The organism is Mucilaginibacter agri (genome assembly GCF_009928685.1).
Lineage (GTDB): Bacteria > Bacteroidota > Bacteroidia > Sphingobacteriales > Sphingobacteriaceae > Mucilaginibacter > Mucilaginibacter agri.
In genome coordinates this window covers 115,343-230,685 of sequence record NZ_WWEO01000044.1, presented here as the reverse complement: position 1 = coordinate 230,685, position 115,343 = coordinate 115,343, and the positions used below count along the sequence as shown (strand labels likewise).

Annotated in this window: 92 protein-coding genes, 1 other RNA gene and 1 riboswitch (2 of these 94 running past the window's edge); of the genes, 36 read left to right on the top strand and 57 right to left on the bottom strand. The window is 42.7% G+C overall.

The window, feature by feature from the left end; all coding sequences use genetic code 11:
• The 11 genes from GSY63_RS17325 to GSY63_RS17275 form a co-directional block, all read right to left on the bottom strand.
• On the bottom strand, window positions 1-458 hold the start of the coding sequence (locus GSY63_RS17325) for an efflux RND transporter permease subunit (protein WP_166587098.1). The gene continues 2,827 nt to the left of window position 1, outside the view; the window shows 458 of its 3,285 coding nt (coding positions 1-458); it begins with the start codon at window positions 456-458; the stop codon falls past the left edge of the window.
• Between the two features lie 2 nt (window positions 459-460).
• Window positions 461-3,715, bottom strand: coding sequence for an efflux RND transporter permease subunit (locus GSY63_RS17320; RefSeq protein WP_166587097.1), 3,255 nt, complete (start codon window positions 3,713-3,715; stop codon window positions 461-463).
• A gap of 47 nt (window positions 3,716-3,762) precedes the next feature.
• Window positions 3,763-4,947, bottom strand: a complete 1,185-nt coding sequence (locus GSY63_RS17315; protein ID WP_166587096.1) for an efflux RND transporter periplasmic adaptor subunit — start codon at window positions 4,945-4,947, stop codon at window positions 3,763-3,765.
• A gap of 18 nt (window positions 4,948-4,965) precedes the next feature.
• Window positions 4,966-6,435 (bottom strand): TolC family protein, encoded by a 1,470-nt coding sequence (locus GSY63_RS17310; protein ID WP_166587095.1) that lies wholly within the window; start codon window positions 6,433-6,435, stop codon window positions 4,966-4,968.
• Between the two features lie 700 nt (window positions 6,436-7,135).
• A complete protein-coding gene (locus GSY63_RS17305; protein WP_208094578.1) occupies window positions 7,136-7,939 on the bottom strand; it encodes a hypothetical protein in 804 nt (267 codons plus the stop codon).
• Window positions 7,929-8,780 carry a bestrophin-like domain gene (locus tag GSY63_RS17300; protein ID WP_166587093.1) on the bottom strand — a complete coding sequence of 284 codons (852 nt, stop codon included), beginning with the start codon at window positions 8,778-8,780 and terminating at the stop codon, window positions 7,929-7,931. Before GSY63_RS17300 ends, GSY63_RS17305 begins: the two co-directional genes overlap by 11 nt.
• Window positions 8,781-9,035: 255 nt before the next feature.
• Window positions 9,036-9,671: a response regulator gene (locus GSY63_RS17295; RefSeq protein WP_166587092.1), complete on the bottom strand. Its 636-nt coding sequence runs from the start codon at window positions 9,669-9,671 to the stop codon at window positions 9,036-9,038.
• A gap of 123 nt (window positions 9,672-9,794) precedes the next feature.
• The gene (locus GSY63_RS17290; protein WP_166587091.1) at window positions 9,795-12,914 is read right to left on the bottom strand and encodes a ligand-binding sensor domain-containing protein; all 3,120 of its coding nucleotides are present in this window, start codon (window positions 12,912-12,914) and stop codon (window positions 9,795-9,797) included.
• A gap of 270 nt (window positions 12,915-13,184) precedes the next feature.
• Complete coding sequence (locus tag GSY63_RS17285) at window positions 13,185-13,364, bottom strand: hypothetical protein (RefSeq protein WP_166587090.1); 180 nt, start codon at window positions 13,362-13,364, stop codon at window positions 13,185-13,187.
• Window positions 13,365-13,542: 178 nt separating this feature from the next.
• Window positions 13,543-17,190 carry a hypothetical protein gene (locus GSY63_RS17280; protein ID WP_166587089.1) on the bottom strand — a complete coding sequence of 1,216 codons (3,648 nt, stop codon included), beginning with the start codon at window positions 17,188-17,190 and terminating at the stop codon, window positions 13,543-13,545.
• Between the two features lie 78 nt (window positions 17,191-17,268).
• Complete coding sequence (locus tag GSY63_RS17275; RefSeq protein ID WP_166587088.1) at window positions 17,269-19,059, bottom strand: hypothetical protein; 1,791 nt, start codon at window positions 19,057-19,059, stop codon at window positions 17,269-17,271.
• A gap of 975 nt (window positions 19,060-20,034) precedes the next feature.
• On the opposite strand from GSY63_RS17275, the gene GSY63_RS17270 reads away from it, so the two are divergent.
• Window positions 20,035-20,601, top strand: a complete 567-nt coding sequence (locus GSY63_RS17270) for a Crp/Fnr family transcriptional regulator (RefSeq protein ID WP_166587087.1) — start codon at window positions 20,035-20,037, stop codon at window positions 20,599-20,601.
• A gap of 81 nt (window positions 20,602-20,682) precedes the next feature.
• Here GSY63_RS17270 and GSY63_RS17265 read toward each other — a convergent pair whose 3' ends face one another.
• The 4 genes from GSY63_RS17265 to GSY63_RS17250 all read right to left on the bottom strand — a co-directional run bounded on the left by GSY63_RS17265 (window position 20,683) and on the right by GSY63_RS17250 (window position 24,341).
• Window positions 20,683-21,786, bottom strand: a complete 1,104-nt coding sequence (locus tag GSY63_RS17265) for an alkene reductase (RefSeq protein ID WP_166587086.1) — start codon at window positions 21,784-21,786, stop codon at window positions 20,683-20,685.
• 313 nt (window positions 21,787-22,099) lie between these two features.
• Window positions 22,100-22,468: a transfer-messenger RNA gene (ssrA, locus tag GSY63_RS17260) on the bottom strand.
• A gap of 183 nt (window positions 22,469-22,651) precedes the next feature.
• Complete coding sequence (locus GSY63_RS17255) at window positions 22,652-23,848, bottom strand: pyridoxal phosphate-dependent aminotransferase (RefSeq protein ID WP_166587085.1); 1,197 nt, start codon at window positions 23,846-23,848, stop codon at window positions 22,652-22,654.
• Between the two features lie 91 nt (window positions 23,849-23,939).
• The gene (locus GSY63_RS17250; protein ID WP_166587084.1) at window positions 23,940-24,341 is read right to left on the bottom strand and encodes a DUF1573 domain-containing protein; all 402 of its coding nucleotides are present in this window, start codon (window positions 24,339-24,341) and stop codon (window positions 23,940-23,942) included.
• 135 nt (window positions 24,342-24,476) lie between these two features.
• Between GSY63_RS17250 and GSY63_RS17245 the strand changes: the two genes are divergently transcribed.
• The 4 genes from GSY63_RS17245 (at window position 24,477) to GSY63_RS17230 (ending at window position 29,305) form a co-directional block, all read left to right on the top strand.
• Entirely contained in the window at window positions 24,477-26,909 is a 2,433-nt protein-coding gene (locus GSY63_RS17245; RefSeq protein WP_166587083.1) for an alpha-ketoacid dehydrogenase subunit alpha/beta, read from the top strand.
• 44 nt (window positions 26,910-26,953) lie between these two features.
• Window positions 26,954-27,697, top strand: a complete 744-nt coding sequence (locus tag GSY63_RS17240; protein ID WP_166587082.1) for a peroxiredoxin family protein — start codon at window positions 26,954-26,956, stop codon at window positions 27,695-27,697.
• Between the two features lie 62 nt (window positions 27,698-27,759).
• A complete protein-coding gene (locus GSY63_RS17235; RefSeq protein ID WP_166587081.1) occupies window positions 27,760-28,338 on the top strand; it encodes a nitroreductase family protein in 579 nt (192 codons plus the stop codon).
• A 163-nt stretch (window positions 28,339-28,501) separates the two neighbouring features.
• Complete coding sequence (locus GSY63_RS17230) at window positions 28,502-29,305, top strand: murein L,D-transpeptidase catalytic domain family protein (RefSeq protein ID WP_166587080.1); 804 nt, start codon at window positions 28,502-28,504, stop codon at window positions 29,303-29,305.
• Between the two features lie 112 nt (window positions 29,306-29,417).
• Here GSY63_RS17230 and GSY63_RS17225 read toward each other — a convergent pair whose 3' ends face one another.
• A complete protein-coding gene (locus tag GSY63_RS17225; protein WP_243749256.1) occupies window positions 29,418-30,890 on the bottom strand; it encodes a L,D-transpeptidase family protein in 1,473 nt (490 codons plus the stop codon).
• Between the two features lie 213 nt (window positions 30,891-31,103).
• Between GSY63_RS17225 and GSY63_RS17220 the strand changes: the two genes are divergently transcribed.
• Window positions 31,104-31,622, top strand: coding sequence for a DinB family protein (locus GSY63_RS17220; RefSeq protein ID WP_166587078.1), 519 nt, complete (start codon window positions 31,104-31,106; stop codon window positions 31,620-31,622).
• Here GSY63_RS17220 and GSY63_RS17215 read toward each other — a convergent pair.
• The 5 genes from GSY63_RS17215 to GSY63_RS17195 are packed head-to-tail and all read right to left on the bottom strand — an operon-like array spanning window position 31,617 to window position 38,112.
• The gene (locus GSY63_RS17215; protein ID WP_166587077.1) at window positions 31,617-32,195 is read right to left on the bottom strand and encodes a chemotaxis protein CheB; all 579 of its coding nucleotides are present in this window, start codon (window positions 32,193-32,195) and stop codon (window positions 31,617-31,619) included. The genes GSY63_RS17220 and GSY63_RS17215 overlap by 6 nt on opposite strands.
• Window positions 32,177-32,995, bottom strand: coding sequence for a CheR family methyltransferase (locus tag GSY63_RS17210; RefSeq protein ID WP_166587076.1), 819 nt, complete (start codon window positions 32,993-32,995; stop codon window positions 32,177-32,179). Before GSY63_RS17210 ends, GSY63_RS17215 begins: the two co-directional genes overlap by 19 nt.
• A gap of 6 nt (window positions 32,996-33,001) precedes the next feature.
• Window positions 33,002-33,376 carry a response regulator gene (locus tag GSY63_RS17205; protein ID WP_166587075.1) on the bottom strand — a complete coding sequence of 125 codons (375 nt, stop codon included), beginning with the start codon at window positions 33,374-33,376 and terminating at the stop codon, window positions 33,002-33,004.
• Between the two features lie 12 nt (window positions 33,377-33,388).
• Window positions 33,389-36,961 (bottom strand): response regulator, encoded by a 3,573-nt coding sequence (locus GSY63_RS17200; RefSeq protein ID WP_166587074.1) that lies wholly within the window; start codon window positions 36,959-36,961, stop codon window positions 33,389-33,391.
• A 29-nt stretch (window positions 36,962-36,990) separates the two neighbouring features.
• Complete coding sequence (locus tag GSY63_RS17195) at window positions 36,991-38,112, bottom strand: ATP-binding response regulator (protein WP_166587073.1); 1,122 nt, start codon at window positions 38,110-38,112, stop codon at window positions 36,991-36,993.
• Window positions 38,113-38,364: 252 nt separating this feature from the next.
• On the opposite strand from GSY63_RS17195, the gene moaC reads away from it, so the two are divergent.
• Together moaC and GSY63_RS25085 are read left to right on the top strand one after the other, a co-directional pair.
• The gene (moaC, locus tag GSY63_RS17190; protein ID WP_166587072.1) at window positions 38,365-38,856 is read left to right on the top strand and encodes a cyclic pyranopterin monophosphate synthase MoaC; all 492 of its coding nucleotides are present in this window, start codon (window positions 38,365-38,367) and stop codon (window positions 38,854-38,856) included.
• Window positions 38,837-39,979 (top strand): NTP transferase domain-containing protein, encoded by a 1,143-nt coding sequence (locus tag GSY63_RS25085; RefSeq protein WP_166587071.1) that lies wholly within the window; start codon window positions 38,837-38,839, stop codon window positions 39,977-39,979. The genes moaC and GSY63_RS25085 overlap by 20 nt, the downstream gene beginning before the upstream one ends.
• Window positions 39,980-40,015: 36 nt before the next feature.
• Here GSY63_RS25085 and GSY63_RS17180 read toward each other — a convergent pair whose 3' ends face one another.
• The 8 genes from GSY63_RS17180 to GSY63_RS17145 form a co-directional block, all read right to left on the bottom strand.
• Complete coding sequence (locus tag GSY63_RS17180; RefSeq protein WP_166587070.1) at window positions 40,016-41,239, bottom strand: MFS transporter; 1,224 nt, start codon at window positions 41,237-41,239, stop codon at window positions 40,016-40,018.
• Between the two features lie 144 nt (window positions 41,240-41,383).
• The gene (gene aroC / locus GSY63_RS17175) at window positions 41,384-42,472 is read right to left on the bottom strand and encodes a chorismate synthase (RefSeq protein ID WP_166587069.1); all 1,089 of its coding nucleotides are present in this window, start codon (window positions 42,470-42,472) and stop codon (window positions 41,384-41,386) included.
• Window positions 42,473-42,673: 201 nt separating this feature from the next.
• Window positions 42,674-43,957: a 3-phosphoshikimate 1-carboxyvinyltransferase gene (gene aroA / locus GSY63_RS17170; RefSeq protein WP_166587068.1), complete on the bottom strand. Its 1,284-nt coding sequence runs from the start codon at window positions 43,955-43,957 to the stop codon at window positions 42,674-42,676.
• A gap of 6 nt (window positions 43,958-43,963) precedes the next feature.
• Window positions 43,964-45,091: a chorismate mutase gene (locus tag GSY63_RS17165; protein WP_166587067.1), complete on the bottom strand. Its 1,128-nt coding sequence runs from the start codon at window positions 45,089-45,091 to the stop codon at window positions 43,964-43,966.
• A gap of 138 nt (window positions 45,092-45,229) precedes the next feature.
• The gene (locus GSY63_RS17160) at window positions 45,230-46,066 is read right to left on the bottom strand and encodes a prephenate dehydratase (protein WP_166587066.1); all 837 of its coding nucleotides are present in this window, start codon (window positions 46,064-46,066) and stop codon (window positions 45,230-45,232) included.
• 245 nt (window positions 46,067-46,311) lie between these two features.
• Window positions 46,312-47,205, bottom strand: coding sequence for a sterol desaturase family protein (locus GSY63_RS17155; RefSeq protein WP_166587065.1), 894 nt, complete (start codon window positions 47,203-47,205; stop codon window positions 46,312-46,314).
• 42 nt (window positions 47,206-47,247) lie between these two features.
• A complete protein-coding gene (gene aroB / locus GSY63_RS17150) occupies window positions 47,248-48,318 on the bottom strand; it encodes a 3-dehydroquinate synthase (RefSeq protein ID WP_166587064.1) in 1,071 nt (356 codons plus the stop codon).
• A gap of 2 nt (window positions 48,319-48,320) precedes the next feature.
• Window positions 48,321-48,527, bottom strand: coding sequence for an RNA-binding S4 domain-containing protein (locus GSY63_RS17145; RefSeq protein ID WP_166587063.1), 207 nt, complete (start codon window positions 48,525-48,527; stop codon window positions 48,321-48,323).
• A gap of 68 nt (window positions 48,528-48,595) precedes the next feature.
• On the opposite strand from GSY63_RS17145, the gene GSY63_RS17140 reads away from it, so the two are divergent.
• The 4 genes from GSY63_RS17140 (at window position 48,596) to GSY63_RS17125 (ending at window position 52,195) form a co-directional block, all read left to right on the top strand.
• Entirely contained in the window at window positions 48,596-49,798 is a 1,203-nt protein-coding gene (locus GSY63_RS17140; RefSeq protein WP_166587062.1) for a proline dehydrogenase family protein, read from the top strand.
• Window positions 49,799-49,878: 80 nt separating this feature from the next.
• A complete protein-coding gene (locus GSY63_RS17135; protein WP_166587061.1) occupies window positions 49,879-50,451 on the top strand; it encodes a Crp/Fnr family transcriptional regulator in 573 nt (190 codons plus the stop codon).
• A gap of 51 nt (window positions 50,452-50,502) precedes the next feature.
• The gene (locus GSY63_RS17130) at window positions 50,503-51,813 is read left to right on the top strand and encodes an MFS transporter (protein WP_166587060.1); all 1,311 of its coding nucleotides are present in this window, start codon (window positions 50,503-50,505) and stop codon (window positions 51,811-51,813) included.
• A 28-nt stretch (window positions 51,814-51,841) separates the two neighbouring features.
• Entirely contained in the window at window positions 51,842-52,195 is a 354-nt protein-coding gene (locus GSY63_RS17125; RefSeq protein ID WP_166587059.1) for a VOC family protein, read from the top strand.
• A gap of 81 nt (window positions 52,196-52,276) precedes the next feature.
• On the opposite strand, the gene GSY63_RS17120 is transcribed toward GSY63_RS17125, so the two are convergent.
• From GSY63_RS17120 to GSY63_RS17100, 5 genes are all read right to left on the bottom strand, one after another.
• Complete coding sequence (locus GSY63_RS17120; RefSeq protein WP_166587058.1) at window positions 52,277-52,936, bottom strand: hypothetical protein; 660 nt, start codon at window positions 52,934-52,936, stop codon at window positions 52,277-52,279.
• 78 nt (window positions 52,937-53,014) lie between these two features.
• Window positions 53,015-55,426: an ABC transporter permease gene (locus GSY63_RS17115; protein WP_166587057.1), complete on the bottom strand. Its 2,412-nt coding sequence runs from the start codon at window positions 55,424-55,426 to the stop codon at window positions 53,015-53,017.
• A gap of 268 nt (window positions 55,427-55,694) precedes the next feature.
• Entirely contained in the window at window positions 55,695-57,125 is a 1,431-nt protein-coding gene (locus GSY63_RS17110) for an outer membrane protein assembly factor BamB family protein (RefSeq protein WP_166587056.1), read from the bottom strand.
• 105 nt (window positions 57,126-57,230) lie between these two features.
• Complete coding sequence (locus GSY63_RS17105; RefSeq protein ID WP_166587055.1) at window positions 57,231-57,830, bottom strand: FMN-dependent NADH-azoreductase; 600 nt, start codon at window positions 57,828-57,830, stop codon at window positions 57,231-57,233.
• 131 nt (window positions 57,831-57,961) lie between these two features.
• Complete coding sequence (locus GSY63_RS17100) at window positions 57,962-58,336, bottom strand: DoxX family protein (RefSeq protein WP_166587054.1); 375 nt, start codon at window positions 58,334-58,336, stop codon at window positions 57,962-57,964.
• A gap of 110 nt (window positions 58,337-58,446) precedes the next feature.
• On the opposite strand from GSY63_RS17100, the gene GSY63_RS17095 reads away from it, so the two are divergent.
• Window positions 58,447-58,848, top strand: coding sequence for a winged helix-turn-helix transcriptional regulator (locus GSY63_RS17095; protein WP_166587053.1), 402 nt, complete (start codon window positions 58,447-58,449; stop codon window positions 58,846-58,848).
• 68 nt (window positions 58,849-58,916) lie between these two features.
• Here the strand turns inward: GSY63_RS17095 and GSY63_RS17090 are convergent, their stop codons facing one another.
• Together GSY63_RS17090 and GSY63_RS17085 are read right to left on the bottom strand one after the other, a co-directional pair.
• Entirely contained in the window at window positions 58,917-59,309 is a 393-nt protein-coding gene (locus tag GSY63_RS17090) for a pentapeptide repeat-containing protein (RefSeq protein ID WP_166587052.1), read from the bottom strand.
• Window positions 59,310-59,398: 89 nt separating this feature from the next.
• A complete protein-coding gene (locus tag GSY63_RS17085) occupies window positions 59,399-60,370 on the bottom strand; it encodes a GlxA family transcriptional regulator (protein WP_166587051.1) in 972 nt (323 codons plus the stop codon).
• Between the two features lie 122 nt (window positions 60,371-60,492).
• Here GSY63_RS17085 and GSY63_RS24855 point away from each other — a divergent pair, with 122 nt between their 5' ends.
• Window positions 60,493-60,759 (top strand): helix-turn-helix domain-containing protein, encoded by a 267-nt coding sequence (locus GSY63_RS24855; protein ID WP_166587050.1) that lies wholly within the window; start codon window positions 60,493-60,495, stop codon window positions 60,757-60,759.
• 11 nt (window positions 60,760-60,770) lie between these two features.
• On the opposite strand, the gene GSY63_RS17075 is transcribed toward GSY63_RS24855, so the two are convergent.
• Complete coding sequence (locus tag GSY63_RS17075; RefSeq protein WP_166587049.1) at window positions 60,771-62,789, bottom strand: ATP-binding protein; 2,019 nt, start codon at window positions 62,787-62,789, stop codon at window positions 60,771-60,773.
• A gap of 196 nt (window positions 62,790-62,985) precedes the next feature.
• A riboswitch (cobalamin riboswitch) is annotated at window positions 62,986-63,181 on the top strand.
• A gap of 163 nt (window positions 63,182-63,344) precedes the next feature.
• Between GSY63_RS17075 and metE the strand changes: the two genes are divergently transcribed.
• Both metE and GSY63_RS17065 read left to right on the top strand, forming a co-directional pair.
• Window positions 63,345-65,651 (top strand): 5-methyltetrahydropteroyltriglutamate--homocysteine S-methyltransferase, encoded by a 2,307-nt coding sequence (gene metE / locus GSY63_RS17070; protein ID WP_166587048.1) that lies wholly within the window; start codon window positions 63,345-63,347, stop codon window positions 65,649-65,651.
• A 127-nt stretch (window positions 65,652-65,778) separates the two neighbouring features.
• Window positions 65,779-67,608, top strand: a complete 1,830-nt coding sequence (locus GSY63_RS17065; protein WP_166587047.1) for an ABC transporter ATP-binding protein — start codon at window positions 65,779-65,781, stop codon at window positions 67,606-67,608.
• Between the two features lie 2 nt (window positions 67,609-67,610).
• Here the strand turns inward: GSY63_RS17065 and GSY63_RS17060 are convergent, their stop codons facing one another.
• The gene (locus tag GSY63_RS17060; protein WP_166587046.1) at window positions 67,611-68,039 is read right to left on the bottom strand and encodes a VOC family protein; all 429 of its coding nucleotides are present in this window, start codon (window positions 68,037-68,039) and stop codon (window positions 67,611-67,613) included.
• 157 nt (window positions 68,040-68,196) lie between these two features.
• Here GSY63_RS17060 and GSY63_RS17055 point away from each other — a divergent pair, with 157 nt between their 5' ends.
• Both GSY63_RS17055 and GSY63_RS17050 read left to right on the top strand, forming a co-directional pair.
• Complete coding sequence (locus GSY63_RS17055) at window positions 68,197-69,252, top strand: LacI family DNA-binding transcriptional regulator (protein ID WP_166587045.1); 1,056 nt, start codon at window positions 68,197-68,199, stop codon at window positions 69,250-69,252.
• A gap of 158 nt (window positions 69,253-69,410) precedes the next feature.
• Window positions 69,411-69,590, top strand: a complete 180-nt coding sequence (locus GSY63_RS17050; protein WP_166587044.1) for a histone H1 — start codon at window positions 69,411-69,413, stop codon at window positions 69,588-69,590.
• Window positions 69,591-69,642: 52 nt separating this feature from the next.
• On the opposite strand, the gene GSY63_RS17045 is transcribed toward GSY63_RS17050, so the two are convergent.
• Together GSY63_RS17045 and GSY63_RS17040 are read right to left on the bottom strand one after the other, a co-directional pair.
• On the bottom strand, window positions 69,643-70,041 hold the full coding sequence (locus tag GSY63_RS17045) for a DoxX family protein (RefSeq protein ID WP_166587043.1): 399 nt from the start codon (window positions 70,039-70,041) through the stop codon (window positions 69,643-69,645).
• A gap of 91 nt (window positions 70,042-70,132) precedes the next feature.
• Complete coding sequence (locus GSY63_RS17040) at window positions 70,133-70,519, bottom strand: MerC domain-containing protein (RefSeq protein WP_166587042.1); 387 nt, start codon at window positions 70,517-70,519, stop codon at window positions 70,133-70,135.
• A gap of 103 nt (window positions 70,520-70,622) precedes the next feature.
• On the opposite strand from GSY63_RS17040, the gene GSY63_RS17035 reads away from it, so the two are divergent.
• The 8 genes from GSY63_RS17035 (at window position 70,623) to GSY63_RS17000 (ending at window position 81,067) form a co-directional block, all read left to right on the top strand.
• Entirely contained in the window at window positions 70,623-71,531 is a 909-nt protein-coding gene (locus GSY63_RS17035) for an NAD(P)/FAD-dependent oxidoreductase (protein WP_166587041.1), read from the top strand.
• A 134-nt stretch (window positions 71,532-71,665) separates the two neighbouring features.
• The gene (locus tag GSY63_RS17030) at window positions 71,666-72,097 is read left to right on the top strand and encodes a Fur family transcriptional regulator (protein WP_317168584.1); all 432 of its coding nucleotides are present in this window, start codon (window positions 71,666-71,668) and stop codon (window positions 72,095-72,097) included.
• Between the two features lie 372 nt (window positions 72,098-72,469).
• A complete protein-coding gene (locus tag GSY63_RS17025; protein WP_243749254.1) occupies window positions 72,470-73,054 on the top strand; it encodes a porin family protein in 585 nt (194 codons plus the stop codon).
• 195 nt (window positions 73,055-73,249) lie between these two features.
• Window positions 73,250-74,179: a helix-turn-helix domain-containing protein gene (locus tag GSY63_RS17020; protein WP_166587038.1), complete on the top strand. Its 930-nt coding sequence runs from the start codon at window positions 73,250-73,252 to the stop codon at window positions 74,177-74,179.
• Between the two features lie 48 nt (window positions 74,180-74,227).
• Window positions 74,228-76,420 (top strand): glycoside hydrolase family 3 N-terminal domain-containing protein, encoded by a 2,193-nt coding sequence (locus GSY63_RS17015; RefSeq protein WP_166587617.1) that lies wholly within the window; start codon window positions 74,228-74,230, stop codon window positions 76,418-76,420.
• Between the two features lie 143 nt (window positions 76,421-76,563).
• On the top strand, window positions 76,564-78,408 hold the full coding sequence (locus tag GSY63_RS17010) for a DNA topoisomerase 3 (protein ID WP_166587037.1): 1,845 nt from the start codon (window positions 76,564-76,566) through the stop codon (window positions 78,406-78,408).
• A gap of 124 nt (window positions 78,409-78,532) precedes the next feature.
• Window positions 78,533-80,374 carry a sensor histidine kinase gene (locus GSY63_RS17005; protein ID WP_166587036.1) on the top strand — a complete coding sequence of 614 codons (1,842 nt, stop codon included), beginning with the start codon at window positions 78,533-78,535 and terminating at the stop codon, window positions 80,372-80,374.
• Window positions 80,375-80,506: 132 nt separating this feature from the next.
• The gene (locus GSY63_RS17000) at window positions 80,507-81,067 is read left to right on the top strand and encodes a glycoside hydrolase family 108 protein (protein ID WP_166587035.1); all 561 of its coding nucleotides are present in this window, start codon (window positions 80,507-80,509) and stop codon (window positions 81,065-81,067) included.
• Window positions 81,068-81,081: 14 nt separating this feature from the next.
• Here the strand turns inward: GSY63_RS17000 and GSY63_RS16995 are convergent, their stop codons facing one another.
• Complete coding sequence (locus tag GSY63_RS16995; RefSeq protein ID WP_166587034.1) at window positions 81,082-82,320, bottom strand: Na+/H+ antiporter; 1,239 nt, start codon at window positions 82,318-82,320, stop codon at window positions 81,082-81,084.
• Between the two features lie 183 nt (window positions 82,321-82,503).
• On the opposite strand from GSY63_RS16995, the gene GSY63_RS16990 reads away from it, so the two are divergent.
• The 5 genes from GSY63_RS16990 (at window position 82,504) to GSY63_RS16970 (ending at window position 90,264) form a co-directional block, all read left to right on the top strand.
• Complete coding sequence (locus GSY63_RS16990) at window positions 82,504-82,962, top strand: hypothetical protein (protein ID WP_166587033.1); 459 nt, start codon at window positions 82,504-82,506, stop codon at window positions 82,960-82,962.
• Window positions 82,963-83,071: 109 nt separating this feature from the next.
• Window positions 83,072-84,202, top strand: a complete 1,131-nt coding sequence (locus GSY63_RS16985; protein WP_166587032.1) for an efflux RND transporter periplasmic adaptor subunit — start codon at window positions 83,072-83,074, stop codon at window positions 84,200-84,202.
• Between the two features lie 72 nt (window positions 84,203-84,274).
• Window positions 84,275-87,427 (top strand): efflux RND transporter permease subunit, encoded by a 3,153-nt coding sequence (locus GSY63_RS16980; protein WP_166587031.1) that lies wholly within the window; start codon window positions 84,275-84,277, stop codon window positions 87,425-87,427.
• Window positions 87,428-87,435: 8 nt separating this feature from the next.
• A complete protein-coding gene (locus tag GSY63_RS24850) occupies window positions 87,436-88,887 on the top strand; it encodes a TolC family protein (protein WP_166587030.1) in 1,452 nt (483 codons plus the stop codon).
• Between the two features lie 129 nt (window positions 88,888-89,016).
• Window positions 89,017-90,264 carry an MFS transporter gene (locus tag GSY63_RS16970; RefSeq protein ID WP_208094575.1) on the top strand — a complete coding sequence of 416 codons (1,248 nt, stop codon included), beginning with the start codon at window positions 89,017-89,019 and terminating at the stop codon, window positions 90,262-90,264.
• On the opposite strand, the gene GSY63_RS16965 is transcribed toward GSY63_RS16970, so the two are convergent.
• The 13 genes from GSY63_RS16965 to GSY63_RS16905 all read right to left on the bottom strand — a co-directional run bounded on the left by GSY63_RS16965 (window position 90,265) and on the right by GSY63_RS16905 (window position 105,450).
• Window positions 90,265-91,032 carry a (Fe-S)-binding protein gene (locus GSY63_RS16965; RefSeq protein ID WP_243749276.1) on the bottom strand — a complete coding sequence of 256 codons (768 nt, stop codon included), beginning with the start codon at window positions 91,030-91,032 and terminating at the stop codon, window positions 90,265-90,267.
• Window positions 91,033-91,228: 196 nt separating this feature from the next.
• Window positions 91,229-92,530, bottom strand: coding sequence for a (Fe-S)-binding protein (locus GSY63_RS16960; protein ID WP_166587028.1), 1,302 nt, complete (start codon window positions 92,528-92,530; stop codon window positions 91,229-91,231).
• Window positions 92,531-92,563: 33 nt separating this feature from the next.
• Window positions 92,564-93,448 (bottom strand): SDR family oxidoreductase, encoded by an 885-nt coding sequence (locus tag GSY63_RS16955; RefSeq protein ID WP_166587027.1) that lies wholly within the window; start codon window positions 93,446-93,448, stop codon window positions 92,564-92,566.
• 2 nt (window positions 93,449-93,450) lie between these two features.
• A complete protein-coding gene (locus GSY63_RS16950; protein ID WP_166587026.1) occupies window positions 93,451-94,224 on the bottom strand; it encodes an enoyl-CoA hydratase/isomerase family protein in 774 nt (257 codons plus the stop codon).
• 36 nt (window positions 94,225-94,260) lie between these two features.
• Window positions 94,261-96,072, bottom strand: coding sequence for an AMP-dependent synthetase/ligase (locus GSY63_RS16945; RefSeq protein WP_166587025.1), 1,812 nt, complete (start codon window positions 96,070-96,072; stop codon window positions 94,261-94,263).
• Window positions 96,073-96,108: 36 nt separating this feature from the next.
• Complete coding sequence (locus GSY63_RS16940) at window positions 96,109-97,902, bottom strand: acyl-CoA dehydrogenase family protein (RefSeq protein ID WP_166587024.1); 1,794 nt, start codon at window positions 97,900-97,902, stop codon at window positions 96,109-96,111.
• A gap of 27 nt (window positions 97,903-97,929) precedes the next feature.
• A complete protein-coding gene (locus GSY63_RS16935; RefSeq protein WP_166587023.1) occupies window positions 97,930-99,108 on the bottom strand; it encodes an acetyl-CoA C-acyltransferase in 1,179 nt (392 codons plus the stop codon).
• Between the two features lie 17 nt (window positions 99,109-99,125).
• Window positions 99,126-101,498 carry a 3-hydroxyacyl-CoA dehydrogenase/enoyl-CoA hydratase family protein gene (locus GSY63_RS16930; RefSeq protein ID WP_166587022.1) on the bottom strand — a complete coding sequence of 791 codons (2,373 nt, stop codon included), beginning with the start codon at window positions 101,496-101,498 and terminating at the stop codon, window positions 99,126-99,128.
• Between the two features lie 238 nt (window positions 101,499-101,736).
• A complete protein-coding gene (locus tag GSY63_RS16925; RefSeq protein WP_208094574.1) occupies window positions 101,737-102,000 on the bottom strand; it encodes an acyl-CoA-binding protein in 264 nt (87 codons plus the stop codon).
• A 112-nt stretch (window positions 102,001-102,112) separates the two neighbouring features.
• Window positions 102,113-102,562 carry an acyl-CoA thioesterase gene (locus tag GSY63_RS16920; protein WP_208094573.1) on the bottom strand — a complete coding sequence of 150 codons (450 nt, stop codon included), beginning with the start codon at window positions 102,560-102,562 and terminating at the stop codon, window positions 102,113-102,115.
• A gap of 7 nt (window positions 102,563-102,569) precedes the next feature.
• The gene (locus GSY63_RS16915; RefSeq protein ID WP_166587021.1) at window positions 102,570-103,547 is read right to left on the bottom strand and encodes an electron transfer flavoprotein subunit alpha/FixB family protein; all 978 of its coding nucleotides are present in this window, start codon (window positions 103,545-103,547) and stop codon (window positions 102,570-102,572) included.
• A 24-nt stretch (window positions 103,548-103,571) separates the two neighbouring features.
• Window positions 103,572-104,315 carry an electron transfer flavoprotein subunit beta/FixA family protein gene (locus tag GSY63_RS16910; protein WP_166587020.1) on the bottom strand — a complete coding sequence of 248 codons (744 nt, stop codon included), beginning with the start codon at window positions 104,313-104,315 and terminating at the stop codon, window positions 103,572-103,574.
• A 247-nt stretch (window positions 104,316-104,562) separates the two neighbouring features.
• Complete coding sequence (locus tag GSY63_RS16905) at window positions 104,563-105,450, bottom strand: helix-turn-helix domain-containing protein (protein ID WP_166587019.1); 888 nt, start codon at window positions 105,448-105,450, stop codon at window positions 104,563-104,565.
• 416 nt (window positions 105,451-105,866) lie between these two features.
• Here GSY63_RS16905 and GSY63_RS16900 point away from each other — a divergent pair, with 416 nt between their 5' ends.
• Window positions 105,867-107,090 (top strand): OmpP1/FadL family transporter, encoded by a 1,224-nt coding sequence (locus tag GSY63_RS16900; protein WP_166587018.1) that lies wholly within the window; start codon window positions 105,867-105,869, stop codon window positions 107,088-107,090.
• Window positions 107,091-107,110: 20 nt separating this feature from the next.
• Window positions 107,111-108,445, top strand: a complete 1,335-nt coding sequence (locus GSY63_RS16895) for an SGNH/GDSL hydrolase family protein (RefSeq protein ID WP_166587017.1) — start codon at window positions 107,111-107,113, stop codon at window positions 108,443-108,445.
• A gap of 133 nt (window positions 108,446-108,578) precedes the next feature.
• On the opposite strand, the gene pdxR is transcribed toward GSY63_RS16895, so the two are convergent.
• The gene (pdxR, locus tag GSY63_RS16890) at window positions 108,579-110,072 is read right to left on the bottom strand and encodes a MocR-like pyridoxine biosynthesis transcription factor PdxR (RefSeq protein ID WP_166587016.1); all 1,494 of its coding nucleotides are present in this window, start codon (window positions 110,070-110,072) and stop codon (window positions 108,579-108,581) included.
• Window positions 110,073-110,155: 83 nt separating this feature from the next.
• Here pdxR and GSY63_RS16885 point away from each other — a divergent pair, with 83 nt between their 5' ends.
• The 3 genes from GSY63_RS16885 to GSY63_RS16875 are packed head-to-tail and all read left to right on the top strand — an operon-like array spanning window position 110,156 to window position 112,435.
• Window positions 110,156-110,593 (top strand): DoxX family protein, encoded by a 438-nt coding sequence (locus GSY63_RS16885; RefSeq protein WP_166587015.1) that lies wholly within the window; start codon window positions 110,156-110,158, stop codon window positions 110,591-110,593.
• Between the two features lie 38 nt (window positions 110,594-110,631).
• Window positions 110,632-111,609, top strand: coding sequence for an EamA family transporter (locus tag GSY63_RS16880; protein WP_166587014.1), 978 nt, complete (start codon window positions 110,632-110,634; stop codon window positions 111,607-111,609).
• 10 nt (window positions 111,610-111,619) lie between these two features.
• Window positions 111,620-112,435 carry an MBL fold metallo-hydrolase gene (locus tag GSY63_RS16875; RefSeq protein ID WP_166587013.1) on the top strand — a complete coding sequence of 272 codons (816 nt, stop codon included), beginning with the start codon at window positions 111,620-111,622 and terminating at the stop codon, window positions 112,433-112,435.
• Window position 112,436: 1 nt separating this feature from the next.
• Here the strand turns inward: GSY63_RS16875 and GSY63_RS16870 are convergent, their stop codons facing one another.
• Window positions 112,437-113,882: an amino acid permease gene (locus GSY63_RS16870; RefSeq protein WP_166587012.1), complete on the bottom strand. Its 1,446-nt coding sequence runs from the start codon at window positions 113,880-113,882 to the stop codon at window positions 112,437-112,439.
• A gap of 68 nt (window positions 113,883-113,950) precedes the next feature.
• On the bottom strand, window positions 113,951-115,343 hold the 3' end of the coding sequence (locus GSY63_RS16865; protein WP_166587011.1) for an efflux RND transporter permease subunit. It continues 1,667 nt past the right edge of the window; the window shows 1,393 of its 3,060 coding nt (coding positions 1,668-3,060); its start codon lies beyond the right edge, outside the window — the gene reads right to left on this strand; its stop codon occupies window positions 113,951-113,953.

The following is a 115,343-nucleotide window of genomic DNA, read 5'->3' as shown; positions in this document are numbered from 1 at the left end:
GTAATATTATGGCTATGCTTAGGAGAATAAATGGCCACGAGCATCAACTGGTCGGGGTTACTTGCTCTGACGGTTAACCCTAACTTACTTACCACAGAGGGCAACAGTGGAGCGGCGATGCCAACGCGATTTTGCACGTTAAGCGCCGCAATGTGTACGTTAGTACCTATTTTAAAAGTAACCCTGATACCCATACCGCCGCTGTTGGTATTGGTGCTAGTCATGTACTCCATGCCAGGGGTACCGTTTACCTGTTCTTCAATAGGTGTAGCCACGTTCTGTTCTACCGTTTGGGCATCTGCGCCGGTGTACGAGCCGTTTACAGATACACTAGGTGGGGATATATTTGGATATTGGTCGACCGCGAGGTTAAAAAGGCAAATTATTCCGGCAATCATTAATACCAGAGAAATAACAATTGCTGTTACCGGCCGCTTAATAAATGTATTTGAAATCATTTTTAATCAGCTTTATTTAAACCACGTGATTTTTCAATCTCATATTCCAGTTCAGGGTCAATGTTTTGCGCCTCAACTTTCTTCGCTTTTTCTTTCAGGTCTTCCTTGTGCGCTTGTAAGTATTCGAGTTTCTCCTTGCCGTAGGAGAAGCGGGTAATAAGCACAAATAGCACCGGCACAATAAATATCGCGAGAGTTGAAGCGGCGATCATCCCACCTAAAACGGTGTAACCGATAGTTCGGCGAGCAACCGCACCCGCGCCCGTAGCCAACACCAATGGCAGTACCCCTAAAACAAAGGCAAGTGAAGTCATGATGATTGGACGTAAGCGTAAACTCACAGCTTCCAATGTAGATTGGATAAGTTCTTCGCCCATATCAACTCTCACTTTGGCAAACTCCACAATCAGGATGGCGTTTTTGGCCGCCAGACCAATCAGTGTAATCAGACCAATCTGGGCGTAAATATTATTGGTTAAACTCGGCACCAGCACCAACGCCAGAATAGCACCCATTGCGCCAATTGGCACTGCTAACAGTACCGAAAATGGTACAGACCAACTTTCGTACAACGCAGCAAGAAACAGAAATACAAAAGTGATGGAGAAAATGAAGATATAAACAGTGGTAGACCCCGCCTTTATTTCCTCGTAGCTGAGCCCCGAAAATTCATAGTCGTAACCTTCCGGCAATGTTTTTTTGGCAAGTTCCTGTATAGCAGCAATAGCTTCGCTGCTACTATAGCCATCTGCGGCCGAGCCATCAATTTCGGCAGTACGGAAAATATTGAAATGCGAGATCAGTGGCGGCGCATCAACAGGTTTATAGCTCATTAGGGTACCTAGGGGTACCATTTCGCCGGCCTGGTTGCGCACATAATACTTATCCATATTGGCTATCACTTTGCGGTAAGCGGTATCTGCTTGAACGACTACGTGGAAGGTTCGGTTATAGGTAGTAAAGTCGTTAATGTATAAACTGCCCATGTAAGCCTGTATGGTGGTGAAAACATCGGCTACGTTAACACCTAGCTTTTCGCATTTTTCTCTGTCAACGGTAAGGCTGTAATTTGGTGTGTGTGAAGAATAGAACGTAAAGGCCTTTGATATAGCAGGATTTTTATTGGCTTCGGCGACAAATTTCTTTACCACCTTTTCAAAATCCTGCAGGTTATCGGTAGTGCTCCGTTGCTCAATTTGCATGCTGAAACCCACCGTTGTACCAATACCCGGTAATGGCGAAGGTTGTATAACCTCCACATTGGCATCTTTTATACCGGCATCAGAAATTCGCTTTTGCATTTCGCCAATAATGCCTGGAACTTGTTCGGTAGATTTACTTCGCTCGTCCCATGGCGCAAGTTGGCAATAAATAGTACCGTTGTTGGAGTTACTGGCATTGGTTACCACGTTCAGACCGGATAATGCTGCGTAATGCGCTACACCCGGTGTCGATCCGATAACCTTCATTAATTTAGCCATTACCTCACCCGATCTGGCTGTTGACGATGCAGGCGGTAATTGAAACGTAACATACAGGTTCCCATCATCTTCAGATGGAATAAAACCAGATGGTTTATGCTGGAATAAGAAGTAAGCGGCCGCACAGATACATACTAGCAGAATTACGATTAAACGAGAGGCTTTAATGCTTTTTCTTACCCCTTCGGTATAGCCATCTGTAATACGTTGAAACCAACTATTAAACTTATAAAACCATTTGTTGAGGCCTTTAGCGTTTTCATCGATGTGCGAAGGTTTCAGTAATAGCGTACACAAGGCTGGTGTTAACGAAAGCGCGATAAATGCCGAGATCATTACCGAAATAGCGATGGTAATTGCAAACTGCTGGTATAGCCTGCCAACAATACCCGGGATAAATCCGACCGGAACAAACACGGCAGCCAGTATGAGCGCAATAGCAATAACCGGTGCCGAAATATCTTTCATAGCCTGATAGGTAGCCTCTTTTGCCGACATTTTTTCGTTATCGATATAATGCTGCACGGCCTCGACCACGATAATGGCATCATCTACCACAATACCGATTGCCAGCACAAACCCGAACATAGTTAAGGTATTGATGGTAAAGCCAAGCGGAATAAAGAAGCAAAAAGTACCGAAAATAGATACCGGGATGGCCAAAACCGGGATCAGCGTAGAGCGCCAGTTTTGCAGGAAAACAAATACCACGATAGCAACCAGTCCCAGTGTTTTTAATAGGGTAACCACCACATCTTCCATGGAAACCTTAACCACGGTAACCGATTCGAAGGGAACGCTATAAGCAACATCCGAAGGAAAGTTGGTTTTGAGTTTAGCCAGCGCTGCGTAAACACCATTGGCTGTTTCCAAGGCATTGCTACCCGGTGCCTGATAAATCTGAAGGTAGGATGCTTTGTGTCCATCAACATAAGAGTTGCTCGAGAAGGTGAATTTACCCAACTCAACACGCGCAACATCTTTTAGATAAACCAGTTGACCGGTTACCGGTATGGTTTTTACAATAACTTTTTCAAACTCCGAGACCTTACTTAACCTACCGTTAACCAAAATACCCAGCTCGTAAGTTTGGGTTGATGCCTGAGGCGGCACGCCCGCGGTACCAGCAGCCACCTGCACATTTTGCGCATTAAGCGCAGTGATTACATCCTGAGGCGTTAGGCTATAAGCAGCCATCTTCTCGGGATTCATCCAGATGCGCATACTAAAGTCGTCGGTAAAACGGTTGATGCTACCTACACCAGGTACGCGCAACAATGCATCCTGAATAAATATGTTGGTGTAGTTGTCTAAAAAAGTAATGTTATGTGAACCCTTAGGTGCGTAAATAGCCACCATCATTAGCATACTTGGATTCACTGCCCGTACGGTTAGGCCAAGTCTGCTTACTACGGAAGGCAATAATGGGGTAGCAATACTCACCCTATTTTGTACATCCAGCGCGGCAACGTCAATGTCGGTACCCATTTTAAAGGTTACGTTCATGCTCATTTGCCCGTTGTTGGTGTTATTGCTTTGCATGTATTCCATGCCAGGTGTGCCGTTTACCTGCTCTTCAATTGGCGTGGCAACGGTTTGCTCTACTGTTTGTGCATCTGCACCTGTAAACTGGCCATTTACCTGCACAATAGGAGGGGTAATATCGGGGTATTGGTCTATAGGTAACAGGAGTATGCTTACCGTACCGGTGATAATCAGCACAATAGATATAACTATGGCTGTTACAGGTCTTTTAATAAAGGTATTAGCAATCATACAATATCTTCGTCTAAAATTTTAGAAGTCATTCATTTACGGCACTTTTAACGTGCGCCTTTACCACCAGCTGATGGTCCCATTTTATTGGCCGTTGTAATTTTCGATCCGTCGTGCAATAATTGTACGCCATCAACAATTACGCGTTCACCATCTTCTATGCCGCTCTTGATAATCATATTAGCACCAACGGTTTCGCCCACTTGTACCTTTTTTTGGATGGCTACCAATTTTTTGATCTTATTTTTTACAGAATCAGCACCTGCTTTAGGGTTATTCATGAGGCTATCTTTTGCCGTGTATACAAAGTATTCGCCCATTTGCTCAACCACAGCCTTGCCCGGCACAACTATTTGCGGGCCCGGTTCCTGATTATGCACTCGCACCACGCAGCTCATACCTACTCTCAGCATTCCTTTCGGATTTGGAAAAACCAATCTCACGGTGATAGCACCGGTTTGTGAATTAACCGCACGGTCTATAACTGATATTTTGCCGTTGATAGGATAAAGGGAATTATCGGCCAGTAAAATGGTGAACAACGAATCTGTAGGTGCATGTTTTTGTTGTTGGAAGCGCTCGAATTTTGGCAATTGCTTTTCGTTAATCACAAAATCAACAGCCATCGGATCATCGGTAGAGATGGTATTTAATACGGTAGTACCCGCAGAAACTACGTTGCCTAATTTAACCTGGCTAAAGCCAATTGTGCCATCAAACGGCGCGTATACTTCAGCGTATGCTAAATTGGTCTTGGCCGTTTTTACCGCCTGATCGGCAGATTGTACTTGGCTTTTTGAGTTTTGCAGCGTAATAACCGCATGGTCATAAAGTTGCTTGGCAACCGCGTTATATTTGTTGAGGTACTCGTATCGGTCGGCATCTTGTTGCGATTGTGCCAGCGTACCTTCAGCAACCTTACGGTTTGCAACCGCTGCATCATAGGTGTCCTGGTAGATCCTTCTATCAATTTCGTATAGTTTCTGACCTTTCTTAACGTGAGTTCCCTCGGTGAAGAATATACCGGTTATAGCACCCTGCACTTGCGGAAGCAGGCTAACCTGGCTCAAGGCTGCTGTTGTAGAGGGGTACTGGTCGTAATATAAAACCTTGCGGGCTTTTACCTTATATAGGTTAACAGGTACTTCGGTATTTACAGGCGGCTCCTTCTTCTTGCAAGCAGCCAGGGTTAAAATACTTATACAAATGGCATTTAAAAATACGCGCTTCATTGAGTTTGATTTTTAAGATTAATAGGTAATATCTCCCATCGCTTTTTCCAGGTCTATCTTGCTCGAGAGCAGGTTGAAAAGCGAATTGGTATAATTAATTTCTGCAGTTATGAGGTTCGATTCGGCCGTGATTACATTGAGGTACGCTACAATACCTTGTTTGTATTGCAGGTTTACTACAAAATATACGCGCCGGGCCATAGCCACATTTTTACGTTGCACGTTGAAGCTAAACAGGTTGCTTTTGTAACCAGCCAGACCGGTTGTATATTCTTTATACAATTGCGATTTAAGGTCGACCTCGTCCCATTGAATCAGCTTCTCTTGTAGTTGCGCTTTATGTACATTATGTAGGCGCGCAAATCCAGTAAATATGGGAATGCTAAGGGTTAAACCAACCAGCGAACTTGTGTAAGATTGCGATAGCAGGTTAGGAAAACTATTATTTGCGAACTGCTGACTGTAGTTAAAAAAGCCCGATACGGTGGGCAAAAAGGCGTATTTATAATAATTGGTAAGCTGCGATTGCAAATCCTTACGGGTTTGGATTTGTTGATACTCAATTCGCTTTTCGTACAGTAACTGACGTGTTGTATCTATCTGGATATCGGCCATCATTTGCGCCGTGTCAATACTTACGTTAAAATCTTTACCCGGTTCAAAACCCATTAATTGCTTTAGTGCTGCGTATTGGGGTATCACGTTCTCGTTGGCCTGCTTTAATTGCGTAACAGAATTGTTGAGCGTAATAGTTGCTTGCAGATAATCGGTTTCGTCAACAATCCCGCCTTTATATTGGTGATAGGTATCGCGTACGTTTTTGCCGAGCCGGGCGGTGTCTTCTTTTAAAACATTAATCTGCTGCAGGGTTAGCAAGACATTATAAAACGACTTACTAACCGCCGAAATAAGGTAAATTTTAGTGCTGTCTGTTACCTGTTGGGCTTGCTTTACCAATAAAGGGGCGCTTTTAGCCGCATATAACAGATCGGGACTTACAATAGCTTGTGATACTGCCAGTTCTGGAATAAAGGTATTGGCGTAACTGCTGCGTACGTTGCTGGTACTGCCGGTGTTGCCCGTACTCCCAGTTCCGGTACTAGTTCCTGTTCCGGTTGATATATTGGTGTTTGACTGCTTTAGGTAGTGGATAAAGTTGCCATTGGCATTAACCTGCGGCAACCACGCCGCCAGATTTATAGAATTAGTTGTGTGCGCAATATCCTGGTTGATAATAGCTTTATTTAACCCTGGTTGATGGGTGAGCGCATAATCGATACATTGTTTTAACGTAAAGTATTGGCCCCCGTTTTTACCTTCTGTATTGGGCATTAACGGAAATCCGACCTTACTGGTGTCGGGGATGTCCTCGGGCACTGGAAATTGCTTCTTCTTATCATTTTGTGCTAATGCATTAAAGGATAAAGAAAGCAACCCTGCGAATAGGAGTAATTTTAAGCCGTAAGTATTAATGTACGAGCGCTTCATTGCAAAACAGATTGATTTATGTTTTACTAAATGACGTTTGATAACCATTTAATTAATTTTTCGAGAAAAGCGGTGAAATATTTTCTGATAGCTCAACGGAAACGGGCTTGCGGATACGGAGATCGTAAGCACTGTTAGTAAAGCATAGAATGGCGGAATTTCTAAAAAACAGAAACCTCAGCCATTATTCGAGAAAAAAATAAAGATCAAATTCGAAGCGTGTTCAGCCTAAGATAGGAATACTGAGAAAATGGCTGAATGGACGATGACAGGCCGTCTCGTGTTAAAGTTCTAAGAGCTAACAAGCCAGTTAAAACAAATGCAAAAAATAGGGAAAAAATTTTAGTAGGCGCTATTAAGCTTTCGCAAATGTTTTGATCGGGTTTATAACTACGTTGAAATTGCACCCTCGGTACACTTGCGCTGTGATTTTTGTGCAAGAAGTCTACAGCAGATGATGAGTGACTATAACTAACTTCTATATACCGGGGCATGTATGCTATATGCATCAAAGTAATAAACTGATAGATCACCAAAAGTGATAATACAGCGTATTGTTTAATGATATGTTTGTTAGCTTTCACAGGGGTATATTAATGATGTAAAAATAGGCTAATGAGGCAAAAGGTTTTGTAATTATTTGGATACATGGTTGCAAGTGGCAACCATTGCTATGTTTTCCTAACATTACCAGCAGCATTTATTGAGGACTGTTAGCCAGATTTTGATCTGGTATTGTTTGCTTTATATTCATAACACTCTGATCAATTACCGGCGCGTTTTGTACGGGAGGGGCATTTTCCTTGCTTTTAAGTATCAGGTACGTGGCGCTGCTAATTCCGGTAAGGGCTAATAAGGTGTCGCTTAACTCCGGCAATTCGCAACCGGTTTTTATTAACGAAACTTTATATAAGTAAACTACAATCGCAATTATAGTCCAGACAAAATTTTGAAAGCGATTAAGACTGATACCGCTACTGTCGGATAATATGTCTATAAAAAAACCTTCCGAAGGTGAATTCTGGTGACGCGGTCGGTTATCATTTATTTCGTTTTTATCAATTATGGCGGACGCTACGGCATTACCGGCAAAAATGCCCATCAGTACCAAAGCGGTTTGATTAGGCCCGCTAACTGCACAGTCTCCTTTAAAGAGCGAGAGGTAAATATATACGGAAGAGATGATCACGGTCCACAATCCAAACTGCACTTTGGTTAAACTAAATGGTGCCGTATTATTCGCAATTTTCCACTTGCGGTTCTGCTGCAAAAGTTGTGCATTGGTATCAAATTCGTCATAATTGCTGATCTGATCTCTGAGGATATTACTGTACCGGGCCAACACCAGGAACAGAACGGAGATGGTGATTATAATTGCGATAGCTGCAACGCATTTAAAATCATAATCGCCATTTGTTTTACAACTTGTTAAGCAGACGCTTAGGATGCATAATAATAGGATGTTAAAGAAGCTCTTCATTTTAATAAATAATTTAATGATCATAGTGTTTCTTGCGGCTGCTATAGGCAGCGCTTTTATAGGCCAGGCTGGTGTTTGTTGAAGCTAAGTCCACAGGAAATAACCTTGCCGGAGTCTGGGCAGGGTAATAATTCCTCAATTCCACCAGGATGTTTTGATAAGGACTAAAACTAACCCTCGAATTACCTTTAAAGGGATGATCGAGTGTGTAAAGCAGGTACATACACATGCCAATAAAACTGGTAAGAAAGAATAGGTATATGCCTTTAAGCTTTATGGATTCAACATTGAAGAAATAAGAGAAAATGACCAGGAGAACGCTTCCAGCCTCTAATATCAACCATACCATTGGCGGCACTTGCGACCGGTTATGGCTAAGTCTGTCGCGTCTAAAATCACTTATAGCGCTGAGGTCTTCATCAATGATAGTAAATACACCTTGTTGTACCTTATCCGCTGGTTTTATTTTGAGGAGCATCATCCTAAGGTTGGGTATTGCGCTGGGCTGATTAGTGATGGCCACTTTCTGCATCTTCCATTCCTGTTCTATCACCGTGGTACAATAAGTGCTTAAAGTTGCTTTTAAGGGCAGCTTAAGGCTATCGGGGAGCGCTTCGGTATGTGCCATGATACTGTTGATCTTGTCGGTTTCATTTTCTATAGTTTTATTCAGTTCATCATAATTTTGCCAAACGGCTATAATTACAAACGCCAATACCAAAGAGTAGATGAGGCTTATAGCGCCGAACATGATACCCAAAACCTCATTGCTCCGCTGGTATTTCTTTGTCCGATCAACAATACTAAAAGCATATAAGCCAACTTGTGAAAGCAGAATGAATAATGTGATATAGAAAAAAATCATGGCACAATATTTTTAAAATTAAGACATGAGGGTTCCTTTCCGAATAAAACGCATGCCTCTTCCGGTTTGAAATCTCCTAAAGTTTATTCCGATTTTGATGGGTGAATCACCCGCTCTTATGATCCGAACTTGTCGGCTCTAAATACCCAACAGCTGCTGCTGGGTTATATTTGCAATGCAAAGGTATTGCAACTCGGTTCTCCTAAAAATAGCTTAAATGAGCTAATTTCTGCCCGTAATTTTGTTCATCAACAGTCAAACAACGTTTTTCTGAATCGCAGTTGCAACCGCTTCGGATACACTGTGTACCTGCATCTTTTGGTAAATGTTTTTGATGTGATTGTTTACCGTAAAAGTCGAGATGAATAATTCAGCAGCAATCATTTTATGGCTGTAACCTTTAACCAAAAGGGTCAGCACATCACGTTCTCTTTTGGATAGATCAAACGTCTCTTCTTTCCCCTTTGTGTTTTTTCTGCTAAAATAGTCAAGCACACGTTTGGCTATCGCCGGGGTCATTGGCGCCCCGCCATTTACTACTTCTGTTATTCCTTCTATTATTTTTTCATTGGCCGATTTTTTTAAAATATAACCGTGGGCTCCGGCTAATAGAGAGTTAAATAGATTCTCGTCATCTTCGAAAACCGTTTGCATAATTATAAATACATCCGGGAAGTTTTGCCTTAGCAACTTAACACCGGCAATGCCGTCAACACATGGCATGTGGATATCCATCAAAACAACCTGGGGGGTATTTTTTTTCAAGTCACTTACCAGGTTAGAACAGTCCTCGAAATCACTTATACACTCCATATCTTTCTGTAAGCTTAAAAGTAATTTCAAAGCGTCGCGTCTTTCTTTGTGATCGTCGAATATGGTGACTTTTATCATGATGTTAATTTGATTAGTGGGGGCGTATAAATTAAATGGCAAGCCATTTATCTTTAATTTATTAACTATTAATCAAATTTAGGATTAAGTAGTTCATCAGGCAATAGCTTAAATAGGCTAATCTTAGTGCTGATGAAACGAGAGTAGAATTTCGGTTCCGGCACCGGGGATAGACGTTATTTTAATTTTGCCTTTTAAAGCTTCGGCCCTTTGATTCATATTAATAAGTCCGTTACTGCTTTTTCGCACATCTGTTACATTAAAGCCTCTTCCATCATCTTTAATAATAAGGCCAATCACGTTGTAGCTACATGTTAGTGTAATCCATACATTTTTGCCATTGGCGTATTTGGCGATGTTATTTAATGCTTCTTTATAAATAAGGTAAAAGTCTCTGCGCCTTTCCATGCTTAATTTCATACGCAGTAATTGATTGTCGATTGAAAAATGCAGCTGGTAGCCCTTGGCTTCAAATAATTGTGAAGCATGCTCGCGCATGCGGCTAATGATATTTTCGAACGCATCGTTTTTTGTATTGATGTTCCAAACAATGTCGTTCATAGAGTCCATTATTTCTGTGGTATAATCGGTTATTTTTTTTAAAAGAGGTTCATTATCAAACTCCGGACTATCTACTTGTTCATGCACAATTTTCGAGTAAATAGATATCGTACTAATTGATGATCCCACCTCATCATGAAGGTCGCGGGCAATGCGGTTACGTAATTTTTCGAGCCGGGTTAGCTGATTTAACCTAAATCTGTAAAGCGCATAGATCAAGGAACTTGTTGAAACAATTACCAATAAATAAAACCACCAGGTTCGCCACCAAGGGGGTATAATTACTACTATCAAAGAAGCCGAAGCTTTGCCCCAACTTTCATTTTGAAAGCTGGCCTGTACAACAAAACGATAAGTACCAGGGTCTAGGTTGGTATAAGTGGCTTCATGTGCCGGGCCGGCATATATATAATCCTTGTCAAACTCCTGCATCTTATACCGATACAATATTTTACCGGTTTTTCTATAATCTAAGGCCGAGAACTGAAACGTGACAACATTTTGTTCGTACCTAAGCCTGATGCTTTTAACAGCATCAATGCTTTGGGATAGGGGTGACCCCGGAACCCCCGGAATAACCGACTTATTAAACAATCTGAAATCGGTAAACACTACATTGATAGGCTCCAACGGCTTTATATCGTTCGGATGAAAATAGTTAATACCATTAAGTCCTCCGAAAAACATAGTTCCATCTTTGGTTTTGCAATAAGCGTAGCGGTTAAATTCGTTGCTTTGCAAGCCATCGCTAATATCAAAATTGCTGAAATGGTTTGTTGCAATATTTAGCGACGATAGCCCCTTGTTAGTACTAAACCACAAATTGCCCCGATCATCTGTTTGGATACCGTACACCACGTTGTTCACCAATCCATTTTTTGTGTCGTATCGCTTAAATTTACCGGTAGTTTTATCGAGGAGATTTAATCCGCCGCCTTTAGTGCCCACCCATAGATATTTTTCTGGTTGGCTTAGATCACGGCAGAATGATAGTACAAAGTTGTTTCCCAAAGACGTACTATCACCTTGGACATAAAAATACTTTTTAACAATTTTCTTGTGCTGTATATCGAAGCCGAAAAGTCCGTTTGTTGATCCCAACCATAAAAGATTGCCATCCTGATAGATGTTTTGCAAAAAATCATAATCATAACTTGTGTGCTTAACCGGGTATTGGAATTTGGAGAAACTGTGTGCAGAGGGCTCATAGCATACAAAATACTTGTTGTAGCCCATCCAGATTTTATTGTCTTTGCCGGTGTAAAGTGGGAATGGCTGGCTAACCTGATCCTCAAATGGCAAATTAAATTGGTTGATAGCGCCCGTGATGGTGTTATAACTTATAATGCCACCATTAACACCTATCCATAAATTTCCGACTGTATCTTTTGTAAATGCGACAACCCCTAGTTTGGGAAATTTTTTTCTGATAATATCTGGGGTTGTGAGGTTTTTAATACTTATAGTTTGATCACGATTTATCGTAATCTCTTGCATATTGTTGGTAATGATCTTTCCCTGGGTACTTTCTATAATCTGGTAGGTGTCCACCTCCGGTAAAATATGATGGAAAAGCTCGTTTGTTGGGTCGAATTTTAAAATACCATATCCTCCGGTGCCAATCCACATAATTCCGGTACGGTCGATAAAAAAATCTGTAGTTGCTTTTATGTTCTTTAGTTGCTGGTAGTTAGCCGGAATAATATTTTTAACAGCGTCCGTTTTCAAGTTTACATTGATAAACCTGTTGTTATCCGCAAGCCATAAAGTTTCGCTTTTATCAATGCTCCATCGTAATTGAGATGGGTTATAACTGCAAATTTTTTTTGGCGATTTAAAATCATATCCCGAAAACTTCGTGATGTTTTTATCATTGAGAATCAGGAAATGGCCTGTTGTATCTTCTATAAGTTCGGGAATAAATAGGGGATCGGCCGGCACGAAACTATATCTTTCCAATACCTGATAGTCCTGCTTACGCGGACTATATATTACTTCGAAAATTTTGCGGTTTGTTGTGACAAATATTTGGTTCCAACTGTCGATAAAAATGTTTTCGGGTCCGGATTTAACTCTCGTGGCTTCCAGGTCTTTGCTTAACCGGATATGTGTAAACAAGAGTTGGTTGGCAATTAACTCATTGGAGATAGTATTTTTTAGCGGCTTTGCGCTTTTGTTTATTTCCATCCTGTCAATGCCTTCGCGTGTGCGGATCCATAGCACACCTGATTGATCTTCTTTTATACCAAGGATATTATTAGACCGGATGCTGTTATTATCCCCATGCCGGATATGCAAAAACGAGTTGTTCTCCCGGTCAAAAACGTCGAGCCCTTCGTGACGCGTGCCCACCCACAAACGCCCCTTCGAGTCTTCGAAAACGCAGGTCAGGTCGTCGCTCGCAATTGACGATGGCTTGTCGCGATCGTGATGATAGATGGTAATGTTGTAGCCGTCGAATTTATTCAGGCCATCGCCGGTGGCAAACCACATCATACCTTTTTTATCTTGGATGATGCTGCTTACGAAACCCTGTGATAAGCCATTGTTTATGGTAATAGATTGAAAATGCAACGTGCTGGACGTTTGTGCATAGGTGTTGTTGATGAGGAATAGAAAAGCGAATAAGCGAAGACTTCTGGTAAAGAGTTTTACATTGCTAATAAGCGAAGTCAACAGCATATCGCATTAAATCATACAAAGGATGTAACAAGCGATAAAAATTAGGGAAAACCACTCGTATTTTCTCTATTTTCCACTTACCGAAATGCATCTATTTATCAACTTATTAACATTTAAGCAAATTTTGCATTTTGTATATATTATTTGTTAATGTTTATAACGATTGCATTGGTATTAAAAAGTAAAGGACATGGCCAGTACCACATCGCCGCATATGTTAAATGCGTCAACAAGTTTGTTGGGCTTTTGCCTGGTGGTAATCACCTCATTTCATATAACAAATAAGGCTGCAACCAGTATTATCGACGAGTTTACGTCTTCAATTGCCGCCTTCCTTATCTTTTCATGCTTCTTTTCTTTTCTGGCGATACGCTCCAGGAAAGCCCACTTGGCACATAGGCTCGAAACAATTGCCGAATATTTATTTCTTACAGCAATCATTGGCATCATGCTTATAATTTTATTGTTGGCGTTTAACGTTATTAAATAGCTAGCGCGAATCACGCTCATCCATCAAAGGGGTTATAATGAGTGCTTTACTTCTAAATATCGCTAGCCAGGCAGATATAAAAGAAGCCCGGTTTACCGGGCTTCTAAAGAAATATAAGGAGACGTTTATTTTTAATTATTATGAGTCGACCGGTTGCCTATCGAGTGAAATGGTTGCAGTTAGTATACCATAACCAACATTCAATATGCACGATGCACCTGCGGCCACCGCCTGTACATCTCCTTTAGTCCAGTTGACAACCGGGGAGATAACCCCGCTGACGTTGAACAACGTGTTGCCTGCGATACCTAACTTGTCGTTCAGTTCTTTGGGAGAAGCCAGGTATTGGCCAATCACAGGACCCTCCCACAAAAAGTTGATGATAAGGTCGAGTACAGGCCCAACGAACTCATAGGTTGTGGCACCGGGCCTGGTAATGCTCGACGGCCCACGCAAAGTATTTACTACTGGTGCCGGTGGTGGAGCATCCTCGCCAGATGGCACAACCGGTGGCGAAGCAGGCGAAAACTTAATTACATCTACTAAGGCTTTGAAAAGGCCAGCGCCCGATGCTAAGCTGTTCGTCCATATGTACCAGGGCGATCCATCTCTTTTAATAAACGTTTGATTGATCTGTGCAATAATGTCGGGCCCAATATAGGGCACGTAAGCCGCAGTCGATAGTTTAGCCAAAAATGTACTGTCTTTCCATTTAGGCATCAAGCGTGTTACTGTAAGCGCGCCAACCAGGCATCCGCCAATTAAACCAGCAATGTTACCTGCAAATTCGAGTTTGTCGTATAACGGGGTCTTGTTCAACTCCGGTGGTATGAGCGAGCTCCAGTTAGTACCCAGAGATTCTGTGTTATAAGTTTGGACGTTCGAGGTTGATTGTGTGTAACACAAGTTTGCAATTGCAGTTAAATCTGCCGCGTTGGTAAATGTGGTTACATCGTCTTTTGTGAATGGCGCCGCCGCATCATTTTCCAGCTTATAAAAAACAGTCACCGGAATGGCTGCCAGTAAGCATACCAGATCAAGTATACTTAAGTCTGACCCTGTAAAAAACTTATAGACCGGAGAAATTACAGGAATTTTAATTGTTGCGTCCAGTACCTGTTCAACGCCATTCAATGCTGCTTCTGCAACGTTGAACAATTCTGTAGTAATATTATTTGCAGAGTCTAACAACGCTGTAAAAATAATATCCACTATTTGTTTCACCATTTGATCCATAGTCATGGTTGATGCGTTATCGAAAACACCTTGCAGTTTCTGTATGGTTTCCCAAAGGATATCACCTTCGTTTTCAACTGCATTGATCAGATCAGTCATAACCGATGATGGATCGGCTGCAGACGCAGTATCCTGCCCGTTGGTTGCATTATTTTGGGCGTGATGCGATCCCCAGTTGGATGACGGCGTACTTTTGGGCGTACTTGTGTTATTGGACGACGCATTGCTCGAATAACTATCAGTTGGCATATCAGCCCATGAGTCTAAAGCTGACTCTAAATTGCTGATCAGTAAGGATAGATCTTGCTTATAAGTATCTACACTTGCAATTTTGCTACGAATGTATTTCAGAAAATACTGCTTTAATACACCATGTGTATTAATTATATCGTGCCATGCGAAAATCGATCCCAGCCACTTAACCATATCTTCAAACGCTACTGCAATTTTATTCAGTACGAAGTGAATACCATTGGCAATATCATGTGCACACTTCAAAACAAAATGATAACTCTCTTCCGCTATGGTGAAAATAAAGTGATTTATGGCTCCAAATTTTTGTATTTCCCATTGCTCTACAGCGGCAAATTCTTTTTTTAGCCAATTCCAGGCGTCGCCGGCAAGTAATGTGAGTGTATCATCGCCGTTATCGTCACCAAGCAACCTACCTGCCTGCAATTTTGCAGATTTGATAATAGGGCGAATACCAAGAGCAGCAGCTTCTTCTTCGCTACCGTAATAGCGCATTTTGCCATCCAGAATATGCATGCCGAATACAGCAGATGACGCAATCGGTGTCTGGGTTGCACTAACATTATCAGGCTGGGGCGATCCGTCTGATGGGACATCCTGATGAAGGGATATAAACTGTTGAATATAAGTAACCAGATCGCTTTTTTCTTTAGGAGTAACCGAGGCATCAAGTAGTGGTTTGGTTGCCCCCATTTCATCAGATACCGATACATTTACGTTGTCTAAAGTTATACCATCAAGTTTCGCGATAAGGTTGTTTAGCGGGTTAACAATTTCAGGGTCGCTAACACCGTCTGTAATGCTGAAACATACGCCCGCCAGGGTATCTACCGATTGTACCAAGGTTATTACGCCGTTGGTGTCGCAGGTAATTGTAAGCGGAGCACCGGGGTAAAGTACATGATAGGCATCGTTAATATATAACGTACAGGCGGAGCTGGAAGTGATGCTGACATCCTGGTTAACCAATACTACATTCGAGTTATCTGTAAGTTGTATATGAGTGGTATAGGTATAGCTTTCCACGTAGTCGTCAGGCCCGGTACCAGGTAACATAATGTTTCTTTCTATCCAATGAGTTGTGGTGGGGTCTTGCGTCAATTGGGTGATAACGGTTGCGGTGCCCATATTCACCTGCCCGAAAATGACAAGGCTATTTTGTACAGCGTGTATGTAAGGTGCTACTGCCAACACATTGTCGAGAATGGAAACCGGGTAGCTCCATGCCGAAGAAACAGCTTCCTGGCCTACGTCGCATTTCATATAAAAGATCTGGCCGGCTTCGTTCAAACCCCATATAATGGTTTGTGTTGTTGTGTTGTTTACATGCAGGCGTTGTACACCTGATAACAGGCTGTGCGTATAAATTAAACCAGATGATACATCTGTAAGTGTTTGGCGGGAGTGATCTACAAAGTAAAGCGAGCTGCCGGCTGCCACAATTAAATCTGTTTCGGCGGGGGTGCCATCGTCCGGGTCGGCAGTTGCCAGGGCCTGAGATAGTGCCATGGCCGTTGTGTTGGGAGGCAAGCTAAAACTAATATGAGATGGATCTACTGAAGAATCGATCGAATTGTAAAAGGAACTAAATATTAATTCCATTTCTGAAGAACCTAACGTCTTTAAACCGGAAAGGGTATAGGTACCGGGTGCCGACTCAGAGTTAAGGAAGCCAACTTCGCTGTAAATATTGCCTGCCGATATTGCGGAAGGCAAATGGATCCATGTCCATTGGGGCGCACTATCATCAGTAGGGATTGTTACATAATAACGGTTTACATAATTACCTGCATTACTTCCGCCCTGAATAACGTCTGCCTGTAGCATTTGCAGTTGCCCGCTTTGGCAAATATTAATATCCGAGATATTTAGTGTAGCAATATCGTCATTGCCACCGTTAAAAGTGGCAGCCTGCCAGCTTAAACCATTAGCGGCAACATTGGCCCAATCATCATCTGTATTTGATGCTAGGTTAGCCAGATATAAAACGTCGGCTCCGCTAACGGTTGCAACAAGGGCAATGTATACAATGCCCGAATTAATATCCTGTGCAACATCAAATAACTTGGCTACAATGCTTCCGTCGCTTGGTTTTAATACCGTACTTAAATCAACCTTCGACCATCCGCATGCTCCCAAAGCTGCTTCGCGGGTGAGATAGAAAACATTGTCTGTTCCGATAGAAAAAAAGAGCGCGTTGCCCTGCTGTGTTTGTAGAACTTCGAATTGTTTGCCAGGTGCCATTACAACGGCATTTTTCTGGTTTTTCATCAATTCGGTTTCGCTGGTAATAATCATAATATTGTGTTTAAAGTGCCGCCTTAGTTTAGATTTAAGGCGGCACAGGTGAATGTAAATTGATTGATTGTTTGGATGTTAAGCGGTGATGTAAGCCGGAGTAGCATAGTTGATATAGGCAATTAAGTCGCCCCCTTCAGAAAACTGAAGTTCATTCATAGAAAAGGCATTACCACCGGGGAATACCAGTCCTTGCATTACCGAGATAGGAATATCTGTAACGTTTTTTGCCGCCAAGGTTTGCGCCCACGATTTTATAGTGGAAATCATGCTGTTAGGATCGCCGTCAAAGAAATTCATAAATGATCCGAAGCTTACTTTTTGCGATTTATCCTGCGAGGCGCTGGTAACAGCCGGGGCAAAATTGCCGTTAGTATCTGTAGCCAAGGTGTAGGTATCCGTTAATATAGTATCTACAATATTTCCACTTACATTTGACCCTTCAGTTAATGAATACCAGATAATTAATTCCTGGGTAACTACAATCGTATTATTTCCGCCCTGGGTAATGGTTAAAGTAAAATTAGATTTTAGTTCTTGCGAATCACCTGCTTCACTTTTTGAGTAACCAACTCCAGCCGGACTCGCGTAACTAAACTTTACTAAATAGCCGCCCTGGTTAAGAGAAATGGTTGGTGTTTGTCCGGCCTGGACAGATGGCGTATTAACCATCCACATTTCCTTATTGTCATTCCATGTCCAACCCGTTGTTGGGTAATAGCAATTGGTTTGAACATAAGGTAGCATTGCTTTAGAAAAATAGTTGGCTAACGCTATTGGGCTTATGGCAATTACGCCATGATAACTTGTAGGCCCATCAAACCAATTCCAGGTAGGAAGACCATCTAAATAATAATTATCCGGATCGCTGAAATCAGCAGGGGCCTGTCGTGCATTGCCATTTACAGCGCATAGATAGTCTAATGTAGCTACAGTCTGACCGTTGCCTTCCTGCGCTTCAAGAGAGGCGTCATCAATCTGCAATTGAAGATCCGTTACACCAAAATCAGCCGACGTGTTTTCTTTTGGAATAAAGTTGAAGCCAAGCGCTGCTCTGCCATTCGTAGCCATCGTTTGCGAAAAAAATGGCAGGAAAACGGTGTTTAACAAATCATAAACCGCTGAGTTTGCTGGCGCGTCCTGAATTACCGGTGCACCGCTCCATTGTGCATTATCCAGGTCGAGCACCAATTGCTCAATGGTAAAGGCGTCGCCCAAAGCGGCTGCGCGGGTGGCCACATCGTCAGAAACATTAGTGCTGTCTTGTATCGATGTTAGCGGCACCCTAACCGTAAACCAATAAGGGTTACTATTATTCTGCTTATACACCTCATAGCTGGTTATCGCACTGTAATTACTGTTGTAATTTGCAACCGAGAGCGTTAAGTTTTGAAAGCATAGGGTATAAATGGCATATTGCCCATCATCTACCAGTTTCAAAATTTGTGCAGGCATTTTAACTGCACCAGGTTTAGTGGTGTCGGGTGTAAACCCAAGTTCGAAGCTGATTGCATAACGTAAGTAAGTGTAGCTCGGAAAAGGCGGGTAATTAACCATGTACGGGGTCGACAGGTTTTTAATGTTCGGTGGCATTGCCCCTGCGCCGTTCCACGCCGCCACATTGAGCGGATCGAGATTTACATAATTGTTATACAAGGATTGATCCCAGTTGCTTGGCAAAGTAACTACCTTTTGGGTGTTGGGGTCGATCATAAAGTACGCATTAAATACGGGCGAACCTCCGCTGCCTGTTTTAGGCTTTTTAAACTCATTAACGTACTGTTTAATAACGTAGTTAAGGGCTTGTTCGGTAGATGCAACTACTACGTCGAAACCGAATGCTGATAAGTCTGAATCTTGTGCTGCCATAAAATTGTTTTTTTCTGTTTTTGTATGTTGTTTTTAATTTGATTACCCGATAAAAAGCATGCACAGTAGGGGCAATAGAAAGCCCGGACGCATTTAAATGCGTTTAAAAAATAACCGTGAAGCTTTGATTACTGGAATGCGACTGAGGGGACAGTCCGTATCGGCTTGAAGTAATATAATTTACCCGTTCTAATATTTGACAGATTAATTAGCTGCCTTCGTATCGTAAAGGTTTAAGGTTTTGTATGCCTTAAATATCCTTCGTTTTTCATGATACAAAGTAACCGGGTTTATTAAAGCAGTTCAATAGCTTAAATAAGCTATTTATTGATGACCAGCTGCATACAATACTTCAGGGCTGAATGAGTGGGAGAAAAGAGGTTAAGGAAATATCCTAACTCTGCTCCTTAACAGATCTTAGATCCGAAAATAATGGCGGTAGCTTTTAATGACTGTTGAGATGACTGCGCCCACAATGACTATGCTGTATCCCTTGGAAGAGTTTTTGACCGGCCACGTTGGTGGCGAAGCGGTATTCATGGAATTTTGCTTCGGGAAAATAGATTATGGAAGATGCTCTAAGAATTGAGATTTTAATTTTAACTTATTGATAATCATAGTTTTGTTTGAATTAAAAAAGGAGATGAGCAAATCTGCTCATCTCCTTTAGTGGAGTTGGGGAGCGGCTAATTGAACCCCTTTTGCCACTTTTGCGCTTTTTTGAAGGATTAAGTATTTAAAATTGATTAACCGTTAAAACGACTACCAATTGCTTATGAAACGCTATTATTTGTTAGACGGGATGGTGAAGGGTTAGCGATACCGCATATTTTACCGCGTTATTCGATGCTCGGCCAAAGTCTACAGGTATTATAATTTTTTCATGACCCTATTTTCAAAATTTGTTATGTCAAAATTCAGGATTTCAACAATCAACGTTTTTTATATTTAGCCAATTATTAGCTTTACAGTTCAATGAACGAACTGCTGAAAAATCATATTCGAAAGATCACTCCGGTAAATGACGATGAATTTGATGCGATTAGCACTTATTTTACAGCTCAGAGATTTAAAAAACACCAGTTTCTTGTTCAAACCGGGAAACCCGCCCCATATGAGTTTTTCGTTACGAAGGGCCTTTTAAAGTCTGAGGTTACAGATAGCTCAGGCAAAACGCATATTCTTCAGTTTGCCTATGAAGAATGGTGGATATCAGATATGCAGGCCTTTAATTCCGGCGAACCTGCAAGCCTAGATATCGATTGTTTGGAAAACACAGAAGTATTGAGCATTACCTATGATGCTAAAGAACGGCTTTGTGCAAACTTCCGATGTATGGAATATTTCTTTCGTAAAAAGAGCAATGCGGGAAATATCGCATTACAAAAAAGGGTACTGATGCTAATGCAGGCAAGTGCGGCAGAACGCTACGAGCAACTTATACATCAGTACCCCCAGATGCACGCTAGAATTTCAAAAAAACTAATTGCCGCTTGCCTTGGCATAACCAGAGAAACTTTAAGCAGGTTATCGAATTCGTGATTCCTCACGTTTAAAATGGCTTCGCTGTCGGACGGATCAGAATTTCATTAACATCCACTGCCTTTTGCTGACTGATTACAATTAATTTGCTGTAGGCCAATCGGTGTAACCTACAGCGCCTCCGCCATAAAAGGCTTCACGCGGGGCATGAGTTAGTGGGATTCCGTTTTCCAACCGATAAACGAGGTCAGGATTTGATATCCACGGCCTTCCGAAAGCAATTGCGTCTGCCAGGTCGGAACGGCGCGCATCGTTAGCCAATGCTAAAGTGTAACCGTTATTGGCGACATAGGGACCGTTGAATTTTTTTCGCAAAACCTGCAGGTCAATCCCTTCCGGTATTTCACGGGAGTTTGCAGTTGCCCCTTCAACAAAATGCAAATAGGCGAGATTATAAGCGTTTAGTTTCTCGATCAGAAAACCATAAGTACCCATTACATCGCTATCCATTGATGTATTACCGGCATCAGGTGTTGTCGGTGACAGGCGTATACCGACATGGTTACTGTCACCCCATTCTTTTACCACAACTTCCACTACTTCACAGGTAAGGCGCGTACGGTTCTCCACGCCGCCTCCATACTTATCGGTTCGATGGTTTACCGAATCGCGAATAAACTGTTCAAGCAGGTAGTTGTTTGCAGAGTGTATTTCTACACCGTCAAACCCGGCAGCTTTGGCGCAGGCTGTTGCGTGACGATAATCCTCCAGTAAAGCCGGAATTTCATTTGTTTCCAGCGCACGCGGCATAGAAACATCTTCAAATCCATGTTCAGTATAAGTTTTTCCATCAGCTTTTACAGCCGATGAGGATACCGGCGATATGCCGCCCGGCAATACTGAAGTATGGGAAAAACGGCCAACATGCCAAAACTGGCAAACAATCAATCCCCCTGCCTGGTGCACCGCATCTGTAACTTTCTTCCAGCCGTTAACCTGTTCTTTACTCCATATTCCAGGTGTAAAGGCATAACCTTTACCCATTGGTGAAATATTGGTGGCTTCAGATATGATTAGTCCGGCAGAGGCGCGCTGGGCATAATATTGTGCATGCAGGTCGGTCGGAACGCCATCATTTCCAGCTCTGCTCCTGGTTAGCGGGGCCATCATAATCCTATTTTTCATTTGAAAACCTCCGATAGTTACCGGAGTAAAGAGATCAGTATTTTTAATTGAATTTTCCATTTATAAAATCTTAATGCACAAAATTAGCCTGGCAATACCTTTTTTACGCGTAATCTACCTCACTAATAAAATGTGACCTAGATCAACTTTTCCTGGAGTTCATATTATGATTGATTTATTAATCTTTGTCAATTTTCTGGGCACTTACCACACCGGGCCCTTGCCGCTGCTCAATGTAAGCCCAGTCACGCCATTCCAGTATCACACAATTAATGCATAACATCAATCTAAACAACACGAAATAAAATTGAATTTGACTATAACGTAATTACATTCAATAAAAAAGGAGACAAACAAAACTGTTCATCTCCTTAAGTGGAGCCGGAGGGATTCGAACCCTCGTCCAAACATGGTATAAGGTAAGCTTTCTACATGCTTAGTACTGTTTGGTTTTAGAGAAGGGGAAGGTCAGTTACTCACCTATACCGTCTTCCTTAGGTGCTTTATCTTACCTGCTATGCACACCATTAAGCAGGCCAGTTTCATCTTTCGATGCCCCATATGCCGATCCGATGAAACGGAAAACCGGCGGGACAAAAGCTATGCTAATTCTAAATTAGGCAGCTAAGGCGTAAGTATTTTCGCCATTTGAAAGTTTGAGCGTTCAGATTAAAGCGCTAATTCACCCAACGCGCTGCGTGCTTACTTACTTATCTCCATCCTGTCAATTCCGGTCGACCCCATTTTACTGTAGTCATTAGTCATTCGTCATCAGTTATTTAAAACAACTCATAACACCAGATTAAGATTTGTGGTTACAAATGTACAAAAACTAAACCATTAGCCCGTACCGAAGTTTTCACTAATGACTAATGACTAATGACTAATGACTAATGACTAATGACTAATGACTAATGACTAATGACTAAACCCGTCCCGGGTAAATTCTTAAAGCTTCTTCCAGGCATATCATTGCGGCCTGCAAGTCGTCACTATTTAAAACGTATGCCATTCTTACTTCGTTGCTGCCGGCACCTGGGCTGCTGTAGAACCCAGTTGCAGGAGCCATCATTACGGTTTGGTTGTTGTGGCTAAATTCCTCTAACATCCATTGGCAAAACTTGTCGGCATTATCAATCGGAAATTTGGCAACCACGTAAAATGCACCACCAGGGTTAGGGCAATAAACGCCTTCCATGTTGTTCAATGCGTTTACCAATACATCGCGGCGATGTGTATATTCTTTGTTTACTGCTTCAAAATAACTGTCTGGTGTGTCAACTGCAGCTTCACCTGCAATTTGTTCCAACATACCTGCACTTAGGCGGGCTTGTGCGAACTTTAAACCGGTTGCAATAACGGCTTCGTTTTTAGTGATCAAACAACCCAAGCGGGCACCGCATGCGCTGTAACGCTTACTTACGGTATCCATAACCAATACATTTTCGTCCAGGCCGTTTAAGTGCATTGGCGAAATAAATTCGCGACCGTCATAGCAAAATTCGCGGTAGGCTTCGTCAGAGAATAAATAAAGATCGTATTTAAGGCAAAGTGCCTTTAACGCTTCCATTTCTTCTTTCGAGTATAGATAACCTGTAGGATTATTAGGGTTGCAGATGATTATTGCCTTGGTTTTATCAGTAATCACTTTTTCAAACTCGCTGATCTCAGGCAAAGCAAAACCATTATCAATGTATGATAAAATCGGTTTTACTACAATATCACTCTGACAAGCGAAGCCATTATAGTTAGCGTAAAACGGTTCTGGAATGATCACTTCATCACCAGGATTTAAGCAGGTCATCATGGCTATAGTGATAGCTTCAGAACCGCCGGTGGTTACAATAATGTTTTGTGGGGTAATATTATACCCCAGCTTATTATAGTATTCGGTTAATTTTTGGCGATACGACAATGTACCTTCCGATGGCGTGTAGGCCCAAACCTTAAACGTGCTGTTATGTATGGCGTCCAGCATCCCTTGCGGGGTTTCAATATCAGGCTGGCCAATGTTTAAATGAAAAACTTTTTTGCCCTGCTGCTTAGCGCGGTCGGCAAATGGGGTAAGTTTACGTATTGGAGAGGCGGGCATTTGCTCGCCTTTGTGCGAAATTTGCGGCATGGCGCAAATGTAACAAAAAGATGCAAGCCGTATAAAACAACAAAGGCGCAATTTTGCGCCTTTGTTTATAAAATTAATGTTGGATTAAAGTTTATTTACTGCTCGATGTTGGTGCTGCAACAACTTCGCCCACTATGTTCAGATATTTTTGAGGGGTTTTGGCGTTAGATGTTACAATGATTGTTTTGTTGAATGGTGCAACAACCGCGGCGTTGTATGTAATTTTGATGATACCTTTATCGCCCTTTTTTACTGGTGATTTAGTATAATCGGCAATGGTGCAACCGCATGTTGGTTTTACCTCTGTTAAAATTAAAGGTTCTTCGCCAACGTTGGTAAATGTGAACTCAGTTGTAACTGGTTTACCCTGAGGTATTTTACCAAAATCGTGCTTTTCTTCGTTAAATTTAAACTCGGCTTTGTTATCAGTTTGGGCAGATGCAGTAAAGGCGAAACCTAAGATAACTGCACATAATATCATTAACTTTTTCATATCCTTGTATACTTTGTACAAATATAAAATGTTTCAATTAAAAGCCAAATTTTACACAAGGCCGTTTAAACAATTGTGAAAACTGGTAATAACAGAATACAATTTTATAACTTTGACTTTTAATCAAAATAAAATATGCCTCAGACCGCTCCACTTACTACCAACGGTTTTGATTCTGCCGAACTTAATTTTGAAGACTTTAAAAAGATAGTCATCAATGATTACCGTATAGGCTTTGAGAGCCGCCAGGCGTCATTGCTTGGTCGCCGCGAAGTGCTTACCGGTAAGGCAAAGTTTGGCATATTTGGTGATGGTAAAGAAGTAGCCCAACTGGCTATGGCCAAGGCTTTTAAAGCCGGCGACTGGCGTGCCGGATACTACCGCGACCAGACTTTTATGTTTGCCACAGGCATGAGCAACTTAAAGGAATTCTTCGCTCAATTGTATGCCAATCCGGATATAGATAAAGATCCTGCATCTGGCGGTCGTCAGATGAATTGTCACTATGCAACCCGCTATATTGATGCGGATGGTAATTGGACTAACCAGACGGAAACGATGAACTGCTCGTCGGATATATCTACTACCGGTGGGCATATGCCACGTTTGCTGGGTTTGGCTTATGCATCTAAATTATATCGTAATAATCCCGAACTGGTCGACCAGAAACAGTTTTCTATAAATGGTAACGAGGTAGCGTTTGGTACTATTGGCAACGGTTCTACTTCGGAAGGTTTATTTATGGAGACCTTTAATGCTGCTGGGGTATTGCAAGTACCTATGGCTATATCCGTTTGGGATGATGCTTATGCTATTTCGGTACCAGCAAGTCTACAGACTACCAAAGAGGATATCTCTGAAATACTGAAAGGTTTTCAGCGTGAGGATGGTAGCAATGGCTACGAAATATTTAAAGTACGCGGTTGGGACTATGTTGCCCTTTGCGAAACTTATGCCCGGGCGATAGAGGTTTGTCGCAGGGAGCAGGTGCCGGTGTTAATACATGTTACCGAAATGACGCAGCCTCAGGGGCACTCTACTTCGGGTTCGCACGAGCGTTATAAATCAAAAGAAAGACTGGTCTGGGAGGCCGAACACGATTGCCTTTTACAAATGCGCCAGTGGATAGTAGCATCGGCTATTACCACCGAAGCAGAACTGGATAAAATTGAGGCAGAAGCTAAAATCTACGTTCGCGAGTGCCAGCGGGAAGCCTGGAACGAATTAGGTGACGTGATTAAAGCCGAATTAGAAGAAGCTGCATCATTAATTGATGCTGTAGCGCAGGATGCTGCCGCGCAGGATGCAGTGGAAGATGTGGCGCATGCCTTGCGTGCAACCCTTGATCCCGGGCGTAAGGATGTGATCGCCGCAATACGTAAAACACTACGTATTACGGTGAAACAAAATTTCGAATCTAAACAAAAACTGGTTGAATGGTTTAACGAGCAAGTTGAATTTAATACACATCGGTATAACTCTAAGCTGTTTAGCAATAGCCCGAAATCGCCAATGAATGTGCCGGTTAACAGCGCGCAATTTGACGGTGAAACCCGAATGATGGACGGCCGCGAGATATTGAATGCTTGTTTCGATGCTAATTTCGGTCGTGACAAAACCATTGTTGCCTTTGGTGAAGACGTTGGCAATATTGGTGACGTAAACCAGGGTTTTGCCGGTTTGCAAGCCAAATACGGCGATCTGCGTATTACGGATACCGGTATTCGCGAAGCCACCATTATAGGACAGGGGATGGGTTTGGCTATGCGTGGTTTGCGCCCAATTGCCGAGATCCAGTATTTAGACTATCTGATATATGCCATGACCGTTTTAAGTGACGATCTGGCTACATTAAGCTACCGTACAAGCGGCGGACAAAAAGCACCGGTTATAGTGCGCACACGCGGCCACCGTTTAGAAGGTATCTGGCACTCTGGATCGCCACTTGGAATGATATTAAACTCGATGCGTGGTTTGCATATTTGCGTTCCGCGTAACATGACTCAGGCTGCGGGTATGTACAACACGCTGCTGCGTGGCGACGAGCCTGCTATAGTGATAGAAAGCCTAAACGGTTATCGCCTTAAAGAAAAATTACCGACCAACGTTGGCGAGTTCACTGTGCCTTTGGGCAAGGCCGAACTTATAAAAGAAGGCACCGACATTACCGTTATATCCTACGGATCGACCCTGCGTATAGTGCAGGAAGCAGCCGAAGAATTAACCGAAATGGGAATCAATATTGAGATTATAGATCCGCAAACGCTTTATCCTTTTGATACAGAGAAACTGAGCGTAGCTTCGTTAAAGAAAACCAGTAAACTGCTTGTTGTCGATGAGGACGTTCCAGGTGGTGGCTCTGCCTACATATTACAGAAGGTTTTGGAAATGCAAGGTGGTTACTATCACCTCGATGCACAGCCTAAAACCCTTTGCGCTAAAGAACACCGCCCGCCGTATGGCTCTGACGGTGACTACTTTAGCAAACCATCTGTGGATGATGTTGTTGAGGCAGCTTATGCTATGATGAGCGAAACTAACCCGGATAAATTTCCGGCGATATATTAATCTCAAAAATATTCTTGTAATATTGCTTCGTAATAAACCTTATTATGAAGCAATATTTTTTTGCACTATTCTCCTTTATTGCTGCAGCTTCTTATGGGCAAGACACGGTGCGCCGTCCGGTTATTACACATAGTCTTAGTAGCGTGCGCACTAAAATGGATACTACCAGGCTAGTGTATGATGAAGAGGGTAACGAACTCCATTTTTATCAATATCAGAAATTGATGAATACCGGTGATTATACAATCACAACCAAACGCGCTTCGCCCGATGATCCTGCCACAAAATTATATCTCAAGAAGCTTAGCGATATTGAAAAGAGAGAAATGTACGATATCGCTAAGCAAAGAATGGCCATTAAAAGCCCTTTATTGCAAGAAGGGACAGAACTTGATATTACTCCATTAACAAGGGCACTAACTGCCGAAGAACTAGCAAATAAGGTTATTGTACTTATTTTCTGGAACACGGAATGTGCCGTATGTACTGAAAGCTTTGGCAGCTTAAATGCATTCCTTCAACAAATCCATAATCCCGAAAATTTAGTGGTATTGGCAATCACTCCCGAGCCTCAGGAAGTAGCAGCTGCAAAACTCAAAGAAAAGCCATTGCATCACGCGCAATTGTTAAGTAATGCTGGTTCCATCGCCAAAGGCTACCAATTATACAATTATCCGTCATTTATAGTAACCGACAAAAGCCGTATTATTAGATATGCCATCTCCGGAATGGGACCATTTGTGCTGCCGTCATTCAAAGAGGCAATTAAAACAGTCCTTTTCCAATAAAGCTGTTTACATAATCTAATTATCTTATTTTTGCAGCGGTTTTAAACGCCACTAGATAAGATATGGATTCTACTACTTTTACGGCCGTAGCCGAAACTATTAAAAAACGCCGCACCATTAAACCGGCAACGATGAATGGCAACAAGATTCCTAACGGGCAGGTTGCTGCGCTATTAGAGTTGGCTGATTGGGCGCCTACGCACGCACTTACAGAGCCTTGGCGCTTTGTTGTTTACGAAAACCCTAAAGATTTTTGTTTACAACATGCCGAAATGTACAAGGCAAACACTCCTGAAGAAAGCTTTAACGAGGCTACTTACACTGGTTTCCAAAATACAGGTAACAAGGCTTCACACGTAATACTTACCTATTTAAAACGCAGCGAGTTAACCAAAATTCCTGTTTTTGAAGAAGTAGCAGCAGTTGGCGCAGCTGTGCAAAACTTAATGTTAGGTGCAGCCGCTTTAAACATTGGATGTTTCTGGAGTACTGGCGGTATGGCCTTAAAACCAGCTATGAAAGAGTTCTTAAACTTAGGCGAGCTTGACCAGGTGATAGGTGTATTGTATTTAGGTTATACAGACGATCAACCTGAAGGCAAACGTAAAGTAGCGCTGGAAGAGAAAATAACCTGGAAATAACTTTATTTTTTCTTTTGAGGTTAAATAATTAACTTTAAAATATTAATGAGATTGCCGTGACGGTGAATTTTGTTGAAATCACTACTTTTGTATTGATTACTTTACAATAATAAGCCTCTAATCCTGTTTAGTTTTAAACTTTTTGGTTAACTCAAAAGCAAATATGAAGAAATCATTTTGGTGGGCTACAAGCGTTTTATTCCTGTTTCTAATCATTACTGTAGGTTTTAAATCGGCAGCAGATAACAAAACAGATGACGCTGAAAAGACCACAAAAACTGCTTCCTTAACTGCTGAAATGCGTTTTGGCAATTTTGTATCTGATGTTTATAAGTCTGCCGGGCTGCAAAGTTCGGGTTTGGATATCAATACATTTCAAAAAGCACTCACAGGTTTTTACAATCTTAAGCTGGCACATAAACTGCCCTTTAGCAGTAATATTTTAACTGTTGTAGATTTTACCAAACCCAGCCGCGAAAAGCGTATGTGGATTGTGGATCTGCAAAGCAAAATGTTGTTGCTGAATACCTGGGTAGCGCATGGACAGGGTAGTGGTGACGACTTGCCGAGCCGTTTCTCAAACAACGAGGAGTCGCACGAAAGCAGCCTGGGTTTCTATGTAACCGATGATATCTACTTCGGTAAACATGGTCGCTCGCTAAGATTAGATGGTATGGACAACGGCTTTAATAACAAAGCCCGCGAACGTGCCATCGTATTACACGCCGCAGATTATGTGTGCCAAAACACCATTAATCAACTGGGACGTTTAGGCCGTAGTTTTGGTTGCCCGGCGGTTTCGCCAGATGTAATCAATCAAGTGATTAGTACCCTTAAAGGGAAAACGGTATTGTTTATCAATGGTCCCGACGCAAAATATACTTCTAAATACCTTAACCAAAGCCTGGCAGCAGATTTTGCTGTTCCGGATACAAATACGCGTCCTGTTTTAAGTGCGCGGTTGTAGTTAGTTATAAGGTTTAACCGATTACTAGGTTATTGATATAAAAGCAAAAGCCTCCCAATTCGGGAGGCTTTTGCTTTTATATGATTTCTTAATTAGGGAAAGCTCGGGCGCCTTAATTTGCTGGTGTTGCCATCGCTAATACAGTTTTTGAATTGCTGGCTAAAAACTTTTGCATGTGAGCAAAAAGCACAATATCTAATCCGTATACATCCGGGCGATACTGGAGGGTACCATTCTCATCAGCCCAACAGGTTACGTAGGTGATATACACAGGCACTTTTTTAGATAATGCTACATCGGTTGGTTTAGGATTGTCCTCGCTCATAAACTGTTTGATCATGTCGTATTTGCTGCCATCGCCAAACAGGCTGTGGGCCAAGTCAAGCGGTTTTTCCAGACGCACACACCCGTGGCTTACAGCGCGCATATTCTTTTTAAAAGGTTCTTGAGCGGGTGTGTCGTGTAAATAAACGCTGCTTTTATTAGGGAATAAAAACTTCACTTTACCAAGCGAGTTATCATCGCCGGGGCGCTGTTTAAACTCGTATTTCGACAGGTCTTCAGATCCCCAGTCAATAGTTTCAGAATCTTCCAGTTTTTTGCCGTTCTCAAATACGTCGATGTTGTTGTTAGCCAAATAGTACGGATCGTCTTCTGCATGTTTTACAATCTCTTTACTAACAATACTTTGCGGGATGTTCCATATCGGGTTTACCTGCGCTTCATAGATCATGCTGGCCAATTGTGGTGTTTCGCGCGAGAATGGTCTGTCTGTTTTATCGCTATCGTCGTACTCAATCAATGTATTAGCATAGTCCTTATTACGGCCCTCGCCTACGCAAACCTTCATATTAAGGGTGGATTTTCCTCCCTCCATGACGTCCAATCGAAAATCGGGGATGTTCACGATCACATATTTATCTTGTGATGGTTTATTTTTCCAGCGAAGGCGCTCCAGGTTTACTTTAATGGTGCGATCGGTTTCTTCCTGGGTCATACCAGGTGCGGTGCTGCTTGACAACAACGCTTTTTGTAAGGCCAGGTATTGTGGGTTTTTAGGTTGAATGCTATCCAGATAGGTTTTGAAGTTAGTAACCGCCAATACTTTGTTCACTGCGTTACTATCGGGGCGCTGAGTTGCAGTGTAGTAACGGGCGTAAATCCTCCGCGGACTAATTATGCCATATTGTAACGCGTTGGAGTAGTTGATCAGAATATTGGCAGTCATCAGTTCCAGCTCGGCTATGTCGTGATAAGCTTCGTCGGTAGTTTTGATTGCTTTTTTATCATAAAACTTATTTAATAGATCATTATAAGCCTGTGCTTTAAAAAGGTTGGGATCTAAGCCATGCTCATTTGCCTTTAACAGGTAACTACTAAATGTTTTCAGATCATCATTGTTAAGATGATCCATCACAAATTTAGGGTCATAATCGTTCTGTGCATAAAATGCTTCAATTTGCAATGGGTTTCCTAATGACGACTTTTGTTCCTGTATCACTTTCTGAAATACCGGTGCAAAACCTTCGGGGGTTACATTTTTAAAAACCTTATTTTGGGTTTTAGTGAAAAGTGCCTTTCCCATATCAGATCGGCTCTTTTTTGTACAACTTTGCATCAACAAAAGCGGGATGCATAACGTAAAAAGAAGTGCATAGCATCGGATAATTTTTTTATAATTAATATTTTTCATTTATAGGTATTTGTGTTCGCCATGTATAGCAATCATAATACCATAAAGTTTTAGCCGATACATTAATGTTGATAATGAACAAGCAACAGTATTACATTTGTAGGTATGAGCGTAGATAAATTACCCGAAGTTTGGTTACGAGGCCCACTCGATGATTTGCCCGCCCTGGTACAGCCGGTTGCTTTTGCATTAATGCAGGCCCGCGACGAAGTGGAGACAATGATGCAAGGCTTCCCCGATGCGCTGTTGTGGAAGTCCGTTGCTGGCATGGCATCGCCCGGTTTCCATTTACACCACATGACCGGTGTACTCGACCGAATGTTTACCTACGCCAATAATAAAAGCCTTACAGATGACCAGCTAACCTATTTAACCGCAGAAGGGCAGCCTCAAGCAGGTGAAACCAGCATTAAACTGGTACGAACTTTTAGCCTGGCTGTAGAACTTTCATTACGCCAATTAGAGCGCGTTAATGAAGAAGCGTTGAAAGATTACAGGGGAGTTGGGCGTAAAAATTTACCATCCACCTTAATGGGGTTGTTGGTGCACGCAGCAGAGCATACTATGCGCCACACCGGGCAACTGTTGGTTACGGTAAATATTTTAAAAGCGGGTAACTTATAACTGGTTGATCAATTCTGATATTTGATCAACGTTAAGTAACTTATCAATTTGCATATGGTTAATAGCTGCCTGGGGCATATATGGTACCTGAGCGGTTGACGGATCTTGCACGGCAACAATACCTTTAACGGAGTGAATAGCTTCGAGCCCTTCCACTCCATCTGCGTTGGCTCCAGATAAAAGAATACCAGTTACGCCGGCACCATAAGCCTCGGCCGCAGTTTGAAAGGTGACATCAATACTTGGGCGGGAGAAATTGATCTTCTCTGAATCGTCCAGTGAAAAAATCTTATTGGTTTCTATCAACAGATGGTAGTCTGCAGGGGCAAGATACACATGGCCTGGAATTAGGGCCTCTTTATCATCAACTTCTTTTACGGGCAAATCTGTACGCAGGGCCATTAATTGGCTGAGAGATGAATCCGAGTCGTTTTTACGGTGCAGAACAATAACCACCGGGATATTCAGATCGGCTTTAAGATGATTTAAAACATGCAGGATAACGTGTAAACTCCCTGCGGAGCCTCCGATAACAACAATTTTCTGAACGTCATTTAGTGAATTTTGCGCCATATTTTTTCTTTACCTTCCTGCCGGTACTTCGAAATAATGGGCGATAGCTTTAAAGTTTCTTTACTGCCAAGCGCCAAAAATCCCAGGTTTTCCAGGCTATCATCAAAAAGTGCAAAAACCCTGCCTTGAAGATCTTTTTCAAAATAAATAAGCACATTTCTGCACATAACTAATTGAAACTGGTTAAATGAGCTTTCTGACACTAAATTATGTGTCGAAAAAACCATGCGACGACTTAGTTCTTCATCAAATTTAACCACATTGTAGCTGGCTGTGTAATAACGGGAAAAATCTTCCTTCCCACCGCTGGCTATATAATTCTCTGAGTATTGTTTCATCTGGCTCATCGGAAATATACCTGTTGATGCCTTTTGCAATACCTGCGGGTTAAGGTCGGTAGCGTAAAGTAATGATTTGTGTAGTAAATTTGCTTCTTTTAGCAAAATAGCCATCGAGTATACCTCTTCGCCGGTAGAGCAGCCTGCGTGCCATATGCGGATAAAAGGGTAGGTAGCAAGTACCGGCAAAACATGCTCGCGCAAATTTTGATAAAACAACGGATCGCGGAACATCTCTGTAACATTTACAGTTATCTGTTCGATAAACCGTTTCATATAATCGGCGTCGGTACGTAGTTTGTACCTAAACTCAGCGAAACTCGGAAACCGATCGAGCGTAAAAAGGCGATTAATTCTTCGTTTTAATGACGCCTTAGCATAATCTGTAAAGTCGTAACCGTAAATTTCTAACAGATCATTAAGTAATAACTTTATCTCCTGCTCACCGACCGGGGTATCCATTTAGTTTCATAAATATTTATTCAGCAAATCAATTAATGTGTCAACGTTTACAGGTTTAGATACGTAGGCATTAGCACCAGCTGCAAGGCATTTCTCCTTATCGCCGGGCATGGCTTGTGCGGTAACGGCAAAAATGGGCAGTTCTTTTAGGTTCTCAATATCGCGTATACGCCCAATCGCTTCGTATCCATCCATCTCGGGCATCATCATGTCCAGCAATACAACACCGATACTGCTATCTTGTTGCAATAATTTAATGGCCAGTGACGCATCTGTTGCCGAAATGCAGGTATAGCCCTTGGAACGCAGCGTTAAACTCAGCGCAAAAATGTTGCGAGTATCGTCGTCAACAATCAGTATCTTCTTTAAAGGGGTACTCATACGGATCGGATCTTAAATGTTTTTATCGTATAACCACACACGTAGTAATGAAACCAACTGATCAATATCCACAGGTTTCGAAATATAATCAGATGCACCTGCTCGAATACATTTCTCGCGATCGCCCATCATGGCCTTGGCAGTAACTGCTATAACCGGCAGATTTTTAAATCTTGGGTTTTGGCGTATTTTGGTAGTGCTTTCATAACCATCCATTTCCGGCATCATCATGTCCATAAGCACTATCGAAGTCTCCGGGTGCTGTTGAAGTTGCTGTAGGGCTTCTTTACCATCTATGGCAGAAATTACCTTCATCTGATGCTTCTCAAGCGATTTGGTCAGCGAGAAAATGTTGCGCACATCATCGTCTGCAATTAAAACTGTTTTATCTTTTAGCACCTCGTTAAGGGGGCCATTCGACACCCGTGGTGTGGCTGGTTTGCCATTGGTATTTTCTTCTATTAAGTGTAAGAATAGCGCCACCTCATCCAGTATGCGTTGGTAGGAGTGAGCTGTTTTTACGACTATCGAATCTGCATATTGCTTAATGCGACTTTCTTCTGCTGATGACAAATTTTTTCCGGTGAAGACGATAATTGGCAGGTTCTCCAATCCCGGGTTTTGTTTAACAACTTCCAGGGTTTCGTAAGCATTTTTATCCGGAATGCCCATGTCTAATATCACGCAATCAACCTCGTTGTTCTTAAGCGTATTAACGCCGTCTGTTACGCTGCTTGATACAGCCGAAGATACATTGAATGTTTCCAGAAAGTAAGCCAGCGCTTTGGCGTGTTTAGGGTTTTCTTCAACAATCAATACTTTTTTCGGACTACGGCTTAAGGCATCTTCCAGTTTATGGAACATCTGTTTCATTTGCTCCATGGCAATAGGCTTGTTGATGAAATCAACCGCACCGCGGAGGCGGCTTTCTTTCTTAGCCTCCATTGATGACATGATGTGTACTGGGATAGGCTTGGTAACAGGGTTGTTTTTTAGCTCCTCCATTACTTCCCAACCATCCATAACAGGCAGCTGTAAATCAAGCAAGATAGCCAATGGACGATATTTCATAGCCATTTCTACCCCTTGATCTCCGCGGACGGTAATAACGCCTTTGTAGCCGCGCTGACGTGTAAAGCCGAGCAATGCTTTGGCAAATGCCGTATCATCTTCGATAATTAAAATTACCTTATCACCGCTTACTATCGTTTCGCGGTCGTCTTCAATATCGCCAGGTATTACAGGCGATAAGTGTTTTATACGCTCATCTGTTTTAGATTCTTCTATCACTGCTGCCGCAGGCGTTTCAATACGCACGGGTGTAGGCAACGGTACTGTGGCCGGTTTAACCTTCGGAATAGTTACCGTAAAGCTGCTGCCTTTTCCAGGTTCACTTATCAGTTTAATTTCGCCGCCTAATAAACGCGCCAGCTCACGACTGATAGATAAACCTAAGCCGGTGCCACCGAATTTGCGTTTAGTAGAACCATCGGCTTGTTTAAAGGCTTCGAAAACCATTTCCTGCTTATCCTTAGGGATACCAACTCCCGTGTCCTGCACCGAAAAATCTATTAACGAAGCATCATCTTTTGCCGGCTGGATACTGAATTTAACCGATCCGCTTGCGGTAAACTTAAGCGCGTTGCTCAACAGATTTTTGATAATCTGCTCCAAGCGCATTTTATCGGTCTCCAGTGCTTCATTCGGTTTAAATTTATTGTCGATAACCAGATCGATTTTCTTTTCTTTTGCAATTGGAGTAAACAGCGATTGCATATCTGCTGCTATGCCTGCGAACGAAATCTGTTCGTATTCGAGTTCCATTTTGCCGGCTTCGATTTTGGATAAATCAAGCAATTCGTCGATCAGATCTAATAACCCGTTGCCGGAGTTTAGGATAACTCTTGCAGATTCGGTTTGTTCGTCTGTTAGGTTATCCTCGTTGTTCTCAGACAAATATCTCGACAGCAATAGGATTGAATTCAACGGCGTACGCAACTCGTGCGACATGTTGGCCATAAACTCAGATTTGTAGCGCGTGGTTTGCTCCAACTCTTCGGCTTTGCGCTGTATTTCTGCGTTGCGATCGTTGATAATCTTGTTGCGCTCTTCTAACTCCTGGTTGGTTTGCTGCAATTCTTCCTGTTGTACGCGTAGCTCTTCTTCCGAAGTTTGCAGGCGTTGTGTATGGCCTTCTAACTCTGTATTAAGGTTTTCGAGTTCGCTGTGTTGTGCTTGTAATTCTTCCGATTGTGCCTGAGTTTCTTCTAGTAACTCCTGCATTTTTTTACGGTTTTGAGCACTGGTAATGGCAATACCGATATTGCCGGCTACATTACGTAAAAACTCCAGTTTGCGTTCGGTATAGTTATTTATGGATGCCAGTTCTATTACGCCGCGCACTTTATTGTCTTGAAATACTGGTACTGCCAGAACGTTTTTAGGCTTGATATTGCCAGTGGCATGGCTCACAGAAATATACTCAGGATCAATATCATTCAAGAATATCTGTTTGCCGCTAGTAGCCACCTGGCCTAAAATGCCGTCGCCTGCCGGGATGATTTTTGCAACATTTGAATTTAACGCAAAACCGCTTTGTAATTGTAATACTTTGCCCTCAAGTGTGTAAAGCGCACCAACCTGGCTTTTGGTATATCCGGCAACGAAGTCTAAAATATCGTTAGATAACTCCACTACGTCTTTTTCGCCAACCATGCGATCGTTAAGTTGTGCTATGCCAGTTTGCAGCCATTCGTTATCAGATAATTTAGCGAAGGAGAAATCAAGCGACTCTGCCATTTTATTTAACGAACCTGCTAAACTGCCTAAGGTGTCTTTTTCTTTATCATCAACACGAATCTCATACTCGCCGTTAGAAATTTTATCGGCAATGCCTTGTATTACGCCAATACGATGCGAGGTTTCTATGTCTTTATCTTCGAGGGCTTTTTGTAAACGGTTACGTTCGGCCAGATCGGAAGTTACCTTGAAGTAGGAGAATATAGAGATAGCCAAAGACATGATCGCCGCGAATATGATTATGATAGGGGTAAAGGTCGAAAACTGTTTCAAGCGTGCGGTGCGTTCAATCAGCATGGCATTTTCGTCGTGCTCCATATTGGCAATTGCAACACGCAGTGCGTCCATGCTCGATTTTCCTGCCCGCAAATCATCAACAGTAACAACGCCTCCCGAGCGCTTTTTATTGATCAGCTGCTCAAGAATGGTCATTCTTTTTAGCATAATGCTTTTAACCGCTGCAATGTTTTGCTGCTGCTTAGCATTGTCTACAGTTAAATCCTGTGCTTTATTGGTGTACAGGAGGGCTTTTTCATAAGCACCATTATATGGCGCCAAAAATTCTTCCCTGCCGCTTAACAAAAAACCGCGTTGGCCGGTTTCGGCATCTTTCATTGTAGATATAACGGTTTCAAGCGATTGAATTACCTGGCCGCTATGATCAACCATATCAGAACTGGTGAGGAGGTTGGTGATGCTAACGTACGAAACAATAGAGCTGATGATTAGCAACAGCAATGAAAGTCCGAATCCAATTTGCAGATTACGGGTTACAGTAGTCTTCATTTATTAACTGAGTATATTTTATTAGGTTATTACTGTTTTAACTTTTGCGTTGGTATTGTAAAGTAAAAGGTAGATCCCTCGCCTTCTTCACTTTCTACACCATAAGTGCCGCCATGCCTTATAATAATTTCGGCGCAAATGTATAAGCCCATTCCGAGGCCCTGGAAACGGTTTGAAGATTCTTCCACCCGGTAAAATTTATCAAACAATTGTTCCTGCTTCGCTTTCGGTATGCCGATGCCTTTATCGCGCACACGCATAGTAACCCTGTTACCGGGCAAGGCAGCAACATCTACAAAAACCTCGTCGGTATCCGGAGAATATTTAATGGCATTGGTTAAGTAGTTTAAAACAACTTGTTCTAATCTGAGCGGATCGCCATAAACCTTAACATCTGCCAAGCCGGTTTTAATAATGTGTTTACCGGGGTAAGATTGCTGGATAATGTCGATAGCGTTCTCTACAAAAGGTTCAAAATCAAACTCTTTAAAGTGATATTCGAGTTGTCCGGAAATAATCTTGGAGGTGTTCAATAAGTCTGCTACCAACTGATTAAGCTTATTAAGCTGGGTTTTGGTACGATCGAGGTACATGCGGGTATGCGCCTTGTTGTCTTTCTCAAAAGATTTTTCGGCCAATTGAAGGTAGCCTTTAACGGAAGTTAGCGGGGTATTCAGTTCGTGGCTGGCTATACTGATAAACTCATCTTTTTTGCTCTCAGCCTCTTTTCGGTATTCAATTTCTTCGAGCAGGGCACTTTGGATGCGATTTAGCTCGTCGGTTTGCTCATAAAGCTTAATAAAAGTACGGATCTTCAACACAAGGATATCCGGATCAATAGGTTTCACGAGATAATCGCGGCCGCCGGATGCATATCCTTTGCTGATAAATTGTTTATTGATTTTAACTGCAGAAAGAAATATAATAGGGATATCCTTTGTTTTACTGTAACCTACGATAGCTTCGGCCACTTCAAAGCCGTCCATACCGGGCATCTGAACGTCAAGAATAATGAGCTTATAGGTGTATTTAAGTATTTTCCGTAATGCTTCCTCTCCCGATAGGGCTGTATCGACGCTGAAATTATGCGTTTCTAATATTTTTTTTAACGCAATAAGATTCTCAGACTTGTCGTCAACTATTAGTATCATGAATTTATCAATCGGTAGATGAAAATGTAAATATATAGTAGTAAGCGGGTTTAATCAAAAATAAACGTCTGTTACTGTAAAATTAATTTATCTTAATATTAATATAAAAAAATGCGCACGGCTCAGATCATGCCATATAGATATAAATAAGCGTAAGGTTTACTTTTTGTTTTAATATTATAGGCCAATTTTAAACATTAATTAGCAGTTATTGAACTAAGTAATGTATAGCTTTGTTATAACAGATTAGTTATGAACAACACCGCAAACAGCTTTACGCACATTGACACTGAAACCAACTACCCAACTATGGTTGACGTGAGCAATAAGCAGATGACCAAGAGAACGGCGATTGCCCAAAGCATTATAGTGCTGGGCGAAGAGGTAATTAAGCATCTAAACGGTAACGATATCCAAACTAAAAAGGGCCCCGTTTTTCAGACCGCGATTATTGCAGGCACCATGGCGGCTAAGAAAACCGCCGATTTGATACCGCTGTGCCATCCACTTGCACTGGAAAGCGTTAAGATAGATATTGGCATTAACAGCCAGCAAGAGGTTGTGGTTGAATGTATAGCAGTTATTACATCAAAAACAGGGGTAGAAATGGAAGCGCTTACAGGAGCAAGTATCGCTGCTTTAACAATCTATGACATGTGCAAAGCCTTTTCGCATGATATTGTAATTAAAGAAACCAAACTGATGCAAAAAACAGGAGGTAAAAGTGACTACAGCGGAAGATAAGTTACATAGAAAACATGCTGCTTTAGCGCGGCCAGATATGGGCGACTTTGGCCGGAATGAACTCGGTATTTTAGGTGCCCCATGCGGTGTGATACGTAATTGCACCAGTCGATGGCTAAAGCTATTGGGTAGCAAGTGGAAAATAGCTTATGTGGATGCCGACCATCAGGACGGGCGTACATCTGACGACACGATGGATGGGTGTGCATTGGAGTTTACTGATAAGATAAGTTATAAAAGGGTAGACTTTAAAGCTGATACTAATACTTTTACTAATCGTGCCTTATTTAACGACCAGGACCTGGTACTGATAAATAGCAACCATTTCAAAGCCCGAAAACAGATTGTTATCATTCACCCGGATAAACCTTTAAATCAGAAACTAGAAAAACTTACCGATGTTGCTTTGATTTTAGTAAGCGATGATTACGAAGTGCCCGATTTTATTAGGAATTATTTGCCGAACATCAATAGTATACCCGTACTGAATTTGAATGATGAAGCCAGGATAATGGCTTTTCTGGAGATATTTTTGAGCGAAAACGTAACCCCGGTTAACGGCTTAATTCTGGCAGGTGGTAAAAGCACCCGCATGCAGGGCGATAAGGGGAGTATTGCCTACCATGGCAAAACGCAGCGTGCTTACATGTATGATATGCTGAGCGAACTGTGTGGCAAGGTATATCTCTCAGACAATGTTGAAACTGTTTATGATACCATCGAAGATACTTTTATAGGTTTAGGGCCACTAGGCGGAATATTGTCGGCTATGCAAACCGACCCTAATGTGGCCTGGCTAACAGTAGCTTGCGATCTGCCATATTTAACAATAGAAACTTTGAATCTATTGATTAAGCGCCGTAACCCATCAAAACTGGCAACCGCTTTTTGGGATAGTGAGGGGAAGTTTCCTGAGCCGTTGATTACTATTTGGGAGCCACGGGCATATGCTGTAATGTTGCAGTTTTTGGCGCAGGGCTATTCGTGCCCACGCAAAATTTTGATCAATACGGATGTTGAGTTATTAACCGCGCCGAATGTAAGCGAATTCCGAAACATCAATACTCCCGAAGAACGGGACGAAGCGCTGCGATTTTTTAGAAAAGAAAATCACTCTTTTTGATTCTCCAATCAACCGTAATACAGTAAGTAGCTATTTTTAGTTGTTTTGAATGGTAACCAACTGATCTTGAAATTTTAATTTGTACAGCAAAAAGAATCCAATAGCAGCACCCAGGCATACAGCAGACAATGACCACCATAGCGCCCCGAAACCAAACAATGCAATGATCTGACTACCAATTACGGGAGCCAATATTTGTGCGGTAGACCAAGCCATGGTATAAAGCGCAGCATATTGCCCGCGGTTGTTGTCGTTAGTTCGCACTATCCAAAAAGAGTTCATAAAAGGCATGGCAAACATTTCGCCGAATGAGATTACGATGATAACAAGTGTTGCTACTAAAACCGACGGCGGCAACAGGTTCATGAATGTTAGGGAAACGCCTGTTAAAATCACCCCTAGGCATATATAACGTAATGCATGCCGCTTACCCTCCAAGCTGTTAATGAGCACCATTTCTATAAAAGCTACCATTAGGCCATTTAAGGCCATTAGGCTACCAATTACGTTTTCGTTAATATGCCATTGTGTTTTATAAAATACAGGTTGGATGGTAAAGGTTTGAAAGAAACACATGCCGAATAGGGTGGTAAGCAATATGAAGATCATGTAGATACCATCGCGATAAGGAGATGTTTTGGCATCATGATGTACTGTTTCTACTGGTTTCTTATAATTTGATCTCGGCATAATCTTTAGCAGCAATAACGCCGAAGCAAGATTAGTACAACCATCAACCCAAAACAGCAGATGATAGTTATGTGCCGCCAGAAAACCACCCAGCGCACCGCCGAACGACCAGCCTAAGTTTACAGCCAGTCTGTTTAGAGAATACGAACGAGTTTTGTTTTCAGCAGTGCTGTAAGCTGCGATAGCAGTTGAGTTGGCCGGTCGGAAGGCATCATTACATAAGCTTAGTATATAAACCGAGCCGCAAATAGCATAAAAGTTGGTTTGATAGCCTAAAAAAATGAACAACAAACCTGCGCTAAGCAGTGATCCAACCTGCACGTCATAGAAACCATACTTGTCGGTGATTTTACCCCCTATAAAAGCACCTGTGATAGAGCCGAACCCAAACAAACCCATAATAATACCGGCCTGAACTATGGTAAAGTGTAACGCCTGGGTACAATAAATAGTCATGAAAGGCAGCACCATAGTACCGCTGCGGTTGATTAAAACAACCAGCGAAAGGTACCACGAGTTACGGGACAACCCGCTGTATGCTTTTTTGTAGAGTTGGATAGGAGAGGTCATGTTTTAATTTGAGGATTTGAAGATGTGGTGACTTGAAGACTATTCAAAGTCATCACAAGTTTGAAACCTTTATAATTTGAAGACTGAAAATATGGTTGAGTGTTACAACCCATCTTCAAATTTTCAAATCCTCAAATTATCGTATCATAAAATCGCAGTTTGGTTGCGCAAATAATGATCTGCGATAACTAACGCCGCCATAGCTTCAACAATAGGTACAGCGCGTGGGACAACACAAGGATCGTGACGACCTTTGCCTTGTATTTCGGCAGCATCGCCATTGGCATCAACGGTTTGCTGGTTTGTCATGATAGTGGCTACGGGTTTAAATGCAACCTTGAAATTGATAGGCATGCCATTGCTGATACCGCCCTGAATACCGCCCGAGTAATTGGTTAGTGTGCGGATTTGGTCGCCGGTGTTTACAAATAAATCGTTGTGGTCCGAGCCCTGCATCTCGCTGCCTTCAAAACCCGAACCATATTCGAAGCCATGCACAGCGTTAATGCTCAACATTGCCTTGCCTAAGTCGGCATGCAGTTTATCAAATACAGGTTCGCCTAAACCAACAGGGCAATTGGTTATAAAGCAGGTTACTTTGCCGCCAATGGTATCGCCTTGCTTACGAATGTTGTCTATCTTTTCGATCATTTCTTCAGCCGTAGCCGGATCAACGCAACGAACTATATTTTTCTCCCGTTCTTCAATAAACGCCTGCGGATTGCTAATATCCACATTAGGAGCATCAATTTTACCAACGCTGCTTACGTGGGCAATTACCTCAATGCCTTTTGCTTTCAGCATCAGTTTGGCAACTGCGCCTGCTGCTACCCGTGCAGCAGTTTCGCGAGCCGATGAACGGCCGCCGCCGCGGTGATCACGGATACCATATTTGCTATGGTAAGTATAATCGGCATGAGATGGACGAAATACATCGGTGTTATGACTGTAATCCTTCGAGCGCTGATCCTCATTCGGGATAATCATAGCTATCGGCGTACCCGTAGTTTTACCTTCAAAAACTCCCGAAAGGATTTTTACGGTATCGGCCTCTTTTCGTTGTGTGGTAATTTTAGACTGACCGGGTTTACGCTTGTCCAATTCGCCCTGAATGTAATCAAGATCGATATCCAACTGCGCTGGGCAGCCATCTATAATTACCCCAATCGCTTCGCCGTGCGATTCGCCAAAAGTTGTTATCCTGAATAGTTGCCCGAAGGTATTGCCTGCCATTTTGTTAGATGTGAGATATTAGATTTGAGTATTGAGATTGCTCTTGGATACTCTTTGCATTTATTTAATTTGTCATTGCGAGCGATAGCGTGGCAATCTCGTCGTAGGCTATTCGATCTGCATAGCTACTAGATTGCTTCGTACCTCGCAATGACAAAAATTATTTGATGTTTAAGAACGTATTGTTCCCCCTTTAAGGGGTTAGGGGGCTTCTACTTCAAACCCTGCTTTTTCCAAATCAGTCCAAAATGCCGGGTACGATTTTTCTACCACCTGGGCCTCTTCAACTTCCAGTTCCGGAATTATAAGGGCCAGTGGTGCAAAGGCCATTGCCATGCGGTGATCTTCGTAAGTAGCAATTTTCATTTTTTGCGGGATAAACTTCTCGCGGCAATCCAGTTTATAAACCAGGCCTTTTTCGATCAGTTTAACACCCATTTTGCCCAATTCATTTTGTAATGCTGCAATACGGTCGGTTTCTTTAATTTTTAAAGTTTCCAGACCAGTGAAAGTAGCTTCGTGGCCTAAAGCTGCACATACCACGACAACAGTTTGTGCCAGATCCGGGCATTTGATCATATCAAAAACCTTACGAACAATTGGTTTCGGCTCTTTTTTTAAATACACGCCACCGTCTTTAAACTGCGAGGTGATGCCAAAGTTGGCCATAATTTCGCCTATAACGCTGTCGCCTTGTAAACTGTAGGATGTTAAACCCGGTAAAAACAGTTCGGCTTCATCGCTCAGGGCTGCAATGGCATACCAGTACGATGCAGCGCTCCAGTCTGGTTCAACCCAAATGCTGGTTTCGGCAAACTCCTGTGGTGCAATGCTGATAATGTTATCTTCCCATTGGTGTTGGATGCCGGCTTGTTGTAACATGCTCAAAGTCATCTCTACATAAGGGCGAGAAGTCAGCTCGCCTTCAATCTGCAGTTTTAAACCGTTGGGTAAGCGGGCTGCGATTAATAACAAAGCAGTGATATACTGACTGCTGATATTGCCCTGAATGCTTATCAAATCAGTTTTTTGTTCAAAGCCACCTTTGATATTTAGGGGAGGATAGCCATCCTGTTCCTCATAATCAATGTTAGCACCCAAAGCACACAAAGCATCAACCAAAATACCGATAGGGCGTTGTTTCATCCGCTCGCTTCCGGTTAGGATTACTTCTTCTCCTGAAATTGCATAGTAAGCAGTCAGGAAACGCATAGCCGTACCGGCAGGGCCGATGTTAACGGTTGTCAGTTGCGAGTTCTGAGTTGTGGGTTCTGAGTTCTGACCTCCGACCCCCGACAACTCGGACCTCAGAATGCCAGCCAGCAAGACAGCATCAGCCGCGTCAGAAACGTTAGTAACCTTCACACGACCTTCACTCAGAGCCTCAATAACGAGTGCGCGGTTGCACTCGCTTTTCGAGCCTGTAAGTTGTATAGTAGCATTTACGTTTTTACTGTTTTTACGCAGTATGATGTTTTGTTTCATCAGCAATTATGCGTGAGTTAAATTTTCTTTAACAGTAGTGCCACTGTTCATGATCTCAGTTTGTTTGCGGATTGATTCGCTGTGGATCAGTTCTAATAATTTCTCAGTAAAGTCGTTATCTAATTTTAAAGCTTTACCGTATTGAACACCTTTTTTCAAGATCTCGTCCCAACGGTTAACCTGTAAAATGGTGATGCCGTTATCTTTTTTGTAGTTACCGATCTTTTCAACAATCTGCATACGCTCAGCTAGTTTTTGGATCACTAAGTCGTCGATTTTGTCAATCTGGCTACGCAGATCGGCTAAAGCATCTTTAATTTCTGCGCTCTTAACCTCCGGTTTACGTAAAGTAAGGTTATCAACTAATTCAGCTAATGCTTTAGGCGTAACTTGTTGTTTAGCATCGGTCCAGGCAACAGAAGGGTCGATGTGCGATTCGATCATTAAACCTTGCATGTCCATATCCAAAGCTTTTTGAGCAATGTAAGGGATCAGGTCGCGGTTGCCGGTAATGTGGCTTGGGTCGTTAATAATCGGAAGATCTGGCGCATGTGTTTTCAAGTTAATGGCCATATCCCACATCGGTTCATTACGGAAAGCAGATTTCTCGTAAGATGAAAACCCACGGTGAATAGCAGCCAGTTTAGTAATACCTGCGTTGTTGATACGCTCTAAAGCACCAATCCACAAAGTTAAATCAGGGTTAACCGGGTTTTTAACCATTACCGGTACGTCAACACCTTTTAAAGCGTCAGCAATTTCCTGCACGGTGAAAGGGTTAGCAGTTGAACGTGCACCTACCCAAAGGATATCCACACCAGCTTTTAAAGCCTCTTCAACGTGCTTTGCAGTTGCAACCTCAACAGCGGTTGGTAAGCCGGTTTCTTGCTTAGCAGTATTTAACCACTCTAAACCAATGCTGCCGATACCTTCAAACTCTCCCGGGCGGGTACGTGGTTTCCAGATACCTGCACGCAGTGCGCTCAGTTTACCTGTTTTTGCTAAAAGTTGGGCAGTTGCTACTAACTGTTCTTCAGTTTCGGCACTGCAAGGGCCTGCAATTAAAAGCGGTTGGTTTTCGTTAGCCGGTTTAATCCAGGTGCTTAATGGCTGTATTTTCAGATCGATTTTCATACTTTTTTTATTAGTTCATGGGTCATAGTTGATAGTTCATAGAACCCATGGAGTTAATTATATATTCTTTAATTTTTTGTTTACTTATTTTTTTCCGGCTATGAACCATCAACTATGATCCATGAACAAAACACAAATTTACTCCTCTACGTACCTTTTATATTCGCCTAGTATGTTAAAATTGTGTGTATATTTTAATACCTGGCGAATGGCGGTGTCGTAAGCTTTGTTGTCTTCCCACTCCACGTCTACATAAAAATTGTACTCATTACGTTTGCCTAAAACGGGCATCGACTGAATCTTGCTCATGTTCACATTTTGTTCGGCAAGGGTATTTAACACTTTGGCAAGCGAACCAACCTCGTTACTTACCTGGAAACAAAGCGATGCTTTATTAGCGGTAATATTTTTAGCATTTTCCTGATGGGTGAGGATCAGAAAACGGGTGAAATTCTTTTTGTTCGATTCGATACGGCGCTCCAATATTTCCAGATCATATAGTTTAGCAGCCAGCGAGTTAGCAATGGCAACAGTGTCGGTCAACTGTTCTTCACGGATGCGTTTTGCACAGGCTGCGGTGTCGCTGCTTTCAACTACCTTCAATTGTGGATGCTCGTTAAAAAAATCATCGCACTGGCGGATGGCAATGGGATGCGACATGGCAGTTTTAACCTCCTCAAATTTAACGCCTGGTAAACCCATTAAGTGTAATTGGATAGGCAAATAAACTTCGCCAACCACCGGGAAATTATAGCTCAACAACAGCGAGTAATTTGGCAAAATGCTGCCTGCAATGCTGTTTTCGATAGCCATTACTACGTAGTCGGCCTCGCGGGCCTGCAACTTGTCGAATGTTTGTTTAAACGAGTTACATTCGATGGTTGTAATGTTATCGCCAAAGAATTTAAAGGCCGCTTCTTCGTGAAAAGAAGCCCTGATTCCTTGAATTGCTACCCGTGGTTTTTGTTGTTCCATAATGTGTTAAAGCAAAAAAGTCCCGGCTGTTGGGCCGGGACTTTTCTCTGATGTTTTTATGTCTTGTTATGGCATATATCAGTCCCGGCTCTTACTGCTAAAGTAAAAGTAGAAACCAAAATAATATGCGCCTGTGTATTTCATGTCTGTTATTACGGTGGTAAATGTACTGTTAAAAATTAAATTGTCAATAGAAAATTTTTATTTTTTGAAAATATGGAGGGTAAACAGAATTTTATTTCGGCCTACGCTGCCTTCTCCTCATACTCCCTTTGCAAAACTCTTGCAGTTTGGGTACTGCCGTCGTGGCTCCAGCCGGGTGGATTAAAAATATAGCCTAGTTTATTTTTAACACCGGGGGCTGTTTTTACATCGCGATATAGCGCTTTCCATTCGTGGAAGATGGTGTTGGTTACGCTGGTGTCTTCGAGTTGGTGGGTAAGGCCGTATCTGATGGGCTCTGGCAGGTTTTCGTCCTGATATGTGCCGAAAAGGCGGTCCCAGATAATGAGCATCATCGCCATGTTTTTATCCAGATAGGGTATATTAGAGGCATGGTGCACTCGGTGATGAGATGGCGTCACGAAAATCCAACCATACCATTTTGGGAGTTTAATCTCAAATTGAGTGTGTACCAAGTTACCGTATAATTGAGTTAGCAGGTAAGCATATAAAATGTCCATCGGTGCAAACCCCATTAAAGCCAGCGGCAGATAAAAGAAAACCCGGTATAAGGGCTCGAACACCGTTGAGCGAAAGCCCGTGCTATAATTAAAATGCTCCGATGAATGGTGCGTTACGTGCATTGCCCAAAAGAAGCGGCAGTAATGCCCGGTATAATGCAGTACCCAGTATAAAAAATCCTGGGTTACGATAAGCACCAGCCAATACCAAAAAACATTACGGATCTCAAGCCAACGGAACTGATAAAAGTATTGAAATATAAAAAACGTAGATCCCTTAACGGCAAGATTAATAAAGAAAGTTATCGTAGTGAGGCAAATGTTGGTCAGGGTATCACGCTTCTCATAATACTTGCGATTTTCGCGGTAGCTGAGCCACATTTCGGTGGTGGTTAAAGTAACCAACAGGGCTACCAGTACCACCACGGCATCATTTTTAGCACTAAGGGGAATCATACTAATAATAACTAAATAAAGAAAGTTGTGTTTATTAACGCTTTATAACGAAGCGTAGTATTTCAAACTTTCGCGCAACTCGTCTTCCGTACAGATCTGGTTAATGGCATAAGTGCCAATAGATTTCAGCAATGTACAGTTAATAGTATTGCCCTCGTTCTTCTTGTCCTTTTTCATCAATTCAATCATGGCGTCGAAGTTCGATTCCGGCAGCTGATATTTTGGATATAGGCGGGTTAATACTTTCACAATATCATTAACCTCGGCCTCGCTTAAGCCCGTTTTTTTTACGGACAGCCACGATTCGCATATCATACCAATAGCAATGGCTTCACCATGGGTCAGGTGGTCTTTGTCGTTGTCAAGTGAGTAGGTTTCAACAGCATGCCCAACAGTATGCCCGAAATTAAGCGCCTTGCGATGGCTTTTCTCCGTAGGATCTGAAATAACAATACGGTTTTTAATCACTACAGATTGGCCGATAAGTTCGATTGATGGGATAGACAGGTCGCTGTTTTTTAACGCTTCCCAATAAGCTGCATCCACAATTAAACCGTGTTTAAGCATTTCGGCCAAACCAGATAAGATTTCGCGTGGCGGAAGTGTTTTTAAGAAAGCCTGATCTATAAATACAGCCTTAGGCTGCGTAAATGTACCGATGATGTTTTTAATGCTATCCATATCGATACCGGTTTTGCCGCCAACAGAAGCATCAACCTGCGAAAGCAGAGTAGTAGGTACGTTTACAAAATCGATACCGCGTTTAAAGGTAGATGCCGCAAAACCACCCAAATCGGTAATCACACCGCCACCTAAGTTAATGAGCAGGCTGCGACGGTCGGCACCAAAGTCAATCAGCATTTTCCAAACGCCTATACAGAAGTCAATATTCTTGTTCTCTTCACCGGCGTTAATCTCTATCAGGTCGTAAGTTTTACCTGCAAATTTCTCTTCCACAAGCGGCAGGCAATGCACGCTTGTAAACTCGTCGGTAAGGATAAAGAATTTCGAATAGTTACCCGTTTCTACAAAATTGGCCAGCTCGTTAAGGCTGTCTTGCAGGTAAACATTGTAACCTATGCTTTCTATTGTGCTTTGTAAAGTGCTTTCCATAATTAAATTACCGTGATCTTCTGGCCTCTGAATTCAACAATATCACCTTTTTTAACCTTCAGGCGTTTGCGAAAGTCTACTTCGCCATTGTATTTAACTTCGCCTTCAGAAACTACAATTTGTGCTTCGCCGCCGGTTTGCACCAGGTTGGTTGCTTTAAGCAGTTGTATTAATGGGATATAATCTCCTTCGAGTTCAAACTTTATCATCGTGCGCAAAATTAAACTATTAACAGGAGAATGACTTATAAATTATGGCAATTTTCTAACTTTGCACCATGGTGAATAATGATAGTGCGGTTGCTACCAAAAACAAAAATCTTTCTTTCGAAAATACTGAGATAGCGTTTAAACATTTGTCAAACGGTAGTCTCGATCGTGCGTTCTGGCTGTTTAAGGCCATCAATAATAATACTTTAGTTAAAGTTGGCCCGCCAATGACCAATTTTGCCATGAAGATAGGCTTGCCAATAACAGGCATCATTAAGTCTACTATTTTTAAACAATTTTGCGGTGGCGAAACCATTGCAGAATGCGACGCGGTAATTAAAAATCTGGATTCGGGCCATGTGGGTACTATTCTCGATTATTCTGTTGAGGGCGAAGAAGACGAGCATGTTTTTGATGAAACCCGCGACGAAATTATCCGCACCATTAACCGCGCCACTGGCGATAAAGCGGTACCAATTACTGTATTTAAAGTAACCGGTGTTGGTCGTTTTGGACTATTAGAGAAGTTGGATACCGGCGCTATCCTTACTGCTGAAGAAGAGCAGGAATGGCAAAAAGTACAGGACCGCGTGCTTGCTATTTGTCAGAAGGCGTTTACCGCAGGCGTACCAGTGATGATTGATGCCGAGGAAAGCTGGATCCAAAAAACAATTGATATGCTTGCGCTGAATATGATGCGTAAGTTTAACCAGTACAAGGCTATTGTTTACAATACCTATCAAATTTACCGTCACGATAAGCTGCAATCATTAAAAGATGATTTTGCGGTTGCCAAAATAGAGGGCTTTATATTAGGCGCTAAACTGGTGCGTGGTGCTTATATGGAAAAGGAGCGTAAACGTGCTGCCGAAATGGGTTATCAATCACCAATACAACCCAATAAAGAAGCGACCGACCACGACTACAATGAAGCTTTAAAATTCTGTACAGATTACGTTGAGAAAATAGCCATTGTTGCCGGTACTCATAATGAAGACAGTTGTTTGGTGTTAACCAATCTGATGACACAGAAAGGCATTCCTCATAATCATCCGCATATTTATTTTTCGCAATTACTGGGCATGAGCGATAACCTGAGTTTTAATCTGGGTAGCTCTGATTATAATATTGCCAAGTACGTACCTTACGGACCGGTTAAAGCGGTATTGCCTTACCTGTTCCGCCGTGCGCAAGAGAATACAGCAATATCCGGTCAAATGAGCCGCGAGCTGAATCTGATCCTAAAAGAAAAGAAACGCCGTAAAGTATAAGTCGGCTGTAATATGATATCGACCGCCATGCACCACGCATAGCGGTTTTTTTGTTTGTAAATTATTAGATATTTGTGTTGATGGATTCTCCGCTTATCAATTATCTGCGTTTGTTCAGGCATATTCCGGCAGAGGATGCTTCGTTGATCTCAGAAGCATTTAAACAGCGTGCAGTGAAAGAGGGAGATGTATTATTTACCTCGGGGCATGTATGTAAAGAGATGTTCTTTATATGTAATGGCGTACTGCGCATTATGATTCACAACGATAAGGGCGCCGAGGTTACTTATTTCTTTTTAAAAGAGAACCAGTTTTGCACTATCCTCAATAGTTTTAATAATGAGGTATCTACAGAAGAGGGGATAGAAGCGGCCTGCGATGGCGAGATATTGGTTGTCTCCAAAGCCAGATTGATCGAACTTTATCAGCAATTGCCATATCTAAAAGAGTTGATAGACCAGATTACCCAGCAAGCCCTGCTCGATAAGATTCAAATTAAGAACGGCTACCAAGGATATGATTCTACCGAGCGATATAAACTATTTCTGATGCGCCAGCCCGAAATTGCTTTGCGGGTATCGTTAACAGATGTTGCATCTTATTTGGGAATTACACCACAATCGTTAAGCCGGATCAGAAAAAATATCAGGTAAACCTTTATAGCCAAGGCTAAAATATTCAAAGGGAAATTGATATTTTTAGCCATGGAGCAACAACTCACTCTCAGTAGATCGCAATTGGTAAGGTCGCGTATTAAAGGTATTGTAGGCGGCTCGGTCGGCAATCTGGTAGAGTGGTACGATTGGTATGCTTATTCCGTATTTGCATTATACTTCGGTGCGGCATTTTTTCCGAAAGACAACGAAACGGCGCAACTCCTAAATACTGCTGGCATATTTGCAATAGGCTTCTTAATGCGCCCTATCGGCGGTTGGGTGATGGGTACCTATGCCGATCGTAAAGGTCGGAAAGCAGCTCTAACTTTATCAGTATTAATGATGAGTGGCGGTTCGTTAATGATTATGCTGGTGCCAGGCTATAAACAAATCGGTATTGCTGCCCCGATTATTTTAGTATTGGCCCGTATGCTGCAGGGCTTAAGTATTGGTGGCGAATATGGTACGGCTGCGACATATTTGAGCGAAATTGCCCCGAAAAAACATCGTGGCTTTTATTCGAGCTTTCAATATGTTACTTCCTGTTTGGGTCAGTTAATCGCACTGACCATTTTGTTGGTATTACAGCGATTTTTGCTTTCTAAAGAACAATTGGCTGATTGGGGATGGCGTGTGCCTTTTGGTATCGGGGCAGTACTTGCTGTATCTGCTATCTATTTGCGTCGTAACCTCAGCGAAACAGAATCCTTTAAGCACGAAAAGGTAGCTGAAAGCCGCAAAGGCTCAGTCTCTGAATTGTTGAAATATAAAAAGGAAGTGTTGCTAATCATTGGCTTTACCATTGGTACCACGGTTGCCTTTTATACGTTTACAACCTATATTCAGAAGTTTTTGGTAAATACGGCGGGCTTTTCTAAAAACGAATCGACCTCCATTACCATGATCGCTTTGTTTGTATTTATGATAGCCCACCCAATTGCGGGCGTGATAAGCGACAAGGTAGGCCGCAGGCGTATGATGATCATTTACGGGGCAGTGAGCATGTTAACTACTTATCCTATTTTAACCGCATTGGGTAACACTCATGAATTTTGGACGGCGGTGCTGCTGATAACCATCGCTTTAGTAATACTTAGTTTGTGTACTTCTATATCCGCCATTATTAAAGCTGAACTCTTCCCCGCCAATGTGCGCTCGTTGGGCGTAAGTTTTCCATATGCCCTGGCCGTAGCAATTTTTGGTGGTACTGCAGAATCCATTGCATTGAGTTTTAAACAGGCGGGGCATGCTAATTACTTCTTTTGGTACATTACAGCTTGCTCAGTAGTTTCATTAATTGTTAGTTTCAATTTGCCCGACATGGACAAACACTCCAAAATGGACGAGGACCTCAAATAAGATATCAAAACCAATTATAAACCAAACGATGAAAAATATTACCATCATTTCTATCCCGGTAACGGACCAAACCCGGGCCAAAGAATTTTACATGCAATTAGGTTTTCAATTGCTGATAGAAGCGACATTTAGTGGCGGGTCAAATTGGGTTCAACTGGGGTTACCGGGTGCCGAAACAACTATTACCCTCACTACCTGGTTCGATAGTATGCCCGCCGGTTCTATACGAGGGCTGGTGGTATCAACTGATGATATTGAAGGCGAAATTAAAATGCTCAACGAAAAAGGGATAGAAGTGGGCGAGATTGATCAAACACCTTGGGGCAGATTTGCAGCTGTTAAAGACCCGGATGGTAATACCATCAGCCTTCACCAGGAATAGTTGAAGAAACAAAAAAGGACAGATGCTCTCACCCATCTGTCCCTCACACTAAATTAATCAACTTTTATTATAAAACCTCAATCATTGATCCTTGCTTATTGTAAGGTTTTTCCACTCGCCTCCAGATCCGTTTCCTACCCAAAAACCTATTTTGTCGCCGTTTAATTTGGCCAATTGCTGCACAACTAATGCAGGCTTGTTGTTATGATTCACGTAAACACTGATTGTTACACCCTGTACCACTATTTTTGCGTGGAACCAGTTATTCGGATCGGGTGCAGGGTCTATCGGTTGTTCATATTTATTAGGGAACTTTTCGCGAAGTAATGGCCAGTCGTATTTGGGTGCACTTACATACTGTACGGCGTGCGACCGGCGTACCGCATCATCTGTTTTAAAATTAAAGGGGCGGAAGTAGATCAGATTAAAAGTACTATCGTTAACCCCATGAAAAGCCATGCCTAAAAAACTTTGCTGGTAAACATCCTTTCCCTTTATATCAAATTCGATAGTGCCGTTGGTGAAACTTTCACCTGTTAACCAGGCTACGCCATCGTCTGGCCGTTCGTCTAAATGCATTACAGCTTCGCTGCCTTTCAACACGCCGCCGCCGCGGTTATAAATGTTGATCTTCTGCTCATCAGAGAGTTTCAGGAGATCAACCTTGGTGACAATTTGCGCCATGCCTGGTATTACCGCCAAACATAATAATAGAGTTAATAGCTTATTATTTGCTTTCATAAATCTTTGACGCTCAATACTAAAACTTGTTACTTTTATTATCCTGCTAAACCGTTTTTAATAGTACTGCTACTCCCACTACTCGCTTCTTAAACTTTTAACCGGATTAGTTAATGCGGCTTTTATAAGCTGAAAACTAACCGTAGCCAGTGCAATGGAAATAGCCATAAAGCCCGACATCGCGAATGTATCCCAACGGATATGGATACGGAAAGTGTAATCCTGTAACCATTTATTCATCAGGTACCAGGTTATGGGCGATGCAATTACAAAACCGATAATAATCAATACGACAAACTCTTTGGAGAAAAGGTAAACTATACCTGATACGGAGGCTCCTAATACCTTGCGAATACCCACTTCCTTAATACGTTGCACCGCCATAAAAGAAGCCAATCCATATAAACCCAAACAACTTAGTAAGATGGCTACGCCTGCAAACCAGGTATAAATGCTGGCCAATTGGTTCTCTTGTTTGTAAAACTGGGCAACTTGTTCGTCCATAAATTTATAGTCGAAAGCATAATCGGGGTACACCTCAGCCCAGATCTTTTCTATATCAGGCAGTGTTGTGTTAATAGTACTTGCGGTTAACTTGATGTTTGTAAGGCTACACCATTTGGCCATGCTGGTCATCATCATAGGCGCGTATTCGTTTTTAAATGAGCGGTTATGGTAGTTTTTAAGCACGCCAACTATCACCCCTTTATTACGCGGCCCCAGCCTCATTTCTTTATTCAAAGCATCTTGTGGGTTGCGGATGCCGAGTTTTTGTACCAAAGCCTCGTTTACTAAAAACTCCTTGATTGTATCCGATGGCAGTATGTTCCGACCTGCTACCAGTTTTAAATCATAAGTTTTAAGATATTGGTCATCAATTAATTTAAAGATCGAATAGAAGTCCGTTTGCTTTGCAGAGTGATCAAAATAAAACATTCCCCAGTTCGTATTTTCGCCTGCCGGGATATCGGAGCTGATGCTTAATTGCTCTACTCCCTTGAGGGACGTGAGGCGTTGTTTCAGATACGGTATTTTGCTGATGCCGATGCTATCGCCCGGTACAGATATATTTACAATCGCATTTTTGGCAAAGCCCATACTAGTGTTGGTAAAATAATGCATCTGCTTTACAATAATGAGTGTGCAGATAATAAGTCCCTGGGCAACTATAAACTGAAATACCACCAAGGCCCGCCGCAACGAAATACCTTTAGGGGTTTTTAAGGCAAGCTTGCTTTTGAGTGCATTAATAGGATTAAAGCCCGACAATACAATAGAAGGATAGAAGCCGGCTATTAAAGTTACACCTACTGTCATTGCCATTAAAAATGTAGCAACGTCTGCCTGCCATAGTAAACCTGCGGTTAACGGAAGTTCCAATACTTTGCCGATAAACGGAATTGCAATTGCGCTAATACCTAATGAAACAATTACCGATACTAATACAATTACCATTGTTTCGGTTAAAAACTGAATTTGTAACTGACTACGGTTGCTGCCAAGCACCTTACGTATGCCTACTTCTTTAGCGCGATTTACGGCCTGCGCGGTTGCAAGGTTAATGAAGTTTACGCAGGCTATAATGAGGATAAACAATGCGATGAGCCAAAGCATTTTTATCATTTGCGGGCTTATAGATTTATTGGAATAATCGCCTGATTGCACGTCGAAATGAACATCTTTTAGCGGTTGGGCTATCTCGCTATCGGTAATGCCGTCGGTATGGTTCTTTTTAACCAGCGCGCGTAAGCGGGATGTTAAATAAGCTTGCGATACATTAGACGGCAGCAAAACGTAACAACCAAAGCTGTTGTTGGTACTGTTCCAATCTTTGGAAGTTGCGTAACCTGCTGTAAAGCCTGTGCCCATGGCAATCACTAGCTTTAACTGAAAATCGGTATTTTTAGGAACTGTAGCCAACACACCGGTTATTTTTACTACGTCTTTATCATTCCATTTAAGTGTTTTGCCCATAGCATTTTTCCAATTACCGAAGTACTTCTCGGCAGTCTCTTTGGTAATAAGGGCATTGTTGGGGTCTTTTAAAGATGCTGAAGTGCCCGCAAGTAGCGGAAAATCAAAGATTTTGAAGAAAGCGGGTGTGGTAGCAAACACGCCACTGGTTTCTTTAAATTTCTTTTCGGTTTCGCCGGCTGCGTTGAGCACCAGGATCTGATCGTCGAAATTATTATAAATAGGTGCTATTTCCTTCAGTGTCGGCATATCGACATGCAAGCCTTGTGGAATGGCTGCTGAAATGCCGGATCCATAGAATATATCCTTGCTATCGGCATGGTGATACTCGGTAAGCAAACGATATATCCTATCTTTTTTTTCATGAAAATAATCGAAGCTTAAGTGGAATTGTATCAATACAAAAATGATAAGGCAAACGGCAACACCCGATCCCAAACCGATTATATTAATAAGTGTGTATGCCTTTTGACGAATGATATTACGCCATGCGATCTTAAAGAAATTTGGGATCATAAAGTGTAGTTTAAAAGGTTAGTGTAATGGTTCACATAACAACAACAAGGGTAATGCCAGTGGCAAAAATGGCCTGCATTGAGTTTAATAAGTATTTATAAATGGGAAGTGTACGAAAACGGACGGTTCTACGTACGATTTCGTACATTGATTTGTAGCTCTTGGTTTCTTAAGGTTTTTGCAGAAATGTTAAGGCACAGATATGGACTGAACGGTAATAATTAGGAAACCATAATAATGGCCTGTATTTTGAGAGGATGGGAACCGGTTATCTGCTGTAGATAGTTCCGCTGTTGCCGATAACGCAGGGAGCTGATGTAAATGTATTTTCAGGCATCGGGAATTTCCATTTAACAGTACCGGTAGCAGCGTCCATCGCGTATAAATTACCCGTTCCGCCGCCAACGTATACTATACCCTCAGCCACAGTTGGCATCGTATTACTATTAGGGAATATTAGGGACTTCCACTGTGTTTCGCCCGTTTTGGCGTTAAGTGCATAAATATTACCGTCGAAACAAGTTGTAAATAAAGTATTGCCCGTAATAGTCGGACTACTGTAAAAGCCTTTATGATCTAATTTTTTCCATAACATAGCGCCTGTATTTGCATCAACTGCATAAAGGCTTCCTAACACAGCATCATCGCCGGTGAGGCTTTGCGCTGTGCCGAAATAAGCTACATTATTTGCCACGGCGGGGTGGGTGTAGCCGGCTGATATACCCTCCGTATCAAACTTCCATTTTAGTTGTCCGTTAGCAGCGTTTATCGCATATATATTGCTATCGTCGCTGCCGATGTATAATGTGCTGTTTACTACCGTAGGGCTTGATCCAAATACTGCGCCACCGGTTTTAAAGATTTTTTTAGAAGTACCCAAATGTACATCAACAACATAAACATTGCCGTTAACGCTGCTGAAATAGGCGTTGCCGTTGACAACAGTAGCGGTGGTGTTAATTTCATCTGGCTCGGTTACATTAAGTTTTATGCTACCGGTTTTGGCATCAAGCCCCACAAAGTGGTGATCATAACTACCGAAATAAACAATGCCATTATCATAAGCCGCCGCAGTCTTTATTTTATCACCGGCGTTGTAGCTCCACTTTACCGCGCCGCTTGCGGCATCAAATGCATACATGGTATTGTCGGCCGCTGCATAAACAATATCGTTGTACAATATAGGGTTAGAGTAACAGAAGTTTTTATTGGCGTTAAACTTCCATATTAATGAGCCATTCACGGCGTCTACAGCATAAAAATATTTGTTGTTGCTTCCGGCAAATACCATGCTTCGTAAGGCAGCCGACTTTACAACAACGGTGTATGTTTTGGTACTGCCATCTTCGGCACGCACGGTGTAATTAACTGGGCTTGTAAAATTCTGTGGCTCGGCACTTGCTGGTGAAATACTCTTAGCCCTGATGGTAATATCGGGTATTAAATTATCGAGGCTGGTTTTAACAGGTACAGAAATTGTTATCGTATCACCACCTATAACAGATTTTACTTCTGATGATGAAAAGGGAGTACTGTCGGGTTTTCGGACAGTAAAGGCAAGAATTGATTTATCTGCCGGATCGATATAGTCACCACCTTCCATTCTTTCTAACTTGCACGACGGTATAGTAACCATTAAAACCAGGCACAAGGCGACGATTAAGCGTACTGTAGTGTTGATTGATAAAGCGGTTGACATAGGCTGGTTAAGTGTGGTTGAATGCACCTAACAATTCCTCTTACGCAAGTAAGCTGGCATCTGTTGCGCCTCCACAACAAATGCCAGCTCTTTTTTTATTTGTAATTATAATGTTACACTGTCGATGGCCTTCTGTAAGGCTTGATTTTTAAGGTCTGGATAAGAGGTTCCCTCGGCCCGAAAAACGGTTAAGTCTTTCATCCCCAGAAAGCCTAGCACGCTTTTAAGATAGGGGGCAACAAAGTCGTATCCCTGCATAGGGCCATCGCTGTAAATACCACCCGAAGCTAATGCCACATACACTTTTTTGCCCTCTACTAACCCTTTTGGTCCGTTTGCATCATAACTAAATGTTACACCGGCGCGTGCAATATGGTCAACCCAGGCTTTTAGTCCAGACGGTATACCAAAATTATAAAGTGGTGTATCGATAACAATAATGTCGGCCTCCATTAGGTCGCTTATGGCATCGTCAGAATTTTTGATGGCTTCTAAATGTTCCGCTGTGCGGGTATCTGCGGGCGTAAAAAACGACACCAGCTGTGCTTCTTCCAGGTGTGGAAGTTGTTTCTTAACAAGGTTTGTTTCATTAACTGTACTGCCCGGGTTGGCCTCTTTTATCTTTTCGACAATGGCATAACCTAATTGGGTACTGATTGAAGCGTCGCCTCTTGGACTTGAAATGATATGAAGAATCTTTTTCATGTTAATTGATTTTTAAATTATTGATGTTTAATTATTTTCTTGATTTTTTGGGCATGGCGGAGCCAACCCCGCTAACATGTCTGCTCCGGACGATATTCTGAGGCGTTTTATACCTCGGTTAAAAGAAATGTTTAAATAAAAATGGTTGCCTTCTGTTGCTTATGATAAGCGCCGTAAGAGACAACTAGCAGAATTAAAAATACAACTGGCATAATGCGGTTTGCCACAGGGTCGCCAGATGCGGTGTGCGCAATAGCAGCCGAAATAAATGTTATAGCGAAGCCTGCATATGTCCATTCTTTTACCCTTGCAGCAACAGGGGCTAATAGAAGTATGGCCCCAATTATTTTGCCGATCGCTAATTCTATACGGAAGTAATCGGGATAGCCGAGGTGTTGGAAAGCCGCCTTCATGGCAGGTTGGGTTAAATAGGCGGATGCCGAGTACAGCATCATTAAAGCCACAAGTGCCGTACTTATCCAGTATATTATTTTGTTGGATTTCATGTTATTTGCGTGTGTTATTGATGCAAACATAGTTACCTTTACTATCTAAAAGATACTACTATCCTAAAGGATACCGGTATCCTTTAGGATAGTAATTACATTTGTACGTTATGGAAACAGCAGTGGAAGAAAAGGGAGTTGTTGAGTGTACGGCGTTCAACTCTACAGAATGCCGGGGCGCAATAACAGGCGTTAGAGATGCCTTGTATGTACTGAACGGAAAATGGAAGATACCGCTTATCGTCGCTCTATCGGAGGGGCCGTTACGCTTTAAAGATATCCAGCGTTCGCTCGGCGATATCACTCCTAAAATACTCTCTAAAGAATTAAAGGAACTGGAGCTGAATGAATTTGTGATCCGCACCGTGTACTCGACAACACCTGTGACAGTTACGTATCAGCTAACTCCTTATAGCCGCTCACTCGATAAAGTGATGAAAGAGCTTAAAGACTGGGGGATACAACATCGTCAAAGAATTGTAGCCAGCAGGAAGGCAAATAGTAGCAATTAATAATAGTAGTTGTTTGTTCGGATTTGGATTTTGCAATTGCCAAAACTATAACCGTTATCCACTACTACTTATTTCTTTAACAGGTCTTCGATCAAAATGCCGTTGATTTTCAATCCCGAAATGTTGCAGTTGGAAATATCAACGCCACTAAGGTTGCAATTGGTTATCGTACTTCCAGACAGTTCGCAATTTTCAAACCGTAAGGGGCGTTGCTTTGCATCTGCATCATACATGGGGTGACATTCGGGAGGCATGCCGATGTTGTGTATATAAGCTCCGCCCAATTGCGCACCTTCTATTTCCAAATCACTTAAATTAGCATCCGTTATTTTACAATTAGACATGTTTACATCCTTAAATTCTGCATGGGTTAAGCATACCATGTAAAACTTCGAATTGTCAATAAGTGAACGTTGAACATCAAGTACTTTATTGTCATCTACAATTGCTAATGGCTCCATACGTTATCGAATTTATCTGAAGCAATTTAGCTAAGATGCTGTATGTTACCAAGGGTTAAACATGTCAAATTAACGGGCTAATCGGGCCATTAATTTACCTGGAACTTTTCACGATAACCTGTCGGTGTCATGCCTACGGTTTTTTTAAATATCTTACGAAATGCTTTTGGATCGTTATACCCGGAATTTAACATAACCTCGGTCATTTGCTGGTTGGTTTGTTCCAGTAATTTTTTTGCACCCTCAACACGCAATTTTTGCAGGTATTCGATAGGGGTGCAGCCGGTTACCTGTTTAAAACGCCGAACCATGTTACGTCTGCTAGCGGGCACGTCCTTTATCATCTCCTCAATAGTTGCCGAATCGCGATAAGCGGCTTCAATTTTTTGTTGTGCCATGGCCACAAGCTCGTCGTGATGATCTTGCGATGGTAAAAAAGTGCCGAAATAAGCCTGCTGGCTTCTATCCATATCAATGGCGAATATTTTTGCTGTACGAATAGCCATTTCGCTACCACAATATTTTTTGATGATATGTAGCATTAAATGAAAGCTTGAAGTTGAACCTCCACTGGTATAGATACCATTATCGCTGGTAACTACCTGGTACGGCATCAGGTTAACGGTTGGGAACGCGGCAGCAAATGCCCCGCATGCGTCTATATGAGTTGTAGCCGGCCTGCCATTCAATAATCCTGTGGCGCCCAATAAAAAAGCACCTGTACAAAAGCTTGCCAAATGAGTACCGGTTTTAAACTGCTCTGTTAGCCAGGGAATATAATCCCTGTTTTCCATAATGGCATTTTGAACTTCTTCGGTAGAAAATGCGGGTATGAGAATGAGATTCTGTTTCTCTACATCGCGAATATCCTTAATCTGATCGTTGATCAGTGCGTCGCTGGCCTGCGTAACGGCGTCACCGGCGCGTAGTAAGGTGATGTTAAAATGAGGCGCTGCACCGTTACTGGCAGATAGCTTATTAACCGTTTGAAACACATCAAGTATAGCGGCTACGCTCAATAACCTATACTGTCGGGTAAGTAAAATACCTAAGTTTATCATAACGTTGTTATGTTGGTTTCAGTAAAGCTATACAATTTTTTGTCTCAAATGCCCCCTTCTTTTAAAAAATGCTAATACTTTTTGGAGTAGTAAACTTAAAACTGGCGTAATGAATACAGCGTATGTTCATTTATACAGCATTTATTATGTTCAATAGTCAAGCGGTTGCAGACCATATTAGAAAGAGCAGGGAAAGCAAGAGCCTAACCCAATTTTACATGGCGTATAAATTGCAGATTTCGCAAAATTGCTACAGTAAAATGGAACTAGGTTATTCTAAAATCTCGCTAGAAAGGTTGTTTCAGATTTCAGAGTTATTGGAGATCGATGCCATAGACGCAATTGCCCTTGGGCGCGTTAAATCTATGGTAGTGGTTAACAATTATTAAATACCTGTAAATTATACCTGACCAACAGAGTTTTCGGTTTTGTTGGCGAGGGTAGGCGTATGTCCAATAGTGGCTTGCAGGGTAAATGAAAACGCCGAGCCAACGCCAGGAGTGCTTCGAACTTCAATCTGACCCTCGTTAGCATCAATAAATTCTTTCGACATCAACAAGCCTAAACTTGTTCCTTTCTCGTTATAAGTACCATTACTACTAATATTGTTAAGGCTGAAGATGCTGTTCAATCGGTTGCTATCTATGCCCACACCCGTGTCTTCAACGGTTATAGTAGCTAAGTTGGTACGCTCATTAAAGAATGATTTAACGGTTACCCTTCCATTTACCCCGGTAAACTTCACTGCGTTTGATATGAGATTGCGTAATACAAACTCAACATGATCTTTATCCGCAATAAGGTTCAGATCATCTGATATGAAATTTCTGATCTCAATGCGTTTGTAATTGGCGGCACCTGTTAAAAACAATATTACGCGCTCAACAACTGGTTTCACAGCAAATTCGTGGCGGTTAATACGCATACCTTTAATTTGCATTTCTCCCCATTTAAGCAAACCGGTAAGGGTTTCGAGGGCTGCTTTGCTGGTTATAGATAATTCCGAAACCATTTCCTTACGTGTATCTGCAGGCAGGTCTTCGTCATCTATCATCTCTAACAGGTTGATAACCGATACAAACGGAGAGCGTAAGTCGTGCCCCAAAATTGAGAATAATTTATCTTTTAACTGGTTTGATTCGTCTAGCTCCGTGTTAGCATTACGGAGTTTTTTGTTAAGCCTCCTGCTGCCATAATAAGAATAGCCAATAACCAATAATATTATTATTGCACCTATTGCTATGGCGATGATAACCTTACGCTCCAACGCCTGATGGCTGTTGATATAACGCAGTTCTTGCACCTTAGCCCGCGATTTACTTAACTCATAATCGTTTTGCAGGTTGCTCACCTGTTTCGACATTTCTTTATAGAAATATTTGTCGGCCAGTTCGTATTCTTCGTTTTTGGCGTCGAGCGCAGCCTTATAATCTCCCTTTTTTGTGTAAAGTTCTGATATGCTTTGTAGCGCTTCTATTACCTGTTTATATCCTTGCCGGCCCTCGGCTAGTGTTTTAGCCTTGTACAGATAATTAAGGCTGCTATCAATATTGATATTTTCATAACTGGTAGCCAAGCCATTTAAAGTAAGCAACTGGCGGATGTAGTTATGAATTTCAATAGATTTTTTCAGCGCTTCTTTCTGCAGTTTAATAGAATATTCGGTATTCCCTTCTTTAGCATAAACAGTGGCGAGGGTATTAGTAAGCGTAATGTTTAGTCCCTGGTATTTCGGAACATTACTAACCGAGATGCCCTTTAACAAATACTCTTTGGCTTCTTCCAGCAAACCAGTTTCACGGTAAAGTACACCGAGATCATTAAATATATTGAGGGAAAGATTAGATAGCGGTAAGGTATCGTTAATGCCTTCGGCTATTTTAAGATAGTGAAGTGCCTTATCGTAATTATGCTGTCCCATGTAACCTTCGCCAAGGGTAAGGTTGGCTTCCATTATGCCCGCCGGATCTTTGATGCTTTCGCTCAGCTGGAGGGCGTTTAAAAAACGGGCAATAGCTTTATCGTAGTTCCCTTTACGCAGTTCGACCACGCCAAGACGGACCACTTCTGTAGCCATACCCTTGGTTTTACCGATAGACTTATAGAGGTTATAGGAGTCGAGATAATTATTCTGCGATTCGTTAAACTGTCCACGGTTATCATTGATCATGCCTAACTGGTTCAGTATCATGGCATGACCTGCAACGTCGCCGGTGCGTTTTGCCAGATCAAGCCCCTTATAAACATATACAAGTGCAGAGTCCGGATTTTCGTAACGATAAAAACTAATGAGTTTGTTATATTTCTCTATTTCAGAGTCTTTTTTAGGAGAGGTGGAAACGGCATTGCTTTGCGCCTTGGCTAAAGGGGCAGCAAATAAGCTGGTGATCAATAAAAAATTAAAAATACGGTTAGCCATAGATTTAGCCGCACAAAACAATTAATCAGGGTTAAAGCAAATATAGATTTTATTATTCATTTTAATTGATGAAAAAGTGTCAAGTTTTTCGTTGTAATTAATTGGTGCTGTCGTATTGCTTAAAATCAGTGAACTGATAAACTTCATGTTTTTTAAAGGGCAATAGCTTACATTTGCATCACGTTCTTTACAAAGAAAAATCTTCAGCAGCAGAGGTTTTCGGTTAATGCCGAAACTAAGAAGGAACCGTGTGCAAATCACGGGCTGTCGCGCAACTGTAAGTAACACAAAAAGTTACCGCCTGTTATATATCCATTGTCTCGCTAAGTTGGGATGAGAAGGATGGCGGTGATGTTACAAGCCAGGAGACTTGCCTACGCTGATCAAAGACCTATGCTTTCGCGATTGAAGCAGTAGTCGATGAATTAACAGACCAATAATATGGGCAGCGCCTATATTTTTGATTGTTGCTTAGCGCTACACTATTTCCGAAAGTATACCGAAAACGTAAGGAGCATTAACTAATCATTAATGTTTAACTAAAGTTTTATGCGTATGCTTAAAAACAATCTCGGCTATCCACGTATGGGGAGCCACCGTCAACTAAAAAAAGCCTGCGAGCAGTATTGGGCAGGTAAAATTAACCGCAAGGACCTGCAACAGGCAGCCAGAAAAATTAAAGAAGAAAACTGGCAATTACAGCTAAACACCGGTATAGATCTGGTACCCTGCAACGATTTTAGCTTTTATGATCAGGTGCTGGACATGACTCTGTTGTTAGGTGCTATTCCATCCCGCTACACTCAGGTACTAACCGAAGTAAACAGCAACGAAGAGATGGACCTGTATTTTGCCATGGCCCGCGGCTATCAAAAAGATGGATTGGATATCACCGCTATGGAAATGACCAAGTGGTTCGACACCAATTATCACTACATCGTGCCCGAATTTACAGCCGATCAGCAGTTCCGGATTTTCTCTGAAACTCTTTTTTCAGAATTTAATCATGCCCGCCAAATTTGCGGTAAAGCAGCCAAGCCAGTATTGTTAGGCCCGGTATCCTATTTGTTAGCGGGTAAAGAAAAGGAAGCTGATTTTGAAAAAATCGATCTGATTAAAAAATTGGTACCCGTTTATGTAGAAATTATTAAACGACTAAAAAATTATGGTGCCGAATGGATTCAGTTGGACGAGCCTTTCCTCGCCCTGGACCTAGGCAAAAAGGAGAAACAAGCATTTGAGTATGCTTATGGGGAAATTGCCAAAGCCTGCAAAGGGGTAAATATTTTAGTAGCCACTTATTTTGATGGTCTGCTTGATAATACCCAGTTAGCCGTTAACCTACCGGTAGAAGCGTTACACATTGATTTGGTACGCGCTCCCGAGCAATTGGACGAAGTATTGTCACTTATTCCTGATAACCTGATCCTCTCATTGGGTGTAATTGACGGCCGTAATGTATGGAAAAATGATTATATGAAATCGTTGCTGCAGATAAATAATGCAGTGAGTAAGTTGGGCGAAGAGCGTATAATGATTTCTCCTTCGTGCTCGTTGTTGCATACACCATTTGATCTGGATCAGGAAACACAGATCAATCCGGAGATCAAAAACTGGATGGCATTTGCCAAGCAAAAGTTGGAAGAAGTAAATGCCTTATACCAAATATTTAGTGGTAATACCGAGCTTTTGCATTTAAACCAGAGTGCTATCCAGAGTCGAAAAAAATCACCGTTGATTCATAAAGACCTGGTTAAGCAGCGTGTTGCTGCCATTACAGATGCTGATTCGACACGTAAAAGTGCTTTTCCGTTAAGGCAACAATTGCAGCAACAACGGTTTAAACTTCCTTTGTTCCCCACAACTACCATTGGCTCGTTTCCACAAACTGACGAGATTCGCCAGCTACGTGCCAGGTTAAAAAGGGGTGAGTTAACTACCGATCAATATGATGCTGCTATTGAAAAAGCAACTATCGATGCAATTCGCTTACAGGAAGAAATAGGGCTGGACGTGTTAGTGCACGGCGAATTTGAGCGGAACGACATGGTCGAATACTTTGGCGAGCAATTAGACGGTTACCTTTTCACCAAAAATGGTTGGGTGCAAAGCTATGGTAGTCGCTGCGTTAAGCCGCCTGTAATTTTTGGAGATATTAGTCGCCCGAAAGATATGACTGTACGTTGGAGCCATTTTGCCCAACAGCAAACCGATCGCCCCATGAAGGGTATGTTAACCGGGCCGATCACCATTTTGCAATGGTCTTTTGTTAGAGATGATCAGCCGAGGTCTGTTACTGCTAATCAGATTGCCTTAGCAATAAGGGATGAGGTTGTTGCATTGGAAAACGCTGGTATTGGAATTATCCAGATAGACGAACCTGCTATTCGCGAAGGTTTGCCATTGCGCAGGGCCAACTGGTCAGCTTATCTTGATTGGGCTATCAAAGCATTTCGTATTTCGGCAAGCGGCGTAAAAGACGAAACGCAGATCCATACGCACATGTGCTACAGCGAGTTTAATGATATTATAGAAAATATCGCAGCCATGGACGCTGATGTGATCACTATCGAGACCTCTCGTTCGCAAATGGATTTACTGAATGCTTTTGCCGATTTTGAGTATCCTAACGAAATCGGTCCGGGCGTTTATGACATCCACTCCCCACGTGTGCCAACAACTTATGAAATGGTGAACCTGTTAGAAAAGGCGGCGGCTTTGCTACCGGCCCAAAACATTTGGGTAAACCCCGACTGCGGCTTAAAAACCCGCCATTGGCCCGAAACGCTATCCGCCCTCAAAAACATGGTTGACGCTGCTAAACAAGCCCGCGAAAATATAAAAGAACCCCAGGCTCTATAATCTTTCTATGTTTATGCCAATGCCGCACCTAAAGTGCGGCATTTCTTGTTAGTGATTATTTGAATCAAGCGAATCCGACATTCAAATGATGGCTTTATTTGATTTTAGCGCTAACTTTAAAATATTAATGGCTAAAAATAGAATAAATACCTCTGAACTTTCTTTTAAACAACGACTCTCCGCCTTAGGCAATCTGCCGCAATTTTTTAAACTGGTATGGCAAAGCAGCCCTTGGAAGACCTCATTGAGTTTTGCATTACGTATCGTGCGTTCGGCTATGCCGGTGGCTTTATTGTATGTAGGCAAACTGATTGTTGACGAAGTAGTGCTGCTTAACCGCCACAGCAGCGGAGCAGACCATACCCGTGTTTGGCAATTAGTAGCCATAGAATTTGGCCTTGCAATTTTGACCGACGGCTTAAGCAGGATGATTAATCTGGTAGATAGTTTACTGGGAGATCAGTTTTCTAATTACACGTCTATTCGCATTATGCGGCACGCTACCACGCTCGATCTCGACCAATTTGAAGACTCCGTTTTTTACGATAAACTGGAACGTGCGCGGCAGCAAACTATGGGGCGTGCGGTTCTATTGTCGCAGGTAATGAGCCAGATACAGGATATAATCTCGATGGCGTTTTTGATCACCGGATTGCTTGCCTTTAATCCTTGGTTAATCCTTTTACTGCTAATTGCGATTCTGCCGGCTTTTTTGGGCGAGTCGCATTTTAATAATCAAAATTATGCGTTAACTCGCAGCCAAACTCCCGAACGCCGCGAACTGGATTACCTGCGCTATTTAGGTGCCAGCGACGAAACCGCCAAGGAAATTAAAACATTCGGCCTGGCCGATTTTGTAATTAACCGCTTTGTTAAGCTTTCTGATAAATTCTACAAAGACAACAGCAAGCTGTCGGTCAGCCGGTCGGTTTGGGGTACTTTTTTTTCAATGTTAGGAAGCATAGGCTATTATGCAGCTTACGTATTTATTATCGTCCGAACTATAAACGGCAATATGTCGGTGGGTGATCTTACCTTCCTTGCGGGATCATTCAGGCAGCTTCGGAGCTTGATGGAAGGCATCCTTACCCGTTTTACAGCCGTTTCACAAGGCGCTATTTATTTGAACGACTTTCTCGAATTTTTCGAAATTAAGCCTAAAATAAAGATTGCAGAAAAGCCCGTTCCTTTTCCAGATCCTATTAAGCTTGGTTTCACGTTTGAAAACGTTGGCTTTAAATATCACAATGCCGAAAGTTGGGCAAACAGGCATTTGAACTTTACGCTGGCTCCAGGCGAAAAATTGGCGCTGGTAGGGGAGAATGGAGCAGGTAAAACTACGCTGGTAAAACTGCTGGCCCGTTTGTATGACCCAACCGAAGGCCGGATATTGCTTGATGGAATAGACATTCGCGAGTATGCCATTGAGGACCTGCGACACCATACCGGTGTTATCTTTCAGGATTATCTCCGTTATCAAATGAGTCTTTCGCAAAATATAGCCGTTGGCAATATCAACGAGCTGGAAAATATAGCTCTCATCAAGAAAGCAGCACACGAAAGTTTAGCGGATGCATTGGCCGAAAAACTTCCTCACCAATATGACCAATGGCTTGGCCGACGCTTCAACGAGGGTGTCGAATTATCGGGTGGCGAATGGCAAAAGGTAGCTCTGGCCCGTGCCTATATGAAAGATGCGCAATTGCTGATTCTCGACGAGCCCACCGCCGCCTTAGATGCCCGCGCCGAATATGAAGTATTTCAACGCTTTGCCGAATTAACTAAAGGTAAGTCGGCGGTGCTGATATCGCACAGGTTTTCTACCGCACGTTTAGCCGACCGGATTTTAGTATTGGATAAAGGTACTATCCTCGAAATCGGTCCTCACGAAGAATTGTTGGCTCAAAATGGACGTTATGCCGAGCTGTTTAACCTACAGGCAATGGGTTATCAGTAAAACTAAACCGCGAACAATTGCCCTATATCTTTAAAAGCTTTAAACTCCAGGGCATTTCCCGACGGATCCAAAAAGAACATAGTGGCCTGCTCGCCAGGTTTTCCCATGAAGCGTATCCCCGGTTCTATAATAAACTGAATATTATTGGCTCTTAAGCGGGTTTCCAATAAATGCCAATCCTCCCACGTTAAAACCACACCATAGTGAGGAATAGGTACGTCATGGCCGTCAACAGGGTTGAAATGATGATCGACCGGTTCAGCTGGTCGTGGTTTTAAATGGATCACGAACTGATGCCCGTAAAGGTTAAAATCAACCCATTGTTCGCTGCTGCGGCCTTCGGCGCAACCTAATATTTCGCGGTAAAAAGTGCGAGCTTCTGATAAATCGTACACTGGTACGGCAATATGAAAAGGGGTTAATTGGCTCATTTAAGGCTAAAGTACAAATATTATCGGTCGGGCAAAATTTATATGAAGCAAGCTCAATAGGTTACAAACATGTGCGTGCCAATTGCGTATAAAACTTGGTATTTACTATATATTTGTTTCACCATATAACCTAAACCTTATCCGGATTTCCACATTTATGAAAAAGAAAATATCAATGAGCGATGTAGCCCGCGAGCTTAATATATCGCTTACAACGGTATCATTTATACTTAGCGGTAAAGCCAAAGAAATGCGCATCAGCGATGCCCTGGCTGATCGCGTGCTCGAATTTGTTAAAGAGCGAAACTATAATCCTAATGCTATGGCTCAGGGTTTACGTACAGGTAAATCAAAAATTATTGCATTGATAGTAGAGGATATTGCCGATGCCTTTTTCTCCGGAGTAGCTCGGTTAATAGAAGAGCAGGCTTATAGAAACGGATATAAAATTATTTATTGCAGTACGGGCAACAGCGCTCGCAAAACTGCTGAAGTAATACAGATGTTTAAAAGCCGTAATGTTGATGGTTATATCATTACTCCCCCTTCAGGTATCGAAAACGACATTAAGTCATTGTTGCTCGAAAAATCGCCTGTTATAATGTTTGATAGGTATTTGCCGGGCATTTATACTGATCATGTAATTATAGATAATAACAAGGGCGTAAAGCTGGCTATAGCCCACCTTATACAACAAGGGTACAAAAATATTGCTTTCATTACCCTCGACTCTCCCCAGACACAAATGGCCGACCGCTTAACCGGTTATAAAGAGATAATCAAAGAAGCAAATTTAAACGAGCACATACAGAAACTGAACTTCGAAGAAGAACCCGAAAATGTAGTGACGCAGATCTGTACCTTTTTAACTTATTACAAACAGATTGATGCCGTGATGTTTGCCACAAATTATTTAACCCTGCGCGGATTTGAAGCATTGGAGCAACTGCAGTTGAAAATAGCAGAGGATATTGGCGTAGTAAGTTTTGATGATCACCCGTTCTTTAAAGTATTTAATCCGCCTGTTACGGCTATATCTCAACCAGTAAAAAAACTATCCGAAAACTTGGTTGAAATCCTATTTAAAAGGATTAATAATGAAGAATCACCCGACTACAAACAACAGATAATTTTGGAGCCCGAATTGATAATCAGGAAGTCGTCATTAGGACTGAAGCAGCATACTAATGTGGTTGCCGAGCGTTCTCAATAGCGTTCTATTTATTAAGTGCGGGAGAAAAACTGTTAGGTTTTTCGTCACCTTTTGAAGCAAAAAAATTTCAAAAACGCTTAAAAAAGCACTATTTATGAATTTATTTGTTGCAAACATTATCAATTTAATTATGTTTGAAACTCAAATCACTTATATAGATGGACAAATTTAATGAATTAAAGGAACTGGTCGCTTCGATAGAAGCAGATGCAGAAAGCTTTTACAGCAAAGGAAACAAGGCAGCTGGTACTCGTGTTAGAACTGGTTTCCAAAAAGTAAAAAACCTGGCTCAAGAGATCCGTCAGGGTGTAACAGAATTGAAAAATAAAGAGAAATAATATTTGTTTTTCTACCTCAAGAAAGCCCCCGAGTTATCGGGGGCTTTCTTGTTTAATGAGTATTTTTTATTTTATTCTCAACAGCAAACGTATTGTAGTTAATCCATTGAATTAATACTGCGAAAAATGCGATATGGATCAGTTGCGTATTAATAGCATTCCAGTTTTCGATCATGCAGGTGCCAAATAATAAAAGGATCATAACCACGCCACCTGCAAATAACGCCTGACGGGTAAACAAACCAATCAAAATCAATAGGCCAATGGTGAATTCTGCAATTGGTAATGCATAGCTGAAAGGCCTTACGAGCAATAACGGAATCATCGATTTTGAAAAGCTACCCAACATCCAATTGCTAAAGCCATGAAGTTTGGGTAAGCGGACAAGGCCATGTGCAAACATACTGGTGCCTATCGCCAGTCGTAATAATAAATAAGTGGTTTTGTTCATAGCAGATGTTTTTAGCAAATATTCGCATAATACGCAATCTCGCACTGATTTTGAAGGCTTATCTGTACGTTTTAAGCCACAAAAACGCTCATTAACTTTGTTGACAATGGCGGGAATATAATCTGGAGTTATAATAATGCGCCGATGCTATAATCAAACCACCCAATGCCAGAAATAACCACTCCTGGCTATGATCTGCCAAAAACTTTCCAATAAATATGATTCCGAAGCCTATAGTAATAATAACAAGCGGAGTAGTGCGGTTATGCTTGCAAAACGATTTGGTTAGTGAAGCGTAGCCGATAATCAGCGATGTTATAATGATGCTTGTCTCAAAATAGCTGTTTGCCAGAAAGCCAATACCCAACAAAGGGAGGGTAGTTATAATTACAGGTAATAAAGCGCAGTGAATAGCACAGGCAATGGAAACCCCCATGCCTAATTTATCCATTTTATTATGACGGTGTTTGAAAAACATGGTGCAAAGATAATTTTAATTGCAATATAGTTGCATTTGTATTTTATTATTTACTTTTGCAAGCAAGGCGGTTCACAAAACTTCCGTGAATAAATGGATTCAAATGATAGAGAAAGCAAGTTTTGATGTAATAATTATAGGCGGGAGTTATGCTGGTATGCAAGCAGCCATGACTCTCGCACGGGCGCTGCGTTCGGTTTTAGTGATAGATAGTGGTGAGCCTTGCAACAGGCAGACGCCGCATTCGCATAATTTTTTGACACACGATGGCGAAAGCCCTGCTGCAATATCTTTAGGGGCGATGGAGAATCTGAAGTTGTACACCAATATTAGCTTTTATAAGGATAAAGCAGTTTACAGCATGCCTTATAATAACGGGTTTGAGGTAGGTACACTTTCGGGCAAACATTTTATCACGCGTAAATTGCTGTTTTCGTCAGGCGTAAAGGATATGATGCCGGCTATTACAGGTTTTGCTAAATGCTGGGGCATTTCCATATTGCATTGTCCATACTGCCACGGGTACGAGGTGCGTAATCAGCCCACGGGTATTTTGGGCAACGGTGATATGGGCTTCGAGTTTGTTAAATTGATTAGTAATTGGACAGATCAGCTTACCTTATTCACCAACGGCAAATCATCACTTACCGATGAGCAACGATATAAGCTCAAATCAAAGAAAGTAAATGTTGTTGAACATGAAGTGAAAGAAATAGTACATCAAAACGGGCACATTGAGGCGCTAAAATTTATCAACGATCAATCCGTTGAAGTTAAAGCCATATATACACGATTGCCTTTTAATCAGCATTGCCACATCCCTGTGCAATTAGGTTGCGAGTTTACTAATATGGAGCTAATCAAAATAGATGGTTTTCATCTTACAAGCGTCCCTGGAGTGTACGCCGCGGGTGATTGCACTAGTCCATTACGTTCGGTTGCGTCAGCTGTTAGTGGAGGAATGATGGCAGGTGCATCTATTAATAAAGATTTAATTGAGGCCGATTTCTAATTAGTTCAAGGGTTGTTTAGTATGGTTTTGATTTATTTGCGCGTTCCTGTTAAGCGGAGCCGCTTTTATAATGATTGCCAAATTCGGAGGTTCTTACTAGATTTGCATGCTATAAAGTTTAAATGGAAAGCGTGGTGAGTAAACACAATTTTGAAGAGCTGTTAGATAAGCACCATCTAAAGAAAACCGGGCCGAGGCTTAAGGTTTTATCTATGATGGCATCTAAAAATACGGCCACTTCACAGCCCGATCTCGAAAGCGTAATGAGCGATATCGACAGGGTAACTTTATACCGTATCCTTAACGCTTTCGAAAAAAAAGGTATCATCCACAAGGTATTCGACCTTAATGGCACGGCAAACTACGCCATGTGCCACTCCAATTGCGAAGAACACCACCATCACGATGAGCATTTACATTTTAACTGCACTATATGCAAAAATGTGTATTGCCTGGATGATTTAAATCTCCCACCTCTAAAACTCCCCGACGGTTTTAAAATGGAAGGTTTTACTTTATACGCTAATGGTACCTGCCCCAAATGCGCTGGTGCAATCGCAAAATAATAACCAATGCAAGGATAACTGCATTTTCGTCATCGCAATTTCATGTGAGATCTTATCTCATTCATCAGTAGTTATTTATCTGTAACAAGCACTGCTTCATCTCTTAAAAAGTCCGTTTATGATCTCTTAAAGCCATTTAGAGAAACGGAAAAATTGGTTCTATACGCCGAAGTTTTGGAATTGATGCGCCTTGCAGGTCAGCATACCTTTGACCTGTCTTAACAATTAGAAAAGCAATGAAGACACAAGATCATCACGAAGCATTAAAGGGTAGATTGCTGCACTGGTACCAGCAAGCCTTTGAAATTTACTACCAGATTTACAGATAACATCTACATGAAAAAACATTACATCAATAATAATAATAACAACATGAAAACTTCAATTATACTAGGTGTATTAACACTTGCATTATCAACTATATTTACTTTAACTACTAAAGCTCAGGAAACTATTACTAAAGCAACCACAACAGGTTCTGGTATTCGTTTAAGCATTGGGCCCGATGCTACTTTACCAGTAGGTAGTTTGCACGATGGCTACAATTGGAGTATCGGCGGTTCTATCCAGGCAGATTTTCCGGTAATTAAAGACCAGCTGTTTGTTACCGTCAATGCCGGTTATAGCAACTATTTTGCGAAAGACAGTAACCTGCCAGGGGTTGACAATAAAGACCTGCAATTGATACCGGTAAAAGCTGGTTTGAAATACTTCCCTGTGCATAATTTTTATTTGCAAGGCGAAGCTGGGGCATCTTTCATAGCTAACAAAAGCGACATAGGCGCAGATAAATCAGCAGCGTTTGTATATGCACCACAAGTTGGTTACCTGATTTCACTAGGTGGCAAAAACTACCTTGATGCAGGTGTACGTTTCGAAAGTAACACCAAATTTGTAACTAACGGCAACACCAATAACTTTTTCGGTTTGCGTGTAGCCTACGCTTTTGGTTTATAATAAATCATCTTAATGCTTAGTGATGATGGTTAACAGCCTGCCCCTAAACGGGCAGGCTGTTTGTTTTATACCCAGTTGTAATGTTAACTTAATGTTATGACTTTGGGTTGATATACAGCGTGTGTCTTGTACACTATTGTGACAGTTTTTAATCAATTGATTAGTTCTTTTGCAGCAGTCAACCCCAACTAATAAATGGAACAAATTGCTACTTCAGATCTAAATAATACGACTACAAAAAATTCTAATGACGTTAACCAACATAAGTTTTCAGCTTTTCAAGATGGAATTGTAACCGGGGGTAACTTTGAAATATGGCACCACACGGGCGTTACGGTAGATAGTCTTCCTTTCAAAGCAGATTATTATACACTTGCATTTTGTATTGGTGGTAGGGCCATCCGTACAGTTAATCAATTTCGTTTCGAGGTTGCCGAAAATACATTGCATTTAACCACCCCACAATCGCTTAATTCATGGCACCAGGCATCAGATGATCTCGAGTTATATATTATTCATTTCAAGAAAGATTTTCTGGCTGATGGTATGGTGCAAGAAGCTGTAGTTAACAACCTGATCGATCACCAAACAGACGGAGCGCCGATCTGTATGGTACAAAACAACAACGTTGATACAATTAGAGCTTTGTTCGAAAAATTGAACCGTGAGTTTCACAGTCAAAAACCTTTTCACAGGCAAATGTTGAAGCTTATGTTTTTCGAATTGCTTTTTGAGGCCAACCGAATAGTCGGCAACCCAAACTCATCTTTGAAACCAGTTGGCCACCCTAATCGCCCGCAGCAATTGGTAAACCATTTTAAGAAACTGGTGGAGCAACGTTTTGCACAGCTGCGCACGGTGCAAGAGTATGCAGATTTATTATTTGTTACCGCAAAGCATTTGAGCGAAGTAGTAAAACACGAAAGCGGATTAACAGCTTTGCAAATTATTCATCAGCGTGTATACCAGGAGGCCAAATATCTGTTGTGCGCAACCGAAATGAGTATTAAAGAGATAGCCGAACGCTTGAACTTTGACACCAGTTCACACTTTAGTCGCTTTTTTAAGCATTTCGAAGGTTATAATCCTACCGACTTTCAGCGGGTTAAATGCGCAGTACTATAAACTGCAATTAATTGTTGTAGATATTACACCATGCTTTATATTTATCGCATGAAATATTTTAGTTTACTAACCATGCTAATGCTGGGCCAGCAGGTGTTTGCAAGTAAGGCTCCTGTACCGGTTTATAAAGATAAAAAGGCTCTGGTTGAAAGCCGGGTAGAAGATCTGCTTAAGCGAATGACGCTGGACGAAAAAATCCTGCAACTTAATCAGCAAACCGTAGGGGATAACAATAATCCTAACAATAACGGCTATCAAAAGCCAACTTTTCCGGCTGGTATAGGTTCATTAATTTATTTCAGCAGCGATCCTGCATTTCGTAACACGGTACAAAAGCGCGCAATGGAAGAAACCCGTTTGGGCATTCCTATTTTGTTTGGTTACGATGTAATCCATGGTTTCCGCACGGTATATCCGATTTCATTGGCGCAAGGTTGTTCCTTTAACCCAGAATTGGTTCGGGAAGCCTGTACAGTTGCTGCCAAAGAAACTAAGCTTTCGGGTATCGATTGGACTTTTTCGCCGATGATAGACGTAGCTCGCGACCCACGTTGGGGGCGCGTGTCTGAAGGTTATGGCGAAGACCCATATACCAATGGTGTATTCGGGGTGGCTTCGGTAAAAGGTTACCAGGGTAAAAATTTATCAGATCAATATTCTATAGCAGCTTGTTTAAAGCACTATATTGGTTATAGTATGTCAGAAGGTGGTCGCGATTATCATTATTCGGAAGTATCGCCACAAACACTTTGGGATACCTTTATGGTACCTTACGAAGCCGGCGTAAAGGCAGGCGCTGCAACCTTAATGAGCGGTTTTAACGATATCAGCGGTGTTCCGGCATCAGCTAATCCTTATACCCTGACAGAGGTGTTAAAGAACCGTTGGAAACACGATGGTTTCGTAGTATCTGACTGGGGTTCTGTAGAGCAGCTGATGGCTCAGGGCGTAGCTAAAGATCGTAAAGAGGCAGGTTTAAAAGCATTTATGTCGGGTGTTGAAATGGATATGGTTGATGATATCTATGGGCAGAACCTGAAACAACTTATCGCTGAAAAGAAAGTTCCTGTAGCTAAAATTAATGATGCAGTAAGAAGAATTTTACGCGTTAAATTCAGATTAGGCTTGTTTGATAATCCATATACCACTATTGTAGATCAACGTTATTTACAGCCGGAAAGCAAGGCAGTGGCCGAGAAACTGGCGACAGAGTCAATGGTATTATTGAAAAATAAAGACCACGCTTTACCATTAACCGGTAACGTTAAGCAGATCGCTTTAATCGGTCCACTGGCGAAAGACCAGGAAGATATGTTAGGCAACTGGGCAGCGCACGGCGATGCTAAAGATGCTGAAACTGTTTTGGATGGCTTTGAAAAAGAATTTGCGGGCAAAGCTAAGATCAACTATGCGAAAGGCTCAGAAATTGACGGCACAGACGAAAGCAATTTTGCTGATGCGGTAGCAGCAGCGCAAAAATCTGATGTGATAGTAGTTTGCTTGGGCGAGAAGAAAGGCTGGAGCGGCGAAAATACCTCGCGTTCAAATATCTCGTTGCCTGCTATACAAGAGAAGCTGGTTGCCGAATTGAAGAAAACCGGTAAGCCAATTATAGTGGTATTAGCTAACGGTCGTCCGCTTGAGTTGGTTCGTTTAGAGCCTATGGCTAATGCTATTGTAGAAATGTGGCAGCCGGGAGTAGTTGGTGGTTCGGCATTAGCATCAATTATTTCGGGTCGTGTAAATCCTTCCGGTAAATTGGATATTACGTTCCCATTAACCACTGGTCAAATTCCTACTTATTACGACATGCGCCAAAGTGCGCGTCCAAACTCCGGTAAATATCAGGATATCTCAACAGAGCCCTTGTACTGGTTCGGTCATGGCTTAAGCTATACCGACTTTGCATATGGCGCTATCAATTTGTCTGCTCCTAAGATTCACAAAAATCAAAAACTGGTAGCAACGGTAGAAGTAGCCAATACAGGTGGGGTTGCGGGTAAGGAAACAGCATTATGGTATATTTCTTCACACGCAAGTTCGATCTCTCGCCCAATGAAAGAGCTGAAACACTTTGAGAAGAAAGAAATTGCTGCGGGTGCCAAATATGTTTACAAATTTGAAATAGACCCAATGCGCGATCTGAGCTTCCCTGATGCAGATGGCAAAAGACATCTGGAGTCTGGCGATTTTGTAATTATGGCTGGTAACCAAAAGATTAAGTTTGAGTTATTAGATTAATAGCCAGCAAAATTAAATAGCTGAAACGCCCCGTTCTTGCAAAAGTATGGGGCGTTTTTATAGATACAGTTTTCCACAACGATTGTATTGGCGGCATGTTTCCGTAATTTCGGGCTCATTTACGGAGAGAGATAAAGCATTAGATGAAAGTAATTATTGCCGAAAAGCCATCGGTAGCGCGTGAGATAGCCAAGGTGTTTGGAGCCAACCAAAAAAAGGAAGGCTATATAGAAGGCAAGGGATATACCTTTACCTGGGCCTTTGGTCATTTACTGCAATTAGCCCCGCCGCAAGAATATGGTTTTTATGGCTGGAGCGTACAGAACCTGCCTATGCTGCCTCCAAAATTCAAACTTTCTATTCGTAAAGTGAAAAGTAAAGAGGGGATGATAGATGACCCTTCGGTTAAAAAACAACTCGACATCATCAAGTCATTGTTCGACGAAGCCACCGAGATCATCGTGGCAACGGATGCCGGGCGTGAGGGTGAACTCATCTTCCGTTATATTTATTACTACCTCAAATGCAAAAAGCCTTTTAAAAGGCTTTGGATTTCTTCTCAAACCGATGCGGCTATTAAGGAGGGGTTCCGCAATTTAAAACCGGGAGCCGACTATGATACCCTGTTTAACTCTGCTCATTGCCGCTCACAATCCGACTGGTTAGTGGGGATGAATGCAACGCAGGCTTTGAGCCTTTCTGCTGGTACGCGTTCGGTGCTTTCGTTAGGTCGCGTACAAACGCCAACGCTGGCCATGATCTGCTCGCGATATCTGGAGAATAGGAATTTTGTTCCACAGATTTACTACCAGGTAGCCATACAGATTGATAAGAACGGGCAAATGTTTCGTGCTATATCTACCGAAAGCTATAAGACAAAGGAAGATGCACAAGTAATACTTGATAAGGTTGAGGATGTACCCACTGGCTTTCCTCTTGGAGGGCATATTCTCAGCGTTGAGGCTAAACCTCGCAAAGAGCCGCCACCGTTGTTGCACGATCTGAGCAGTTTGCAGCAAGAGGCTAATAAACGTAAGGGTTTTACTGCCGATCAGACTTTATCTTTACTTCAGAATTTGTACGAAAATAAACTGGTTACTTATCCTCGTACCGGTAGCCGGTACATCGGCGACGATGTTTTTGCGACCGTGCCTGGATTGATAGAGAAATATAAAGACCATCCTGACTTTGGCAAACAAGCTAATTTCCTGCTCGAAAATAAGTTGAATAAGCGTAGCGTAAATGCCAAAAAGGTAACCGATCACCACGCGATATTGCCTACTGGCGAAGTGCCGTACCAGTTATCAGACGATAAGCAAGCTGTTTATGATATGGTAGTTGGCCGCATGCTAGAAGCCTTTCATCAGGATTGTATCAAGGAAATCACGAAGATCACCGTACAATCGGGGAATAAATTTATGGCTAGCGGGACAGTTATCAGCTCCGCCGGCTGGCGTTCTGTGTTTAATGAGCCCGATGAGGAAAAGAAGGATGAAGAAAATGCTTCGTTGCCTAAAGTGCAACAAGGGGAGAACCTGCCCGTACCTAATAAGGCCATTTTGGAAAAACAAACTAAGCCCAAACCGCTTTATAACGAAGCCAGTTTGCTGAAAGCCCTCGAAACAGCTGGTAAGGAAATAGATGACGAAGAACTGCGCTACGCTATGAAAGATAGTGGCTTGGGTACACCTGCTACGCGTGCTTCAATTATAGAGACGTTGATAAAACGGGATTACGTTACCCGCGAAAAAAAGAATTTGCTGCCAACCAAAACAGGTTTAGCCGTTTATGGCGTCGTCAAAGATCAAAAAATAGCGCAGGCCGAACTAACTGGTACCTGGGAAAAGCGATTGGAAGAGATTCGTTCTGGCGCTTCTGTTGCAGCATTTCAGGAAGAGATTAAAACTTATACCCGTACAATTACCAATGAGCTACTGGTATCGGGTCGGGGACTAAGCGTTGCGACGGAGGCCGTGGTTGCCAAATAACAGGCGATACCAAATCTGTATTTATATATCATACATCTTTTTAATTAATTAGTACAACGTTAAGTTGTTTATTATAATTAATATAGTTTTGTTTTTTGCTGATACTAGACTTTAGAAAACTGCGATGCATAAGAAACTGCAACTATACGAGAAGGTGACCCCCTTAGCGCAGCTTGGTATATGGCAAAGAAATCTCATAACCGGCGAAATTTATTGGAACAGATATGTTAGGGACATTTACGAAGTAGGCGAACACGATTATTTGACATTAGAGGAGGCCTCCAAATTCTACGTCGACAATGAGGCAGTAGGCCAGCTGATTCGTGAAGCAGTTGCAAGCCGGCAGTCCCAAATGGGCGAGTTTAGGATGGTTACCGCCAAAGGCAACGCTAAGTGGGTAAAACTTAGAGTAGATGCCGAACTTGAAAACAACGAGCCCATCCTGATTTTTGGTACACTCGAGGATGTAACCAATGATATTAGCCTGATGCGTGCGTTGGCCGAACGGGAAGAACGATTTCACCAGGCGTTTGATTATGCACCCATAGGCATGGCCATCGTATCAATTGAAGGGCATTGGATCAAAGTTAATAATAGCCTTTGCAACTTGCTGGGATATGAGCAAGAAGAGTTTTTAAAGCACACTTTTCAGGATTTTACACACCCTGATGACCTCGATATAGATCTGAGCCATATGTATCGTTTGCTGGCAAACGAGATTGACTCGTACAATATGGAAAAAAGATATTTCCATAAAGATGGCCGGGAAATATGGATATACCTAAGTGTTACTTTGGTACGTGATAAGGATAATGCACCGCTCTATTTCATTTCTCAAATCAAAGATATAACCGAACGCAAAAAGTCAACCGAAATGCTGTTGCGCGAAAGACAGCGCTTGGATAATATCATTAAAAGTACCCAGGTTGGTACATGGGAATGGAATATCGCGACAGATGAGGCCATTGCCAACCAAAGGGCGGCGACATTACTGGGATATTCGCCAAATGATTTTCGGCAGGCGCAAATGAAAGTATGGTTTGCGCTTATTCATCCGGCAGACCAGGAAAGAAACCGTGTAGAGCTAACCAAGTGCATGGAGCAAAAAAATAGCTTTTACGCTTGCGAGTGTCGTATGAATCACGCCAATGGTAACTGGATGTGGATTGAGATAAGAGGAAAGGTGGTTAAGTGGTCTGATAACGGCGAGCCAGTACTGATGCTCGGTACCTTTGCCGATATTCATGAGCGTAAGGCAATGGAAGAGGAGCGCAAGAAAACCTTGGGTGTTATCAGCGAACAAAATAGTCGCTTGTTAAATTTTGCGCATATCGTTTCACACAACCTGCGGTCGCACACGGGGAACATACAGATGTTGCTGGATATGCTTCTTGAGGAAACCGATGAAGAAGAGAAAGCTAAAATGATGCAGATGCTTGTTATTAATAGCTCTAACCTTCAACAAACGCTATCGCATTTAAACGATGTGGTAGACATTCATAGCAATATTGATCTGAGCAAAAAGCAACTAAATTTAAATAGTGAGATTAACCGCACTTTAGAGGTGCTATCGGGCTCGCTACGGCAGGCCAATGCTAAGCTGATAGTAGAGGTTAGTAATGATATTGAATTAAACTATGACCCTGCCTACCTGGAAAGTATTCTGCTCAATTTAGTCACAAATGGGATTAAATACAGGCATCCCGACAGGCAGGTGGAAATTCTCATTAAGGCAGAAAAAATGGACGACCGCGCTATATTGTCTATCACAGATAATGGTGTTGGAATTGATATGAATCTGCATGGCAATAAATTGTTCGGCATGTATAAAACGTTTCATGAAAACGAAGACGCACGCGGCATCTGCCTGTTTTTGGTTAAAAGCCAGGTGGAAACCATGGGTGGAAAAATATCAGCCAGCAGTAAAGTAGGAGAGGGTACAACTTTTAGAATAGAATTTAGCTGACCCGGCCACAGCAATGCTTTTGTGCAATTGGTTGATAATGTACCGATTGCCTCTTTTGCATATTGACCGATTGAGAAAAATCCTTTAGCTTTATAATTCCCTAAATTATAATTAGTTAAATTTTTTATCAGTATGGCGCAATTTAATCCTGCGTTCCAAATTACCATGGGTAACGAGGGCGGGTACGCAAATAATCCGCATGATGCCGGCGGCGAAACTTATAAAGGCGTAGCTAAAAACTTTTGGCCCCATTGGGAGGGCTGGTCAATTATCGATCCGATAATTGCTAAGAAGCCGGCGAGCATTAACCAGGCCTTAAATGCAAATGCACCACTGCAAACCATGATCCTTTCATTCTATAAGGCTAATTTCTGGGACACCGAATCATTAGATAATATTAAAGATCAGCAGATAGCCAATCAATTGTTCGACATTGCTGTAAATATGGGTACTGGTATAGCATCCAGATTTTTGCAACAAGCGGTAAATAAATTGTCGCCGGATAAGCTAAAGGTCGACGGACAGATTGGTTCGTTAAGCATTTCCGCCGCTAACGCCGAAGATGCTGAAGACTTATATAACACCATTTGCCAGCTAAGGAGGGGAAGATATGAGGCTATAATTCAAAGCAACCCATCGCAGCAACGGTTTGCCAATTCGTGGTTTAGCCGTATTACACCTTATCAGGCCTAAAATAGGATTTTTGATTATTTCAAACGTTTTACTACCCAGGGTAGGGTTAAGCCTTGCCCTATCAATGTAAACAATACCACCACAACAGAGATAAATATAATGGCATTTCTTTGCGGAAATGGGCTGCCATCACTAAGTGTTACCGGCAAACCAATTGCGATAGCCAATGAGACAATGCCCCTCATGCCCGACCAACTTATAATTAAACTATTCTTAAAATCGAGCAGGGCGTTTTCGCTTACCCTGCCTTTACCCTTTTTAAAAGCATCATCTAAGTTTATCTTTTGCAGATACATACGCACCATGCGTATAACAAGGGCCACTACTGTAATAATAAAACCATAACCGACATAAGGCCATAGCTGATCCGAACTAATGTCGTGCATCACCAGTGGCAGCTGCAATCCAATCAAAATAAAGATCAGGCCATTCAAAAGAAAGATAATGATGTCCCAAATCGACTTCGACTCTTGTTTTAGTTTATCTGGAAACACGGCGCGGCTAAACCGCGAAATGCCCAGACCAAGTATCACCACTGCAATTACACCCGAAACGTGCAGCTCTTCGGCAACAAGATAGGTTACAAAAGGCATCAACAGCATAAAACTAATAGTAGCCATGCTGTTATGATGAATGCGTTTAATAATAAGCGCCAATAGTTTACCCGTTAAGGCACCCACCACAAAGCCGCCGAACATCAGTATGCCGAACTGCAAGGACGCTTTCCAAAATACGAAGGCTGTGCCTGTAACACCGGCCACGGCAAATCGGTAGGCAACCAGTGCAGAGGCATCGTTCACCAGGCTTTCTCCCTCTAAAATAGTGTTGGTTTTATGTGATAAGCCAAGGCCTTTGGTAATGCTCATGGCTGCTACGGCATCTGTTGCCGAGAGTATCGCACCTAATACAAAAGAGAGCGGCCAGGTCATGCCGGGGATTAAGTAGTGCGCAACTACTGCTATACCCGACGCTGTTAAAAATACCAGTGTTATGGCCAGGGTACTAATTGTATTAATGTTGGTTTTAAATTCTTCGAACGAGATATTGAACGCAGCATCAAACAACAACGGTGGCAAAAATATCAGGAAAACAATCTCGGGGTTTAATTCTATAGGTGTTAGATTGGGCAAAAAGCCAACGGCAACACCTGCTATAATCAACAAAACAGGTTGGGGTAGTTTTATCCTGTCCGCAATTGCCGATAGCCCGATCATCACGGCCATAATAAATATTACAATGGTGTAGTTTTCCATCTGGGGATATGCTAAATCGCTAGTTATTGTCGCTAAAATAAATTTGTAAATGCTTAAAAACTAATTTGTTTTGAAGTATTGGGTGAAACAAAATATCAATAATTCATTTTTTACAAACGAATTGCGGTTTTACAACAATATGTGTAACAAAGGTGTTTCAATATTGATAAAAATGTAGCATTTATGGGTACGATTAGCGACGGCTACAGAAATAAACTTTACAAATGCTTACTTTTGCAGGCATACATGTGGAAAAAGTGGTTTAATATCGTATTGTGTATCTGGCTGATTAACTCAGTCACATACTTCCATGCTGCAAATCCATTTGACTACGGCAACGATGACGAAACGGCGTCGGCTGCGTCTTTTCACCCTAAATTAAACACGTGGTTCGACTGTTTCTTACACCAGTCGCCTGTTGAAGACGATTCCACACCGTTACTACCGCATAAGATAGACAGTCATCGTCGTTATGTAAATACCCGTTCGCACGGTTTTGGTATTTACATACCGGGTATTATTACGTCCGCACTATTTACAGTTCCTAAGCACCTTGTTTTTAACTGTACCAGTAATTATTCCATTGGGGTAGCAATGCTGCCCAGCTATTATAACTTCCTGTTCAGGCTCAGTCCGTTCTGAGCAATATTATTGTTCCCTATTTCTTTAGAAAACAACGTGCTGTGTATGCTTAAATAGCCTGCGCTCCGCGTTTCTGATTCCATTAAACAATAATATTATATCGCCGCATATGACACGAGTTCATTATGCCCTTAGCTGGTTATCTTTATTAGGTGCCATGCTATTGGTAAGCTGCTCCGCAAGCAATAAAGACAAAGACAAACAAGACACCCTACAACTACCTGTAGTAGCCCTGAAGATAAAAGATACCGTACTGCAAACCGCTTATGTTGCCGATATACAGGCGCTTAAGAATGTAGAAGTACGATCTCGTTTAAAGGGTTTTTTAGATAAAATTTACGTTGACGAAGGCAAGCCGGTGACCAAAGGCCAGCTCTTATTTAAGGTAAATGATGAAGAGTACCGTGTTGCTTTAGCCAAAGCTAAAGCTTCATTAAGCAATGCCGTTGCCGCTGCGGTTGCTACCCGTTTAGAGGTAGACCGTGTGAAAATGTTGGTTGATAAAAAGGTGATCTCACCGTCTGAGTTAGACGTTGCCAAATCTAAACTAGCGGCTGACGAGGCGCTGATTGCCGAAGCCCATACTAATGTGCAGGCTGCGCAAAACCATATTAACTATACTAATATCCGCGCTCCCTACGACGGTATCATAGACCGAATACCGCTTAAAGCAGGAAGTTTAATTGATGAGGGTACTTTGCTTACAACCATATCTGACATTAGTTCGATGTACGCTTACTTTAGTTTTCCGGAAAATGAATACTTGCAATATCAGCGCGCAAAAAATACTAAGGATGAAAAAAGTAGCGAAGTTAAGTTAGTACTGTCCGACGGTAGCAGCTATGGTCACCCGGGTAATATTGAAACCATTGAAGGCGAGATAGAGCAGAAAACGGGTTCGATAGATCTACGTGCAAAATTTCCGAATCCTAACAAGTTGCTGCGCCACGGTGCCAGCGGTAAAGTATATATAGCAACCAAAATTGATAGTGCCATTATGGTGCCTCAAAAATCCGTTTTTGATGTGCAAGACAAAAGCTATGTATACCTGGTCGGCAGCGATAACAAACTCAGGATGCAAAGCTTTACACCGCTAACCAGGGTTTCGCAATACTACATTGTAAAATCAGGACTGAAGGCTGGTGACCACATCCTATACGAGGGTACGCAAAATGCCCGCGACGGTATGGTTATCAAACCAAATCTTATAGCTAAACCGGCCATGCTGGCTTTAAAATAGGCAGCCTTTTATTCAGGCCGTTCCTTAACAAGGAACGGCAATTTGTTTGATCTCTCAAATAATTGAAATCTGATGTTCAATATATTTATCAAGCGACCGATCTTGTCGCTGGTTATATCTTTGATTATAACCCTTTTGGGTGTGCTGGCTTTGCTTACGCTGCCGGTAACCCAGTTTCCAGATATTGTGCCGCCGTCGGTAACGGTTACCGCCAACTATACAGGCGCTAACGCCGAGGTGTGCGCCAAAGCTGTTGCCACGCCTTTAGAGCGTGCCATAAATGGTGTACCGGGCATGACTTACATGTCTACAGTTTGTAGTAACGACGGTTTAACCGTTATACAGATCTATTTTAACGTTGGTATAGACCCCGACCAGGCTGCAGTAAACGTACAGAACCGCGTGTCGACTATTATAGATGAGTTGCCCGAAGAGGTAATTAAAGCAGGTGTTACCACTGAAAAAGAAGTAAACAGTATGTTGATGTACCTCAACATCATGAGCCAGGACAGTACACTCGACGAAAAATTTATTTACAACTTCACCGACATCAACGTACTGCAAGAGCTTAAGCGTATTGATGGGGTAGGCCGCGCAGAAATTATGGGCGCCAAAGAATACTCTATGCGCGTATGGTTAAAACCAGACCGTATGATGGCTTATCATGTTTCTGCCGATGATGTAATCGAAGCTATCCGCGCGCAGAACGTGGAAGCTGCGCCGGGTAAAACGGGGCAGAGTTCGGATAAAGCGCCGCAAGTACTGCAATATGTATTGCGATACCCTGGAAAGTTCTTCGAGCCTAAGCAATACGAAAATATTGTGATCAGGGCTGACGAAAGTGGTACCGTGCTAAAGTTGAAAGAAGTAGCCAATATTGAGTTTGGCTCACTAACATACAGCATGGTGTCCAAAACAGATGGCAAACCATCCGCCTCTATCATGATCAAACAACGGCCGGGTTCTAACGCGCGTGAGGTAATCTCGAACATCAAAACCCGTATGGCCGAGATGAAGAAAGAATCTTTCCCTACGGGAATGACTTATAATGTAAACTACGACGTATCGCGCTTTCTTGATGCCTCTATTCACGAGGTATTACGTACGCTGGTAGAGGCCTTCTTGCTTGTGTTTGTGGTGGTGTTTATCTTCCTGCAAGATTTTCGATCGACTTTGATACCCGCACTGGCGGTGCCTGTCGCCCTTATTGGTACGCTGTTTTTTATGCAGACGCTGGGCTTCTCTATTAACTTGTTGACGCTGTTTGCACTGGTACTCTCCATCGGTATTGTGGTAGATAACGCCATTGTGGTGGTCGAAGCTGTACACGTAAAGATGGGCGAAGGTTTAAAGCCGATGGATGCAACCATTAGCGCCATGAAAGAAATTAGCGGCGCTATTGTGGCTATTACACTGGTAATGTCGGCCGTGTTTGTGCCTGTGGCATTTATGTCGGGGCCAGTAGGGGTGTTCTACCGCCAGTTCTCGTTAACCATGGCTATAGCTATTGTAATATCGGGCGTTAATGCAGTAACGCTCACACCTGCTTTATGTGCATTGATGTTGAAACACAATCACTATGAGCATGGCGAAAAAGGCTGGATCCACAAATTTTTCGATGGCTTCAATAACAAATACGATTGGGTAAATAATCGTTATGCCAGCCTGATAGGTAAAATTGCAGGCAGGCGCATTATTACCGTTGTTTTGTTGCTTATATTTTTTGTGGCGACATGGGGCCTGAGTACCATTCTTCCATCAGGCTTTATACCAACGGAGGATCAGGGGATGATCTACGTAAACGTGACAACCCCGGCAGGTTCTACCGTGGAGCGTACCGAAGAAGTGCTGTCAGAAATCCAGAAGCAAACTAAAAGTATTGGGGCTATTGAGTCGGTGTCAACGTTATCCGGTTATAGCTTAGTGAATGAAGTTGCGGGTGCATCCTACGGTATGGCCATGATTAACCTTAAAGGTTGGGACGAACGGAAGGAATCATTAGATGATATTATCAAACAATTAGAAAACAAGACTAAGAACATCGGCGATGCTTCAATCCAGTTCTTCCCGCCGCCTACGGTACCTGGATTTGGTAACTCCAGCGGGTTCGAGATCAGGTTGTTGGATAAAACCGGTAGCGGCGATCTGCAACAAACCGGTAAAGTATCTAAAGATTTTATTGATGCACTGAACAAATCGCCCGAGATTCAGAATGCGTTCTCTAGTTTCGACCCTAATTTCCCTCAATACCTTATTACGGTAGACCAGCAAATGGCTGCCAAGAAGGGAATAACGATAGATAAAGCGATGTCGACCCTGCAAACTTTGATGGGGAGTTACTATGCCTCTAATTTTATCCGTTTTGGGCAGATGTACAAGGTGATGGTGCAGGCTTCGCCCGAATACCGTTCACGGCCTGAAGATGTTCTGAGCTTGTATGTTAAGAATGATAAAGGAGAAATGGTACCGTTTGCCACTTTCATTAAAATGGAAAAGGTGGTGGGACCGGAACAATTGACCCGTTATAACATGTACACTTCAGCAATGATTAATGGTGATGCTGCACCGGGCTATAGTAGTGGTGACGCCAATAACGCCATCCAACGAATAGCGGCCGAAAAGCTTCCTAAAGGCTACTCGTTCGACTGGTCGGGGATGACGCGTGAGCAAATCCTTTCCGGCAATCAGGCTATTTACATTTTCGTTATTTGTTTGGTGTTTGTGTATCTGTTGCTGGCCGCTCAGTATGAAAGTTTATTACTGCCTCTGGCGGTTATCTTATCCTTACCTACCGGCATTTTCGGCGCATTCTTCTTCCTGAAAATATTAGGATTGGAGAACAACATCTATGCACAAGTAGCATTGGTGATGCTCATCGGCTTGCTGGGTAAAAACGCCATCCTGATTGTAGAGTTCGCCGTTCAAAGAGAGAAAGAAGGACTGTCGGTGATAAAAGCGGCTATTGAAGGTGCGGTATCAAGGCTTCGTCCCATCCTCATGACCTCATTCGCCTTTATAGCAGGTTTAATCCCTTTGTGTATTGCCAGTGGCGCGGGTGCTATGGGTAACCGTTCAATTGGTACAGCTGCTGCCGGGGGGATGCTCCTTGGTACTATTTTCGGATTGATACTAATTCCGGGTTTGTATGTGATCTTTTCAGGTATGTCAAAAAAGAAGAAGCCGGAAGAGGTTACTCAGGAAGAGGAATTACAAAGCACCTATTAATTTTTACTATGCAAATTCATAAAATCATCTATAAATTTTGCTGCGCCATTATTGTAACGGGGCTTTTGGTCACGGGATGTAGCAATTATAAATCTGCCACGGTAACGTCTAGTATGAAGTTGCCAGATACATTTACGGTATCGACAGATACCAACACTATTGCAGCTATCCCAATTTCATCATTTTTTTCAGATACCTACCTGGTAAGCCTTATTGATACAGCTATGGCGGCCAATCCGGATATCCTTTCGGCATTGCAAAAGGTGGAGGTGGCAAATGCCAATTTAAAGTATGCTGGTGGCGCCTTGTTGCCATCGGTAAATCTGAACTTGAATGCCGGTATTGAAAAGTATGGCGATTACACCATGAACGGTGTTGGTAACTATGATACCAACCTGTCGTCAAATATTAACAGCGACCAAAAGATACCCACTAACCCAACTCCTGATTACTTTGTTGGCTTTAAAAGCTCATGGGAAGTTGACTTATGGGGGAAGTTGCACAGCCGTAAGAAGGCTGCCTTCAGTAGGTTTCTGGCCAGCCAAAATGGCTATAAAATGGTAATGACTTCGCTTACCTCTCAGATAGCGACAGCTTACTATCAACTACTGGCACTCGACTATGAGTTGAAAGTGATTCGCAAAAATATCATCCTTCAAAGAAATGCCTTGGAAATTGTGAAGGTTCAGAAGCTTGGAGGCCGCGCCACGGAGCTGGCTGTGCAGCAATTTTTGGCTCAATTGAAACGTACCCAGGGCCTAGAGTCGGTAACGCTTCAGCAGATTGTGGAGACAGAAAACCAATTGAAGTTTTTAACAGGGAAGTTTTCGCAACCGGTAAGGCGCGATACATCCATCAACACATTGGTATTACCCAAAGTGCTTACGGCTGGAGTACCCTCACAATTGTTGTTGAACCGACCTGACATTAAAGAGGCAGAACTGGAACTGCAAGCCATGAATGCCGATATTAAGGCCGCTCGTGCTGCATTCTTTCCATCGTTAACCTTGTCGCCTTATGTTGGGTTTAATTCGTTTGCATCATCGTTGCTGTTTAATACGGGATCATTTGTGTATGGGGTAGTTGGCGGCGTTACGGCACCGATATTTAACCGCAGGCAGATAAAATCTGATTATGCACGCACCATTGCTGAAGGCAAACAGGCATTGTACGCCTATCAGAAAACGATATTGTCGAGTTTTCAGGAAGTGATGAACGGTATGAAAGGTGTAGAGAATTATCAAAACTACTACGAGCAAAAACAACAGGAAGTGCAGGCACTTACTAATGCGGTTGATGTAGCTAACGACCTTTACCTGGTAGGTCGTGCTAATTACCTCGAAGTAATTACTGCCCAACGCAGTGTGCTTGATGCCGAGTTAGAACTGGCCAACACGCGAAAAAATATCTTTATAAATGCCATAAATCTTTACCGATCCGTAGGGGGAGGATGGCGTTAAACGCATACCTAAGGGAAACGGAGTAATCTGTTTCCCTTTTTATTGCCGGATATTATGGCTATAAGCTTTGTTATCAGAAATCTATTTCTCTACCTTTAGTTACATCTGATAGCAATTAAATTCATCAATTTGAAAAAGAGATCCGTTCAAAGCGCATTTATCATCTCATGGATATTTGGCTGTGTGTTCTATTTTTTGCAGTATGTGGTGCGGTCGTCGCCGGCGGTGATGATCAAAGAATTGTCAGATTCGCTTGGCGTTACGGCGGTAGGGGTAAGCGGCATTTTAGGTACTTATTATTATACCTATGCTTCGGTTAGTTTAATTGCAGGTGCTGCGTTCGACCGCGCGGGAGCTAAATATCCTATTGTAATTGGTACCGCCATTATTTGTATCGGCTGTTTAATTTTTGCTGTTCCAAGTGTGTTTACTGGTAATACTGGGCGCCTTTTACAGGGCGCTGGTTCTGCCTTTGCTTTTACTGGGTGTGTATATCTGGCATCGCGTGGGTTCTCAGCTAAATACATTGCAACTGCAATTGGCATTACACAATGCATGGGGATGCTTGGTGGCTCGGCGGGGCAGTTTGTGATTGGTCCCTTAATTCATAATGGCTTATCGGTAGGGGTTTTCTGGACAGCAATTGGTATTGTGCTCGGAGTAGTTTGTGTATTGCTTTTGATTACTACGCCCAAAGAGGATAAAACTGCCGAACATACATCATCTGTTATAAGTGTGCTATTGCCCTATAAAGTGGTATTTACCAATATCCAATCTTATTTAAGTGGGTTGATATCGGGTTTGCTGTTTGTTCCTACTACTATCTTCGCTATGACCTGGGGGATAGCCTTTTTTCAACATGATCGAAATTTAAGCTACGTCGGTGCTGTAATAGCCAGTTCTATGGTGCCTTTAGGATGGGTTATTGGTTGTCCTTTACTGGGCTGGATATCTGATATGATCGGTCGCAGAAAACCTGTACTTAGCGGTGGTATATGTTTAATGCTGATCAGCTTTGGGCAGGTTGTGTTTTTGCCAGACCTGGTGTCTTTGCCTGCATCAATGCTCCTTTTTGGAATTGCTTCCGGTGCGGCAATGATTCCGTATACTATTATAAAAGAAGCCAACCCAGATAAAGTAAAAGGCAGTGCGACCGGGGCTATTAACTTTTTAACCTTTAGTATTACCGCATTAATAGGACCCGTATTTGGCTCCCGTCATGGTAAAACATTAACTACGGCAATAGATCACTTGGCTCACTTTAAAGAGGCCGGCATCTTTCTGTTGGCCGTAATGTCGGTAGCGCTCGTTGTTAGTTTGATTATCAAAGAAACAGGTTCAGCAACGCATCAAAGCAAAGAAACCGCCGCTAATTAACTAGAGGCCATTAGCTTTTGCCGTAATCTCAGCAATATCCAGTACTTGTATTTCCTGCTCCTTTTCGTGGTGTTTTACGCCGTCGCGTAGCATGGTCATGCAGAAAGGGCAGGCCGAGGCCACGATATTGGCTTTAGTTTCTATAACATCGTCGATACGTTCATCGCTTACTTCGCGTTTGCCTTTTTCTGGTTCTTTAAACATCTGTGCGCCGCCAGCACCACAGCATAAGCCATTGCTTTTACAGCGTTTCATTTCTATCAGTTCGGCGTCCAAAACTTCCAATGCGCTGCGTGGCGCCTCATAAACATTATTGCCACGGCCTAAGTAGCAGGCATCATGATAAGTGATTCTTTTGCCTTTAAAACTTTCGTCATCCTGAGTTTTTAGTTTGCCCTCATCAATCAGTTGCTGAATGAGCTGCGTATGGTGAATCACCTCATAGCTACCACCCAATTGCGGGTATTCGTTTTTAATGGTATTGAAGCAGTGTGGACAACCGGTTACAATCTTCTTGACATCGTAGGCATTTAGCACTTCTATATTTGCCATAGCCTGCATCTGGAATAAAAACTCATTGCCAGCGCGCTTAGCCGGGTCGCCGGTGCAGCTTTCTTCAGTGCCTAAAACGGCATAACTCATGCCGACGTGGTGTAATATCTTGCAAATGCTGCGGGTTATTTTCTGAGCCCGCTCGTCAAAACTTCCGGCGCAGCCCACCCAAAATAAGATTTCGGGCGTTTTACCTTCGGCCATCATTTGCGCCATGGTGGGAACAACTAGTACTTCGGATTTCGGATTTTCGATTTCGGAATTAGCAGTTGAGTTTCTAGGTATATCTTGGTTTAGTTCTTCCATGTTTTAATATTCTTTTTGTCATCAACCTGAATTTTTAGAATCCAGGAATTACAGAATTTGGTCGGGGTTTTTAAATGATAAATCAACAAATCCCCTCATTAACAAATTACTGCTGATCCACCCAATTAAATCGATCAGCACTGGAATATTTCCAGGGTGCTCCATTGTTTTCTACGTTGCCAAACATGTTGTTTAGGCTGGCCGGAGCTTGCGATTCTTCCATCACAATGTAGCGGCGCATCTCCATAATGATATTCACGGGATCGATATTCACCGGACAAGCTTCTGCGCAGGCATTACAGGTGGTGCAGGCCCAAAGCTCCTCACGGCTGATGTAGTTGTCCAAAAGAGTTTTATTGTCGTTATAATCTTTACCGTGCTTGTCAATATTGTTGCCCACCTCGGTAATCCTGTCACGGGTGTCCATCATAATTTTGCGGGGCGATAGCAGTTTACCTGTAATATTAGCTGGGCATACGCTGGTACATCTGCCGCATTCGGTACAGGTATAGGCGTCCATGAGGTTTTTCCAGGTAAGGTCTGTAACGTCTTTTGCTCCAAAACGGCCGGGTTCGGTAGCCTCGGGTGGGGTAAAAGAAGGATCGAGCATGGCTTTAACCTCGTTAGTAACCGACTCCATATTGGTAAACTTTCCTTTAGGTGTCAATTTAGAATAGTACACATTAGGGAAGGCCATGATAATATGGAAATGCTTGGAGTAAGGCAGATAGTTTAAAAACGCCAGGATACCCACAATGTGGAACCACCAGCAACTACGCTCTATCATTTCTAACGATTCGCCAGATGATGGTAATAAAGGTGCCAGCATCGAACTTATCGGGAAATCGCCGGCCTTAATGTAATGGCCGAAATGCAATGCCTGTAATTTATAATCGGCAGCATTCATGGTCAGAAACGCCGTCATCAATAATATTTCAATAAATAAGATATAATTGGCGTCCGACTTTGGCCAGGTGGTCATTTCCACACCACTAAAGCGTTTTAATTTAGCGATGTTTCTTCGGGCTAAGAAGGTGATGCACGATACCAATACTAATAACGCCAATACCTCAAAACTGCCTATCAGCAGACCATATAAACTACCCAGTGGTTTTGAGAAAATGCGATGTGAGCCGAACAGACCATCTATCATAATTTCCAAAACCTCGAGGTTGATGATCACGAAGCCTACGTAAATAAATATGTGCATTACTGCGGCAAGCGGTCGCTTAATCATTTTGCTTTGGCCGAGTGCAACCTTAGCCATAATTTTCCATCGTTCGCCGGGGTGGTCGCTGCGGTTGAGGGCTTTCCCCAATAAAATATTGCGGCGAATTTTGCCTGCATTTTTGCTGAACAAAAACACGGCTGCCGCCAGTATAATCAAGAATATGATTTGTGCAATCATGGGTTGTTAATTGGTAATCAAAACTAATATTTTTTAACTGCCTTTTGCAGAACGCGTCATTTGTTCAATGCCGTCCCACATCTGGTCGGTCACCATTTCGAGGCCGTTAAATTGGCCAGCGCCTTGCAGCCATTCGCCGCCATCAATGGTAATGGCTTCGCCGTTAATGTAACCCGAAAAATCGGAAATCAAAAAAGCAGCCAGGTTTGCCAGTTCCTGATGGTTACCAACACGCTTAAGCGGCACTCTGTTTTTAAAATCAAACTTGGCAGCCATTTCGCCGGGTAATAAACGCTCCCATGCGCCCTTGGTAGGGAATGGTCCGGGAGCAATTGCGTTAGTGCGGATCTGGTGGCGGCCCCACTCAGCTGCTAAAGAACGCGTCATGGCCAAAACGCCACCTTTGGCACATGCAGACGGAACTACATAGCCCGAGCCGGTTGAGGCATAAGTAGTAATGATATTTAAAATGTTTCCGGGTGTTCCTTCTTTAATCCAATGTTTTCCTAAAGCCAAAGAACAGTTAACAGAGCCTTTGAGAACAATATCAATAATGGTAGAAAAAGCATTTGCCGACAAACGTTCGGTAGGAGAAATAAAATTCCCGGCAGCGTTGTTTACCAGTGCATTTACACTACCGAAGGCTTCGATAGTTTGTTGTAAAACATTTTCTACCTCGTTATAATTACGCACGTCGCAGGCAACAGCTAATACTTTGCCGCCTGTTTCGGCTTCCATTTCGGTGGCTGTTTTTTGCAGCACTTCCAGCTTACGGCTTGTTATTACCAGGTTGGCACCCAGTTTTAAAAAATAGGTGCCCATGGCTTTACCCAGACCGGTACCACCGCCGGTAACAATGATGTTTTTTCCTTTAAAGGCATCATCGCGAAGCATGCCGGTATATTCTGTAACTTGCATATTTATTTACTTTTAACCGGATTAGTAAGTTTCTCAACCATCTTTTGCAGAATGACCCGCGTTTCCGGCGACCACCATTGTTTTAGCATTTGCTCTAATTCTGCACTTTTATTCTGCTGTAGATTGCTCAGTAATTCTCTGCGGAAGTTGAGCTTACTTTGCTGCCATGTTGAAGCGCTAAGCTTCATATAGCTCCGGATTTTTTGCTCGGCTGTTGCCCAAACTTCGGAAGGTTCTACAACCACGTCAATTAAGCCATCTTCGAGCGCTTCATTAACTTTTAAAAGCTTACCCTCAAGCAAGTATTGATACGCTTTGCGTTTGCCCAGCCAAAAGGAATAGAGCTGAAACACCGCGTCGGGAACGATAATTCCAACCGGAATTTCATTCAGTCCGATAATATAGTCGCCTTTGGCCATTACACGATAATCGCTGCAAATGGCAATTATACAACCACCTGCAGGACTATGACCAGTTATAGCTGTTACAAAAGGCTTTTTGAAGGCGGCCAGTGTAGATGCCATCAGCAGAAAATTCACCCAGAAATCTTTGCTTTGCTGCTCATCGTAGCCGTAAACTTCGATCAGATCTATACCTGCCGAAAAGAAGTTCTCCTTGCCGGTAATGATCAATCCGCCAACCTCATCATCAGCCTCAAGTTCTTGTAAAGCCGAAATCAGCTCTTTGATCATTTCGGTATTGATGGCGTTCGATCGGCCGCGGTCTAAGGTGATCACAGCCAATTTATCCTGTATAGTAATTTGCAATGTTTTCATTGTAATAAAGAAAATAAGATTAAGATGCAGGATAAATTAGTGATGGATAGATAGGTTACCAATCTCGTTGGTATACATGCTGTCTATCTCGTTTTTGTATTTTTCTAAAATAATGCGGCGTTTCATTTTGCCGGTAGGGGTAAGTTCGCCACCATCAATGGTCCATTCATCTGGCAACAGAGTGAATTTCTTAACCTGCTCCACGTGGTTAAATTCTACGTTGAAGGCATCGATAATGGCCTGAAATTGTGCTATAACTGCTGGCTCATCAATAATCTGCTGGTGGGATATAAAGTTGAGTTTGTTTTGAGCGCACCAAATCTTCAAGTTAGGATACGAAGGCACAATCAAGGCCGAAGTAAATTTCTTCTCTGCGCCAATCACCATCATCTGCTCAATTAGTGGGCTTTCTTTCATGCGGTTTTCAATAGGTACGGGAGCCACGTATTTACCTCCGGATGTTTTGAAGATCTCTTTTTTACGATCGGTTATTTTCAGGAAGCCATCCAGATCTATGGTGCCGATGTCGCCGGTATGAAACCAGCCATCCTGCAGTACTTCTGCGGTAAGATCGGGGTTTTTGTAATAGCCCGCCATTACGCTTGGGCCTTTGGTAAGTATCTCGCCATCTTCGGCTATTTGAACTTGCACGTCGGCCAATAAAGGGCCAACTGTCCCAAATCTTCTCTTGTGCGGTTCATATTGATTTACCGAAATAACCGGGGAAGTTTCAGTAAGTCCATATCCTTCTAATACTACCATTTTGGCTGCAGTAAAAATGCGCTCCAAACGAATAGGGCAGGCCGAACTACCTACTACAATAGCTTTTACATTACCGCCGATGGCAGCACGCCATTTGCTGTAAACCAGTTTATCTGCAAGCGCCAGTTTTGCATCGTACCATGCGCTTCTGCCGGTATGTTCAAATTGCTCGGCCACTTCAATCGACCACAGAAAGATCTTCTTTTTGATCCCTGTAAGCTTGTTGCCCTCTATCATGATCTTTTCGAAAACCTTTTCCAGTAAACGTGGAACGGCTGTGAAAATATCCGGTTTCACCTCTTTCATGTTCGGGCCGATAGTGTCCATGCTTTCGGCGTAGTAGATGGAAAAGCCATTGAACAGATAGATGTAGGTACACATCTTTTCGAAAATATGGTTGAGCGGTAAAAAGCTAAGCGCTTTTTTATGTTCCAGCGGAATCTGGTTCAATACCTGGCTAGAGCCATATACGTTACTCACAATGTTTTTATGGGTAAGCATTACGCCTTTTGGCCGGCCAGTTGTGCCCGATGTAAAAATGATGGTAGTTACATCGTCCGTTTTTATTTGATTACTTATAACATCAACCCGGTTTTTATCGACTCCCGAAACGGGCTTTAATAATGTTTGCCAGTTAGTGCAGCCGTCTAAATTATCGAACGAGAAAATTGATTGCAGGGTGGGCACATGATCTTTAACGGCATTTATTTTACCGCAAAGATCGGCATCGCTCACAAACATTATTTTTACCTCGGCTTCTATCAGTATCTGCTCAATCTCCTTGAGGCTGCTGTTAGGGTAGAGGGGAACCAGTATTGCGCCGATTAATTGCACAGCCAAGTCAACAATCATCCATTCGGGGCGGCCATTACTAACCAGCCCCACTTTGTCGCGGCCCTCAGTGGTGCCATCGCCGGCAGAAATGCCCATGTTTAGAAGCGCCACAGCTAATTGATATACCTTGTCGTGTACTTCGGCCGTGCTGTATAACTTCCACTCGCCGTTAACCTTGCCGCTAAGCATATCTGCCTGAGGGTTTTGGGCTTGTATCGGGATACAATCAAACAATCTTGCTGCGTTCTTCATCGTAAATTGGTTTATAAAATGGCTTTGGTTGAGTGTTTAGAAGCAGTATTTATTTTGCTCTATCAGTTTTGCTGCCACTCTTCTGCGGGCCGCGGTAGTGTTAATATCTTCGGTTTTGGTAAAGCGCTTCAGGCCAACCATAATCATCCGACGCTCGTCGCCTTCAGAAAAGGCGTTCAATGCCTCTTTACCTGCTTTAAAGATCTTATCACCTGCGTCGCGAATATATACCTGCATTATATCGATCTGATCCTGAACAGCGCCTTCTCCACGCTGTGAGGCCAGTTTTTCGACACGTAATTGCAATGATTCGCTCACATAGGTTTCGATCACCATATCGGCAAGGTTCATCAGCACTTCCTGCTCTTTACCCAGGTTCATCATTAACTTTTGTACGGCTGCGCCTGCTACCAGTAATACAGCTTTCTTAAAGTTAGCCACATATTTCTTCTCTTTGGTAAAAAGATCTTCTTCTTCGGCATTAAAATCTGGGATAGCCATTAGTTCTTTGGCTACTGCCTCGGCTGGTCCCATCAGATCAAGTTCGCCTTTCATTGCACGCTTCAGGATCATATCTACCGTCAGCATCCGGTTAATTTCGTTGGTGCCCTCGAAAATGCGGTTGATACGGCTGTCTCGATAAGCACGGTCCATCGGTGCTTCGGCGCTGTAGCCCATACCGCCGTAAATCTGTACACCTTCATCTACTACATAGTCCAATGCTTCTGATGCGTGTACTTTGATCATGGCTGCCTCAATAGCAAACAATTCTGTCCCCTTTAATTTGGCTTTAGATGGCTCCATACCATTTTCTATCAGGTTATGAGTGGCATCCTCGATATTCTGGCTTGCACGATACATGGCAGCCTCGGTAGCGTAAGTACGGATAACTTGCTCACCTAATTTATAACGGATAGCACCGTATTTAGAAATCGGTCTGCCGAATTGCTCACGCTCATTAGCGTATTTTACAGAGTTGGTAATAACAGATTTAGATGCACCTAACGCTGCACCACCTAATTTGATACGACCAAGATTAAGGATGTTTACGGCTATCTTGAAGCCGTTACCGCGCTCAGAAAGCAGGTTTTCTACCGGCACTTTACAGTCGTTAAAAAATACCTGGCGGGTTGAGCTGCCTTTAATCCCCATTTTATGTTCTTCGGGATTCAGGGACAGGCCTTCGAAACCGCGCTCAACAATAAATGCGCTCAGATTTTCATCATTATCAATCTTGGCAAAAACGGTGTACACATCTGCAAAACCTGCATTGGTAATCCACATTTTTTGACCGTTAATAATGTAATGCTTGCCATCGGCTGATAGCGTTGCACGCGTTTTGCCCGAGTTGGCATCTGAGCCTGCACCTGGTTCGGTTAAGCAATAAGCGCCTTTCCACTCGCCAGAGCCCAGTTTTGGGATATATTTATTCTTTTGTTCTTCATTACCGTAGTATAGGATTGGCAGTGTACCGATACCTGTATGAGCCATTACCGCCACAGAAAATGATGCCCCCGGACCGGTTTTTTCACTGATTAACATTGCAGTAGGGAAATCCTTACCAAAGCCACCATATTCTTCTGGAAGCGATACACCAAGGATACCCAGTTCACCGGCCTGCTCAACCAGGCTTACCATCAGACCTTCTTCCTGGTTGTCGATACGATCCATGATCGGCACTACTTTTTGCTCCACAAAATCCTGGCAGGTTTGAGCGATCATTAGTTGCTCTTCGTCCCAATTTTCGGGGATAAACACATCTTCAGCATTTGTTTCCTTAATCAGGAACTCGCCGCCCTTTAAATGCTTATTTTCTGTTGCTGTGCTCATAACTGTATGTCTTTAATATTTTGATGTTTAATTTAATAGTTCGAAAATGCCTGCCGCACCCTGGCCCGTGCCTACACACATGGTAACCATGCCGTATTTTTTATCTCGTTGTTTCAACTCGTCAAATAGTTGTACCGAAAGCTTGGCGCCACTGCAACCCAGTGGATGCCCTAACGCAATAGCGCCGCCGTTAACATTCACAATGTCCTGATTTAAGCCTAAGCCTTTGATAACGGCTAACGATTGCGATGCAAAGGCTTCATTTAGTTCGAAAAGGTCAATATCATCTTGTTTCAACCCCGATTTTTTCAATACTTCCGGAATCGCATACAGCGGACCGATCCCCATAATTCTCGGTGGAACGCCAATTACTGAATAATTAACCAGGCGAGCGATAGGGGTGAGGTTATTCTGTTTCATAAAACGTTCGCTAACCACCATTACAAAGGCAGCACCGTCGCTGGTTTGTGATGAGTTACCTGCGGTAACCATGCCTTTGGCATCAAAAACCGGTTTTAATTTTGCAAGTGCTTCAATTGATGTATCTGCACGAGGGCCTTCGTCAGTATCTACTGTGAAGTCTCTTGTTTTACGTTTGCCATTTTCGTCAACATAAGTTTCTGATACTGTTACCGGTACAATCTGATTTTTAAACCTACCGCCAGAAATAGCGCTGATAGCCTTTTGGTGAGAGTTATAGGCAAATTGATCCTGCTCGTCGCGACCAATATTATATTCTTTGGCAACGGCTTCAGCGGTTAAACCCATGCCCCAATAGTAATCCGGATGTGCGATGGCTACATCGGCGTTAGGTATAATGCGCCAGCCGCCCATGGGCAACAGACTCATGCTTTCTACACCGCCGGCTATGACGCAATCTGCTATACCTGCGTGAATCTTAGCTGAGGCAATAGCAATGGTTTCTAATCCGGATGCGCAATAACGGTTCACCGTCATGCCGGGTACTTTATCGGTATCCAAAGCCATTAGAGAGATTAAGCGGGCTACGTTTAAGCCTTGTTCAGCTTCTGAAGTGGCATTGCCTACAATTACGTCTTCAATCTGCTCTTTATCTACATTGGGTACGCTTGCCACCAAATGTTTGATTACATCTGCGGCCAGTGTATCCGGGCGGGTAAAACGGAAGCCACCGCGGGTTGCTTTGCCCACTGCACTGCGGCTTGCTGCTACTATATATGCGTTCATTTTGTTGTTGTCGTTAATTAGTTTCTTAATACTTTACCGCCTGTCAAAATCGATTGGATACGCTCCAGCGTTTTGCGCTCGGCGCAGAGTTGTACAAAGGCTTCGCGTTCCAGGTTCAAAAGGTAATCTTCACTTACCAATGTCGGTTGCGACAAATCGGCCCCGGCCATTACGTAAGCTAGTTTCTGGGAAATCTTTACATCGTGCTCGCTAATGTAATTACCGCTGTACATGCTGTTTGCGCCTACATAACCCAAGCCCAATGCCGATTTACCCAACACCCGGATATCTTTACGAGGAACAGGCTGCACATAGCCTTCTTCGGCCAGCGTTAAACATTGTTTTTTTGCTTCGGCCAATACGCGGTTGCGGGATACAATCACCATATCACGACCCTTTTTAAGGTAACCCAACTCAAAGGCTTCGTTAGCTGACGTTGATACCTTTGCCTGGCCGATGGTTAAGAACCGGTCACGGAAATTATTCATCTCGATATCGCCTTCTTGCAGTTCGTCACTTAGACGTAAAGCAAACTCTTTAGTACCGCCTCCGCCTGGAATTAAGCCAACACCAAATTCAACCAAACCCATATATAGTTCGGCATGTGCTACTACTTTGTCGGCATGTAAACACAGCTCGCAACCACCGCCTAAGGCCATTTGGTGGGGCGCTGCTACAACGGGTATTGATGAGTAACGAATGCGCATCATTGTATTTTGGAAGGCTTTGATCACCATGTTCAGTTCGTCGAACTCTTGCTCAACGGCCATCATAAATATCATACCCACATTGGCACCAGCGCTGAAATTGGCTCCTTCGTTAGAGATCACCAATCCTTTATAGCCTTGCTCGGCAAGGGTAATGGCTTTGTTGATGCCTTCAATCACCTCGCCGCCAATGGTGTTCATTTTGGTGTGGAACTCGAGGTTAATGATACCATCGCCTAAATCAGTAATAGTTGTGCCGCTGTTTTTCCAGATGGTATTGGTAGCGCGGATGTTATCCAATAGAATAAACTCTTCGGTACCCGGAATTACTTTATAAGTTTTAGATGGAATATCATAGTAGAGCTTTTTACCATCTTCTATCTTATAAAAGCTTGTAGCACCGCTGGCCAGCATATCATAAACCCATTGTGCGGGTTTCAGATTATCAGCTTCCATAGCTTTGATGGTAGCTTCAACACCCAGTGAATCCCATTTCTCGAAAGGTCCTGTTTCCCAACCGAAACCTGCGTTCATAGCTGCGTCTATCTTGTACAGATCATCAGTTATCTCTGGGATACGATTACTTGCGTAAGCAAACAGTTGGTAAAATATAGCACGATAGAAGTCACCCGCTTTATCTTTGGCGGCAAACAGCACCTTCATGCGGTCGCTTAGTTTATCGATGGTTTTAGTAGTTTCCAGTGACGGGAATTTTACTTTTTTAGAAGGCTGATACTCCAGTGTTTTCAGATCAAGCGTACTGAACACATTTGCGCCGTTCACTTTATCTTTCTTATAAAAACCCTGACCGCTTTTGCTGCCCAGCCAGTTGTTGGCAACCATTTTGGTTACAAACTCAGGAATTTGGAATAACTCTTTCGCTTCGTCATCAGGCACACCCTGGCTTAGGCCGTTAGCAACATGCACCATTGTATCTAAACCAACCACATCGCTGGTGCGAAAGGTAGCCGATTTTGGGTGACCGATTACCGGGCCGGTTAGTTTATCAACTTCTTCAATGCTGATGCCGGTTTTCTCTGCATAATGCAAAATGCTCATGATGCTGAACACGCCGATACGGTTACCAATAAAGGCAGGTGTATCCTTAGCCAGTACTGTAGTTTTGCCCAAATACTTTTCGCCAAAATGCATTAGAAAATCTACCACCTCGGGTAAAGTTTCAGACGTTGGAATAATCTCCAGTAATTTTAAATAGCGTGGTGGGTTAAAGAAATGGCTTCCGCAAAAGTGTTTACGGAAATCCTCGCTGCGCCCTTCGGCCATTAAATGGATCGGGATGCCCGAGGTATTAGACGTGATCAGGGTTCCCACTTTGCGGAATTTCTCGATCTGCTCAAAAATGATTTTTTTAATATCCAGACGCTCTACCACAACTTCGATCACCCAGTCGCAATCGGCAATTTTTGGCATATCATCTTCAAAATTTCCGGTGCTGATGTTTTTGGCTAATGACTTGGAGTAGATGGGCGAGGGGTTTGATTTTAACGCGGCCGTAAGCGCATCGTTAACCAACTTGTTCCGAGATTTTGCATCGGCATCTTTTGGTACAATATCAAGCAACAGCACCTGCATGCCAATATTGGCAAAATGGCAAGCAATACGGCTGCCCATAACGCCCGAGCCAAGCACTGCAACTTTCTTTATAATTCGTTTAGAACTCATATATAGTTTTTTAATAGGTTGACCGGGAATGACGCTGCGATTGATGAAAACAGGATCTTAAGCCGGATTTTAAAACAGCACAAACCTTTTCCCCTTGCGGGGAAAAGAATTTGGCTTACAGTAAATAGTTATTAATAGTTGGTTTATCTAATAAAACAAATATCCTTGTTGAGCTCGAATAAAAAAGGGCTATAGCTCGGAATGATTTGTCAAAAGTTCGGATTTGGTGCTCCGAGAATTACGCGCCTTTAAGTTGCTCGTATAATTTAATGTACTCGTCCATAGCCGCTTCTGACGACATGCCGTTTAGTTTTTTCCAGGCATCGTGTTTAGCCTTGTTCACAAAGTCGAACATACCTGGCGTAGGGGTATTAGGATCCATATCGCCCTCGGTTGCCTGCTTGTATAAGCTATATAATTTAAGCAGCGTTTCGTTGTCTGGTCGTTTGCTTAGCTCTTTACTTTCTTTAACGGCTTTTTCGAAGCTTTCTTTTAAACTCATGATGTTAGTTTTGAATGATTGAATTTTGAATGAGCAAATATCACTAAAATTCTATGGTCAGTTAGTTGTTAGTTAATATGTTACTGGTTATGGGGTTATTGGTGTTATGCGCTTACTCTTTGGGTTTTGGAATCTCCTCGATATAATCGTCACCGCGGGGCGATTTTGTGAATAAGCTACTGATGCTTTCGGGCAATAGGGTAAGCTTTCGTTTTTCCATATCTATCCAGGCACCCTCTACATTGATGATTGCCGCTTTGACGCCATCTCCACGGTAAACCTCGTGGCGTATAGCCCAGCGCGACCCATCCGGTCGCGAGCGAACCAGTTCGCAGGTAACTTTTACCCGGTCGCCAAGGGCTATTTCGCGCAGGTACATTAGCTCTTCCTTAAATAATACGGGGCCGATTTTTTGGCCAAGTAATACTACCGGACTTAATCCCACCTGATTAAGCATATTAAGCCGGGCCTGCGCAGCAAGGTCTGCATAAGCCGAGTGCCGCATATGCTGGTTGGCATCTATCTGCGACCACAATACCTGGCCCTCATAAAAAACATGCATATTGCTGTTAATGATGTTCTGCTTTAAACTTTTTAACGGCTTCGGTAAGGCGCGGTAACACCTCGTTTAAATCGCCCACAACGCCGTAGTTTGCCGCCTTAAAAAACGGTGCTTCGGGATCTTTGTTTATCACCACTATGGTTTTTGATCCGCTTACCCCAGCCAAATGCTGAATGGCTCCCGAAATACCTGCAGCAATGTACAGGTTAGGGCGAATTGTACCACCGGTTTGGCCAACGTGCTCGTGATGCGGCCTCCAGCCGGCATCGGCCACCGGGCGCGAGCAAGCTGTTGCAGCACCTAAGGCATGGGCAAGGTCTTCGATAATACCCCAATTCTCAGGCCCTTTCAATCCACGACCACCTGATACCACAAGTTCTGCGTCAGACAATGGTACTTCGCCTGTAATTTTATCAACCGATTTTACTTTTACGCCAAAGTCTTTATCCTCAAAATTTACGCTGAAATTTTCTACAGTGGCAGCTCCTTCAGTTTTATTAAGTTGGAAGCTGTTGGGTGCAAGCATAATCACCTTAACCTCGCTTGTGGCGTTAACATAAGCGAATGCTTTACCCGAAAACGCCGATTTTTTCACTACGAAACCTTTAACGGTATCCGGGTAAGATAGTGCGCCTGAGATCAAACCTGCTTTTAATTGAATGGCTACACGTGGCGCAATGGCACGGCCGTTAACGTCGTGAAGGGTTACAATTACGGGGCTGTTCTCTTGTTTGGCAGCCGCCACTAACACGCGGGTGATGGCGCGGGCATGCAGATCGTTCAGGCGATCATCGGCCACGTATAATACTTTTTGTGCGCCGTAAGCGCCTAAACCCTGAAGTTCGGTGTCGGCAATTTTACCGGTTGCAACGGCAGTGGCGGTAGTGCCTAATTTTTTGGCTATTTCTGCGGCGTATTGCACCGCTTCGAGGCTTTTCTTTTTAATAGTGCCTTCGGTATGTTCTACTAATACGATTACTGACATTTTCTTTTAATTTTTTGGTACACATTAAATTACTTTGGCTTCGGTATGAAGCAGGTTCACCAGCTCATCCATCTGGTCGGCGGCAATTAATTTTACCCCGGCCTTGGCAGGCGGGAGTTCGTAATGTGTAACCGATGTTAATGCAGTTACTGCAGCGGGTGTTACCACTTTTAACGGCTTTGTTCGTGCTGTCATAATACCACGCATATTAGGGATACGTGCCTCGGCCACACCTTTTTGACAAGAAATTACCAATGGTAAATTGGCTTCGTCGGTTTCTTCGCCGCCGTCAATTTCACGTTTTACGGTTGCGGTGTTATCTGCAACGGCAATGTTTGTTGCGAAGCCGATAAAGTCGGTATCCAGCAATTCGGCCAGCATCGGTCCAACTGCACCGTTTGCATAGTCGATGGATTCTTTACCGCATAAGATTAGATCGTAACCTTCGTTTTTAGCATATTCGGCAATGTAGTTTGCAGTGGCATATGAGTCGTTGCTATCGGCATCAATACGGATGGCTTCGTCACCACCAATAGCCAGGGCTTTGCGGATCACCGGCTCGGTATTGGCCTTGCCTACCATAATCACATGTACACTTTCGGCAACACCGGTCTCTTTTAGTTCGAGGGCGCGCACCAGGGCGTACCACTCATCATAAGGGTTAAGAATATAAGTTACGCCATTCTCTTCTACGGCCGTGTTATTGTCTTTTAACACAATTTTGGTAACCGTATCAGGCACCTGGCTGATACACACTAATACTTTCATTTCTATTGATTTTAATTGGTAGATAGCCTCCCGGTTTAAGCAACCGGTGCAGAACTATATAATTACAAAATCAAAAGTAGGTTAGGTGCCTGCCCAAAAAAGGGCAGAAATGCGGGAATGTTGGTCATTTTTTCGGTTGTCTGTTATCGGTTGTCAGTTGTCGGGGTTTGACGGGGCAGCCTACTAAACAAATTTTGCAGGAAATGATTTGCTAAGTAGAGCTTATCCGACAACAGATAACTGACAACTAACTACTCGCTTTAACACGATACTCAGACGGGGAAAATCCTGTTTGTTTTTTAAAATACTTTCCGAAAGATGATTGATCGGGGAAATGTATTTCATCAGCTACCTGGGCTATGCTGATTTCGTGATTGCGAAGCAGTACTTTGGCTTCAAGCACTACGGCATCGTCTATCCACTCGCCTGCAGTTTTGCCGGTTGCTTCTTTAATGGTTTCGGTAAGGTGCTTGGGCGAAACGTAAAGTGCATCAGCATAGTACTGTACGTTGCGATGTTCTTTATACTGTGCAAAAACCAGGTTCTGGAAAAGCATATTTAGTTCCTGCTTACGCGTCTGCTTGTTTTTAGTGATCACGTGCTGATGCTCATAAACGGCTGCAACCTCATACAAAAGAGTAGTTAAATTACTGCGACAGATTTCGGTTCGGTAGGTATGCTCTTCGCGTTGGAGAGTTTGCTGTATGAGCGAAAAAACTTCGAGCAATATTTTGGCGTCATCGTGTTTAGGGAAAATGACCGGGGTAGAAGATGTTTTAAAGAAACTAAACGACTCTAAAAAATGGCTGTTGATATTATGCTCAGTCAAGAACGACCGGGAGAAAACCACGAAACGGCACAGAAAATCGGGGCTGCTGTCATAGATCCTTAACACATGGAAAGGGGTGGCTAAGAGCATCGCATCGGGCCGGGCATCATAAACCTGCAGGTTTACCTCAACTTTAGCAGTACCGCGGGTGCATATACCTATAATAAATCCATCAGACCGATAGGGATATTCACTCAGTGCTAAAAGGTGTTTCTCTTCAGTGATAAAAAAATCTGTTCCGATAGATTTGTCGGCGTAAAGATCAACAAACTTCGGGAAGCTTAACTGGGCGATTTTCTTACTCATATATAACAGGTAGCGATATTAAGATAGCCAAACATATCTAATTATGCCCAATTATCCGGCCTCGTTTTGCGGTGAATTTTAAAAAAGACAAATCAATTTGGTATCAATTAGCATAATTGCAAATTTGTTAATGTAAGAAACTTACCTTTTCGATAATGATAATGACAGTTTTGGTTTGTTTAGAAACTCGCTTGCTATAGTCTCAATACGTTGCATTTAGGCACAGTTCATCACATTAAATTCTCATTATTTTACAATCACCCTCACAAATTTTCCGACTTTTTGACTAAAAACTCCGCAATTTTCCCCTTTTTTGCGATGGTAACGAACCTAATTTTATAGCTAGTGTTATTTGCTTTAAAACCAATTAGCAAACCAAATTATAAGCGGCAGATAACCTAACCAATTATTTTATTATGAGAAAAATTCTACTATTGCTGCTGGCAAGCCTGCCTGTTATGGCATTTGCACAGGGCTTCCAGGTTAATTTGCATGGACAAAAGCAAATCGGTATGGGGCATACCGGCACGGGGCTTGCCCAAGACGGCGCCTCTGTATTGTTTAACCCAGGCGCTATGGCCATGCTGCCCGATAATTACATTCAGGCCGGGATAAGCCCGCTGATCTTTAAATCGGGTTTTAATCCATCGGGTACTAACGACGCCTATTATACCAAGAATAAGATTGCAACGCCTTTTACTGCCTATGCCGTTTGGGGACCAAAAAGTAGTTTCTGGAAATTAGGTTTGGGAGTATATACTCCTTTTGGCGGTTTAACAGATTGGGGCAATGAGTGGCAAGGAAAATATGTATTGGAAAGCCTGAATCTCAAGGCTATAGCCATTCAACCAACTTTAAGTATCCGCCTTGCTGATTTTGTGAGCATCGGTGGTGGTTTTGTTTATAACATCGGCGATGTTGATCTTCAGCGTGCCATCCCGCTGGCTAATGCTGCTGGTGCGGATGGCCAGGCCAGATTAAAAGGCAGCGGCCATGGCTATGGTTGGAATGCCGGTATCTTCTTTAAAACCGAATCGGGCATTACCGTGGGTATCGATTATCGTTCGAAACTTAAAACTACTATTAACAATGGAGACGCAATTTTTGGTGTGCCTGCGTCTTTGGCTACCAGCTTCCCACAGCCAAATACATTTACAGCAAGCATCCCGCTGCCGTCTACAACCTCGTTGGGTTTAGGTTATTATCCATCGAGCAGGTGGACATTGGCTGCTGATGTTAACTATGTTCACTGGAGCGTTTACAAAGTGCTTGCGTTTGATTATGCACAAAATACATCTGCTTTACAGGATACTTACTCGCCACGTAATTATAAGGATGCTTATAGTTTAAGAGGTGGTGCGCAATATAAGGCTAACGATAAACTGTTTTTACGTGCAGGTGGTGGTTATGCATCTACGGCAGTTCGCGACGGTTACGTAACACCCGAAGCACCAGATGCTAACCGTTACTACTTTACCGGCGGTTTAGGCTACAAACTAGCCAAACGCCTCGATCTGGATTTTTCATTTGAGTATGAGAAGTTATTGTCTCGCACGCAAACTAACATAGAATCGCAATTAGCAGGTACATTTAAAACGCATGTTTATATTCCAGGCGTGTCACTTGCTTATCATTGGTAAACCTTATTTTATTTAAACAGATGAAAAATTTTAAACTATCCATATATGTATTACTGGCAGCAAGCCTCGCAGCCTGCAAACCCAGCATAGAAACCCCGGCACCAAGCCATGGCTCTGCCGATTTTAGCAGGTATATTGCCGTAGGTAACTCCCTAACGGCGGGTTATGCCGATGGTGGGCTGTACCTCGAAGGACAACAGAACTCTTACCCCTCTATTATTGCTAAACAAATGCAGCAGGTAGGTGGCGGAACCTTTACCCAGCCTTTGTTTTCACAGGACCAGGCTAATGGTTCAGGTTATCTGCAACTGACAGGTTTTGATAAAACCACCGGTGCGCCAACTACCGCCCCGGTAACTACTAACCTGGCGGTAACCGGCCAGGTAACCATCCCCGGCTTTGGCGCGGTAACCACTTATACCAAATACACTGGTACCGACCTGAACAATTATGGCGTACCCGGTATTAAACTGGCCCACATTACTTATGCCCCTTATGGAAACCTCAACGGTTTTTACGAAAGGCTGTTACCTGGAGCCGAAGGCACCCATACCACCACTTACCTGGATTTTATTACCGCCAAACCATTTACCTTTTTTACCAACTGGTTGGGTAATAACGATGCCTTAGGTTATGCCACCTCGGGTGGGGCAGGTGATGTGCTGACCGATAAAGCCACCTTTAATGCCCTGTACAGTGGCCTGATGACTAAGCTAACCGCCAGCGGACAGAAAGGAGCGGTAGCTACCATCCCGGATGTAACGGCTATCCCTTACTTTAATACGGTAACGGTAGCCGCTATTTTAGCCAGCGTACAAAAAGCCAACCCTGCAGTACAGGCATTGTTTATTAATGCCAAGTCGGATGCTACAGCGGCAGGTACTGCCTACGCAGCCAGACCGGCAACCGCCAATGACCTGATTGTGCTGACCTTCCCGACCTCAAAGATCGGTACTCTGGTATCCACACCAGCGGGGATGCTGCCGTATGGCTTAACCCCATACAGCCCGATAGAGAACCAATATGTGCTGGATGCCAACGAAGTAACCCTGACCAAGGATTATGTAACTTCTTACAACAATACCATTAAATCGGTAGCGGCCTCAAAAGGCATTGCCGTAAACGATATGTATACCTTCTTAAACAATGTAAAAGCGCATGGTTTGGTGGTAGATGGCGTAAACCTGAATGCAGGCTATATCAGTGGTGGTATTTTCTCTCTGGATGGTGTTCACTTAACCCCGAGAGGTTATGCCATTGTAGCCAACGAGTTTATCAAGGCCATCAATGCACAGTACGGTTCAACCATTCCCCTGGCAGATGCAGCTAGTTACAGGAGTGTGAAGTTCCCGTGATAAATTAGTTCATGGATGATAGTTGATAGTTCATAGTAGCTTCAACCAAAACGGAAAAGGCCTGTAGTATAAATTGCAGGCCTTTTCTATTTTCTAACTAACCAAACTCCGGCTATGATCTATGAATCATCAACTATGATCCACTCAACACCTTATCAATTGCTTTCTTTAATATCGATATTGCTTCAATCATTTCAGCTTCGTTTAGTGAGGCGAAGCCAATTCGTATCGAGTGGTTTTGGTATTTGGGGTTGTAATAATAGTCAGATCCATCGCTAAGTGTAAGACCCATTTCTGAAGCTTTCTCAGCCACTTTCGCTGGCTTAAGTCCGTTTAGATAGGTTACCCAGATTGCGAAGCCGCCATCAGGAATTTTGAACGAAATATGCTCGCCTAAATGTTCGGTTAAAAGTTTGCAAAGCATGTCACGGCGCTCGTGGTATAGTTTATTGGCTTTTTTAAGGTGACGGCCAATATCGCCGTTCTTCAATAAATTGGCCATGGCTTCCTCTAACAGATGTTCACCTTGCCTGTCAATCAATCGCCTTAAATTAATGGCTTGCGACAATAAATTTTTAGGGGCAACCATAAAGCCGATCCGGATACCGGGGGCAATAATTTTGCAGAACGAACCCACGTAGATTACATTCCCACAATAATCGGCACTCGCTAAAGGCAATATTGGGCTGCTGGTATACTGGAAATCGAAATCGTAATCATCTTCGATAATAGCAAAACGGTGTTTTCTTGCCAGTTCTAGCAAACGCATACGTCGTTCAGGGCACAACGTAGCTGTAGTTGGTGTGTGGTGGTGAGGGATTACATACACTATCCTTACCTTTTTCTTTTTGCAGATCTCCTCAATGGCATCTACACTAATGCCATAATCATCAACCGGTACAAGTTCTAGTTTTGCGCCGGCTTGTTCAAATACATCGTTCGCGCCAGAGAAACCCGGATCTGCGGCGATAACAATATCTCCTTTCGATATGAGTAATTGCGCCGTTAAATAAAGCGCCATCTGAACTCCTTTGGTTATCAGGATGTCGCTTGCCTGCACTTGTAACCCACGCGTTTCCGACAGAAATTTGGCAAGCTCATTTCGTAGATTCTCCGAGCCTTGCTCCAAACCATACATTAGATATTTAGTGGTAAAGTGATAAGCTGCGAAACGGCGGTACTCTCTAATCATCAGATCTACCGGAGCAATACGAATATCGGGGAAGCCGCCATTCATTATAATATTGCCTTCGGGAGCTTTGTGAAAAGGGTAAGCGATATCGATGGTCTTTTCTACATCAAAATTGGTCTCACAAGCCAAACCTGTTTGTTGTTGTACATCATCTAAAATAGGCCTTGGCGAAACATCTGGCAGGTTATTAGCAACAAAAATGCCCTTGCGCGGATATACATCAACCCAGCTTTGAGCATAAAGCTCGTCGTAAGCGGCCACAATGGTTTTGCGATGTACATTTAGCGATTTGGCTAACACACGGCTGGCAGGCAAAGCCGCGCCAGGTTTCAAAGTTCCTTGTCTTATATAAGTGATAATACCGTTGGCTACCTGTACGTAAGCTGATACAGGCTGCTTTTTATCGATGCTTATTAAGCTTTCAATTAATGCCATATCTGGACTATTAGGTTTGTGTATTTTGGACTACAAGCGTAGTCCAAATGTATGGTATTTTTGATTGTAACCAAATAATTATCATGCAATTAAATATCGATATCTACGCCATTTACCTCCGCATCGCCATAGCGGTAGCCTATTTATGGGAGGTGGCGGATCGCCTTGGCCTGCTAGGCCAACATGGTCAACCCCACGTAGGATGGGGAGATTGGACCCATTTTGTAACCTATGCTAAAGAAGTAATGGCTTTCACGCCCTTGAGTTGGGTACCACTGCTGGCGATTTTAGCATCACTGGGTGAAGGAGTTTTTGGCTCAATGCTGTTGATAGGTCTGTTTACCAAAATAGCAGCAATAGGTAGCGGTATACTCAGTTTATGTTTTGCCGTAGCCATGGCTATTTCTTTCGGCATCGATTCGCCATTGGGCTATTCGGTTTTTACGCTGAGCGCAGCAAGTTTTGTACTCTCGCAATTGCCAAACCGAAAGTTCAGTATAGATGGACTTTTAACCAGATAAATTTTAATTCTATCATATCACAAATAAAAATTAATAACATGAACACTCAACTAATAAACAAAGCACCAACATGGTTGGTAATACTTGCTTTTGCTATTGTATACATAGTGTGGGGATCAACCTACTTTTTTATCGGGATGGCCGTACATGGCTTTCCGCCAATGCTGATGGGAGCTGTGCGCTTTATACTGGCCGGCATTATTATGCTGGTTTGGTGCCGGGCCAAAGGCGATTATTTATGGAATAAAAGAGACATGCTTACCGCTGCCGTAACAGGTTTACTATTACTTGTAGCGGCTAATGGAACTATAATTTGGGTAGAAACCGTTGTGCCAAGCGCCATGGTCGCCATTATGGTTTCGGTAAATCCAATATGGGTTATCATTCTGGATAGAGCGAATTGGGGTATTAACCTTAGGAATAAATCTACAGTGTATGGTCTCATTATAGGTTTTGCAGGTGTGCTATTACTATTTGGCGAATCATTTATCCAGTCGCTTTCAGGTAGTGTAGATCGCAAAATGATAAGCGGCTTGTTATTACTGCTGTTTCCTCCTATAGCCTGGGCTGCAGGTAGTCTATTTTCTAAAAAGAGAGGAACTACCGCTCCTGCACGTGTAAATACCGGGTGGCAGATGTTGATTGCGGGCTTTGCATTTGTGCCATTGGCAGGTGCCCATCATGAGTTCAGCAATTTTTATATCAGCGCGGTGCCAACACAATCATGGATAGCAATTGCTTATCTGATTTTGTTTGGTTCCATAGCTGCCTTTAGTGCTTACGTATGGTTATTGCAAGTTAGGCCAGCAGCGCAGGTGAGTACACACTCATATGTAAATCCGGTGATAGCCGTGCTGTTAGGTGTGGGTTTCGGACACGAAAGTATTACAGGGCTGCAAGTCTTAGGTCTGGTAGTTATTTTGTTGAGTGTACTGTTGGTCAACCTGTCTAAATATGGCAAGTTTAATTTTCGGTTGCCGATGATTGTTAAATGTCCTCAAATGAATAAGATTTAATCTTTTGTATATGAGCACTAACAATAGTTCCCCAATTTGCACAACATGTGGCACCCAATATCCATCGGATATGCAGTTACCCGTGTTGTGCACTATTTGCGATGATGACAGACAATACGTCGGCGAAAACGGACAGACCTGGACTAGCGTTGACGAGTTAAAGAAAAATCATTCTGTCAGCATAAAATCTATAAATGATAATCTATACGGACTGAAGGTGGAACCTGATTTTGCAATTGCTAATCGCGCCATTCTTTTAACATATCCCGGTGGCAATATTTTGTGGGACTGCATTCCGTTGCTGGATGATGAAACCATCAGGTTTGTCAGATCGGTAGGCGGGCTAAAAGCAATCGCTTTTTCGCATCCGCATTACTACAGCAATATGAATGACTGGGCTGCCGAGTTTGAGTGCCCCATTTACATTCATGAAGCCGATAGCGAATGGATTACGTATCCGACAGAGGCGGTAAGACTTTGGAAAGGTGACGAACTTGAACTATGGGATGGTATCCGGATCATTCATGCGGGCGGTCACTTTCCGGGGAGTTGTATGCTGCATGTTCCGTGGCTGTCTCCAAAAGGTACTGTTTTGTGCGGCGATTCGGTAAACATTTCGCCAAGTAAACGACATACGGCCGTGATGTATAGCTATCCCAATCACATCTTGCTATCGAAAACTGCGTTCGATGCCTTCGACCAAAAAACTGGCAGTCTGGTATTTGATTGTATGTATGGCGCTTTCGACCATCAAAATTTGCCCGGTATCGCGATGGAGGTTTTCAAAAACTCAATGCAGCGTTACCGGGATAGTTATAGTTCTTAAATTACTTCGCCAGCATCTTTCTTAAAACACTGTTCTTTTTGCCGTAGGCGAAGTAGATAACTAAACCTATTGCCAACCAAATGATCAATCGTAACCAGGTATCACCCGGTAAAAAGGTCATCATAGCAAAGCAGGTAAGTATGCCTAATATAGGAACCAAAGGAACCAACGGTGTTTTAAAGGGGCGATGAACATTGGGTTGCTGTTTTCGTAATACCAATACCCCGGCACAAACCATTACAAAGGCGAGTAACGTACCAATGCTGGTCATTTCGCCAACTACGCGGATGGGCACAAATGCCGCGAAGATGGCAATGAAGGCACACAAAACGATATTTGATTTCCACGGCGTGCGAAATTTAGGGTGCACATCGGCAAATACTTTAGGCAAGAGACCATCTTTCGACATAGAGAAAAATACCCTTGATTGGCCTAACAGATCCACCAAAATTACAGAGGTGTAGCCTATTAAAATGGCAAGCACGATGGCTTTACTGAGCCATTGGTAATGTGTTTTCTCAATGGCGATAGCTACAGGTGCCCCCGAGCCGATAAACTCTTTATAGTTGGCCATTCCGGTCATCACATGGGCGAAAATCACGAACAGAATGGTACACACCACCAAAGAACCGATAATGCCAATGGGCATGTTACGTTGTGGATTTTTGGCTTCCTGCGCTGCTGTTGATACGGCATCGAAACCAATGAACACGAAGAATACCAAACCTGCACCTCTTAACACGCCCGACCAACCATAGTTGCCCCAAACGCCTGTGTTTTGCGGAATATAAGGATGATAGTTTTGGGGATTAATAAAAGACCAGCCAACTGCGATAAAAACTAAAACCACCCCAACCTTTAAACTCACGATAATAGCATTAATCAATGCCGAACCCTTTGTGCCGCGGATGATAATGCTGGTTACAATAATTACAATCAGTGCAGCGGGAAGATTAATAATGCCGCTTACCACATCGCCATTTGCGGCTTTGGCAGTTTCGAAAGGGGACAGGGTAAGCTGCGGAGGCAGGTAAAGATCGAACCAGGATAAAAACTTGGTTAAATATTGCGACCAGCTGATGGCAACTGTAGCGGCACCAACAGAATATTCGAGTACCAGATCCCAGCCGATTATCCAGGCAAAAAGCTCGCCCATGGTTGCATATGAGTAGGTGTATGCACTACCTGCAACTGGAATCATGGCCGAAAATTCGGCATAACATAACGCTGCGAAAGTACAACCAAGTGCTGCAATTAAAAAAGATATGGTAACCGCTGGTCCTGAATGCTGGCCAGCTGCAATACCGGTTAACGAGAATAAACCGGCCCCGATGATAATGCCGATGCCAATAAGGATAAGGTTAACCGGCCCAAGCGAGCGCTTTAAAGTGTGCTCGTTATCTTCGGCCGATTCTTTCAGTAATATGTCTATGGGTTTCTTAAGCATGCTGTAAAAAAGTCGACAAAGTTAATCAACTTTATTACAGCAGCCTTATGCAAAAGTCATATTAATGTTTATAAATTTATCGGTTTATTAAAGGTGTGATTACGATAAAAGAGCCTTATCATACTTGGCAATACAATTAAGAGTAGGGGCAATGCCGCCAAAAAACCACCAATTACGGCAATAGCCAAAGGTTGATGGAGCTGTGCTCCGGCACCGATACCCAAAGCCAAAGGCGTTAGAGCAATAATAGCACCCAATGCAGTCATCAGTTTAGGGCGAAGTCTGGTGGATATTGAATATACGATAGCATCATCCACACTTGTTTCCATAGCGCTTTGTTTAAACTGCCAGAAGGTGAAGATGGCATTTTCTCCAATGATACCCACAATCATGATGAGGCCGGTGTAGCTACCCACATTTAAAGGGGTATCAGTTAGGTACAGCGCTAAGAAACTACCAGCAATTCCCAATACCGAAACTACCAATATGATCAAAGCGATGCGGAATTGTTTGAACAAGAATAAAATAACGCAAAACACCAGTAAGCTTGATGTAACAAGTATAATCAACAGCTCTTTAAAGGATTGTTGCTGCTCCGCGTACGCACCACCGTAACTAATGTGGTAGCCCTGTGGAAGGTTAACTTTCTCGGCAATACCTTTTTGTATGGCCGGAATAACTGTTCCCAAATCGCTATTATCTAATCGGGCACTAATAACTCCCATTGACTGTAAATTCTCACGGTTAACCTCCGCATCACCTTCATGTAAGTCGATCTTGGCTAAACTGGTTATGGGAATTAGTTTACCATCGGGCAAAAACACGTCGAGTGATTTGATACCAGATACGTTTAGCGTGCGATTATTAGGATAGACAATGCGGATTGGCGAAAGCTGTTCTTTCTCGAACAGGTTACCCACCACATTACCTTCGAGCGCCGACTGTACCTGGTATTGCAAGTTGGTAGGATCGAGGTTGTATTGGGCCAGCATACTGTAGTGTGGCTGTATACTTACTGACGGACCAGCTATAACAATACCATCAAATACATCTGCCGTACCTTTTACGTTAGTAACAACGTCTGCTATTTGTTTGGAGAGAGCTTGTAGTTTAACTTGATTGTCACCAAATACCTTGATTTCAATTGGCTGAGTCGAGGTCATTAAATCGCCCAGCATATCGCCGATAACCTGGCCAAAATCCACGCGTAACGCAGGCTGCGAAGCCTCAATCTTACCGCGCAGATCGCTAATTACTTCTTCGGTAGTTTTATCACGCGAAGTTTTCAGCTGGATCAGATAATCGCCGGTATTAGGTTCGGTAATAAAGAAACCCATCTGCGTACCTGTACGGCGCGAGTAGGCCTGTACATTAGGTTCTTTGATGATGATCTTCTCAATTTCGCGTAACATGCGGTCGGTTTCTTCCAAAGAAGTACCCGGCGGCGAGGTATAATCTAGC

What these genes read in the sequence shown, in the direction of transcription:
- GSY63_RS17320 (WP_166587097.1), bottom strand. Translation starts at nt 3,715, where the DNA reads ATGATTGCTAATACCTTTATTAAAAGACCTGTAACAGCCATAGTTATA.
- GSY63_RS17315 (WP_166587096.1), bottom strand. Translation starts at nt 4,947, where the DNA reads ATGAAGCGCGTATTTTTAAATGCCATTTGTATAAGTATTTTAACCCTG.
- GSY63_RS17310 (WP_166587095.1), bottom strand. Translation starts at nt 6,435, where the DNA reads ATGAAGCGCTCGTACATTAATACTTACGGCTTAAAATTACTCCTATTC.
- GSY63_RS17305 (WP_208094578.1), bottom strand. Translation starts at nt 7,939, where the DNA reads ATGATCATTAAATTATTTATTAAAATGAAGAGCTTCTTTAACATCCTA.
- GSY63_RS17300 (WP_166587093.1), bottom strand. Translation starts at nt 8,780, where the DNA reads ATGATTTTTTTCTATATCACATTATTCATTCTGCTTTCACAAGTTGGC.
- GSY63_RS17295 (WP_166587092.1), bottom strand. Translation starts at nt 9,671, where the DNA reads ATGATAAAAGTCACCATATTCGACGATCACAAAGAAAGACGCGACGCT.
- GSY63_RS17290 (WP_166587091.1), bottom strand. Translation starts at nt 12,914, where the DNA reads ATGCTGTTGACTTCGCTTATTAGCAATGTAAAACTCTTTACCAGAAGT.
- GSY63_RS17285 (WP_166587090.1), bottom strand. Translation starts at nt 13,364, where the DNA reads ATGATGCCAATGATTGCTGTAAGAAATAAATATTCGGCAATTGTTTCG.
- GSY63_RS17280 (WP_166587089.1), bottom strand. Translation starts at nt 17,190, where the DNA reads ATGATTATTACCAGCGAAACCGAATTGATGAAAAACCAGAAAAATGCC.
- GSY63_RS17275 (WP_166587088.1), bottom strand. Translation starts at nt 19,059, where the DNA reads ATGGCAGCACAAGATTCAGACTTATCAGCATTCGGTTTCGACGTAGTA.
- GSY63_RS17270 (WP_166587087.1), top strand. Translation starts at nt 20,035, where the DNA reads ATGAACGAACTGCTGAAAAATCATATTCGAAAGATCACTCCGGTAAAT.
- GSY63_RS17265 (WP_166587086.1), bottom strand. Translation starts at nt 21,786, where the DNA reads ATGGAAAATTCAATTAAAAATACTGATCTCTTTACTCCGGTAACTATC.
- GSY63_RS17255 (WP_166587085.1), bottom strand. Translation starts at nt 23,848, where the DNA reads ATGCCGCAAATTTCGCACAAAGGCGAGCAAATGCCCGCCTCTCCAATA.
- GSY63_RS17250 (WP_166587084.1), bottom strand. Translation starts at nt 24,341, where the DNA reads ATGAAAAAGTTAATGATATTATGTGCAGTTATCTTAGGTTTCGCCTTT.
- GSY63_RS17245 (WP_166587083.1), top strand. Translation starts at nt 24,477, where the DNA reads ATGCCTCAGACCGCTCCACTTACTACCAACGGTTTTGATTCTGCCGAA.
- GSY63_RS17240 (WP_166587082.1), top strand. Translation starts at nt 26,954, where the DNA reads ATGAAGCAATATTTTTTTGCACTATTCTCCTTTATTGCTGCAGCTTCT.
- GSY63_RS17235 (WP_166587081.1), top strand. Translation starts at nt 27,760, where the DNA reads ATGGATTCTACTACTTTTACGGCCGTAGCCGAAACTATTAAAAAACGC.
- GSY63_RS17230 (WP_166587080.1), top strand. Translation starts at nt 28,502, where the DNA reads ATGAAGAAATCATTTTGGTGGGCTACAAGCGTTTTATTCCTGTTTCTA.
- GSY63_RS17225 (WP_243749256.1), bottom strand. Translation starts at nt 30,890, where the DNA reads ATGGGAAAGGCACTTTTCACTAAAACCCAAAATAAGGTTTTTAAAAAT.
- GSY63_RS17220 (WP_166587078.1), top strand. Translation starts at nt 31,104, where the DNA reads ATGAGCGTAGATAAATTACCCGAAGTTTGGTTACGAGGCCCACTCGAT.
- GSY63_RS17215 (WP_166587077.1), bottom strand. Translation starts at nt 32,195, where the DNA reads ATGGCGCAAAATTCACTAAATGACGTTCAGAAAATTGTTGTTATCGGA.
- GSY63_RS17210 (WP_166587076.1), bottom strand. Translation starts at nt 32,995, where the DNA reads ATGGATACCCCGGTCGGTGAGCAGGAGATAAAGTTATTACTTAATGAT.
- GSY63_RS17205 (WP_166587075.1), bottom strand. Translation starts at nt 33,376, where the DNA reads ATGAGTACCCCTTTAAAGAAGATACTGATTGTTGACGACGATACTCGC.
- GSY63_RS17200 (WP_166587074.1), bottom strand. Translation starts at nt 36,961, where the DNA reads ATGAAGACTACTGTAACCCGTAATCTGCAAATTGGATTCGGACTTTCA.
- GSY63_RS17195 (WP_166587073.1), bottom strand. Translation starts at nt 38,112, where the DNA reads ATGATACTAATAGTTGACGACAAGTCTGAGAATCTTATTGCGTTAAAA.
- moaC (WP_166587072.1), top strand. Translation starts at nt 38,365, where the DNA reads ATGAACAACACCGCAAACAGCTTTACGCACATTGACACTGAAACCAAC.
- GSY63_RS17180 (WP_166587070.1), bottom strand. Translation starts at nt 41,239, where the DNA reads ATGACCTCTCCTATCCAACTCTACAAAAAAGCATACAGCGGGTTGTCC.
- aroC (WP_166587069.1), bottom strand. Translation starts at nt 42,472, where the DNA reads ATGGCAGGCAATACCTTCGGGCAACTATTCAGGATAACAACTTTTGGC.
- aroA (WP_166587068.1), bottom strand. Translation starts at nt 43,957, where the DNA reads ATGAAACAAAACATCATACTGCGTAAAAACAGTAAAAACGTAAATGCT.
- GSY63_RS17165 (WP_166587067.1), bottom strand. Translation starts at nt 45,091, where the DNA reads ATGAAAATCGATCTGAAAATACAGCCATTAAGCACCTGGATTAAACCG.
- GSY63_RS17160 (WP_166587066.1), bottom strand. Translation starts at nt 46,066, where the DNA reads ATGGAACAACAAAAACCACGGGTAGCAATTCAAGGAATCAGGGCTTCT.
- GSY63_RS17155 (WP_166587065.1), bottom strand. Translation starts at nt 47,205, where the DNA reads ATGATTCCCCTTAGTGCTAAAAATGATGCCGTGGTGGTACTGGTAGCC.
- aroB (WP_166587064.1), bottom strand. Translation starts at nt 48,318, where the DNA reads ATGGAAAGCACTTTACAAAGCACAATAGAAAGCATAGGTTACAATGTT.
- GSY63_RS17145 (WP_166587063.1), bottom strand. Translation starts at nt 48,527, where the DNA reads ATGATAAAGTTTGAACTCGAAGGAGATTATATCCCATTAATACAACTG.
- GSY63_RS17140 (WP_166587062.1), top strand. Translation starts at nt 48,596, where the DNA reads ATGGTGAATAATGATAGTGCGGTTGCTACCAAAAACAAAAATCTTTCT.
- GSY63_RS17135 (WP_166587061.1), top strand. Translation starts at nt 49,879, where the DNA reads ATGGATTCTCCGCTTATCAATTATCTGCGTTTGTTCAGGCATATTCCG.
- GSY63_RS17130 (WP_166587060.1), top strand. Translation starts at nt 50,503, where the DNA reads ATGGAGCAACAACTCACTCTCAGTAGATCGCAATTGGTAAGGTCGCGT.
- GSY63_RS17125 (WP_166587059.1), top strand. Translation starts at nt 51,842, where the DNA reads ATGAAAAATATTACCATCATTTCTATCCCGGTAACGGACCAAACCCGG.
- GSY63_RS17120 (WP_166587058.1), bottom strand. Translation starts at nt 52,936, where the DNA reads ATGAAAGCAAATAATAAGCTATTAACTCTATTATTATGTTTGGCGGTA.
- GSY63_RS17115 (WP_166587057.1), bottom strand. Translation starts at nt 55,426, where the DNA reads ATGATCCCAAATTTCTTTAAGATCGCATGGCGTAATATCATTCGTCAA.
- GSY63_RS17110 (WP_166587056.1), bottom strand. Translation starts at nt 57,125, where the DNA reads ATGTCAACCGCTTTATCAATCAACACTACAGTACGCTTAATCGTCGCC.
- GSY63_RS17105 (WP_166587055.1), bottom strand. Translation starts at nt 57,830, where the DNA reads ATGAAAAAGATTCTTCATATCATTTCAAGTCCAAGAGGCGACGCTTCA.
- GSY63_RS17100 (WP_166587054.1), bottom strand. Translation starts at nt 58,336, where the DNA reads ATGAAATCCAACAAAATAATATACTGGATAAGTACGGCACTTGTGGCT.
- GSY63_RS17095 (WP_166587053.1), top strand. Translation starts at nt 58,447, where the DNA reads ATGGAAACAGCAGTGGAAGAAAAGGGAGTTGTTGAGTGTACGGCGTTC.
- GSY63_RS17090 (WP_166587052.1), bottom strand. Translation starts at nt 59,309, where the DNA reads ATGGAGCCATTAGCAATTGTAGATGACAATAAAGTACTTGATGTTCAA.
- GSY63_RS17085 (WP_166587051.1), bottom strand. Translation starts at nt 60,370, where the DNA reads ATGATAAACTTAGGTATTTTACTTACCCGACAGTATAGGTTATTGAGC.
- GSY63_RS24855 (WP_166587050.1), top strand. Translation starts at nt 60,493, where the DNA reads ATGTTCATTTATACAGCATTTATTATGTTCAATAGTCAAGCGGTTGCA.
- GSY63_RS17075 (WP_166587049.1), bottom strand. Translation starts at nt 62,789, where the DNA reads ATGGCTAACCGTATTTTTAATTTTTTATTGATCACCAGCTTATTTGCT.
- metE (WP_166587048.1), top strand. Translation starts at nt 63,345, where the DNA reads ATGCTTAAAAACAATCTCGGCTATCCACGTATGGGGAGCCACCGTCAA.
- GSY63_RS17065 (WP_166587047.1), top strand. Translation starts at nt 65,779, where the DNA reads ATGGCTAAAAATAGAATAAATACCTCTGAACTTTCTTTTAAACAACGA.
- GSY63_RS17060 (WP_166587046.1), bottom strand. Translation starts at nt 68,039, where the DNA reads ATGAGCCAATTAACCCCTTTTCATATTGCCGTACCAGTGTACGATTTA.
- GSY63_RS17055 (WP_166587045.1), top strand. Translation starts at nt 68,197, where the DNA reads ATGAAAAAGAAAATATCAATGAGCGATGTAGCCCGCGAGCTTAATATA.
- GSY63_RS17050 (WP_166587044.1), top strand. Translation starts at nt 69,411, where the DNA reads ATGGACAAATTTAATGAATTAAAGGAACTGGTCGCTTCGATAGAAGCA.
- GSY63_RS17045 (WP_166587043.1), bottom strand. Translation starts at nt 70,041, where the DNA reads ATGAACAAAACCACTTATTTATTATTACGACTGGCGATAGGCACCAGT.
- GSY63_RS17040 (WP_166587042.1), bottom strand. Translation starts at nt 70,519, where the DNA reads ATGTTTTTCAAACACCGTCATAATAAAATGGATAAATTAGGCATGGGG.
- GSY63_RS17035 (WP_166587041.1), top strand. Translation starts at nt 70,623, where the DNA reads ATGATAGAGAAAGCAAGTTTTGATGTAATAATTATAGGCGGGAGTTAT.
- GSY63_RS17025 (WP_243749254.1), top strand. Translation starts at nt 72,470, where the DNA reads ATGAAAACTTCAATTATACTAGGTGTATTAACACTTGCATTATCAACT.
- GSY63_RS17020 (WP_166587038.1), top strand. Translation starts at nt 73,250, where the DNA reads ATGGAACAAATTGCTACTTCAGATCTAAATAATACGACTACAAAAAAT.
- GSY63_RS17015 (WP_166587617.1), top strand. Translation starts at nt 74,228, where the DNA reads ATGAAATATTTTAGTTTACTAACCATGCTAATGCTGGGCCAGCAGGTG.
- GSY63_RS17010 (WP_166587037.1), top strand. Translation starts at nt 76,564, where the DNA reads ATGAAAGTAATTATTGCCGAAAAGCCATCGGTAGCGCGTGAGATAGCC.
- GSY63_RS17005 (WP_166587036.1), top strand. Translation starts at nt 78,533, where the DNA reads ATGCATAAGAAACTGCAACTATACGAGAAGGTGACCCCCTTAGCGCAG.
- GSY63_RS17000 (WP_166587035.1), top strand. Translation starts at nt 80,507, where the DNA reads ATGGCGCAATTTAATCCTGCGTTCCAAATTACCATGGGTAACGAGGGC.
- GSY63_RS16995 (WP_166587034.1), bottom strand. Translation starts at nt 82,320, where the DNA reads ATGGAAAACTACACCATTGTAATATTTATTATGGCCGTGATGATCGGG.
- GSY63_RS16990 (WP_166587033.1), top strand. Translation starts at nt 82,504, where the DNA reads ATGGGTACGATTAGCGACGGCTACAGAAATAAACTTTACAAATGCTTA.
- GSY63_RS16985 (WP_166587032.1), top strand. Translation starts at nt 83,072, where the DNA reads ATGACACGAGTTCATTATGCCCTTAGCTGGTTATCTTTATTAGGTGCC.
- GSY63_RS16980 (WP_166587031.1), top strand. Translation starts at nt 84,275, where the DNA reads ATGTTCAATATATTTATCAAGCGACCGATCTTGTCGCTGGTTATATCT.
- GSY63_RS24850 (WP_166587030.1), top strand. Translation starts at nt 87,436, where the DNA reads ATGCAAATTCATAAAATCATCTATAAATTTTGCTGCGCCATTATTGTA.
- GSY63_RS16965 (WP_243749276.1), bottom strand. Translation starts at nt 91,032, where the DNA reads ATGGCGCAAATGATGGCCGAAGGTAAAACGCCCGAAATCTTATTTTGG.
- GSY63_RS16960 (WP_166587028.1), bottom strand. Translation starts at nt 92,530, where the DNA reads ATGATTGCACAAATCATATTCTTGATTATACTGGCGGCAGCCGTGTTT.
- GSY63_RS16955 (WP_166587027.1), bottom strand. Translation starts at nt 93,448, where the DNA reads ATGCAAGTTACAGAATATACCGGCATGCTTCGCGATGATGCCTTTAAA.
- GSY63_RS16950 (WP_166587026.1), bottom strand. Translation starts at nt 94,224, where the DNA reads ATGAAAACATTGCAAATTACTATACAGGATAAATTGGCTGTGATCACC.
- GSY63_RS16945 (WP_166587025.1), bottom strand. Translation starts at nt 96,072, where the DNA reads ATGAAGAACGCAGCAAGATTGTTTGATTGTATCCCGATACAAGCCCAA.
- GSY63_RS16940 (WP_166587024.1), bottom strand. Translation starts at nt 97,902, where the DNA reads ATGAGCACAGCAACAGAAAATAAGCATTTAAAGGGCGGCGAGTTCCTG.
- GSY63_RS16935 (WP_166587023.1), bottom strand. Translation starts at nt 99,108, where the DNA reads ATGAACGCATATATAGTAGCAGCAAGCCGCAGTGCAGTGGGCAAAGCA.
- GSY63_RS16930 (WP_166587022.1), bottom strand. Translation starts at nt 101,498, where the DNA reads ATGAGTTCTAAACGAATTATAAAGAAAGTTGCAGTGCTTGGCTCGGGC.
- GSY63_RS16925 (WP_208094574.1), bottom strand. Translation starts at nt 102,000, where the DNA reads ATGAGTTTAAAAGAAAGCTTCGAAAAAGCCGTTAAAGAAAGTAAAGAG.
- GSY63_RS16920 (WP_208094573.1), bottom strand. Translation starts at nt 102,562, where the DNA reads ATGCATGTTTTTTATGAGGGCCAGGTATTGTGGTCGCAGATAGATGCC.
- GSY63_RS16915 (WP_166587021.1), bottom strand. Translation starts at nt 103,547, where the DNA reads ATGTCAGTAATCGTATTAGTAGAACATACCGAAGGCACTATTAAAAAG.
- GSY63_RS16910 (WP_166587020.1), bottom strand. Translation starts at nt 104,315, where the DNA reads ATGAAAGTATTAGTGTGTATCAGCCAGGTGCCTGATACGGTTACCAAA.
- GSY63_RS16905 (WP_166587019.1), bottom strand. Translation starts at nt 105,450, where the DNA reads ATGAGTAAGAAAATCGCCCAGTTAAGCTTCCCGAAGTTTGTTGATCTT.
- GSY63_RS16900 (WP_166587018.1), top strand. Translation starts at nt 105,867, where the DNA reads ATGAGAAAAATTCTACTATTGCTGCTGGCAAGCCTGCCTGTTATGGCA.
- GSY63_RS16895 (WP_166587017.1), top strand. Translation starts at nt 107,111, where the DNA reads ATGAAAAATTTTAAACTATCCATATATGTATTACTGGCAGCAAGCCTC.
- pdxR (WP_166587016.1), bottom strand. Translation starts at nt 110,072, where the DNA reads ATGGCATTAATTGAAAGCTTAATAAGCATCGATAAAAAGCAGCCTGTA.
- GSY63_RS16885 (WP_166587015.1), top strand. Translation starts at nt 110,156, where the DNA reads ATGCAATTAAATATCGATATCTACGCCATTTACCTCCGCATCGCCATA.
- GSY63_RS16880 (WP_166587014.1), top strand. Translation starts at nt 110,632, where the DNA reads ATGAACACTCAACTAATAAACAAAGCACCAACATGGTTGGTAATACTT.
- GSY63_RS16875 (WP_166587013.1), top strand. Translation starts at nt 111,620, where the DNA reads ATGAGCACTAACAATAGTTCCCCAATTTGCACAACATGTGGCACCCAA.
- GSY63_RS16870 (WP_166587012.1), bottom strand. Translation starts at nt 113,882, where the DNA reads ATGCTTAAGAAACCCATAGACATATTACTGAAAGAATCGGCCGAAGAT.